The sequence below is a fragment of the Nevskia ramosa DSM 11499 genome, assembly GCF_000420645.1.
In the GTDB taxonomy this organism is placed as follows: Bacteria; Pseudomonadota; Gammaproteobacteria; order Nevskiales; family Nevskiaceae; genus Nevskia; species Nevskia ramosa.
Window position 1 is genome coordinate 632,204 of sequence record NZ_ATVI01000005.1, and the last position, 115,343, is coordinate 747,546.

At 64.3% G+C, this 115,343-nt stretch carries 88 protein-coding genes, 3 tRNA genes, 1 other RNA gene and 1 pseudogene (2 of these 93 running past the window's edge); 43 read left to right on the forward strand and 50 right to left on the reverse strand.

Translation table 11 applies throughout. The features are described 5' to 3' along the window. Positions 1-30, forward strand: the final stretch of a protein-coding gene (locus G513_RS0103640) for a YjbH domain-containing protein (RefSeq protein WP_022975467.1). It extends 2,154 nt beyond the left edge of the window; 30 of the gene's 2,184 nt are visible here — the last part of the coding sequence; its start codon lies beyond the left edge, outside the window; the stop codon is at positions 28-30. A 200-nt stretch (positions 31-230) separates the two neighbouring features. Here G513_RS0103640 and G513_RS0103645 read toward each other — a convergent pair. From G513_RS0103645 to G513_RS0103695, 11 genes are all read right to left on the reverse strand, one after another. After that, a tRNA-Pro gene (locus G513_RS0103645) sits at positions 231-307 on the reverse strand. Between the two features lie 61 nt (positions 308-368). Continuing rightward, the gene (locus G513_RS0103650) at positions 369-791 is read right to left on the reverse strand and encodes a MerR family transcriptional regulator (RefSeq protein ID WP_022975468.1); all 423 of its coding nucleotides are present in this window, start codon (positions 789-791) and stop codon (positions 369-371) included. Beyond that, the gene (locus tag G513_RS0103655; protein WP_022975469.1) at positions 775-1,071 is read right to left on the reverse strand and encodes an integration host factor subunit alpha; all 297 of its coding nucleotides are present in this window, start codon (positions 1,069-1,071) and stop codon (positions 775-777) included. The genes G513_RS0103650 and G513_RS0103655 overlap by 17 nt, the downstream gene beginning before the upstream one ends. Positions 1,072-1,076: 5 nt before the next feature. Then, complete coding sequence (gene pheT / locus G513_RS0103660) at positions 1,077-3,437, reverse strand: phenylalanine--tRNA ligase subunit beta (protein ID WP_022975470.1); 2,361 nt, start codon at positions 3,435-3,437, stop codon at positions 1,077-1,079. Next, positions 3,434-4,447, reverse strand: a complete 1,014-nt coding sequence (pheS, locus tag G513_RS0103665) for a phenylalanine--tRNA ligase subunit alpha (RefSeq protein ID WP_033417274.1) — start codon at positions 4,445-4,447, stop codon at positions 3,434-3,436. The genes pheT and pheS overlap by 4 nt, the downstream gene beginning before the upstream one ends. A 95-nt stretch (positions 4,448-4,542) precedes the next feature. After that, positions 4,543-4,902, reverse strand: coding sequence for a 50S ribosomal protein L20 (gene rplT, locus G513_RS0103670; protein WP_022975472.1), 360 nt, complete (start codon positions 4,900-4,902; stop codon positions 4,543-4,545). Positions 4,903-4,994: 92 nt separating this feature from the next. Further along, a complete protein-coding gene (gene rpmI / locus G513_RS0103675) occupies positions 4,995-5,192 on the reverse strand; it encodes a 50S ribosomal protein L35 (protein ID WP_022975473.1) in 198 nt (65 codons plus the stop codon). Between the two features lie 52 nt (positions 5,193-5,244). After that, on the reverse strand, positions 5,245-5,778 hold the full coding sequence (gene infC / locus G513_RS0103680) for a translation initiation factor IF-3 (RefSeq protein ID WP_084711322.1): 534 nt from the start codon (positions 5,776-5,778) through the stop codon (positions 5,245-5,247). A 188-nt stretch (positions 5,779-5,966) separates the two neighbouring features. Then, a tRNA-Val gene (locus tag G513_RS0103685) sits at positions 5,967-6,043 on the reverse strand. Between the two features lie 75 nt (positions 6,044-6,118). Then, positions 6,119-8,200 (reverse strand): excinuclease ABC subunit UvrB, encoded by a 2,082-nt coding sequence (gene uvrB, locus G513_RS0103690; protein ID WP_022975475.1) that lies wholly within the window; start codon positions 8,198-8,200, stop codon positions 6,119-6,121. Positions 8,201-8,260: 60 nt separating this feature from the next. After that, entirely contained in the window at positions 8,261-9,142 is an 882-nt protein-coding gene (locus tag G513_RS0103695; protein WP_022975476.1) for a DMT family transporter, read from the reverse strand. Between the two features lie 255 nt (positions 9,143-9,397). Here G513_RS0103695 and G513_RS0103700 point away from each other — a divergent pair, with 255 nt between their 5' ends. Both G513_RS0103700 and G513_RS21225 read left to right on the forward strand, forming a co-directional pair. Then, positions 9,398-9,892 carry a response regulator gene (locus G513_RS0103700; RefSeq protein WP_275949639.1) on the forward strand — a complete coding sequence of 165 codons (495 nt, stop codon included), beginning with the start codon at positions 9,398-9,400 and terminating at the stop codon, positions 9,890-9,892. Further along, positions 9,889-11,079 carry a sensor histidine kinase gene (locus G513_RS21225; protein WP_022975478.1) on the forward strand — a complete coding sequence of 397 codons (1,191 nt, stop codon included), beginning with the start codon at positions 9,889-9,891 and terminating at the stop codon, positions 11,077-11,079. The genes G513_RS0103700 and G513_RS21225 overlap by 4 nt, the downstream gene beginning before the upstream one ends. Positions 11,080-11,083: 4 nt before the next feature. On the opposite strand, the gene G513_RS0103710 is transcribed toward G513_RS21225, so the two are convergent. The 3 genes from G513_RS0103710 to G513_RS0103720 form a co-directional block, all read right to left on the reverse strand. Next, positions 11,084-11,692 (reverse strand): ribonuclease T2 family protein, encoded by a 609-nt coding sequence (locus tag G513_RS0103710; protein WP_169560494.1) that lies wholly within the window; start codon positions 11,690-11,692, stop codon positions 11,084-11,086. Positions 11,693-11,775: 83 nt separating this feature from the next. Beyond that, entirely contained in the window at positions 11,776-14,148 is a 2,373-nt protein-coding gene (ppsA, locus tag G513_RS0103715; protein ID WP_022975480.1) for a phosphoenolpyruvate synthase, read from the reverse strand. Positions 14,149-14,194: 46 nt separating this feature from the next. Further along, the gene (locus G513_RS0103720) at positions 14,195-14,515 is read right to left on the reverse strand and encodes a DMT family transporter (RefSeq protein ID WP_022975481.1); all 321 of its coding nucleotides are present in this window, start codon (positions 14,513-14,515) and stop codon (positions 14,195-14,197) included. A 39-nt stretch (positions 14,516-14,554) separates the two neighbouring features. Between G513_RS0103720 and ppsR the strand changes: the two genes are divergently transcribed. The 4 genes from ppsR to G513_RS0103740 all read left to right on the forward strand — a co-directional run bounded on the left by ppsR (position 14,555) and on the right by G513_RS0103740 (position 21,170). After that, a complete protein-coding gene (gene ppsR, locus G513_RS0103725) occupies positions 14,555-15,376 on the forward strand; it encodes a posphoenolpyruvate synthetase regulatory kinase/phosphorylase PpsR (RefSeq protein ID WP_022975482.1) in 822 nt (273 codons plus the stop codon). An 82-nt stretch (positions 15,377-15,458) separates the two neighbouring features. After that, entirely contained in the window at positions 15,459-17,150 is a 1,692-nt protein-coding gene (locus G513_RS0103730) for an alkaline phosphatase D family protein (RefSeq protein ID WP_022975483.1), read from the forward strand. A 211-nt stretch (positions 17,151-17,361) separates the two neighbouring features. Continuing rightward, positions 17,362-20,169, forward strand: coding sequence for a TonB-dependent receptor (locus G513_RS0103735; protein ID WP_028475101.1), 2,808 nt, complete (start codon positions 17,362-17,364; stop codon positions 20,167-20,169). Between the two features lie 23 nt (positions 20,170-20,192). Then, a complete protein-coding gene (locus G513_RS0103740; RefSeq protein WP_022975486.1) occupies positions 20,193-21,170 on the forward strand; it encodes a purple acid phosphatase family protein in 978 nt (325 codons plus the stop codon). Between the two features lie 17 nt (positions 21,171-21,187). Here the strand turns inward: G513_RS0103740 and G513_RS0103745 are convergent, their stop codons facing one another. Then, positions 21,188-21,658, reverse strand: a complete 471-nt coding sequence (locus tag G513_RS0103745; RefSeq protein WP_022975487.1) for an RDD family protein — start codon at positions 21,656-21,658, stop codon at positions 21,188-21,190. Between the two features lie 125 nt (positions 21,659-21,783). Between G513_RS0103745 and G513_RS0103750 the strand changes: the two genes are divergently transcribed. Next, the gene (locus tag G513_RS0103750) at positions 21,784-23,022 is read left to right on the forward strand and encodes an MFS transporter (protein ID WP_028475102.1); all 1,239 of its coding nucleotides are present in this window, start codon (positions 21,784-21,786) and stop codon (positions 23,020-23,022) included. 73 nt (positions 23,023-23,095) lie between these two features. On the opposite strand, the gene G513_RS0103755 is transcribed toward G513_RS0103750, so the two are convergent. The 3 genes from G513_RS0103755 to G513_RS0103765 all read right to left on the reverse strand — a co-directional run bounded on the left by G513_RS0103755 (position 23,096) and on the right by G513_RS0103765 (position 28,102). Next, positions 23,096-24,244 carry a DUF5938 domain-containing protein gene (locus G513_RS0103755; protein WP_022975489.1) on the reverse strand — a complete coding sequence of 383 codons (1,149 nt, stop codon included), beginning with the start codon at positions 24,242-24,244 and terminating at the stop codon, positions 23,096-23,098. Positions 24,245-24,319: 75 nt separating this feature from the next. Then, positions 24,320-26,335, reverse strand: a complete 2,016-nt coding sequence (locus G513_RS0103760) for an acetoacetate--CoA ligase (protein WP_022975490.1) — start codon at positions 26,333-26,335, stop codon at positions 24,320-24,322. Between the two features lie 123 nt (positions 26,336-26,458). Further along, complete coding sequence (locus G513_RS0103765; RefSeq protein WP_022975491.1) at positions 26,459-28,102, reverse strand: alpha-D-glucose phosphate-specific phosphoglucomutase; 1,644 nt, start codon at positions 28,100-28,102, stop codon at positions 26,459-26,461. A gap of 79 nt (positions 28,103-28,181) precedes the next feature. Here G513_RS0103765 and G513_RS21230 point away from each other — a divergent pair, with 79 nt between their 5' ends. From G513_RS21230 to G513_RS0103790, 5 genes are all read left to right on the forward strand, one after another. Beyond that, positions 28,182-28,676, forward strand: coding sequence for a DUF1249 domain-containing protein (locus tag G513_RS21230; RefSeq protein ID WP_022975492.1), 495 nt, complete (start codon positions 28,182-28,184; stop codon positions 28,674-28,676). A 17-nt stretch (positions 28,677-28,693) separates the two neighbouring features. Beyond that, positions 28,694-29,233 (forward strand): cytochrome b, encoded by a 540-nt coding sequence (locus tag G513_RS0103775; RefSeq protein ID WP_022975493.1) that lies wholly within the window; start codon positions 28,694-28,696, stop codon positions 29,231-29,233. Between the two features lie 140 nt (positions 29,234-29,373). Continuing rightward, positions 29,374-29,853, forward strand: coding sequence for a rhodanese-like domain-containing protein (locus G513_RS0103780; RefSeq protein WP_022975494.1), 480 nt, complete (start codon positions 29,374-29,376; stop codon positions 29,851-29,853). 152 nt (positions 29,854-30,005) lie between these two features. Next, positions 30,006-30,932, forward strand: a complete 927-nt coding sequence (locus G513_RS0103785; protein ID WP_022975495.1) for a family 2A encapsulin nanocompartment shell protein — start codon at positions 30,006-30,008, stop codon at positions 30,930-30,932. Between the two features lie 15 nt (positions 30,933-30,947). Then, the gene (locus G513_RS0103790; protein ID WP_022975496.1) at positions 30,948-32,906 is read left to right on the forward strand and encodes a family 2A encapsulin nanocompartment cargo protein cysteine desulfurase; all 1,959 of its coding nucleotides are present in this window, start codon (positions 30,948-30,950) and stop codon (positions 32,904-32,906) included. Between the two features lie 52 nt (positions 32,907-32,958). Here the strand turns inward: G513_RS0103790 and G513_RS0103795 are convergent, their stop codons facing one another. Both G513_RS0103795 and G513_RS0103800 read right to left on the reverse strand, forming a co-directional pair. After that, positions 32,959-34,686, reverse strand: a complete 1,728-nt coding sequence (locus tag G513_RS0103795; RefSeq protein ID WP_156891384.1) for a sulfatase-like hydrolase/transferase — start codon at positions 34,684-34,686, stop codon at positions 32,959-32,961. Between the two features lie 95 nt (positions 34,687-34,781). Further along, positions 34,782-36,137, reverse strand: a complete 1,356-nt coding sequence (locus G513_RS0103800; RefSeq protein WP_028475105.1) for a phosphohexomutase domain-containing protein — start codon at positions 36,135-36,137, stop codon at positions 34,782-34,784. Between the two features lie 169 nt (positions 36,138-36,306). Between G513_RS0103800 and ffs the strand changes: the two genes are divergently transcribed. Further along, an RNA gene (ffs, locus tag G513_RS25315) (signal recognition particle sRNA small type) lies at positions 36,307-36,403 on the forward strand. Between the two features lie 59 nt (positions 36,404-36,462). Here the strand turns inward: ffs and G513_RS0103805 are convergent. The 4 genes from G513_RS0103805 to G513_RS0103820 are packed head-to-tail and all read right to left on the reverse strand — an operon-like array spanning position 36,463 to position 41,078. Further along, positions 36,463-38,034, reverse strand: coding sequence for an ArnT family glycosyltransferase (locus G513_RS0103805; protein WP_022975499.1), 1,572 nt, complete (start codon positions 38,032-38,034; stop codon positions 36,463-36,465). Beyond that, positions 38,027-39,094 (reverse strand): glycosyltransferase family 2 protein, encoded by a 1,068-nt coding sequence (locus G513_RS21235; RefSeq protein ID WP_022975500.1) that lies wholly within the window; start codon positions 39,092-39,094, stop codon positions 38,027-38,029. The genes G513_RS0103805 and G513_RS21235 overlap by 8 nt, the downstream gene beginning before the upstream one ends. Before the next feature lie 36 nt (positions 39,095-39,130). Next, entirely contained in the window at positions 39,131-40,078 is a 948-nt protein-coding gene (locus G513_RS21240) for a lysylphosphatidylglycerol synthase domain-containing protein (protein ID WP_022975501.1), read from the reverse strand. A 7-nt stretch (positions 40,079-40,085) separates the two neighbouring features. Further along, positions 40,086-41,078, reverse strand: a complete 993-nt coding sequence (locus G513_RS0103820) for an NAD-dependent epimerase/dehydratase family protein (RefSeq protein ID WP_022975502.1) — start codon at positions 41,076-41,078, stop codon at positions 40,086-40,088. Between the two features lie 163 nt (positions 41,079-41,241). On the opposite strand from G513_RS0103820, the gene dnaX reads away from it, so the two are divergent. From dnaX to recR, 3 genes are all read left to right on the forward strand, one after another. Continuing rightward, a complete protein-coding gene (dnaX, locus tag G513_RS0103825; protein WP_022975503.1) occupies positions 41,242-42,948 on the forward strand; it encodes a DNA polymerase III subunit gamma/tau in 1,707 nt (568 codons plus the stop codon). A gap of 96 nt (positions 42,949-43,044) precedes the next feature. Beyond that, positions 43,045-43,362 (forward strand): YbaB/EbfC family nucleoid-associated protein, encoded by a 318-nt coding sequence (locus G513_RS0103830; protein ID WP_022975504.1) that lies wholly within the window; start codon positions 43,045-43,047, stop codon positions 43,360-43,362. Between the two features lie 28 nt (positions 43,363-43,390). Continuing rightward, complete coding sequence (recR, locus tag G513_RS0103835; protein WP_022975505.1) at positions 43,391-43,990, forward strand: recombination mediator RecR; 600 nt, start codon at positions 43,391-43,393, stop codon at positions 43,988-43,990. A gap of 59 nt (positions 43,991-44,049) precedes the next feature. Here recR and G513_RS0103840 read toward each other — a convergent pair whose 3' ends face one another. The 3 genes from G513_RS0103840 to G513_RS0103850 form a co-directional block, all read right to left on the reverse strand. Beyond that, the gene (locus tag G513_RS0103840) at positions 44,050-44,550 is read right to left on the reverse strand and encodes a hypothetical protein (protein WP_022975506.1); all 501 of its coding nucleotides are present in this window, start codon (positions 44,548-44,550) and stop codon (positions 44,050-44,052) included. A 94-nt stretch (positions 44,551-44,644) separates the two neighbouring features. Beyond that, positions 44,645-48,151, reverse strand: coding sequence for a transcription-repair coupling factor (gene mfd, locus G513_RS0103845; protein ID WP_022975507.1), 3,507 nt, complete (start codon positions 48,149-48,151; stop codon positions 44,645-44,647). A gap of 92 nt (positions 48,152-48,243) precedes the next feature. Continuing rightward, positions 48,244-49,149, reverse strand: a complete 906-nt coding sequence (locus G513_RS0103850; protein WP_169560497.1) for a metal-dependent hydrolase — start codon at positions 49,147-49,149, stop codon at positions 48,244-48,246. Positions 49,150-49,245: 96 nt separating this feature from the next. Here G513_RS0103850 and G513_RS25320 point away from each other — a divergent pair, with 96 nt between their 5' ends. Together G513_RS25320 and radA are read left to right on the forward strand one after the other, a co-directional pair. Further along, positions 49,246-49,728 carry a styrene oxide isomerase gene (locus G513_RS25320; protein ID WP_022975509.1) on the forward strand — a complete coding sequence of 161 codons (483 nt, stop codon included), beginning with the start codon at positions 49,246-49,248 and terminating at the stop codon, positions 49,726-49,728. Between the two features lie 19 nt (positions 49,729-49,747). Then, complete coding sequence (gene radA / locus G513_RS0103860) at positions 49,748-51,118, forward strand: DNA repair protein RadA (protein ID WP_022975510.1); 1,371 nt, start codon at positions 49,748-49,750, stop codon at positions 51,116-51,118. 27 nt (positions 51,119-51,145) lie between these two features. Here the strand turns inward: radA and chrA are convergent, their stop codons facing one another. From chrA to G513_RS0103875, 3 genes are all read right to left on the reverse strand, one after another. Next, the gene (gene chrA / locus G513_RS0103865) at positions 51,146-52,525 is read right to left on the reverse strand and encodes a chromate efflux transporter (RefSeq protein WP_022975511.1); all 1,380 of its coding nucleotides are present in this window, start codon (positions 52,523-52,525) and stop codon (positions 51,146-51,148) included. 118 nt (positions 52,526-52,643) lie between these two features. Beyond that, the gene (locus G513_RS0103870) at positions 52,644-53,912 is read right to left on the reverse strand and encodes an HlyC/CorC family transporter (protein WP_022975512.1); all 1,269 of its coding nucleotides are present in this window, start codon (positions 53,910-53,912) and stop codon (positions 52,644-52,646) included. An 89-nt stretch (positions 53,913-54,001) separates the two neighbouring features. After that, complete coding sequence (locus G513_RS0103875; RefSeq protein WP_022975513.1) at positions 54,002-54,787, reverse strand: cytochrome C assembly family protein; 786 nt, start codon at positions 54,785-54,787, stop codon at positions 54,002-54,004. A gap of 129 nt (positions 54,788-54,916) precedes the next feature. On the opposite strand from G513_RS0103875, the gene G513_RS21245 reads away from it, so the two are divergent. Both G513_RS21245 and ffh read left to right on the forward strand, forming a co-directional pair. Beyond that, positions 54,917-55,681, forward strand: coding sequence for a 3',5'-cyclic-nucleotide phosphodiesterase (locus G513_RS21245; protein WP_022975514.1), 765 nt, complete (start codon positions 54,917-54,919; stop codon positions 55,679-55,681). Between the two features lie 58 nt (positions 55,682-55,739). Further along, on the forward strand, positions 55,740-57,107 hold the full coding sequence (ffh, locus tag G513_RS0103885) for a signal recognition particle protein (protein ID WP_022975515.1): 1,368 nt from the start codon (positions 55,740-55,742) through the stop codon (positions 57,105-57,107). Positions 57,108-57,140: 33 nt separating this feature from the next. Here the strand turns inward: ffh and G513_RS0103890 are convergent, their stop codons facing one another. The 4 genes from G513_RS0103890 to G513_RS0103905 all read right to left on the reverse strand — a co-directional run bounded on the left by G513_RS0103890 (position 57,141) and on the right by G513_RS0103905 (position 61,678). Further along, positions 57,141-57,743 carry a nucleotidyltransferase family protein gene (locus G513_RS0103890; protein ID WP_022975516.1) on the reverse strand — a complete coding sequence of 201 codons (603 nt, stop codon included), beginning with the start codon at positions 57,741-57,743 and terminating at the stop codon, positions 57,141-57,143. Then, complete coding sequence (locus G513_RS0103895) at positions 57,740-58,858, reverse strand: XdhC family protein (protein WP_022975517.1); 1,119 nt, start codon at positions 58,856-58,858, stop codon at positions 57,740-57,742. The genes G513_RS0103890 and G513_RS0103895 overlap by 4 nt, the downstream gene beginning before the upstream one ends. Before the next feature lie 67 nt (positions 58,859-58,925). After that, complete coding sequence (locus G513_RS0103900) at positions 58,926-61,199, reverse strand: xanthine dehydrogenase family protein molybdopterin-binding subunit (RefSeq protein WP_022975518.1); 2,274 nt, start codon at positions 61,197-61,199, stop codon at positions 58,926-58,928. 20 nt (positions 61,200-61,219) lie between these two features. Next, complete coding sequence (locus tag G513_RS0103905; RefSeq protein ID WP_022975519.1) at positions 61,220-61,678, reverse strand: (2Fe-2S)-binding protein; 459 nt, start codon at positions 61,676-61,678, stop codon at positions 61,220-61,222. Positions 61,679-61,882: 204 nt separating this feature from the next. Here G513_RS0103905 and rpsP point away from each other — a divergent pair, with 204 nt between their 5' ends. The 6 genes from rpsP to G513_RS0103940 all read left to right on the forward strand — a co-directional run bounded on the left by rpsP (position 61,883) and on the right by G513_RS0103940 (position 66,383). Beyond that, positions 61,883-62,137: a 30S ribosomal protein S16 gene (gene rpsP, locus G513_RS0103910; protein ID WP_022975520.1), complete on the forward strand. Its 255-nt coding sequence runs from the start codon at positions 61,883-61,885 to the stop codon at positions 62,135-62,137. A gap of 1 nt (position 62,138) precedes the next feature. After that, positions 62,139-62,663, forward strand: a complete 525-nt coding sequence (gene rimM / locus G513_RS0103915) for a ribosome maturation factor RimM (RefSeq protein WP_028475111.1) — start codon at positions 62,139-62,141, stop codon at positions 62,661-62,663. Position 62,664: 1 nt separating this feature from the next. After that, positions 62,665-63,411, forward strand: a complete 747-nt coding sequence (gene trmD, locus G513_RS0103920) for a tRNA (guanosine(37)-N1)-methyltransferase TrmD (protein WP_022975522.1) — start codon at positions 62,665-62,667, stop codon at positions 63,409-63,411. 39 nt (positions 63,412-63,450) lie between these two features. Beyond that, positions 63,451-63,801 carry a 50S ribosomal protein L19 gene (rplS, locus tag G513_RS0103925; protein WP_022975523.1) on the forward strand — a complete coding sequence of 117 codons (351 nt, stop codon included), beginning with the start codon at positions 63,451-63,453 and terminating at the stop codon, positions 63,799-63,801. A 170-nt stretch (positions 63,802-63,971) separates the two neighbouring features. Beyond that, positions 63,972-65,858: a molecular chaperone HtpG gene (gene htpG, locus G513_RS21250; RefSeq protein ID WP_022975525.1), complete on the forward strand. Its 1,887-nt coding sequence runs from the start codon at positions 63,972-63,974 to the stop codon at positions 65,856-65,858. 231 nt (positions 65,859-66,089) lie between these two features. Then, a complete protein-coding gene (locus G513_RS0103940) occupies positions 66,090-66,383 on the forward strand; it encodes a hypothetical protein (RefSeq protein ID WP_022975526.1) in 294 nt (97 codons plus the stop codon). Positions 66,384-66,404: 21 nt separating this feature from the next. Here G513_RS0103940 and G513_RS0103945 read toward each other — a convergent pair whose 3' ends face one another. Together G513_RS0103945 and trxB are read right to left on the reverse strand one after the other, a co-directional pair. After that, positions 66,405-66,869 carry a C40 family peptidase gene (locus tag G513_RS0103945; RefSeq protein ID WP_022975527.1) on the reverse strand — a complete coding sequence of 155 codons (465 nt, stop codon included), beginning with the start codon at positions 66,867-66,869 and terminating at the stop codon, positions 66,405-66,407. Between the two features lie 90 nt (positions 66,870-66,959). Then, positions 66,960-67,913, reverse strand: a complete 954-nt coding sequence (gene trxB / locus G513_RS0103950) for a thioredoxin-disulfide reductase (protein WP_022975528.1) — start codon at positions 67,911-67,913, stop codon at positions 66,960-66,962. A 219-nt stretch (positions 67,914-68,132) separates the two neighbouring features. Here trxB and sppA point away from each other — a divergent pair, with 219 nt between their 5' ends. Continuing rightward, the gene (gene sppA / locus G513_RS0103955) at positions 68,133-70,001 is read left to right on the forward strand and encodes a signal peptide peptidase SppA (protein WP_022975529.1); all 1,869 of its coding nucleotides are present in this window, start codon (positions 68,133-68,135) and stop codon (positions 69,999-70,001) included. Between the two features lie 31 nt (positions 70,002-70,032). Here sppA and G513_RS0103960 read toward each other — a convergent pair whose 3' ends face one another. The 4 genes from G513_RS0103960 to G513_RS0103975 form a co-directional block, all read right to left on the reverse strand. After that, positions 70,033-70,896, reverse strand: coding sequence for a DUF1003 domain-containing protein (locus tag G513_RS0103960; RefSeq protein WP_028475112.1), 864 nt, complete (start codon positions 70,894-70,896; stop codon positions 70,033-70,035). A gap of 63 nt (positions 70,897-70,959) precedes the next feature. Further along, positions 70,960-71,814, reverse strand: coding sequence for a carboxylating nicotinate-nucleotide diphosphorylase (gene nadC, locus G513_RS0103965; protein WP_028475113.1), 855 nt, complete (start codon positions 71,812-71,814; stop codon positions 70,960-70,962). Positions 71,815-71,822: 8 nt separating this feature from the next. After that, entirely contained in the window at positions 71,823-72,719 is an 897-nt protein-coding gene (argF, locus tag G513_RS0103970; RefSeq protein ID WP_022975531.1) for an ornithine carbamoyltransferase, read from the reverse strand. 174 nt (positions 72,720-72,893) lie between these two features. Next, complete coding sequence (locus tag G513_RS0103975) at positions 72,894-73,469, reverse strand: superoxide dismutase (RefSeq protein WP_022975532.1); 576 nt, start codon at positions 73,467-73,469, stop codon at positions 72,894-72,896. 202 nt (positions 73,470-73,671) lie between these two features. On the opposite strand from G513_RS0103975, the gene grxD reads away from it, so the two are divergent. From grxD to G513_RS0104000, 5 genes and pseudogenes are all read left to right on the forward strand, one after another. Then, entirely contained in the window at positions 73,672-73,992 is a 321-nt protein-coding gene (gene grxD, locus G513_RS0103980; RefSeq protein WP_022975533.1) for a Grx4 family monothiol glutaredoxin, read from the forward strand. Positions 73,993-74,192: 200 nt separating this feature from the next. Then, complete coding sequence (locus G513_RS0103985; protein ID WP_022975534.1) at positions 74,193-74,954, forward strand: competence/damage-inducible protein A; 762 nt, start codon at positions 74,193-74,195, stop codon at positions 74,952-74,954. Continuing rightward, positions 74,951-76,171, forward strand: a complete 1,221-nt coding sequence (locus G513_RS0103990; RefSeq protein WP_022975535.1) for a Coenzyme F420 hydrogenase/dehydrogenase, beta subunit C-terminal domain — start codon at positions 74,951-74,953, stop codon at positions 76,169-76,171. Before G513_RS0103985 ends, G513_RS0103990 begins: the two co-directional genes overlap by 4 nt. A 127-nt stretch (positions 76,172-76,298) precedes the next feature. After that, positions 76,299-78,589 (forward strand): annotated as a pseudogene (locus G513_RS26430) (NADP-dependent malic enzyme). A gap of 145 nt (positions 78,590-78,734) precedes the next feature. After that, complete coding sequence (locus tag G513_RS0104000) at positions 78,735-79,922, forward strand: pyridoxal phosphate-dependent aminotransferase (RefSeq protein ID WP_028475114.1); 1,188 nt, start codon at positions 78,735-78,737, stop codon at positions 79,920-79,922. Positions 79,923-80,043: 121 nt separating this feature from the next. Here G513_RS0104000 and G513_RS0104005 read toward each other — a convergent pair. Further along, a tRNA-Asn gene (locus G513_RS0104005) sits at positions 80,044-80,119 on the reverse strand. A gap of 390 nt (positions 80,120-80,509) precedes the next feature. Between G513_RS0104005 and G513_RS0104010 the strand changes: the two genes are divergently transcribed. The 8 genes from G513_RS0104010 to G513_RS0104045 all read left to right on the forward strand — a co-directional run bounded on the left by G513_RS0104010 (position 80,510) and on the right by G513_RS0104045 (position 92,724). Beyond that, complete coding sequence (locus tag G513_RS0104010; protein ID WP_022975537.1) at positions 80,510-82,747, forward strand: NADP-dependent isocitrate dehydrogenase; 2,238 nt, start codon at positions 80,510-80,512, stop codon at positions 82,745-82,747. 137 nt (positions 82,748-82,884) lie between these two features. Further along, positions 82,885-84,642, forward strand: coding sequence for a vWA domain-containing protein (locus G513_RS0104015; protein ID WP_022975538.1), 1,758 nt, complete (start codon positions 82,885-82,887; stop codon positions 84,640-84,642). Then, positions 84,643-85,218 (forward strand): RNA polymerase sigma factor, encoded by a 576-nt coding sequence (locus tag G513_RS0104020; RefSeq protein WP_022975539.1) that lies wholly within the window; start codon positions 84,643-84,645, stop codon positions 85,216-85,218. Then, positions 85,211-86,302 (forward strand): hypothetical protein, encoded by a 1,092-nt coding sequence (locus G513_RS0104025; RefSeq protein WP_022975540.1) that lies wholly within the window; start codon positions 85,211-85,213, stop codon positions 86,300-86,302. The genes G513_RS0104020 and G513_RS0104025 overlap by 8 nt, the downstream gene beginning before the upstream one ends. A 197-nt stretch (positions 86,303-86,499) precedes the next feature. Then, a complete protein-coding gene (locus G513_RS0104030; protein ID WP_022975541.1) occupies positions 86,500-87,876 on the forward strand; it encodes a TolC family outer membrane protein in 1,377 nt (458 codons plus the stop codon). Positions 87,877-87,924: 48 nt separating this feature from the next. Further along, the gene (locus G513_RS0104035; RefSeq protein ID WP_022975542.1) at positions 87,925-90,276 is read left to right on the forward strand and encodes an HlyD family secretion protein; all 2,352 of its coding nucleotides are present in this window, start codon (positions 87,925-87,927) and stop codon (positions 90,274-90,276) included. 56 nt (positions 90,277-90,332) lie between these two features. Next, positions 90,333-91,820 (forward strand): hypothetical protein, encoded by a 1,488-nt coding sequence (locus G513_RS21260; RefSeq protein WP_033417282.1) that lies wholly within the window; start codon positions 90,333-90,335, stop codon positions 91,818-91,820. A gap of 1 nt (position 91,821) precedes the next feature. Then, entirely contained in the window at positions 91,822-92,724 is a 903-nt protein-coding gene (locus tag G513_RS0104045; RefSeq protein WP_022975544.1) for a sulfotransferase, read from the forward strand. Positions 92,725-92,770: 46 nt separating this feature from the next. Here G513_RS0104045 and G513_RS0104050 read toward each other — a convergent pair whose 3' ends face one another. Together G513_RS0104050 and G513_RS24635 are read right to left on the reverse strand one after the other, a co-directional pair. Continuing rightward, positions 92,771-93,109: a high-potential iron-sulfur protein gene (locus tag G513_RS0104050; RefSeq protein ID WP_022975545.1), complete on the reverse strand. Its 339-nt coding sequence runs from the start codon at positions 93,107-93,109 to the stop codon at positions 92,771-92,773. Positions 93,110-93,247: 138 nt separating this feature from the next. Beyond that, the gene (locus tag G513_RS24635) at positions 93,248-94,123 is read right to left on the reverse strand and encodes an alpha/beta fold hydrolase (RefSeq protein ID WP_245563059.1); all 876 of its coding nucleotides are present in this window, start codon (positions 94,121-94,123) and stop codon (positions 93,248-93,250) included. A 333-nt stretch (positions 94,124-94,456) separates the two neighbouring features. Here G513_RS24635 and G513_RS0104060 point away from each other — a divergent pair, with 333 nt between their 5' ends. Both G513_RS0104060 and G513_RS21270 read left to right on the forward strand, forming a co-directional pair. Further along, positions 94,457-94,837, forward strand: coding sequence for a post-PEP-CTERM-1 domain-containing protein (locus tag G513_RS0104060; protein ID WP_156891388.1), 381 nt, complete (start codon positions 94,457-94,459; stop codon positions 94,835-94,837). Positions 94,838-94,842: 5 nt separating this feature from the next. After that, positions 94,843-96,444, forward strand: a complete 1,602-nt coding sequence (locus G513_RS21270; protein ID WP_022975548.1) for a PA domain-containing protein — start codon at positions 94,843-94,845, stop codon at positions 96,442-96,444. A 120-nt stretch (positions 96,445-96,564) separates the two neighbouring features. On the opposite strand, the gene G513_RS0104070 is transcribed toward G513_RS21270, so the two are convergent. The 7 genes from G513_RS0104070 to G513_RS0104100 form a co-directional block, all read right to left on the reverse strand. After that, a complete protein-coding gene (locus tag G513_RS0104070) occupies positions 96,565-96,846 on the reverse strand; it encodes a phosphopantetheine-binding protein (protein WP_022975549.1) in 282 nt (93 codons plus the stop codon). 31 nt (positions 96,847-96,877) lie between these two features. Then, positions 96,878-97,654: a CatB-related O-acetyltransferase gene (locus G513_RS0104075; protein ID WP_022975550.1), complete on the reverse strand. Its 777-nt coding sequence runs from the start codon at positions 97,652-97,654 to the stop codon at positions 96,878-96,880. Between the two features lie 13 nt (positions 97,655-97,667). Next, positions 97,668-98,447, reverse strand: coding sequence for a CatB-related O-acetyltransferase (locus G513_RS26360; protein ID WP_156891390.1), 780 nt, complete (start codon positions 98,445-98,447; stop codon positions 97,668-97,670). A gap of 31 nt (positions 98,448-98,478) precedes the next feature. Next, positions 98,479-100,077 carry an alkaline phosphatase family protein gene (locus tag G513_RS0104085; protein WP_022975551.1) on the reverse strand — a complete coding sequence of 533 codons (1,599 nt, stop codon included), beginning with the start codon at positions 100,075-100,077 and terminating at the stop codon, positions 98,479-98,481. Positions 100,078-100,142: 65 nt separating this feature from the next. Beyond that, a complete protein-coding gene (locus tag G513_RS0104090) occupies positions 100,143-105,035 on the reverse strand; it encodes a type I polyketide synthase (RefSeq protein ID WP_022975552.1) in 4,893 nt (1,630 codons plus the stop codon). A gap of 23 nt (positions 105,036-105,058) precedes the next feature. Continuing rightward, positions 105,059-114,457 (reverse strand): type I polyketide synthase, encoded by a 9,399-nt coding sequence (locus G513_RS0104095; RefSeq protein WP_022975553.1) that lies wholly within the window; start codon positions 114,455-114,457, stop codon positions 105,059-105,061. A gap of 265 nt (positions 114,458-114,722) precedes the next feature. Continuing rightward, a protein-coding gene (locus G513_RS0104100; RefSeq protein ID WP_022975554.1) for a sulfatase-like hydrolase/transferase crosses the window boundary here: on the reverse strand, positions 114,723-115,343 show its 3' portion. The gene runs 198 nt beyond the window's last position; only the last 621 of its 819 coding nucleotides appear in the window; the start codon falls outside the window, past its right edge; its stop codon occupies positions 114,723-114,725.

Consider the following 115,343-nt stretch of genomic DNA (forward strand, 5'->3'; position numbering starts at 1 on the left):
GTTGGCGACTGGGCGGACGTGGTGCGCTGAGGCTGTAAATCGCCCCGATTGGAAGACAGGTTCAGAACCTGTACCGATTTCCACTTTCTGGATGAAGGGATTTTGTTGGCCGCGGACTTGCCGACGATTGTGTTGAGCCTCACACGTTTTCTCGCGGGAAATTCATGCGACAAAGCAAAAGCCACCGGTGAAGGTGGCTTTGGAAAGATGTATGAATTGCTGATTTTATTTGGTCGGGGCGACAGGATTTGAACCTGCGACCACTTGCCCCCCAGGCAAGTGCGCTACCAGACTGCGCTACGCCCCGATGCTTGAATTGTAACCCGCAAAGCTCGCAGCGGGCTTCGAATATTTGAGCTTGTTTACGCTCAGACCGGCCAGCGATCGAGCAGGGACTGCAGCTCGTTGCGGATGTCCTTGAGGTGCTGCTGGCGCAGGCTGCGACCGGCTTCAGCGGTCGGCGGATTCATGGCCGAGTCTGGCGTCGCCGGACGAATGATCTGAGTGCCGATCTCGGCTCTCGGCTGTTCCTTCATTCGCAGGCGTGCAGCGCCGATGGTGTAGCCCTGTTCGTAGAGCAGGCTGCGGATGCGGCGGATCATCTCGACATCGTCGTGCTGGTAGTAGCGGCGATTGCCGCGCCGTTTGGCCGGCTTGAGCTGCGGGAATTCCTGTTCCCAGTAACGCAGCACGTGCGCCTTCACGCCGCACAACTCGCTGACTTCGCCGATAGCGAAATAGCGTTTGCTCGGAATCTCCGGCAGTGGTTCGAGCTTATGCGTCTGCTTCATCAACACTCACTCGGAGCCGCAGCTTCTGGCCGGGGCGGAAGGTCACGACGCGACGCGCGGAGATCGGAATCTCCTCGCCGGTTTTGGGGTTGCGTCCGGGGCGCTGGCTCTTGTCGCGCAGTTCGAAATTGCCGAAGCCGGACAGCTTCACTTCTTCGCCGTGCTCCAGGCGCTCGCGCACCTCTTCGAAGAAATGATCGACGAACTCCTTGGCTTCACGCTTGTTGAGCCCGAGTTCCTCGAAAAGAGCCTCGGCGAGCTCGGCTTTGGTCAGCGCCACAGTTGCTATTCTCGTACCGATCCACCCAATCGGGCCTGAACGCTGGCGGCCACTCGCGCGGCTACGGCGTCAACTTCTTCAACATTCAGGGTGCGTGAATAATCCTGAAAAATCAAGCCGAAGGCGATGCTTTTGCGGCCTGCCGGCAAGCCGGTTCCACGGTAGACGTCGAAGGTTTGCAGGGTCTTGAGCAACGGTGCCGCGGCTTCGCGAATGACCTCGGCCAGCGCTTGCGCAGCAACTGCTTCATCAACCACGAAAGCGAGATCGCGGCGCGACGACGGGAACTCGGAAACGCCGCCCGGAGCGGGCAGGGCGAGGCCTCGCACGGCGGTCCAGTCGAGCTCGAACAGGTACAGCGCTTCGCTGATGTCGAAGGCCTCGGCAAGCCTCGGATGCAGCGCGCCGAGCCAGCCGACCGCCACGCCATCACGAACGATGCGCGCGGTGCGTCCCGGGTGCAGCGCCGGGTGCTGCGCGGACTCATAGCCGAGAGCCGTGCCGAACAAGGCTTCGAGATCGACCCTGGCGTCGAAGAAATCGACTGGACGACTGGCCACGCCCCATTGCTCGGGAAGCTGCGGGCCGGCAATCAGGCCGGCGAGCTTCGCCTGCTCGCGATTACCGTTGCCTTCGAGCGCATAGACCGCGCCGGCTTCGAACAGGCGTGCGCGCTTCTGCTGGCGCTGGCGGTTGTACTGCCAGGTCGGGATCAGGCCGCTCCAGATCGTGGTGCGCATCACCGCCATCGTTTCGGCGATCGGATTGTCGAGCAGTACGCCCGGCGTTTCCGGATCGAGCTGCGCCTGCAGCTTCGGATCGACAAAGCTGTAGGTGACCACTTCCTGATAGCCGCGGGCGACCAGCGCATCCTTGATCCGATCGAGCGGGCGCTGGGTTTCCTTCGGCGAGAACGGCGCCAGTTCGGCGGCATAGGCGCGCGGCGCGATGTTGTCGTAACCATGGAGACGGCCGATTTCTTCGACCAGATCGGCTTCGATGCGCAGGTCGTAGCGATGCGGCGGCACTTTCGCTTTCCAGCTGTTGGCGCCGGTCGGGTTCACCGCCAGCCCCAGGCTGTGCAGCAGCGGCACGACGCGATTGACCGGAATCTCGCAGCCGAGCAGACGGGTGATCTGCGAGTGGCGCAGCGTGATTTCAGCGACGTGCGCAGGTGCGATGCCGACTTCGACGATCGGGCCGGCACGGCCGCCGCAGATCTGCTGCACGAGTGCCGTGGCGCGTTCCAGCGCCTGCCGCTGCAGGGCAGGATCGACGCCGCGCTCGAAGCGGTAGCGTGAATCGGACAGCAGCTTGTGGCGTCGGCCCGAGGTGGCGATCGACACGGGTTCGAAGCAGGCCGCTTCCAGGAACACCGAGGTGGTCAGCGCGGAGCAGCCGGACGCGGTGCCGCCCATGACGCCGGCGAGCACCAGCGGGCCGGTGTCGTCGGTGATCAGCAGGTCGCGCGGGTCGAGCGTGATCGCCTGTTCGTTGAGCAGCTTCAGCTGTTCGCCGGCCTTGGCGCGGCGGACGCGGATCGCGCCCTTGAGTTGTTCGGCGTCGAAGCCGTGCATTGGCTGCCCGAGTTCGAGCATCACGTAATTGGTGATGTCGACCACCGGATGAATCGTGCGGATGCCACAGCGGCGCAGGCGTTCGCTCATCCAGTCCGGCGTGCGCGCTTTCGAGTTCAGGCCGATGACCACGCGGCCGACGTAATGCGGGCAGCCGCCATGATCGTCGACGATCACGTTGACGCGGGTTTCCGGCTCGACCACCGCCGGACGGATGCGTGGCGGCGTCATCTGCAGGCCGTACAGCGCCGCAGTTTCGCGAGCGAGCCCTGCGATGCTCAGGCAATCGCCGCGATTCGGCGTCAGTTCCAGGACCAGCAATTGGTCGGCGAGGCCGAGATGCTTCTCGATCGGCGTGCCGGGCACGGCTTTCGGATCGAGTTCCAGCAAGCCTTCCGATTTCTCGGCCAGGCCCAGTTCAGACGCCGAGCACAGCATGCCGCTGGACTCGACACCGCGCAGCGCCGCCTTGCCGATCTCGGTGCCGTTCGGCAGCACAGCGCCGGGCAGCGCTGCCGGCACCAGGATGCCGGGACGTGCATTGGCCGCGCCGCAGACGATCTGCAGCACTTCGCCGGTGCCGGCGTCGACTTCGCAGATTCTCAGACGATCAGCCTGCGGATGCGGCGTGGTGCTGAGAATCTTGCCGACGACGATGCCTTTCGGCAGAACGTCGAGCATCGGCTCGGCCTCGCATTCGAGGCCGGCCATGTTCAGCTTGTAGGCGAGTTCGGTCGCGGTGGCGGGTGGGTTGACCCACTCGCGCAGCCAGTTTTCTGAGAGCTTCACTTGAACTGCTCCAGGAAACGAAGATCGTTGTTGAAGAACAGACGGAGGTCGTCGACGCCGTAACGCAGCATGGCCAACCGCTCCACGCCCATGCCGAAGGCATAGCCGGTGTAGCGCTCGGGATCGATGCCGACCGCGGCCAGCACGTTCGGATGAACCACGCCGCAGCCCAGCACTTCAAGCCAGCGCGTGCCTTTTTCGGGATCGCCCCAGCGGATGTGGACATCGGCGCCCGGTTCGACGAACGGGAAGTAGGAAGGTCGGAACAGGGCTTCGACTTCGCGTTCGAAGAACAGCGACAGGAATTTCTGCAGATCGTGCTTCAGATCGGCAAGGCCGACGTTCTCGGCGACATACAAGCCTTCCACCTGATGAAACATCGGGCTGTGAGTGCGATCGAAATCGACTCGGTAGACGCGGCCCGGGCAGATGATGCGGATCGGCGGCTTGCGATCGAGCATGGTCCGCACCTGCACCGGGCTGGTGTGGGTGCGCAGCAGGCGGGCGCCGTTCAAGGCGTAGAAAGTGTCCTGCATCGCGCGTGCGGGGTGCGATTCCGGAATGTTCAGCGCCTGGAAGTTGTGCCAGTCGTCCTCGATCTCCGGGCCCTGTACCGATTCGAAACCCATCGCGTTGAAGATCTGCTCGATGCGGCGAATGGTTCGCGACATCGGATGCAGCGCGCCTGCGGGTTCGCCACGACCGGGCAGGGTGACGTCGATGGTTTCCGAGGCCAGGCGGCGTTCCAGTTCGGCGTCCGCGATCGCGCGGGCGCGCGTCTCGAGCTGAGCCGACAGCTGTTCCTTGACCTTGTTGACCTGCTCGCCGAAAGCCTTGCGCTGCTCGTGCGGCATGCCGCCGAGGCTTTTCAGAAGATCGGTGACCCGGCCCTTCTTGCCGAGCAGATCGACTCTCAGCGCTTCGATTGCGCGAGGCTCTGCAGCGGCAGCGATATCGCTCTGCGCTTGCAGCAGCAGTTCGTCGAGATTGGGTGTGGAAATCGCGTTCATGGCACCGATCACTCTATGGATGCTTGAGTTCGGGAGGGGGCACAAAAAAGGGGAGAGGCGAAAGACGCCGCTCCCCCGTTTTGCAGCCGGACAGCTTAGGCGGCGAGCTTCAACTTTGCCTGCTCGACAAGCTTGGCGAACGCCGGCTTGTCGTGAATCGCGATGTCCGAAAGCATCTTGCGGTCGACCTGAATTTCAGCCAGGGACAAGCCATGGATGAACTTCGAGTACGACAGGCCCAGCTCGTTCGATGCCGCGTTGATGCGCTGAATCCAGAGCGCACGGAACTCGCGCTTCTTGACCCGGCGATCGCGGTAGGCGTACTGGCCCGACTTGATGACCTGCTGCTTGGCAGCGCGGAATACACGACCGCGGGCGCCGTAATAGCCCTTGGCCTTCTTCAGCAGCTTCTTGTGACGCGCGCGGGCAGTTACGCCGCGTTTGACTCTTGCCATCTCAAATTACCTTTCGATTGTCTTGTTCGCTGGGCGAATCTTCTATGTAAGCGACACTTCTACAGCTTGGGTGACGCCTTGAGTCGTGAGACTCAGGCGTACGGGAGCAGCTGACGGACTTCTTTATTGTCCGAGGCATGCACCATCGTCGGCCCACGCAGGTCGCGGATGCGCTTGGGCGATTTCTTGGTCAGGATGTGCCGCTTGAACGCGCTGGAGCGCTTGAAGCCACCCTTGGCAGTACGGGAGAAGCGCTTGGCAGCGCCCTTGTTGGTCTTCAGCTTCGGCATTTCTTACGGCTCCAATGTGTTAGTGATTCCATCAACCCTTGGCAGGTTGACTTCAGTGTTTGCGCGGGCCCATCACCATGATGGCCTGCTTGCCTTCGAGTTTCGGGTGCTGCTCGACCAGCGCCAGTTCATCCAGTTCAGCTTTCAGGCGATCGATCAGTTTGAAACCCAGATCCTGATGCGCCAGTTCACGACCCTTGTAGCGGATCACGATCTTTACCTTGTCGCCTTCCTCGAGGAATTCCTTGCAGTGCTTCAGCTTGGTCTGGAAGTCGCCTTCCTCGGTCGTCGGACGGAACTTCACTTCCTTGACCTGGATCTGCTTCTGCTTCTTCTTGGCGGCCTGCTGCTGCTTGTCCTTCTGATAGATGTACTTGCCGTAATCCATGATCTTGCAGACCGGTGGATCTGCATTCGGCGATACCTCTACCAAGTCAAGCCCGGCCTCTTCGGCCTTGGCAATGGCGTCACGCGTGAGCATGATTCCAACCTGTGCGCCATCCTCGGCGATGACACGTACACGAGGTACGTTGATTTCATCGTTCCGGCGATCCTGACGTTCCGCGCTGATACGCGTATCTCCCAAAAAATCAACAAACAATGCGGCACGACCGAGGGTCGCCCGCGGAAAAGAGCGGCATTATAGGGAACGAGGGTGTCGCTAAACAAGTGCGCTTTCATATTGAGGCGGCAGGGACTCTCGAAAGCCCGCGCACCCGTTCCGATGCCCAACAAAAAAGCCCCGGTTTCCCGAGGCTTTTTCGAAACATCTTTTGGTAGGCGCGAATGGACTCGAACCATCGACCCCCACCATGTCAAGGTGGTGCTCTAACCAGCTGAGCTACGCGCCTGCGTAGTCCGCAATTATAGGAGCACGTAGGCAGACGTTGCAAGCAGATTCGCGACCAAGTTGAGACGGGCCGGGTTCAGCCCGAACGGGCGCCGAGCGCGGTCTCGCGAAGCCGCCGGAGTTCGTCGCGTTTCTTGGCGGCCAGTTCAAATTCCAGGTTCTGCGCCGCTTCGCGCATTTCCTTTTCCAGCTTGGCGATGACCTTCGCGAGTTTCTCCGGCGCCATCCGGGCGTAATCGGTTCCTTTCTCTGCAACGCGGCGCGACGGCGTCGTGTCGTTCGCCTCGTAGCCCATCTTCATCACGTCGTTGATGCGCTTGGCGATGCTGGTCGGCGTGATGCCGTTGGCCAGATTGTGGGCGATCTGCTTGTCGCGACGGCGGTCGGTTTCGTCGAGTGCCACCCGCATCGAGTTGGTGATCACGTCGGCGTACAGGATCGCCTTGCCGTTCAGGTTGCGGGCTGCGCGGCCGATGGTCTGGATCAGCGAACGCGAGGAGCGCAGGAAGCCTTCCTTGTCGGCATCGAGAATCGCGACCAGGGACACCTCGGGAAGATCGAGGCCTTCGCGCAACAGATTGATGCCGACCAGCACATCGAATACGCCGATGCGCAGGTCGCGGAGGATTTCGGCTCGCTCGACGGTTTCGATATCCGAATGCAGATAGCGCACCTTCACGCCGTGCTCGTTGAGGTAGTCGGTCAGGTCTTCCGACATCCGCTTGGTCAGGGTGGTGATCAGCACGCGATCGCCTTGGGCCACGCGGATACGGATCTCGCCGAGCACGTCATCGACCTGCGACGCGGCGGGGCGAACCTCGACCTCCGGATCGATCAGGCCGGTCGGGCGCACCACCTGGTCGATGATCGCGTCGCCCGAGAACTTCATCTCGTAAGGTCCGGGTGTCGCTGACACATAAATGGTCTGCGGCACCAGACGCTCGAATTCCTCGAACTTAAGCGGCCGGTTGTCGAGCGCACTCGGCAGTCTGAAACCGTAGGCGACCAGGGTTTCCTTGCGGGCGCGGTCACCCTTGTACATGCCGCCGATCTGCGGAACGGTGACATGGCTTTCGTCGATGACGACCAGGGCGTCCGGCGGCAGATAGTCGAGCAGGCAGGGCGGTGGCTCGCCGGGTTCACGGCCGGTCAGATAGCGCGAGTAGTTCTCGATGCCGTTGCAGTAGCCGATCTCCTGGATCATCTCCAGATCGAAGCTGGTGCGCTGTTCGATGCGCTGCGCTTCGAGCAGCTTGCCGTTGTCGGCGAAGTACTTGATCCGTTCCTGCAACTCGTCCTTGATCGCACCGCTCATCGCCATCGTCCGTTCTTTCGGCGTCACGTAATGGCTCTTCGCGTAGATCGTGGCTCGCGGCACGCGTCGGCGGATTTCGCCGGTCAGCGGATCGAAATAGCTGATGCCGTCGACTTCGTCGTCGAACAATTCGACTCGCACCGCTTCCTCGTCCGATTCCGCCGGATGGATGTCGATGATCTCGCCGCGCACGCGATAGGTGCCGCGCGCCAGCGCCACGTCATTGCGCGTGTACTGCATTTCCGTGAGGCGGCGGATGATCTCCCGCTGGCCGAGCTTGTCGCCCTTGACCAGGTGCAGAACCATGTTGAAGTAGGCCTCGGGATTGCCGAGGCCGTAGATCGCCGACACCGACGCGACGATGATCGCGTCCTTGCGCTCCATCAGCGCCTTGGTCGCCGACAGCCGCATCTGCTCGATGTGCTCGTTGATCGCCGAATCCTTTTCGATGAAGGTGTCGGACGACGGCACATAGGCCTCCGGCTGGTAGTAGTCGTAATAGCTGACGAAATACTCGACCGCGTTGTCGGGAAAGAACTCCTTGAACTCGCCGTACAACTGGCCGGCCAGGGTCTTGTTCGGCGCCAGGATCATCGTTGGCCGCTGGGTGCGCTGGATGACGTTGGCGATTGTGAAGGTCTTGCCCGAGCCGGTGACGCCGAGCAGCGTCTGATGGGCCAGACCGTCCTCCAGGTTCTCGACCAGTTTCTCGATCGCCTGCGGCTGATCGCCGCTCGGCGCCCAATCGGCCTTCAGCTTGAAGCCGCCATCGATGCGACGCTTGAGCCGGACCAGCTTGTCGGAGACGTGCTCGACGATCAGTTCGGACTTGTTGTTGGACATGGTGCGGACACCGTGAAAGGGGACCGCCCAGAGTACTCGTCCGCGACTGTCGGGGCTATCTCAGACTTCCGTCGGCGCGTCGACGCGGCGCCGGCTGCGGCCAGGCAGCAAGGTCAGCAGACAGGAGCCGATCACCAGCGCGATGCCGGCCAGCGACCACAGATCCGGCGTTTCACCCCACAGTGCCCAGCCGAGTGCGCCGGCGAAGATCACCGCGGTGTAGGTGAACGGCCCGATGAACGCCGCCGGTGCCGAGCCATAGGCACGGGTCAGCAACAGCTGGCCGCCGGTTGCGAAGGCACCGACGCCGAGCAGCCATAACCAGGCTGGCGCGGTCGGCGTCTGCCAGGTCCAGTGCAGCGGCGTGGCGGTGATGACGGTCGACATCAACAGGAAATAGAAGACGATCCGCGACGCCGGCTCGGTATTGCTGATCCGGCGGATGCCGATCATCGCCGCGGCAGCACTGACGCCGGACAGCGCACCGATCAGCGCCGCCGAGCTGGTCAATTCCGTCGTGCCCGGTTTGACGATCAGCGCAATGCCGGCGAGGCCGATCAGGGCAGCAGGCAGGGCGGAGTTCGGCGGACGCTCGCCGAGCCAGAGCCAGCCGATGAAGGGTGCGAAAAGCGGCATCGTGTAGGTCAGCAGTACCGCTTCCGCGAGCGGCAGATGGCTGAGCGCGTGGAAGTAGCCGTACATCGAGACGATGCCGAATGCCGAGCGCCAGATATGGCCGTCGATGCATTGGGTACGCCAGGCCTGGCGGCCGCCGCGAATCAGCCAGGGCAGCATCAGCATCAGCCCGAACAGGGCCCGGAAGAACACGATCATCGTGCTCGGCACGGTGGCCGAGGCGCCTTTCACACAGGTCGCACCCACCGCCATCGCCGCCGCCGCGGCGACCGCGAACACAGCACCTCGGCGCAGATCATCAGCCATGGAAAGGGAAGAGAAAACGAAGCGCGGCAGTCTAGCGACTCCGCCTCTGGTTCGTGAATGCGAGGCCTGCCGTCTGTCCGCAGGCTGGCGCCATCGGTATGAAAATTTTCCGCGATGTGGTTGCGGCCCGTAGATTGGTGGCTCGTTCCAACCCGGGCTCCCGCCCGCTGACCCGACCATGTCGAATTACGCTTCCAGTCTTGCCGCATTCCGCGTGATCCAGGTCAGCCGCTGCCCGTCTCGGGGATGCGCGTGCTGATCCAGAACGCCGGCAGCACCGGCTCGCCGAATGCCGGCAGCGTGCGGGCACCTGTGATCCTGCTGGTCGAGGACAGCGTCGCCGACGTGCGCTTGATGCAGGAAGTGCTGCGCGAAACCGGCCTGCCGCATGAGCTGGTGATCGCCGGCGATGGCGAACGGGCGCTCCGGGCGATCCGCGGCGAAGGCGAATATGCCGGTAGCAAGCCGCCGGATTTGGTGCTGCTCGATCTCAATCTGCCGGGCATGGATGGCCGCGAAGTGCTGCGCACGATCAAGGGCGATCCAGCCCTGCGCCGCACGCCGGTGCTGGTGCTGTCGACCTCGACGGCCGAAAGCGATATCGCCGCCAGCTACGACGCTCACGCCAACTGCTATCTGTCGAAGCCGGTCGATCTCGGTGATTTCTTTCGTCTGGCCGAAGCGCTGCGCGACTTCTGGCTGCGGCTGGTGGTGCTGCCGCCGCGCCGCTTGCCGGGCGACGACAAGTGAGCCTTGCCGGCCTGTCGAGCGGCCTGTTGCCGCACGGCGTCTGCTTCCAGCTACGGCCGGATCTGATCTGGCTGCACGTGGCGTCGGATACGGTCACCGCGATTGCCTATCTGATGATTCCGGCGGCGCTGTTGTGGTTCATCACGCGCCGTCCGGCACCGCTGTCGTTTGGCTGGGCGATTGCCCTGTTCGCCGCATTCATCGTGCTGTGCGGCATCAGCCACATCCTCGACATCGTCACCATCTGGCAGCCGATCTATTACCTGCAGGGTATCGAGAAGGGGTTGACCGCCGCGGTATCGCTGGCCACCGCCATCGCGATCATTCCGCTGGTGCCCAGGCTGCTGGCAATGCGTTCGCCGGAAGAACTGGCCGAAGCGAATCAGCGGCTGCTCGAGGAAATTGCCTCGCGCGAACTGGCCGAGGAGGAACTGCGCCGTTCGCTTACCGACCTGAATCGCGCGGTCAAGGAACTCGAGCAGTTCGCCTACATCACCTCGCACGATCTGCAGGCACCGCTGCGGACCATATCCGGCTTCTCGCAGTTGCTCAGCCTGCGTCATCGCGACCAGCTGCAGGGCGATGCGGTCGAGTTTCTCGACTACATCGACAAGGGCGCGCGGCAGATGCAGCTGTTGATCAAGGATCTGCTGTCGCTGTCCCGTGTCGGCCGTGCCGATGCCGCCTCAATCACCCGCCGGCCGCTGGCCGACACCATCACCGAAGCCCTTAAAAGCCTGAAGGCCGAGATCGACCGCAGCAGCGCCGATATCGCCTTCGGCACCTTGCCCGAGATCGAGGCCAATCACGGCCTGCTGGTGCAGTTGCTGCAGAACCTGATCGGCAACGCGATCAAGTTCCAGAAACCTGACACGCGACCAAGCATCCGCATCTCGATCGAGCGCGACGGCGATCACTGGCTGCTGACCGTCGCCGACAACGGTATCGGCATTCCGGCCGATCAGCTCGACAACGTATTCGCGATCTTCCGTCGCCTGCACGGTGCGGAGACCTACGAAGGCACCGGCATCGGCCTCGCGATCTGCCGCAAGATCGCGGCGTATCACGGCGGCGATATCACCGCGACCTCGGACGACAGCGGCACGCAATTCCATCTGCGCCTGCCGGTGACCATTGCCGAACAGCGGCCGCTACCTGCCGAACTGGATGAGGTAGTGCCGGCCTGAGAGATTAGTGGGCGCTGGCCCGTATCGGCCTCAGCAGCACGCTCGAGCCACAACGATTGCGTTGTTCCGAACTGCAGGCGCGCGGCTTCAGTTCTCGATCGAGACAGATGCGTACTTCCTGCAGATAGCTGCCCGAGCACTGCAGGATCAGCGCTTTCTTCGGCATGGCCGGGTTCGCCGTCAGAAAATCGCGGCGCAGTTCAGCGGTGGCAACGTTCAAGGCGGTGGTCATCCGCTGATAGCGGGTCGGGATGTTGATCGTGTGATAAACCTGCTCGACCAGCGAAAAATAGGCATCTGCCCTGAAGCCGCTGCAGGTGCCGTGTCGGCGCCATTCGTGAATGATCAGGCCGCGATTCGGCATCAGCGGCAGCATGCGTTCGATCGTTGCATCGGGTACCCGTTCTCTGGAGGGGCAATCCGAGGGCCAGCCATGCTCGTCTTGCGGCCACAGGCCATGAACGACGAAGGCATAGGGACGGGCACACTGCATTTCGTCGTCGCGGTGAACTTTCGCGCAGTACTCCGGCGACCACGACAGACTCAGCAGGTAGTAATCGAAGCGACCTGGGGTGCTGTCGGCCCGCGTGACCGTGACGGTTGCCAACAGCATCACAGCCGCCAGCAACAGGCCACGCAAACACCCTCCGCGCGTCATCGCTAACTACTGCCGCGCGGCGATTGGACAGTCCGCGCCTAAGCTTTCTGACCTGCCAGGAACAGCCAAGTCTCGACCACCGTATCGGGGTTCAGGCTCATCGATTCGATGCCCTGCTCAAGCAGCCACATGGCGAGATCCGGATGATCACTCGGGCCTTGACCGCAGATGCCGACGTACTTGTTGGCGCGCTTGCAGGCGCTGATCGCCATGCTCAGCATCTTCTTGACTGCCGGATCGCGTTCATCGAAGCCAGCCGCCACCAGACCGGAATCGCGATCCAGACCCAGGGTGAGCTGGGTCATGTCGTTGGAGCCGATCGAGAAGCCGTCGAAGTATTCGAGGAATTCGTCGGCCATCACGGCGTTCGACGGCAGCTCGCACATCATGATCAGTTTCAGGCCGTTGTCGCCACGGGCCATGCCGTTGGCGGCAAGGATGTCGGACACGCCCTTGGCTTCGGCCAGCGTGCGCACGAACGGCACCATGACCTGGACATTGGTCAGGCCCATCTCGTCGCGCACGTACTTCAGCGCCTTGCATTCGAGATCGAAGCAGGGGCGGAAGTCCTTCGAGATGTAGCGCGAAGCGCCGCGGAAGCCGAGCATCGGATTCTCTTCGTGCGGCTCGTAACGGCTGCCGGCAACGAGGTTGGCGTACTCGTTCGACTTGAAGTCGGACAGGCGCACGATCACCGGCTCCGGTGCGAACGCCGCGGCGATCATCGCGATGCCTTCGGCCATGCGCATCCAGAAATAATCGACCGCCGACGGGTACGCGGAAATCATCTGATCGATGATCCGGCGCACGTCGGCCGGCTGCTTGTCGAGCTCCAGCAGCGCCTGCGGATGGATGCCGATCTGGCGATTGACGATGAATTCCAGACGGGCAAGGCCGACGCCCTTGTGCGGCAGCGACGCGAAGTCGAACGCCTGCTCCGGCGTGCCGACATTCATCATGATCTTGACCGGAATCTCCGGCATCTTGTCGAGCTCGATCTCGTCGATCGCGTAGTCGACATGGCCGGCGTAGACGAAACCGGTATCACCTTCGGCGCAGCTGACCGTCACTTCGGTGCCGTCCTTCAGCACCGAGGTGGCGTTGCCGGTGCCGACGACGGCCGGAATGCCGAGTTCGCGGGCGATGATCGCCGCGTGACAGGTGCGGCCGCCGCGGTTGGTGACGATGGCGCTGGCGCGCTTCATCACCGGCTCCCAATCGGGATCGGTCATGTCGGTGACCAGCACATCGCCGGGCTGCACGCGCTCCATCTGGTCGATCGAGTTCAGGAAGCGGACCCGGCCGGCACCGATCTTCTGGCCGATCGCGCGGCCCTCGATCAGCACCTTGCCTTTCGACTTCAGCTTGTAGCGGCGCAGACGACTGCCGCCAGCGCGCGACTGCACGGTTTCCGGGCGCGCCTGCAGGATGTACAGCTTGCCGTCGGTACCATCGAGGCCCCATTCGATGTCCATCGGCCGCTGGTAGTGCTTCTCGATGATCATCGCCTGGGCGGCGAGATCGGTGATCTGCGCGTCGGTCAGCGAGAACTTGCGGCGATCGGCATCAGCGACGCTGGTGAACTCGACCGCCTTGCCGCCCGCCGGGTCGGCATAGACCATCTTCTTGGCCTTTTCGCCAAGGCCGCGCTTCAGGATCGCCGGGCGCTTGGCAGCCAGCGAAGGCTTGTAGACATAGAACTCGTCCGGGTTCACCGCGCCCTGGACCACGGCTTCGCCGAGGCCATAGCTGGAGGTGATGAACACGGCATCGCGGAAGCCGGATTCGGTGTCCATCGTGAACATCACGCCGGACGAGCCGACATCCGAGCGGACCATGCGCTGCACGCCGGCGGACAAGGCGACCTTCGAATGATCGAAGTTCTTGTGCACACGGTAGGCGATGGCGCGGTCGTTGAACAGCGAGGCGAACACTTCCTTCATCTTCGCCAGCACGTCATCAATACCGCGTACGTTCAGGAAGGTTTCCTGCTGGCCGGCGAACGAGGCGTCGGGCAGATCTTCGGCGGTGGCCGACGACCGCACGGCGACCGAAATCTCGACGCCGGCTTCGGCCAGCAGCCGGTCATAGGCGGTGCGGATCTCGGCTTCCAGCGCCGCCGGGAACGGTGCCTTCATTACCGCCTCACGGATCGCCTTGCCGACCTTGGCGAGCTTGACCACGTCGTCGACGTCCAGCGTATCGAGCTGGGCATTGATGCGATCGGCCAGGCCTTCATAGGCAAGGAATTCCCGATAGGCCTCGGCCGTCGTCGCGAAGCCATCCGGCACCGACACACCAAGTTTGGTGAGGTGCTGGATCATCTCGCCCAGCGAGGAATTCTTGCCGCCGACTAGCTCGACATCGTGCATGCCCAGCTGCTTGAACCAGAGTACCGTCGGGGTCGCCATTTACCGGAATTCCTGCTGAATGAGGGAAGGATGACTGCTGTTGGGCTCAGGATACCAACTTGAGCCCAATGATCGAGGCGATCAGCAGGCATAGAAAGAATATCTGCAGGCCGGTCAGGGTGTCGTGAAAGAACCAGACGCCCACCACGGCCGTACCGGCCGCGCCGATGCCGGTCCACACTGCATAAGCCGTGCCGAGCGAGATGGTGCGCATCGCCAGATTCAGCAGGAAAAAGCTGGCCAGCGCGAAAGCGGTGAAAACGAGGATATATTTCGGCCGCTCGAGCGAGAAACCGTTCGACATTTTCAGGGCGGTCGTGAAACCGATTTCCAGCAGGCCGGCAAAAACGAGATAAAACCAGGACATGGCAAGGAATGGGGATTCGGGTAGAGGGGGCGTTTACGCGTGACCGATAGTGCGCAACGCATCGTGTTCTTCGTGTCGGACGGCACCGGCATTACTGCCGAAACGCTCGGCGGGACGCTGCTGACGCAGTTCGAAGGCGTCGAGTTCAAGAAAATCACGCTGCCGTTCATCAATTCGACCGAGAAGGCTCGCGTGACCGTGGACTATATCAATCACGTGTCGACCACGGAAACCCGTCGGCCGATCGTGTTCAGTACCACGGTCAATGACGAGGTGCGCGCGATCATCCGCACCGCCAGCGCGCTGTTCCTCGATCTGTTCGATACCTATATCGCGCCGGTCGAGGCGGAACTGGGCATCAAGTCCAGTCACGCCCAGGGCCGCGCTCACGGCATGAGCGATCATGGCCGCTACAACGCGCGCATCGAGGCGATGAATTTCTCGATGGAGCACGACGACGGCCAGAGCGTCCGTGATCTGGCTCGCGCCGACGTGATCCTGATCGCGCCCTCGCGCTGCGGCAAGACGCCGACCACCCTGTACCTGGCGCTGCAGCACGCCGTGTTCGCGACCAACTTCCCGCTGACCGAGGACGATCTCGAAAGCCAGAAACTGCCGAAGGCGCTGCGTGGCTTTCAGGCCAAGCTGTTCGGCCTGAGCTCCGACCCCGAACGCCTGCAGCAGGTGCGCAGCGAGCGCCGGCCCGGTTCGAAGTACGCCTCGCTGGCCCAGTGCGCCTACGAACTGCGGCAAGCCGAGCAACTCTATCGCCGCAACAACATCCCGCATCTGAACTCGGCAAACATGTCGATCGAGGAGATCGCGGCGATGGTGATGCAGGAAAAGGGGCTGCGCCGCTAGACAGACCAGGCTGCGTCATCCCGTTGTCACTGCCGGGCCGAACAATCAGGGGCTACAGCCACCAGATTGAGAGCAGGCAGCCATGGGTCAGCAACGTCGTCGCAAGCCGAAGCGCGCAGGACTGGATCGTCGCAACTTCCTGAAATCTGCCGCCGCCGGGCTGGCGGCCAGCACGCTGCCGCTGCTGTCGGAGCGCGGCAACGTCGCCGTCGCGGCAACCACCCTGTCGTTCGTGCATGGCGTCGCCAGCGGCGATCCGCTGAAGGACCGGGTGATCCTGTGGACGCGGGTGACCACGCCAAATGCAGGCCCGGTCACGGTAAGCTACCTCGTCGCCACCGATCCGGGCTTGAGCGTCATCGTGCAGACCGGTGCCGTGATCACCGATGCCAGCCGCGACTACACGGTGAAGATCGACGCCGCCGGCCTGGAAGCCGGGCGCACTTACTACTACCGCTTCAACGTCGGCGCGGTGCTGTCGCCGATCGGCCGGACCCGGACCTTGCCAGTTGGCAATGTCGACCGCCTGCGGATCGCCGTCGCGTCCTGCTCCAGCCTGGCGCACGGCTACTTCAACGCCTACGCGCGGATTGCCGAGCGCGCCGATCTCGATTTCGTCATCCATCTCGGCGACTACATCTACGAGTACGGCAATGGCGATTACGGCAACGCGCGCAGCTACGAACCGGCGCACGAGATCCTGAGCCTGGCCGATTACCGTAGCCGCCACGGCCAGTACAAGCGCGAGCCGGAGTTGCAGGCCCTGCATCGCCAGCATCCGATCATCGCGATCTGGGACGACCACGAGTTTGCCAACAATGCCTGGGCCGGCGGCGCCGAGAACCATCAGCCCGATACCGAGGGCGACTGGGCCACGCGCGTCGCCAGCGCGTTGCAGGCCTACTACGAGTGGATGCCGACCCGGGTGCCGGACGCCAACGATCTGCGCCACAACAATCGCTCATTCTCGATCGGCAATCTGGCCGATCTGCACATGCTCGAAGAGCGGGTCAGCGCTCGCGCCGAGCAGCTGACGCCACAGGTTGGACTATTGCCGGAAGCGGGCCTCGGCGTGTTCCTGCAGACCGGCCCGTTCACCGATCCCAATCGCCAACTTCTCGGCCTGGCGCAGGAAGACTGGCTGATCACCAGCCTGCGCCGCGCGCCGCAGAACAAGTGGAAGCTGATCGGCCAGGGCGTGATGTTCGCGCAGCTGAAGGTGCTGGGCCTGCCGAACGCCAGCAAGCTCAGTCAGTACCTGAACGTGGATCAGTGGGACGGCTACAGCCCGCGTCGCGACCGCATCTTCGAAACCCTGGCGGGTGATCGCAATAACGATCCGGTCGACAACGTCGTGGTGCTGACAGGCGACATCCATTGCTCCTGGGCGGCTGATCTGACGCCGGATCCGAACAAGCTGCTCGGCGGCCGTTTCGGCGGCTACAACGCGCTGACTGGCCTCGGCTCGCTGGCCGTGGAGTTCGTCTGCACCTCGATCACCTCGCCAGGGCTCGACAGCCTGCAGGCGCTGGTGCCGGTGTTGCGCACCAACAACCCGCACTTCAAGTACATCAACCTGAACCAGCGCGGCTACATGCTGCTCGACATCACGCCGCAAAGAGTCAGCAACGAATGGTGGTACGTCGACACCATCGACAAGCGTTCGCGCGGCCAGAGCTTCGCGACAGCCCTGCAGACCAACCGCGGCGAGAACCATCTGCGGCGCGGCACGCAGAGCGCGCCGAAGGCCAATCCACCCGCGTTTGCTCCCTAGAGGCGTAGCGCCCGTCGCCGAGTTTGCGCGCGAGGGGCCGGATAACGTCGAATAAACGTCAATTTATCGGATGGCCTCAGTCAAAAATCGGCGTCATTCAGCCGTTTAACGAATCCGTCATCCCTGCTCCCTAGGGTGCGCTCGACAACGGGCATCGACCGGCAATCAGCCGGCGATGACCCGAGCGCAGCTTTCATTCAAGGGGATGTTCATGACGGGCAAGGGCTACGCGCCATCGGTGGCGCGACGGGGATTGGTTGCGGCATTTCTGCTCAGCGGCGCCGCGGAAGCCGAAGGCACCATCAGCGGCCGGGTCAGCGTGGCGGGCGGCGCTGGAACCTCGCTGCAAGGCACCATCATCCGCATCCAGGAGCTGGGCCGCGAAGCTGCGGCCGATCGCGATGGCCGCTATCAGTTCAGCGGCGTGCCGGCCGGCCGCTACAAGCTCAGCGCGCAGTATCTCGGCGCCAACGAAGTGGTCGAATCGATCAGCGTTGTCGACAACGCCGAAACCGCAAAAGACTTCGTGCTTGGCGATGCCTCGGTCAAGCTCAAGCAGGTGCTGGTGGTTGGCCAGCTGGCTGGCCAGGCCGGCGCGCTGAATCGCCAGCGCGCGGCGGACAACATCAAGACCGTCGTCGATTTCGACGCCATCAATCAGTACCCGGACCAGAACGTCGCCGAGTCCCTGCAGCGCCTGCCGGGTTTGTCGGTGGCGCGCGATCAGGGTGAAGGCCGCTTCGTGGTCATCCGCGGGCTCGATCCAGCGCTGAATGCGGCGACCGTCAACGGTGTCAGAGTCGGCGCGCCGCAGAACGACACGCGCGCGGTGAATCTCGATGTCATCGCCACCGATCTGCTAGAAGGGCTGGAAGTCACCAAGACTCTGACGCCGGACCTCGATGGCGACGGCATCGGCGGCAACATCGAGATCAAGACCGCCACCGCCTTTGATCGCGGCAACAGCTTCAGCCTTCGCAGCGAAGGCAGCTACAACGATCAGCGCGAGATCGTCAGCCCGCGCCTCGCGGCGACCGCGACGCGGCTGCTGTCGCTGGCCGGGAAGAACGATTTCGGCGTCTCTGGCGGCGTCAGTTACTTCCGCCGCCGTTTCGGTTCCGACAATGTCGAGACCGCCGGCTTCCCGTTCCTCGAAGCGCCGGACGGCAGCGAAGTGCCGGGCCTCGAAGAAGGCGAGCAACGCGATTACACGATCACCCGTGAACGCCTGTCGACGACCCTGAACTTCGACTGGCGGCCGAGCACCGACCATCAGTTCTACCTGCGCACCCTGTACTCGAGTTTCGAGGACGACGAAGTCCAGCAGACCACGCTGTACGCCTTCGATCAGGGCGAGGTCTCGGCGCTCGACGACAACGGCGGCGAGTTCCTCGGCGCCGAAGTGCAGAAGGAGGCGAGTGCGCGCATCGAAACGCAGCGCATCTTCACGGCCGCGCTCGGTGCCAAGCACCACTTCGGTCCCTGGCATCTCGACTACGTCGCTGCCCAGAGCGTGTCGAACGAAAAGAACCCGAACAGCATCACCAACCTGTTCGTCGGCGAAGGTCTCGATCTTGGCTATTCGCTGAACAGCCGTCGCAAGCCGCTGCTGTTCGGACTCGACGACAGCGTGCTGAATGCCGACAACTACGCGCTCGACGAAATCGAATTCGAGTCGACCAAGACCGAAGAGCGCGAAACCAGCTTCGCGTTGAACCTGAAGCGCGATCTGAGCTTCGGCAGCTATCCGGGCCATGTGCAGGTCGGCGGCAAGGCGCGCATCCGCAAGAAGACCAACGAGGGCGAGCTGAGCCTGTACGACGGCTTCGGTGACGACGACGTGCCGCTGTCCGCGTATGCGAACACCGGCATCCGTTATCCGCTCGGCAACTTCGGGCCTGGTGTTGATACCGGGCGCCTGCGCTCGTTCTTCAACGCCGGTCGTGATGGTTTCGAAGTCGACGGTGCCGAGTCGGCGATCGGTTCGCGCGGCGGCGATTACCGCATTGACGAAGACATCTATGCCGGCTATGCACTGGCGGCGGTCGATATCAACGCCTTGCGCGTGCTCGGTGGCGTTCGTGTCGAGCACACCGACTACCAGGCAATCGGCACCCAGGTGACGATCGACGAAGTCGACGGTGATGGCGACCCGAGCTTTGCGCCGTTCACCGGCGAGCGCCAGTACACTAACCTGCTGCCGAGCCTGCATTTCCGCTATCGCTTCTCGAAGCGCCTGCTCGGCCGTCTGGCCTACACGCAGGCGCTGGCACGGCCGGGCTACGAGGATGCGGCGCCGCGGCTGTCGGTCGAAATCACCGATAACGATGGCGAAATCGAAAGAGTGGCCGAAGCCGGCAATCCGGATCTGAAGCCGCTCCGCGCCCAGAACGTCGATCTGGCTTTCGAGTACTACCCGGGCGGTGTCGGCGTGGTGTCGGCCGGCGCGTTCTACAAGCGGATCAAGAATTTCATCGTCATCGCCGATGTCGCCGGCAGTCCCGGCTTCGAGGCTTTCGACGAAGTGTTCCAGGCGGTAAACGGCAACACCGCCGAGGTCTATGGCCTCGAACTCGGCTACACGCAGTCGCTGCGTTTCCTGCCGTCACCGTTCGATGGCCTGCTGGTGTCGGCCAACGCGACCTTCGTCGACAGCCAGGCGCGGCTGCCGTTCCGCGACGAGAAGGTATCGCTGCCACGGCAGTCGGATCAGGTCGGCAACCTCGCGCTCGGCTACGAGAAATACGGCTTCAGCGCCCGCATCTCGGCGACCTATCGCAGTGCCTATCTGGATTCCTTCGAGGAACTCGACGATCCACGCTTCGATCGCAGTGCCGCCAGCAATCTGCAGTTCGATTTCACCGGCAGCTATCAGCTCACCGACTACGCGCGCGTCTACGTCAATCTGATCAATCTCAATGACGAACCGTTTTATGCTTACCTCGGCTCGAAGCGTTACAACTCGCAGTACGAGGAGTACGGCTTCACCGGCGAGCTGGGCATCAAGCTGAACTTCTGAAACATCCACCTTCCGCATTGACCATGAACCGTTTTCGCTCTGCCGCGCTTGCGCTGGCCATCGTCCTGTCCGCGTCCGTCTTTGCCGGGCCGATCACGCCACCCACGTCACCGGTGACGCCGGTCAAGGACGCGCTGCATTTCCTGGTCATCGGCGACTGGGGCCGCCATGGCGAAGACGGCCAGAGCGATACCGCCGGCCGGCTGGCGGCAGCGGCGCGCAAGGTTGATCCGGCGTTCGTGATTTCGGTCGGCGACAACTTCTATCCGAACGGCGTTGCCAGCGTCGACGATCCGGCCTGGAAGGCATCGTTCGAAGACATCTACACCGACCACGCGCTGCACACCGACTGGTACGTGGTACTCGGCAATCACGACTATCGCGGCAATCCGCAGGCGCAGATCGATTACAGCAAGCGCAGCCGGCGCTGGCACATGCCGTCGCGCTACTTCACCAAGACCTTCGAGGCCGGCGAGGGCTCAGGCGTCAATGCTCAATTCTTCTTCATCGATACCTCGCCGTTCATCGAGGACTACCAGAGACAGCCGGACAAGTACGCGGTCGACGATCAGGACGTGGCGCGGCAACTGCGCTGGCTCGAAAGCGAGCTGAAGAAATCGACGGCGCGCTGGAAGATCGTCGTCGGTCACCACCCGGTGTACACGGTCGGCAAGCGCAAGAAGGAAGCCGGCGGCGGCATCCAGAAGGAATTGGAAGCCACGCTGGTGCCATTGCTCGAGAAGTATCACGTGCAGGCCTACATGGCCGGGCACGAGCACGATCTGCAGGTGATCCGTCGCCCTGGCGGTACTGTGACCCATATCGTGTCCGGCGCCGGTTCGGAAGTGCGCCCGCTCGGTGCGCCGGACAAGGACGATGGTCGCCTGTTTGCCGCGGCCACCGCCGGCTTCATGGCCTTTGCGCTGACCGCCGATGCGCTGAAGGTGGAAGTGGTCGACGACCGCAATCGCGTGCCTTACTCGGTCACGCTGAAGCCCTGAACTCGCTCCGGGTTCCGTCAGCGGGGCTGATCGAAGCGCACCGGCTGCGGTCCGCGCCGACGGCGAATCACCACGGTGCCGGCCAGCTTGTCGTGCCAGCCCTGCTTGCGCGCATCGAAAGCGACCCAGATCAGGCCGAGGCCGAGCGGGATCGTCGACACGAAGTAGCCGACATAGCGCATCAGCGCCTGCTGCGGCGTGATCGCGCCACCGGTGCCGGCGTCGACGATGGTCGCGGCGATCGCCATCTTGCCCGGCGTGGCTCGGCGCAGCAGCCAGAACAGCACGACCGATACCGCTGGCAGCAGCCAGGAAATGACGAAGTCGGCCGGGCCGCGGATGAATGCGGCTTCGGGGTCGAAGTAGTAGTCCCAGCCGTAGACGCTGATCACCAGCGGCATGATGACGAGCAACAGCAGCACGCTGTCGATGACGCTGGCCCAGACCCGGATCCAGAATCCTGCGTACTCGAAATCGGCTTCGTTCATCGTGAGATTTCCTGCGGCGTTCGTGGGCTGACCTTAGCGAAGAATTCATTGCAGTGCGGCGATCACGCAGGCTGTTGCAAAGCGGGCGGCCTGCGTAGGCTGTGAGTATGTCGCCCGAGACTCCGATGCTTTCCGAGACACCTGCCGCCGCGCGTACAGCGCCCTTGCTGCTGTTGACCAGCCTGTACCTCGCCCAGGGCCTGCCGTACGGCTTCTTCACCCAGGCGCTGCCGGTGCTGATGCGCGAAAACGGCGCTTCGCTGAAGGCGATCAGTGCCACCGCCCTGCTGTTCATCCCCTGGGCGCTGAAGTTTCTGTGGGCGCCCTTGGTCGATCACGTCGGCACGCGGCGCAGCTGGATCCTGCCGATCCAGTTCATCGCCGCGATCGGGGCGGCGCTGCTGGCCTTGATCGATCCCGCCCGCGGCTTCCTCGCGGTGTTCGCGGCAGTGTTCGCGTTCAACGTGCTCGCCGCCGTGCAGGACGTGGCGACCGATGGCATGGCGGTGCGTCTGCTCGATGCGCAGGCGAGGGGACTCGGCAACGGCATCCAGGTTGGCGCCTACCGCATCGGCATGGTGCTCGGCGGTGGCCTGCTGCTGTGGGTCTACGCGAAGTTCGGCTGGGTGGCCATGTGTCTCGGCATGTCGGCCTTGCTGGCGCTGACCTGTATGCCGGTGCTGCTCTATCGAGAGGCCTCGGATGGCGCGGCACGCAAGGCCAGGCCGTCGCTGCCGGCGCTTGCGGCGGGTTGGCTGCCGCGCTTGCGGGTGCCCGGCATGCTGGCGCTGCTGGCCCTGGTCTGTGCCTACAAGTTCGGCGATGCGATGACCTCGTCGCTGGTCGGGCCGATGCTCAAGGATGCGCACTGGTCGACCGAGGAGATTGCCATCGTCAAGGGCACGCTCGGTTCGATCATGAGTCTGATCGGAGCTGCGGCCGGCGGCTGGCTGGCGTTCCGTGTCGGCCGGCGGCGGGCTTTGCTTGGCTGCGGCATCGCCCAGGCGCTGAGTCTGCTGCTATACGTGTTCGCCGCCGGTGCGCCGGATGATCGCGCGCTGGTCTGGACCGCCTGCATCACCGAGCATCTGTTCGGCGGCATGGCGACGGTGGCCCTGTTCACCTTGATGATGGACGCCTCGGACCCCGAGCACGCGGGCACCGATTACACATTGCTGGCCTGCGCAGTGCTGGTCGCGCAGGGGCTGGCGGCGTTCACGGCAGCGGCGATCGGCGATGCCTACGGCTATGTGCCGACGTTCGCGGCGGCTCTCGTGTTCTCTGCGCTCGGCTGCCTGCTGCTGGTCGTGGCGCTCGATCGTCGGCTGGGCCCGGCGCGGCTGGATGAGGTCTGGCGGCGCTGAACATCAGCCAACAAAAAGCCGCCTCGCTGCGTTCGGCAGCGGAGCGGCTCGATGACACGATCAGCTCAACGCATCAGGCGGCGACAGTCACTCCGTTGCGGGTCAGCTGCGGTGCGCTGACCAGACCGAAGGCCTGCAACTGGCCAAGCAGTTCACGATGGCCGAAAGCCTGGCAGCCCGATGCGAAGCCGACGCGCTTCGGCGGCGCCTGCAGCAGGTAATAGGCGAGATAGGCCTGGAGCAGGCCGGTCTGCTTGTAGTTGCAGGTGCCGTGGATCACGCAATGGGCGCGGCCGAGCGGACCGCTGGCGTGGACCGAGTCGACCGAAGTGTTCTCGCGCGGATTCTCGCGCGGAGGCATGCCGGCCTGCAGGCTCGCCGCCATGTCCGACAGCGCCTTTTCCTGCTCCGCCTTCGGCATCTTCTTGATCTGGTCTTCAACGACGCCGGTGATCTGCACCACACCTTCCATCACCGGGCGGGCAAACACGCCGCCCTGCGCCTTGCAGTTGGCAACGCGCGGATCGTTCTTGAACCAGACCGGATGCGCGGTGCCGCCCCAGGGCAGCGCCATCGCCGTCTCATGCTGGCCGGGCACGATCACTTCGGCCTTCGCCGTTGGCGACCACTGCACGTACTTGTTCTGTTCCAGGTAGTAGAAGTTGGCAGTGAGGATGCTGAAGATCGTCTGCGTCGAGGCGTAGGTCGGGAAGCCCTTCCACAGCACCAGGATGTCGAGCGTGTCGAGGCCCGGCTGTTCCAGGCAGATGTTCGCGGCGATTTCGCCAGTGGTGTACATCTGGGCAACACCGGGCGACAGCAGCAGATTCTTGGCGGCGAACTTGGCGCCCCAGGTTTCCTCGGCGTGCATCATCCAGTTCTGCTCGCCGTTTGTATCGGTGTAATGGCAGCCGGCAGCCAGCGAGGCTTCGACCGCTTCAGGGCCGAACTTCATGAACGGGCCGACCATGTTGCAGACCACCTTGGCGCCGCTGAACAGCTTGGTCAGCGCTTCGACGGTGTGCTCGACTTCGGCGATCTCGTAGTCGGCGGTCTCGATGCCCGGCACCTTGTCGAGCACTTCCTTGATGCGCTTGGCGTCACGGCCGGCGGCGATGAACGGCACGCGATATTCGCGCAGGTATTCGGCAACCAGGCGGCCGGTGTAGCCGGTGACGCCGTAGATCACGACGGGCTTCTTGGCGGGGGCGGAACTGCTCATGCGGGATTCTCCTCGGGGTTGTTGGGACACTGCGGCCGCACGGCCGCAAGCCTCAGGGGTTGCTTGCCTGGCGCTTCAGCTGCGCCACTGGTAGTCAGATGTGGTGTTGGCGAAATCGACGAACCAGTCGATCGCCGCCGGATTCATCATCGCGTCGCGGCTGGCGGCTTTCTCCAGCGGCCAGCCCATCAGCAGCTTGCGCACCGGCACTTCCATCTTCTTGCCGGTGAGCGTGTAGGGCAGGGTGTCGAGCGCGTAGACCTTGTCCGGCACATGGCGCGGCGAACAGTCCTCGCGCAGCTTTCTGGCGATGCGCTGCACCAGACTGTCGTCGAGCGCAAAGTCGGGCTTCAGCTTGATGAACAGCGGCATGAAGAACTGGCCGCCGGGTAGCTCGCAACAGACGATCAGGCTGTCGGCGATCTCCGGCAGCTGCTCGACGGCGCGATAGATCTCAGCGGTGCCGATGCGCACGCCGTAGCGGTTCAAGGTCGAGTCCGAGCGGCCGTAGATGTAGCAGCCGCCGCGCGCGTTGACCTTGATGAAATCGCCGTGGCGCCAGACGCCGGGGAAGACTTCGAAGTAGGACTCGCGGTAGCGCTTGCCGCCTTCATCGTTCCAGAACTTGATCGGCATCGACGGGAACGGACTGGTCACCACCAGTTCGCCGACTTCATCGGGGCCGGCTAGCGTGCCGTCATCGCGCCAGGCATGCACGTCCATGCCGAGCATGCGTGCCTGGATTTCGCCGGCGTGGACCGGCAGCAGCGGCACGGCGCCAACGAAGCCGGAGCAGATCTCGGTGCCGCCGGACTGCGAGGTCACCCACAAGTCCCGCTTCACGCAGCGGTAGAACCAGGCGAAGGTTTCCGGCGTCGACGGCGCGCCGGCGACGATCACCGATTCCAGCCGCGACAGATCGTAGAGCTTGCCTGGCTCGAGTCCGGCCTTTTCCATGATCTGCACGTAGGTCGGGCTGGCGCCGAACGACGTGGTGCCGGTATCGGCGGCGAGCTTCCACAGGAAGTCGATCGAAGGATGGGCCGGGTTACCGTCATAGAGCACTGCGGCAGCGCCGGTCAGCAGCGCGGCGACCAGCAGGTTCCACATCATCCAGCCGGTGGTCGAATAGAAGAACATCACCGAGGTCGGCTTCAGGCCGAGATGGAAATGCATCACCTTCAGATGTTCGAGCAGCACGCCGACATGGCTGTGGACGATCGCCTTCGGCAGCCCGGTGGTGCCCGACGAGAACACCACCCACAGCGGATGATCGTAGGAGACCTGTTCGTAGCGGAATGTCTCGCGCGGCACATCGGGATGATCGAGCAGCGAACGCCAGGCCAGCATGCCGGGCAGCTCGGGCAGCGCAGCGGCCGCGTCCAGATACGGCAGCCAGACGATGTGTTCGAGCGTCGGCAGCGCGGCGGCGATGCTGCGCACTTCGCTTTCGCGCTTGAAATCGCGTCCGCCGAAGCGGTAGCCGTCAGCAGCGAATAACAGCTTCGGTTCGATCTGCGCGAAGCGTTCGGTGACCGTGCGGGTGCCGAATTCCGGCGCCGCCGACGACCAGACGGCGCCGATCGCGACCGTCGCCATCATCGCCACTGCCGTTTCCGGCACGTTCGGCATGTAGGACACCACGCGATCACCAGGCACCACGCCGAGCGCACGCAAGCGGGTCGCGACGATGCGGACCTGGCGGCCGAGTTCCTGCCAGCTCAGGGTCGCCAGCGGGCGATTTTCCGAGCAGTGATGGAAGGCGGTCTGGCCGGGCGCGGCCTTGGTCTCATGACGCAGCAGATGTTCGGCGTAGTTCAGCCGGCTGCCTTCGAACCAGCGCACGCCGAGCATCTCGCGGCTGTTGACCACCTGCCGATAGGGCGTTTCGGCGCGGACTTCGAAGAAATCCCAGACCGCTGCCCAGAACGCTTCGATCTCGGTGACCGACCACTGCCGCAACGCTTCGTAGTCGGCAAACTTCAGCTTGCGGGTGTCATCGAGCCAGCGCATGAACGCAGCGATGTTCGACGCATCGGCGAACTCGCCGCGAGGGCTCCACAGCAGTTGGCCTTCCTGCGTCGTCGACATCACCACACTCCTGCACGCACACCGGGGTTGTTTTTCGTCGCCTGCTTTCGAGTCTCTGAGCCCGAATAGCGAACGCGGAAAGTGTAGCCGCTATGCCTGCCGCAACTGCCTGAGGGCAAGCCCTCAGGTGATGACACTCGGGCCCTTGCGGCCAGTCAGTTCATTGAGGCGAACGATGCGATCGGCGATCTGCGCCAGCGGTGCCAACGCATCGCTGGTTGGCCAGGCGAGCTTGTCGGCCGCGGTCTCGTAGCGTTCCAGATAAAGGCGCAAGGTCGCGCCTTCGGTGCCGGTGCCGGACAGGCGCAGGATGATCCGCGCCGCGTCGCCGAAGACGATGCGCAGGCCTTGGCCGGTGGCAATGCTGCCGTCGACCGGATCGGTGTACGAGAACTCGTCGGCCTGGCTGATCGTCCAGTCGCCATGGGTGCTGCCGATCAGCGATGGCAGGGCTTTGCGCAAGCTGTCGACGACGGTGTTCGCGGCGGCGACCGGCAGTTCGTCATAGTCATGGCGCACGTAGTAGTGGCGGCCATGACCCGCCCAGTGCGCATCGGCGAGCTGCTGCACGCTGTTGCCGGTGGTGGCCAGCACGTTCAGCCAGGCGAGCACCGCCCAGAGGCCGTCCTTCTCGCGCGTGTGGCTGGAAGAAGTGCCGAAGCTTTCCTCGCCGCACAGGGTCAGGCGGCCAGCATCGAGCAGATTGCAGAAGAACTTCCAGCCGGTCGGCGTTTCGAAGCACTCGACCTTCAGCGCCTTAGCGACGACGTCGACCGCGCGGCAGGTCGGCATCGAGCGGGCCAGGCCCCGGATTCCACCTTTGGGGCCGTTCTTGTAGCCCGGCAGCTTGTCGAGATGCGCTGCGAGCATCGCCAGCGAATCGCCGGGCGAGATGAACAGACCGCGGCCGAGGATCATGTTGCGATCGCCATCACCGTCGCTCGCGGCGATCAGGTCCGGTGCGTCCGCACTCATCGCCAGATCGAGCAGATGCTTGGCGTAGATCAGGTTCGGGTCCGGATGGCCGCCGCCAAAGTCTTCCAGCGGTGTCGCATTGATGACGCTGCCGGCTGGCGCACCGAGCTGCTCGATCAGGATGCGTTGCGCGTACGGCCCGGTGACCGCATGCATGGCATCGAAGCAGATGCGACCGCCGCGCTTGAACCAGGCGCGGATCAGATCGAAGTCGAACAGGCTCTGCTGCAGATGGGCGTAGTCGTCAACGCTGTCGACGATCTCGATCAGCGTGTCGCCGAGCTGCTGTTTGCCGCAGCGATCGAGATCGACGGAGCCGCCATCGAACAGTCGATAGCGGCTGATCGTTCGGCTTGCCTCGTAGATCTTGCCGGTCAACGCTTCCGGTGCCTGACCGCCGCCAGCGATGTTGAACTTGATGCCAAAGTCGCCATCCGGTCCGGCCGGGTTATGGCTGGCGGTGAACAGCAGGCCACCGGCCGCGTCGAGGACGCGGATCAGGTTGGAAGCAGCCGGTGTCGACAGGATGCCGCCCTGGCCGACCACGACTTTGCTGATGCCATTGCCGGCCGCCATTGCGATCGCGGTCTGGATCGCCACACGGTTGTGATAGCGGCCGTCACCGCCGATCACCAGGGTGCTGCCCTTCAGGCTGGTCTCGACATCGAAGATCGCCTGCAGGAAATTTTCGAGGTAATGCGGCTGCAGAAAAACAGCCACTTTCTTGCGCAGGCCAGCGGTACCTGGCTTCTGGTCGGTATAGGGCTGGGTCAACTGTTCGCAGACAGGCATCAGGATTTGTTCTCGATCAGAAAAAACATTGATAGCGCAAGCCTGTGCCGGCCTGCGTTCCTATCTTATAGTCGGGCTCATGCAAGCCGACATCACCACCTCCGACCGCTGCCCCTGCTGCGGCCAGCCGCGCCGCATCGCGCATCTGGTCGATCTGTACGAGCGCAGCTATCGCTTGCTCGAACGCCTGGTGCCGGAACTGAACCTGCCGTTCGATCGCGCGGTTTCGAAGTCGGCCACCGATCTGCCGCTGGTGCTGACCGTCGTCGAGCGCGCACCGTACACCGCCGAACTGCGGCTGACCTACGAGTTCAAGGACGAGAACGGCGAGCGTCGTCTCGAGCCGGATCTATGGATCAAGGTCTATCGCGATGCGCGGGTCGCCGAAGCGCTGGACTGCGGTCAGCGGCCGACCTGGCTGGCGCAGATGTTCGGTGACATCCAGGCCCACGATTACCTGCACGATCAGTGGGGCCGCAACCACATGCTCGCCAAGTGGCTCGAATACCTGCTCGATCACGGCCATGGCTTCGCGATTGCAGCGCGGCCACGGAATTCCAAGCCGGCGGCCTGAGCCTTCGCTTTCCGCGCATGTCCCGAATCGATCGCTACAGCGGTATCAGCATCGCCCTGCACTGGCTGATGGTGCTGCTGATCGTCGCCGCCTACAGCCTTATCCTGAGCCGCAGCGAATTCCCGAAGGGCAGCGAGGCGAGGGCGCTGGTCAAGATGCTGCATTTCTCGATCGGCCTGAGCATCTTCGCCCTGGTCTGGGTGCGCATCGCGGCGCGTCTGGCGAACGGCCCTGCCCCGGCGATCACCCCGACGCCACCGGCCTTGCAGCAGAAAGCGGCCAAGCTGGCGCACTTCGCGCTGTACGGACTGATGATCGGCATGCCGATCGGTGGCGCGCTGATCCTGAGCTTTGAAGGTCAGGCGCTGCCGTGGTTCGGGCTATTCGAAGTCCAATTGCCGATTCCCGAGAACAAGGACTACGCCGATCTGTTCGAAGACCTGCACGAAACCGGCGGCACGATCGGCTATTTCCTGATTGGTCTGCATGCGCTGGCGGGTCTTTACCACCATTACTTCCTGCGCGATGACACGCTGAAGCGGATGCTGCCAAAGTAATTCGCGCGATCGTTTTAAATTCTATTTAAGTCTTTTAAAAGCTTTTCTGATTACTTTATTCGTATAACGATCGCGCCTAGATTGCTCGGCATCCGCAGCGGTCCTGAGAGGGCCGGGCACCGCACCCTCAAGGAGCTTTCATGCCGTACGACACCATCGCGCCGATCAGTGCCGCCGCTGCCGGTCCCTTCGTTGCCGACGGGGCTGCAGCCGGTCATTCCTCGCCGTTGCCGAATGGCGGCAGCCTGTCGCCGGCAGAAGCCTGGGACCTGATTCAAGGTGGCGGCGCCACCCTGGTCGATGTGCGGACCACCGAAGAACTGAAGTTTGTCGGCCAGGTGCCGAACAGTCTGCATGTGCCCTGGGCCACTGGTACGGCAATGACTCGCAACCCGCGCTTCGTGCGCGAGCTGGAAGCGAAGGTCGGCAAGGATCGCCCGGTGCTGCTGCTGTGCCGCAGCGGCAAGCGGTCGGCGCTCGCCGTCGAAGCGGCGATCAAGGCCGGCTTCACCCAGATCGCCAATGTCGCCGAAGGCTTCGAGGGCGATATCGATGCCCTTGGTCATCGTGGCTTGTCGAACGGCTGGCGCTTTCACGGTCTGCCATGGGTGCAGGACTGAACTGCCAGACGCCGCACCTCAGAACTGATCTGCATGAGCAGCGCCAGCGGGCAGCCTAAAAAGTTGCTCGTCGGGGCTTGAAGCCCATAGCCGCTGTCATGCCAACCGATCAGACTTAAGTTTATTCACAACCGATCTGAAGAGAACCTCTCATGTCTGATTCCGCACCACTGCCGACCTTGGGTGATGTCGCTGCCCACAAACTGGCAAATACCACCAAGACGGTTGCGCAGTATTCGAACATCACGCCGCGCTGGCTGACTCATCTGCTGCAATGGCAGCCTGTCGAAGCCGGTGTGTTCCGCGTCAACAAGGTCAAGAATCCGGCCGACATCCGCACCGCTTGCTCGGTGACCGAAAGCGGCCAGCTGCCGAATTCCTTCGTCGATTACGACGAGAATCCGCGCGAATACTGGCTCAAGCAGGTTGCCACCAAGCTGAATATCGCCACTCGGGTATCGGATCTGCATTCCAGCCCGTACGACCAGATCAAGGAACAGCTGCGCCTGATCATCGAAACGATCAAGGAACGCCAGGAAAGCGAGCTGATCAACAACCCGGACTACGGCCTGCTGGCCAACGTCGCCGAATCGCAGCGTGTCTATCCGCTGACCGGCGCGCCGACGCCGGACGACATGGACGAGCTGCTGACCAAGGTCTGGAAGGAGCCGGCATTCTTCCTCGCCCATCCGCTGGCGATCGCTGCGTTCGGCCGCGAATGCACGCGCCGTGGCGTGCCGCCGCCGACGGTCAGCCTGTTCGGCTCGCAGTTCATCACCTGGCGCGGCGTGCCGCTGATCCCGAGCGACAAGCTGCCGATCGCCGATGGCAAGTCGAAGATCATCCTGATGCGCGTTGGCGAGAAGCGTCAGGGCGTTGTCGGCCTGTTCCAGCCGGGCTTGCCGGGTGAGCAGAGCCCGGGCCTGTCGGTCCGCCTGATGGGCATCGACGACCATGCGATCGCCTCTTATCTGATCTCGCTGTACTGCTCGCTGGCGGTGCTTACCGACGACGCGCTGGCGGTGCTGGAAGACGTGGAAATCAACAAGTTCCACGACTATCCCGATACCTACAAGTAAGGTCGCGAGGCTCCCATGAGTGTCTCGGGCAGCGGTCTCGACGCGTCCGCGCTGCAGGCGATGGCCAATGCGATGTTCAGCGCGCCGCCCGGCGCTGAACCGGCATTCGGTCAGGCGCCAGCCGCGCCGAGCGGCCCCATCAATCTCGGTTCGCCGCTGCCGCCGGGCGGCATTCCGGTGGCCGGGCAGAACAATCCCTTGCCGGTGGCGACCAGCCTGCCGATGACGCCGCCCGTGAGGGCCACGCAGCCCGGTGCTGCCGAACTGGCCGCGCCGCCGTCGTTCATCACACCGAGAGTGGTGCCGACGCAGGCGCAGACGCCGGACCTTCATGGCCTGCAGAGCACGGTGCTGCCAGCCCTGCCGAAAGGCGGCAATGGCTTCGCCGGCGTGCCGGAAGGTTTTGCAGCGCTGTTGCCGGGTGCTGCACCAACGCCGAATTTGTCCGACGCAGCGGTGCCGTCATCGGCGCAGCCGCCGAGCAGCCCGTATTACTTTCTCGGCGATGCTTCATCGGCGAGTGGTGTGCCTGAATCGCCGCAGCTGAATCTGGCCAGCCTGTCTGATCCGTTCGGGCTGTCGGCGCCGACGCGGATCGGTGGCGAACCGCCACGTTCATCGGGCTCGACGTCGGGTGCGCCCTCCAGCCCCCAGTCCAACGTGTCGGCACCCAGTTTCTACTTTGCGGATCTTGGTGCCAGTCCGGGTGCGGCCAAGCCGTTGCCGAAAGTGTCGCCGGGTCGCGGCGCCTTCGATGTGCAGGCCGTACGTCGCGATTTCCCGATCCTGTCGACGCGAGTCAGCGGTGGCAAGCCGCTGGTCTGGCTCGACAATGCAGCGACGACGCAGAAGCCGCAGTCGGTCATCGACCGCATCTCGTACTTCTACGCCAACGAAAACTCCAACATCCATCGCGCCGCGCATGAACTGGCCGCGCGGGCGACCGATGCCTACGAGGCCGCGCGCAAGAAGGTGACGAACTTCATCGGCGCTTCGAGCCCCGAGGAAATCATCTTCGTACGCGGCACCACCGAAGGCATCAATTTGGTTGCCCAAAGCTGGGGCAAGCAGAACATTGGTGAAGGCGACGAGATCGTCGTCTCGCATCTCGAGCATCACGCCAACATCGTGCCCTGGCAGATGCTGGCGGCCGAGAAGGGCGCGGTGCTGCGGGTGATCCCGGTCGACAACACCGGGCAGGTGCGGCTCGACGAGTACCAGAAGCTGCTGAGCAGTCGTACCAAGATTGTCGCGGTTACCCAGGTCTCGAATGCGCTCGGCACCGTAGTGCCGGTCAAGGAGATCATCGACCTCGGCCATCGCTACGGCGCCAAGGTGCTGATCGACGGCGCGCAGTCGGTGTCGCACATGCGGGTTGATGTGCAGGCGCTGGATGCCGATTTCTTCGTGTTCTCCGGCCACAAGCTGTTCGGGCCGACTGGCATCGGCGTTGTCTACGGCAAGCGCGACCTGCTCGAGCACATGCCGCCGCATCAGGGTGGCGGCAACATGATCGAGGACGTGACCTTCGACAAGACCGTCTACCAGGGTCCGCCAGCGCGTTTCGAAGCCGGCACCGGCAACATCGCCGATGCCGTGGGCCTGGGTGCTGCAATCGATTACGTCGAGCGCATCGGCATCGAGAACATCGCCCGCCAGGAACATGATCTGCTCGAGTACGGCACCGAAGCGCTCTGTCGCATTCCGGGGCTGTGCATGATCGGCACCGCCAAGCACAAGACCAGCGTGATGAGCTTCGTGCTTGAAGGTTTCACCACGGCGGAAGTGGGGCAGGCGCTCAGCGAGGAAGGTATTGCCGTGCGCACGGGTCATCACTGCGCGCAGCCGATCCTGCGTCGCTTCGGGCTGGAATTCACGGTGCGGCCGAGTCTGGCCTTCTACAACACCTTCGAAGAGATCGACTTGCTCGCCGCGACCGTGCGGCGGCTGTCCCAGACGCGGCGACGGGGCTGATCGGTACAAAAAAAGCCCGGGTTTCCCGGGCTTTTTTTATCGCTGCAGCTTGCTACTCGACAACCGGAAACAGCCCGACCTCGCGGCCGAAGATGCGCGTCTTGTAGCTGTCGACGAGGGTCTTGTCCGGGCAGTCATCGAGCATGCCCTTGCACAGCCGGCGCATCGCCGACAGCGACTCGAAGTAGTTGTCGCGTTCGACGCCGCTGGTATCGACCAGCAGCCCCGGCAGAAACGCGATATCCATGATCGGCACCGGCGTTTCCCGGGGCACCGGATAGTTGCTGCGCACCTGGAACTGGGTGACGTTCTTCGGCTCGGGCAGCTTGTAACGATACGGCGGCGAGTCTTCCTCGTAATAGGCCTGATGGTCGCCGAAGTAGGCGAACACGGCCGGCCGCGCATCCTTGGCGAACAGATAATCGTTGACCGTCTGCACTGCGCCATCGAGCGTCACCAGGCGGTTGACGTAGTCGGTCAGCTTGGCCGCCAGGCTTTTCGGAATCGCGACCTTGTCGAGCTTGTAGTTGATCGGTGTGTGCTTGTCGTAAGGCGCGTGCTCCTTCACCGACAGGAAATACAGGAACAGTGGCTGGGCACCGTTCGGGCCGGCGCGGTGCTCGCGGATCAGCTTGATCGCCGCTTCGGCCATGCGCGGCGTCTCGGCGATGTCCCATTCATCGCCGGGGTATTTGTCGTACTCGGGAAAGTCGCGCAGGGTCAGGATCTGATCAGCGCCCATCAGGTCGTAGGTGCGGCCGGCGCCGTAGAAGCGCTTGAAGGTCGGCATCAGCACGATGGTGTGATAGCCCTGCGCCTTCAGCACCCGGAACAGATTGGTCTGGGTGCGGGTGCCGATGGTGGTGAACACGCGAGCGCGATGAGCGCCGAAATCGTCCGGCACCAGACCGCTCAGTGCCGAGAACTCGGACAGCCAGGTCTTGCCGCCGAAAGTGTGAGTGCGCAGCAAGCCCATCGCCCGGGTTTCGGGGCTGCGCTCGAACATCGGTAGTGGCGGCAGTGCCGCACCCGGCAGCTGGAACTGGCGTGGGTTGAAGGTCGATTCGTGCAGCCACAGCACCACGTCCGGATTTGTCGGCAAGGCCGGCTTGGCCTGTTCGCCGAGGGCGACTTCGGCGGTCAGGAACGGCGTCGGATTGCCTTCGTGCAGCGGCACCTCGAACTCGTAGATCTGCAGCGAGAACAGCAGCCGGCTGACCACGCCGCATTTGTTCGAGGCGTTGCAGTTGGCATCGTCGAGCCAGACTTCCCAGGTGTGGTGATGACGCAGCGCCGTCAGTGCACCGACCAGCGAGAGCGCCAGCACAGCGGCGCCGATACGCAAGCTGCGTGGCAGGCGAGCGCTACGCGGCGTCGCCAGCGTAGCGTCGACGATCAGCAGCAGCAGCACGGTGCTGAAACCGGCCAGCGTCGTGTAGATGCGCGGGTACTGGCGAACGATGGTCCAGTTCGCCGGCTCGGTCACGAACGACCAGTCGGCGACGATCAGCCGGGTGTAGAAATAGACGAACTTCAGCTCGCCCATGCCGTAGACGAACAGCGCGAACGCCGCCGCGATCGACAGGCTCCAGACCCAGCGGCCGGTCAGGCTCAGCAACAGCGCCAGCGGTAGCAGGAACAGGCTGGCGTTGATCAGCAGGCACCAGGCGTCTGCAGAGTCCTGCACCGACACGAATAGTGCCGCGACGATCACCAGGCAGCGCAGCAACAGCAGCAGAACTCGTGCGACCGCAGTCGCACGAGCCTTCACAGTACTCACAGGGGGCTCAACGAAGACCGCCGTTGCTCGCGTCGCGAGGACGGCTAGGGGATGGGGCGCGGGCGGTCTTGGTCAAGGATGGAGAGCAGTGTCGGTCAGGTCGCGTCGATCAGGGCCAGAAGCTCGGCAGTCTTCGCTTCCATCAGCCCCGGGTTGGCGCGCGATTCTACATTCAGACGCAGCACGGGCTCGGTATTCGAGCCGCGCAGGTTGAAGCGCCACTCGGCGAACTCCACCGACAGGCCATCGACCTTCTCGACCTTGGCATCGCCGGTTGCGTACTTCGCCTCGACCTTGGCGATCGTGCCCTTCACGTCCGACACCTTGCGGTTGATCTCGCCGCTCGCAGGGAACTTCGCCTGGCGGTCTTCCACCAGCTGCGACAAGGTCATGCCCGAAGCCGAGATCAGGCCCGCCACCAGCAGCCACGGAATATTGCCGTTGTCGCAGTAGGCGAAATCGCGGAAGTAGTGATGGGCACTCATCTCGCCGCCGTAGATCGCGTTCTCAAGGCGCATGCGCTCCTTGATGAAGGCATGGCCGGTCTTCGACTGGACGGCTAAGCCGCCGGCGGTCTTGACCATGTCGACCGTGTTCCAGGTCAGGCGCGGGTCATGGATGATCTTGGCGCCGGCTTCGAGCTTGAGCATCGCTTCTGCCAGGAGACCCACGATGTAATAGCCCTCGATGAAGCCGCCCTTTTCGTCGAACAGGAAGCAGCGATCGAAATCGCCGTCCCAGGCCACGCCGAAGTCGGCCTTGTGCTCGATCACGGCGGCTGACGTCGCCGAACGCATCTCCGGCAGCAGCGGGTTGGGGATGCCGTTCGGGAACGTGCCATCCGGTTCGTGATGGATCTTGACGAACTCGAACGGCAGATGCGGTTCCAGTGCATCGATGACCAGGCCGGCCGAGCCGTTGCCGGCGTCGACGACGATCTTCAGCGGCTTCAGCAGCTTCGGATCGACATAGCCGAGCAGATGCTTGACGTAGTCCGGCCGGTAGTCGTGCAGCGTGCGCTTGGCTTCGCCGGTCGGTGCCGTCGCGGTCGACGCGGCGGTGGCTTCCTCGAGCGCGCGCAGGCCGGTGTCGCCGGAGATCGGGATCGCGCCGCCCTTGACCAGCTTCATGCCGTTGTAGTCCATCGGATTGTGGCTGGCGGTGACCATGATGCCGCCGTCGATGCCCGGCTGGAACGACGCGAAATAGACCTCTTCGGTGCCACCGAGGCCGATGTCGACCACTTCGACGCCGCCTTCGACCAGACCGTGCGCCAGCGCATTCAGCAGTTCGGCGCTGGACAGGCGCACGTCGCGGCCCAGCGCGACGCGCTTCGGGCTGAACGCTGCGGCGTAGGCAAGGCCGAGGCGGTAGGCAACGTCGACATTCAGTTCATCGGGAACGCGGCCACGGATGTCGTAAGCCTTGAAGCAGGGCAGGCGCAGGGTCATGAGTTCGGGTCTTTGGGTTGGGGTTTCGGTGTCGCGGCGGAGAGCATGCAACAGGTCGGGGTCCGGGCGATGTAAACAAAGCAGGCTCCATGCCCACTTGTGGCGAAATCACATGCAGAAATTATGCTTGAGCTTCGCGGCCACAGAGGGGACAATCCGCGCCGGTCCGCGCTGGTGCCCCCGCGACGGCAAGCCGTGAACCCCGCCAGGCCCGGAAGGGAGCAACGGTAGCGGTGCAGCCGGGCGCCGGGGTGTCGCTAGCGCGGGCCACTATTTTCAGGTTTCATCGATACGGCTCGCTTGGTGCGAGCCGTTTTCGTTTCCGTCAGCGGCGGGCTTCGCCCTGCCTCAGCAGCAGCGCCACGCCACCCTTCTTGAACTCCGGAATCAAGGTCACGCTGGCGCCCAGTTCGCGCTGCAGGTCCGGAATCCGGTCCAGCTTCACGAATACCAGCTCGCCCGGTTCGGGCAGGCGGTTCGGGGTGATCGCGCCGCGGTAGACGCTGAACGTCGGCAGGTAGGTGCGATAGCTGACCGTCGACGTGCCCAGTTCCTTGGCCCGCAGCGCCGCTTCCCGCACCGGCAACTGCTGGGCGGCGGCGAGCACCGGAATGAAGCCGAACCAGACCAGCATCGACAGCGCCATTGCGGCTCCGAGCAGGGCCTGCCAGGCGGCGGTCCTGCGGCGGAACAGCAGCACCAGGATGATGATCAGCACTGCGCCGCTGAGGATCATGTAATCGAGCCCGAATGAACGCGCCGCCAGGGAGACGATGCCGGCTTCGTAGGGACGATCGCTGTCGATCGGAACCATCGGCAGCACCCAGGGCAGGCTGGCCAGCAGCAAGGCGAACAGCAGCGCCGGCAGCAAGGTCCAGAATTTGGCCGGCAGGCGGTTCCAGGCGCGGCCGAACAGCACGAACAGCGGCGTGCAGCCGTACAGCAGGTAATGCGGCAGCTGGGTGCCCGAGAACGAGAAGAACAGGAACACGAAGGCGAACCACAGCAGCAGGAACACATCGAGCGGATCAGGCTTGCGCAGGCGCGCGAACGTGCCGGGCAGCAGAGCAGTAAACGGCAGCACGATCAGCGGCAGCGCGGCGACGTAGTACCAGAGCTTGCCGCCGTGACCCTGCATCGTCGAGCCGTAGCGGGTCAGGTTGTGCTCGAACAGGAAGTGGAAGAAGAAATCGGTCTGGCCGGTCATCGCCAGCGGCGCCATCCACAGCGCGACTACCGCCAGGAACACCAGCCAGCCGTAGGGATCGAACACCGCAGCGAGCCAGCGCAATGGCTGACGCTGGCTGAGGTAGAAGACCAGCGAGACGATCACCGGCAGCGCGACCGCGATCGGCCCCTTGGTCAGAAAGCCCAGGCCCATCCACAGATAGATGCGCAGGAGCTTGCCGCGCGTCGGCGTCAACCAGTGCTGGTAGATGCCAAGCATCGCCAGCGCGATCCACAGGTTCAGCATCGCATCGGCAATCGCTGCGTGGCCGATGACGCTGGACATCAGGCTTAGAGCGACTGCACCAGCGGCCAGCAGCGCGGCATTGCGGCTTGCGGTCAGCATGAAAGTGGCGCGGAACACCACGAACATCCAAGCCGAGGCACAGAGCGCGGACGGAAACCGGAAGCCCAGCTCATTGGCGCCGAACAGGCTCACCGAAGCCGCTTGTGCCCAATAGATCAGGATCGGTTTGTCGTAACGCGGCTCACCATTCAAGGTGGTGATCAGCCACTGGCCGGTGGCAAGCATCTCGCGCGTCGCCTGGCTGAAGGCGCCTTCGTCGAGATCGAACAGCGGCACCGCCCACAGGTTCGACCAGAAGCCGAGCAGCACCGCTGCGAACAGGAACCCCAGATGCGCTGCAGACAGCCGTTCCGTCTCAAGCACGATTGCGATCTGCCTCGTCGATGCCAAGCCGCGCCGCACCCGGTTCGGCCAGTTGCGCCCAGCCGTTGCCGGTGTCCAGCACCGCGCCGCTGGCGACGGTCAGCGGGCCTTCGGTGCGCTGATAGAACACCCGGGACAGCATTTCTGCGATCAGCCCGGTGGTCAGGAACTGGATCGAGAACACCAGCAGCAGCACGGCGACCAGGAACAGCGGACGGCCGCCGATCGATTCGCCGAGCACGAACTTGACCACGCCGAGCCAGGTCATCGCTGCGCTGCCGACGAATCCAAGCGCCAGGCCGATCGAGCCGAAGAAGTGGCCGGGGCGGGCACGGAAGCGCAGGAAGAAGAACACCGTCAGCAGATCGAGCACGACGCGGAAGGTCCGCGAAATGCCGTACTTGCTCTCGCCGAACTGGCGGGCGGCGTGGCCGACCGGCGTTTCGCCGATCCGGGTCGGGCTGGTGACCATCGCCGCCCAGACCGGGATGAAGCGATGCATCTCGCCGTACAGGCGCACCTGCTTGATCACCGTCGCGCGATAGACCTTCAGCGAGCAGCCGTAGTCGCGGATCTTCACGCCGGTGACCCGGGCGATCAGCTTGTTGGCCAGCTTCGACGGCAGCTTGCGGCTCATCCAGGCGTCCTGGCGATTGGCGCGGTAGCCGGTCAGCAGGTCGAGATCTCGCGCATACATCTCGGCGACCATGCGCGGGATATCGGCCGGATCGTTCTGCAGATCGCCGTCGAGGGTGGCGATGACCTCGCCACGCGCGGCATCGATGCCGGCCTGCATCGCCGTGGTCTGGCCGTTGTTGCGGGCAAAGCGGATGACGCGGACATGCGGGCCGTACTTCGCGCCTTCGCTGATCAGGCGCTTGCCGGTCTCGTCGAGACTGCCGTCGTCGACGCAGATCAGCTCCCAGGGGCCGGCATAGGCAGCGAGGCCTTCGTGGACGCGGGCGAGCATCGGCGCGACGTTGTCCTGCTCCCGGTACATCGGGATCACGATCGACAGGCTGGGGCTGGGCGGCAGGCTTTCCGTCACGTCGGAACTCATGGAAGACAAGGCCCAAAGTCTAGCATCGGGCTTCCGTCATTCCGGTTGAGAGGCTGGCATCGACGGCGGAGCACCCACCAGCCAGGCCAGCGCGCCAGCGATCAGCGCCGTGGTCAGCACCAGCAGGTGCAGGTTGACGGCCGCCGCCAGCAAAGCACCCAGTTCGGTGGCGCCGGAGGCGGGCGCCAGCAGCGCCATCACGCCGGCCTCGTAAGTACCGAAGCCGCCGGGCGCGTGCAGTGGCAGCACGGTCGACAGATCGCCACCGATCGCGCCCAAGGTGCCGAGCACCGGCGACAGCTGCGCCAGCAGACCGAGCACGATGCCGAGCGCCAGCAGCTTCACGCTCCACGCGGCCCAGGTCAGCACCAGATCGAGCGCCAGCCCCGAAGTCTGCTTCGGCAAGCCGGACAGTGCTTTCGCCGCAAAGCCGGCGAGCTTGCCGCTACGCCGCGCGAGCCTGGCTTGCAAGGGTTCACGCAGCGCGTAGACCGCGAGTGGTGCGACCGCCGCGAGGGCCGCGCCGAGCCAGGCCAGGGTCGACAAACCCTGCACTTTCAGCAGCCAGCCGCTGGCCGCACAAGCGGCGGCGACGGTCGCCAGCACATGCAGATCGAGCAGCCGCAGCCAGACCAAGGTGCCGGCGGCTTGCGTCGCATCGATGCCGAACCAGCGCCGCATCAGCACCGGAAAACTGACCTCGCCGGCGCGCGCCGGCAGAATCAGATTCAGCGCGTTGTTGATCAGGATCAGCCGCAGGCAGGCGAACCAGGCGCCACGCGGAATCTGCTGTTCGGCGAGATAGATGCGGGTGCCGCGCAACGCATAGCTGGCGAGCATGCCGGCGATTGCCAGCACCAGGGTCAGCGGCGCGATCTGCGACCACGGTGCCAGCAGCCGGGACCAGCCCCAGAAATGCTCGACCGCCGCCGCGAACAAGCCGAGGACGGCGACATTCAGCCCCAGCGCGAGGCCGCGATTCATGTCCGGCTCAAGGCTGGACGGCGAGCCAGCTCGCGAAGCGGGCGAGGCCGGTATCGAAATCGGTGGCCGGCTCGTAGCCGAGCAGCGCCTGCGACTTGCGGATATCGGCCCAGGTGCGGCGCATCTCGCCCGGCTGCCAGTCCTGCCAGTCGATGTTCGCTTTGACATTCAACACCGCTTCAAGCTTGTGGATCATCTCCAGCAGCCCGATCGTGCGGTTGTTGCCGAGATTGAACACTTCGTAGTTGGCGCAGGCCGGATCGGCGGCGAAGGCCATCGCCGCACGAACGCCGGCGACGATGTCGCCCCAGTAGGTGAAGTCACGCTCGGACGAACCATCGCCATAGACCGGGATGGTCTTGCCGTCGAGCATCAACCGCGCGAACTTGTGGATCGCCAGGTCCGGCCGCTGGCGTTCGCCGAACACGGTGAAGAAGCGGAGGGCGACGAAACGCAGGCCGAAGGTCTGGGCGTAGACGTAGCCCAACTGCTCGTCGGCGAGCTTGCTCGACGCGTAAGGGTTGATCGGCAGCAGGCCGAGATCGGACTCCGCCCACGGCAGGCGCGGGCAGTCGCCGTAGACGCTCGACGAGGAGCCGAACACGAAGGCCTTGATGCCGCGCTGATGGGCCAGGCTCAGCAGGTTCTGGGTGCCGATGACGTTGGTCATCTGGTAGCCGAGCGGGTCGGTCAGGGAATTCCGGACGCCGGCCTTGGCGGCGAGATGAACGATCGATGTGTACGTCCCATTGAGCAGCGAGTTCAGCTTGGCGCCATCACGGATATCGGCCTCGACCAGCCGGTAGGCCGGGTGATCGAGATGCGCGGCGATGTGCCGGCGCTTGATGCTCGCCGGGTAGTAGGGATCGAAGTTGTCGATCACCGTCACCTGCCAGCCGTCGCCGAGCAGGCCGTCGACCAGATGGCTGCCGATGAAGCCAGCGCCGCCGGTGACCAGGGCATGACCCGGCGCGAGCGGGGCGGGAAGCGGGTGGCTCAAGGGATCACTCCTGCGGGGGAACGCCTGGGAAGTACGGAGTTTACGCGGTCGCGATGGCGGTTCCGTGTGCGTTTCGCAAGCGGCCGCGGTCCGCCTGCGGGTGGCGTACCCCCGCTTCATCCGCGACAATGCCTTTACTCCGTCTGGCCATCCTGTCTCTCCCATGAGCTATCTCGCGCTTGCGCGCAAATGGCGTCCGCGCCGCTTCGAAGACGTGCGTGGCCAGGGCCATGTGGTCAAGGCGCTGACCCATGCACTCGATGGCGATCGCCTGCATCCGGCGATCCTGCTGACCGGCACCCGCGGCGTCGGCAAGACCACGCTTGCCCGCATCATCGCCAAGGGCCTGAACTGCCAGACCGGCGTCAGCGCCAATCCCTGTGGCGTCTGTTCGGCCTGCAAGGAAGTCAACGACGGCCGCTTCGTCGATCTGCTGGAAATCGACGCCGCGTCGAACACCGGCGTCGACAACATCCGCGAGCTGATCGACAACGCCCAGTACTCGCCGGCGCGTGGCCGCTACAAGGTCTACCTGATCGACGAAGTCCACATGCTGTCGAAGGGCGCGTTCAACGCGCTGCTGAAGACCCTGGAAGAACCGCCGCCGCACGTGAAGTTCATCCTGGCGACGACCGATCCGCAGAAGCTGCCGATCACCGTGCTCAGCCGTTGCCTGCAGTTCAACCTGAAGCGTCTGAGCGTCGCGCTGATCCGCGACAATCTTGCCGACATCCTCAAGGATGAAGCAGTCGATTTCGAGATCGGTGCCGTTGCCGAACTGGCGCGCGCCGCCGATGGCTCGATGCGCGATGGCCTGTCGCTGCTCGATCAGGCGCTGGCCTTCGCCGGCGGTGCCAAGCTCGAAGCGCTGGCGGTCGAAGACATGCTCGGCACCGGTGGTCGCCGCAATCTGTTCGCGGTGATCGAAGCGCTGGCGGCGCACGAGGGTGAAGCCCTGCTCGCCGCCCTTCGCCGGCTCGACGAATCGGCGCCGGATTTCCACGCGCTGCTCAACGATCTGGCGATGCTGCTGCAGCGTCTTGCGATGTTGCAGTTGCTGCCGAACGCTGGCGATGAAGACGACGATCCGCGCCTTGCGCCGCTGGCGCAGACGGTGGCCGTCGAGGACGTGCAGCTCTGGTATCAGATCGCCGTGCTCGGTCGCCGCGATCTGCCTTACGCGCCGGATCCGCGCCTCGGCTTCGAGATGAGCGTGCTGCGCATGTTCGCGCTGAAGCTCGATGATGGCGGCGGTTCGGCGGCGCCGGCTGGCGGTGGTGGCGGGCGCGCTGCTGCGCCAACCCCGGCCGCATCCGCCAAGTCCGCGGCACCGGTCGCGGCGACGCCTGCCGCTGCGCCTGTCGCCAACATTCCGCAGGCAACGCCCAGCCCACCGCGCAGCGCCCACATCCTGATGCCGAGCGCGACCCGTTCGGCGCCGACGGAAGCCTTTGTCGCGCCTGTCGCAACTCCGGCGGCTACCGCCACGCCGGGCACGGTCTGGCATCGCCTGGTCGATGAGCTGGGCCTCGACGGCATGGTTCGCCAGCTCGCCCGGCATTGCGCCTGGCTGAGTCGCGAAGGCGAAACCCTGCGCTTCGCGCTTGATCCGCGTGCCCGCCATCTGCTTACCGAGGAGCGCCGCCTCGCCGTGCAGGCCGCACTGATCGGCAAGCTGGGCCCGCTGAATCTGGATATCGGCGTCGCCGCCAGTCCCGACGTGCTGCATCCGGCCGCCGCCGACGAGCAGCGACTGATCGATCGCCAGCGCGATGCCGAGAAAGCTATCGAGCAGGACCCGGTGGTCGCCAGCTTTCGCACGCTGTTCGGTGCCACGGTGCGTGCCGGCTCGATCCAGCCCATTGATTGATTGGCCATCGGCTAGCGTTCGATTGCCGATTGAAGTCCCGCTGTGTGGCCCCACCGTCGCTGGTCGAGCCCGCAAGAACCCCGCAGGAGAGATGAGATGAAAGGTCCGCTCGCGCAGCTGATGCAACAAGCGCAGAAGGCGCAGGAAACGATGAAGAAGGTTCAGGCCGAGATCGCCGCCGCCGAGATCACCGGTGAGTCCGGTGCCGGCCTGGTCAAGATCACGCTGAACGGCAAGCACGAAGCCAAGCGCGTCGTCATCGATGCCGAGGCGCTGAAGGAAGACAAGGAATTCCTCGAAGACCTGATCGCCGCCGCGATCAATGACGCTTCGCAGAAGCTCGAGCGTCATTCCTCGGAGAAGATGTCCAAGGTCACCGCTGGCATGAATCTGCCGCCGGGCATGGGTTTCTGAGGCTGTCATCCGCCTGCACTGAACGCCGATGGCCACCTATTCACCGCGCCTGAGCCGCCTGATCGAAGCCTTGCGCCGCTTGCCCGGCGTCGGGCCGAAGTCGGCACAGCGGATGGCGTTTCACCTGCTCGATCGCGATCGTGACGGTGCCGCCTTCCTGACCACGACCCTGGCCGAAGCGCTGACCGGCATCGAGCGTTGCCCGAGCTGCCGGATGTTCCGCGAAGACCAGCAGTGCCGGTATTGCGGCGATACGCGGGTGGCCACCGGCCAGCTCTGCGTCGTCGAGGCACCGGCCGATCTGCTGGCGATCGAGAATGCCGCCGGTTATCGCGGCCGCTACTTCGTGTTGATGGGCAAGCTGTCGCCGCTCGACGGCATTGGCCCGGCCGAACTGGGCCTGGAAACGCTGGCCAGGCTGCTGGCCGATGGTTCGGTGCGCGAGCTGATCATCGCGATCAATCCAAGTGTGGAAGGCGAGGCGACCGCCTGGTATCTGGCCGAACTGGCGCGCAGCCAGAACGTGGCCGTCACCCGCATCGCGCACGGTGTGCCGATGGGTGGCGAACTGGAGTACGTCGACGGCGGCACCCTGGCGCGGGCAATCAGCGGGCGCCTGCCGGTCTAGGCAAACGGCCGGGGATGACGATCTCGCCATCCCCGACTGCGGTTACCTTCGATCCTGAATCAGTACGGCGTGCTGGCCGGGGCCGGCAAGAACGGAATGGCCGGCAAGCGGGCACGAGCAGCAGCAAACTGGCCGTTGATATCCGGAATGGCAAGCGGACCGCTGCTGGTCATTCCGATGAACTTCTGAAACGTCGGATTGTTCGCGTAAGGCGCCACGGCAGCATTGAGCGCATTGCTGATCATGAACGCCGGTCCGTCGAGGCTCGGCAAGCTGGCGAGGCCCGGCAGCTGACCGGTACCGAGGGCCAGCAGCGGCGGATTGAAGCCGATGCTCTTTCCGGTGAAACGCTCGAAGTAGCCGGTGAAGATGCGGCTTCCGGCATTCACGTCGCCTGCGGCGAACTTGGGAGCGAACTTGACGCCAAAGAAATTGCCCAGGTTTCCGACCAGATTGGAAGGCAGGGTGCCGACATAAAGCGGACCCGCCTGGGCCATCACCTGAGTCGGTGTAGCCAGGCACAGCAGCAACGCAGCCGCGGACAGCGCAGTTCTTTTCATCGGGATCTCCTCTCCATGGTTTTGGTAGTGGGTCTTGTGACCGCTCGCCCACGCCCGCCGAGAGTAACGCCGTTCAGAAAATGAGATGACGGCGTCAGGAGGTTTGTTTAGGCGGCTCCGCCACCAGCCGCGCCAGCAGCGCCTGCAGCAACGGCGCCCGCTGCGCCGGGTCTTCGAGTTCCTTCGCGGTGATGTTCAGCCGCTTCTGGCCTTCGAGCTTGTAGACCTTCGGCTGGCTCTGGATCAGCTTGATCAGCTTGATCGGCTCGATCGCCGGTTGCAGGCCGAAATCGAGCATCGCGGTCTTGGCACCGGCGCGAATCTTCACGAAGCCGGCCGCTTCGCCGAGCTGACGCAGGCGCGCGGAGTCGCAGAGGCGCTCGACCTGCGGCGGCAGCAGGCCGAAGCGGTCGATCAGTTCTACCTTCAGCTCTTCCAGCGAATCCTCGTCCCTGGTCTCGGCGATGCGCTTGTACAGCACCAGACGGGTGTGGACATCGGGCACGTAATCGTCCGGAATCAGCGCCGAAGAACCGAGATCGACCTCGCAAGGCGCCTGGCCGAACGGCGCGTCGGCGATCTTGCCGTGGCGCAGCGCACGCACCGCATTGGCGAGCAGCTCCGCGTACATCGTGAAGCCGATCTCCTCGATCTGGCCGCTCTGGTTTTCGCCGAGCAGCTCGCCGGCGCCACGGATTTCCAGATCCTGCGTCGCCAGCGCGAAGCCGGAACCGAGTTCGCCGAGTTCCTCGATCGCTTGCAGACGCTTGTTGGCGTCATCGCTCAAGGACCGCCGCGATGGCACCAGCAGATAGGCGTAGGCGCGGTGATGACTGCGGCCGACACGGCCACGCAGCTGATGCAGCTGGGCGAGGCCGAGATGATCGGCGCGGTCGATCAGGATGGTGTTCGCGGTCGGCACGTCGATGCCGGATTCGATGATCGTCGTGCAGACCAGGATGTTGAAGCGGCCGTGATAGAAATCGAGCATCACCTGCTCGAGTTCGCTGGCCCGCATCTGGCCGTGCGCGACTCTGACCTTGCCTTCCGGCACCAGGGTCTGGATCTCGGCGGCGAAGCGCTCGATGTCCTTGACCTCGTTGTGCAGGAAATACACCTGGCCGCCGCGGCGCAACTCTCTGAGGCAGGCTTCGTAGACGAGTGCCGAATCCCATTCGGCGACGAAGGTACGGATCGCCAGACGCGAAGTCGGCGGCGTGGCGATGATCGACAGATCGCGCAGCCCGGCCATGCTCATGTTCAGGGTGCGCGGGATCGGCGTGGCGGTCAGCGTCAGCAGGTGCACTTCGGCGCGCAGGTTCTTCAAGCGCTCCTTGTGGCGGACACCGAAGCGGTGTTCCTCGTCGACGATCACCAGCCCGAGATCGGCGAAGCGCACATCGTCCTGGATCAGGCGATGAGTGCCGATGACGATATCGACCTGGCCCTTGGCGAGATCGTCGAGCAGCGCTTTCTGTTCCTTCGCGGTGCGCAGGCGGCTCAGGCCGGCGATGCGGATCGACGGGGTGCCAGCCGGTTCGCCGATCGCTTCGCAGTACTGAGCAAAGCGATCGCGGAAGTTCTTTTCATGCTGCTGCACGAGCAAGGTGGTCGGCGCCAGCACGCAGACCTGCTTGCCGTTGATCGCTGCCGCGAACGCGGCGCGCAGCGCGACCTCGGTCTTGCCGAAGCCGACATCGCCGCAGACCACGCGATCCATCGGCTTGATCATCGCCATGTCGGCGAGCACGGCGTCGATCGCCTTCTGCTGGTCCGGGGTGGTGACGAAGCGGAAACCCTCGTTGAACACGGCGAAGGCTGTTTCGTCGATCGGCAGCGCCATCCCTTCGCGTGCCGCGCGCCGGGCCTGTATCTGCAGTAGTTCGGCAGCGACATCGGCCGCCCGTTCCTTGGCCTTGGCGCGGGCTTTCGACCAGCGATCCGAACCGAGATTGTGCAGCGGTGCCGCCTGCTCCTCGGCGCCGGTATAGCGGTGGATCTGGTTGAGGCTGGCGACCGGCACATAGAGCTTGTCGGCGTCGGCGTACTCGAGCACCAGATACTCGGCCTCGATGCCGCCGGCATCGAGCCGCAGCAGGCCGCGATAGCGACCGACACCGTGTTCGACATGCACCACCGGTGCACCGAGCTTCAGATCGTTGAGATCGCGAAGGATGGTTTCCGGATCGCGGACCTTGCCGCGCTTGCGCAAGGACACCGGCGCGCGCGAGCCGAACACCTGCGCCTCGGCGATGATCGCGACGTTCGCTGTCGGCAGATTCAGGCCGTCCTGCAATGGCCCGAGCAGGATGCCGTAGCGGTTGCCATCACCGGCAAACGTGGCCCAGCGATCGTACTGGCGCGGCAGGATGCCGAGCGGCTTCAGCCAGCCCAGCAGCGCTTCGCGTCGGCCGGCGGATTCGGCGATGAACAGCACGCGGCTGGCCGTTGTCTTGAGGAAAGCCTTGAGTTCATCGGCGGTACCGGCGATCGGCGCGCAGGCGAAGTCGGCGAGGCCCTCGGCCTGCGCTGCCGATTCGCCCATGCCGACTTGCGGGTAATAACCTAGCTCTTCTCGCGCCGTTGCAGGCGTGACGAACAGATCCCCCGGCCGCATCAGCGGCCGTTCCAGATTCCCCGAATAGCGCTCGAAACGCTCCTCGATCTGCTTCCATTCGCTGGCGAGTGCCGCGTCCAGATCATCGGTGGCGATGATCAGCGCGTGTACCGGCAGGTAGTCGTAGATGGTCGCGGCGGCCGCCGAATTCGCTGTTTGGGGCGAGAAGAACAGCGGCAGATAGGCTTCGACGCCGCCCGGCATCAGATTCTTGCTGACTTCTGAATAGATGCGCGAACGCGCCGGATCGCCCGGGAAATACTCGCGGTAGCGACGCCGGAAGGTTTCGATGCCGGCCTTGTCGGTCGGAAATTCGCGGGCCGGCAGCAAGCGGATTTCGCCGACTTTCTCGGTCGAGCGCTGGGTGTCCGGATCGAAGACGCGGATCGACTCGACTTCGTCGTCGAACAGGTCGAGGCGATAAGCGTCAGACGCGCCCATCGGGAACACGTCGATCAAGGCGCCGCGCACCGCGAATTCGCCCTGTGTCTGCACCTCGGACACGCTCTGGTAGCCAGCGGCGATCAAGCGTTCGCGGAAGGCGTGCGGCGGCAGCTTGTCGCCGGCCTTGAGTAGCAGCGCGCGGCCATCGAGCCAGCTGCGCGGCGGCAGTCTTTCCAGCAAGGTGCCGGAGGTGATGATCAGCACGCCGCGCGTCTGCGAGGGCAGGCGATACAGCGCCGCCAGGCGATCCGAGAGGATTTCCTGGTGCGGCGAGAACGGGTCGTAGGGCAGCGTCTCGGCGTCCGGGAAGTGCATCACCGGCAAGGCCGCATTGGCGAAGAAGCGCAGTTCCTCTTCGAGCTTGTAGGCGTGCTGCTCGCCGGCGGTGACCGCGATCACCAGGCCATCGTGACGGGCAGCGGCTTCCGCGATCGCCAGTGCTGCCGAGGCGCCGGGCAGGCCCGCCCAGTGCAGACGTGCGCCAGCCTCCGCAGGCAACGGCGGGGACAGCAGGATCGGCAGGGACGGCGGGGTACTCAAGGCGGCGGATTATGGCCGCGTGGGGGCGGTCTGTCAGCCTTGTCGGTGAACGCCGCCGTCCGGCGGGAAGCCGGATGGCGGCCGCGGCGGAATCAGGCTTGTTCGGGAACTCGCATCATCGCCGCCATCTTGGCGTGATCGATCGAGAGCACATCGCCGCCGTCGGCCTCGAAGCGCCGCCAGGCGATCTGGATCGGGTCCTGCCGGGTCGTCGCGATCGGATGACGGCGCGGGTGGTAGCTGGCGCTGAACACCGGCAGGGCTGCGATGAACAGACGGCCGAGCATTTCGCCGCAGAAGGCCATCGTCTTCAGGGCTTTCCACGGTGACCGCAGCCAGCCTTCGTGGCGGGCCATGCGCGGATACAGGCTCAGGGTTTCCTGGGCGATATGCAGCGCGGCTTTCAGCACCATCGCCTTGCGATACCACTCGTGACGGCCGTAGAGGTACTTCCAGACTTCGAAGGCGACGGCGCCATGCTCGATCTCCTCGACCTGATGCCAGACCCAGACCGCTTTCATCGTCGGATCGGCATCGGCGAACCAGCGATCGTGATGATGCAGGATGATCATGCCGGCGAGGAAGGTGAAGGTTTCGTAGCCGGCGGTGAAGCCGACTCTTTTCTTCATCGTGTCTTGATCCGTGTGTTGCTTGAACCAGGCGATCGAGGCATCGTCGATCGCGACGATGTCCGGATAGCGATTGCGCAGCGCATCGTTGAAAGCCAGCAGATTTCGCGAGTGGTTGGCTTCCTGGCCGATGATCCGGGTCACGTGCAGACGCAGACTTTCGTCCGTGATCTGCTCTCGAGCGGCCCGCATGGTGGCGACCAGATAGCGCTCGAAATGCGGCACGTGCATCGCCAGCGCATTCAGGAATACCGAGAACTCCGGCTTGGTCCGGCTCCAGACCACGTCTACATTCTGGTCAGGGCCCAGCGGGAATCGCAGCGGCCTGACCGGAAAATCATCCATCGGATGTTTCGCAAGCTCTGCCATGACGCACCTCTCATTATTTTTATGTCTCCTCGCGTCGGAGCGTAGGGCAAACTGGCGAACAAACCAAACACAATTACTAAATAGGGGAGAAGCACCATGGTCGAACGTACATCCGCTGTCCTGATCAAGAACGGCCTGGCCGGCATGCTGGTCGCGCTGATCGGCGGTTTCATGCTGACCTTCAAGATGATCGGCGGCCTGTCGTTCTCGCCGATTCCGATCTTCATCGAATACGACTTGCCGGGCACCGTCGCCGGCTGGCGCGCCGTGCATCTCGGCATGCTGCTGAACGGCATCATGGCGATCGTGCTCGGCATGGTCGTGCGGCTGTTCGTGCTCCGCGACGGCCAGGCCAGCACCGTGCGCTGGGGCGTGCTGATCGCCCTGTGGGGCAATTTCTGCTTCTACGTGTTCAGCATGTTCGGCTACAACCACGGCCTGACCATGGGCACCAACCGCCTCGGTGAAGGCAACTGGGCTGGTGCTGCCGCGTTCCTGCCGGCGGTGGTCGGCGCGGTGACCTTGATCACCGTGGTCATCGTGCTGCTGCGCGCGCCAATCAAGTCCGCCAGCCACTGACGCCGAATCACGCCTGACGATGGCCAAGTCTCTGAACCCGGGCGCCGCCAAGCTGCGTTACGTCTGCAACGCCTGCGGCGCCGACGCACCGAAGTGGCAGGGCCAGTGCGCGGACTGCGGCGAGTGGAACACCCTGGTCGAGACCACGACCTCGAAGCCGAAAGCCCGGGCCGGCAGTTTCTCGGTTGAACGCAGTGCGGTGCGCCGGCTCGACGAGATCACCGGCGAAGACACCGAGCGGGTGCCGACCGGTCTTTCCGAACTCGATCGCGTGCTCGGCGGCGGCATCGTGCCGGGCGCGGTGATCCTGATCGGTGGCGATCCCGGCATCGGCAAGTCGACCCTGCTGCTGCAGGCGCTGGCGGCGCTCGAAGGCCGGGTCAACACCTTGTATGTGACCGGCGAGGAATCGCTGACCCAGGTTTCATTGCGTGCGAGGCGGCTGGGCTTGCCGAGGCTGGACCTGCCGGTGCTCGCCGAAACCGGTCTGGAAACCATCCTCGATACCTTGACCCGCACCAGGCCCGGCTTCGTGGTGCTTGATTCGATCCAGACGCTGTATACCGATGCGCTGGACGCCGCGCCCGGTTCGGTATCGCAGTTGCGCGAATGCGCGGCCCAGCTGGTGCGTTATGCAAAGGGCAAGGGCTGCACGATCGTGCTGGTCGGCCATGTCACCAAGGAGGGTGCCATTGCCGGCCCGCGAGTGCTCGAACATATGGTCGACACCGTGCTGTATTTCGAGCAGGACGTCGGCAGCCGCTATCGAATCGTTCGTGCGGTCAAGAACCGCTTCGGCGCGGTCAACGAGATGGGCGTGTTCGCGATGACCGATGTCGGCCTGAAGGAAGTGTCGAATCCGTCGGCACTGTTCCTGTCGCGTCACGAACAGCCAGTACCGGGCAGCGTCATCACCGTCACCCGGCAGGGCTCGCGGCCGTTGCTGGTCGAGGTGCAGGCGCTGGTCGATGCGACCCAGGGCAGCAATCCGCGCCGGGTGGCGCTGGGCCTGGAAGGCAATCGTCTGGCGATGCTGCTGGCGGTGCTGCATCGCCACGCCGGCATCGCGCTCGGCGATCAGGACGTGTTCGCCAATGTCGTCGGCGGCATGCGCATCCAGGAAACGGCGGCCGATCTGCCACTGCTGCTCGCGGCCTTGTCGAGCTTTCGCGGCAAGCCGGTGCCGAATGACACCGTGGTCTTCGGCGAAGTCGGCTTGGCCGGCGAAATCCGCCCGGTACAGGCCGGCGAAGAGCGCCTGCAGGAAGCCGCCAAGCACGGCTTCAAGCGGGCGATCGTGCCGGAGGCGAACAAGCCGCGGAAGAACGTCAAGCTCGATCTGGAAGTGATTGCCGTGCAGCGGCTGACGCAGGCGCTGGACGCGATCTGAAACTCCGCTTCCGCTGCTGGCGGAGTTTCAGCGCAACCCGAACTCGATCGCCAATCCTGCCAGCGCGCAGAGGCCGATCAGCTTCGGCACGCTGAGGCCGTAGCGCAGCAAAGCAATCAGGGCAGCAACGCCGATCAGCGCGGCCGGCCACTCGAACGGCTGAGGGTAGCCTTGCGGCCAGAGCACGTGGAAGGCGAAGAACAGCGCCAGATTGAGGATCACGCCGACGACGGCGGCGGTGATGCCGGTCAGCGGTGCGGTCAGGCGCAGATCGTTGCGCGTCGCTTCGACCAGCGGGCCGCCGGCCAGGATGAACACGAACGACGGCAGGAAGGTGAACCAGGTCGCCACGCAGGCGGCCAGGGTCGCCGAAGCGAGCAGATGGCCGGCGCCGAGTGCCGAGGCCAGCGCATCGGTCTGCCAGCCACCGACAAAGCCGACGAAGGCGACGATCATGATCAGCGGGCCCGGCGTGGTTTCGCCGAGCGCCAGGCCATCGATCATCTGGCCGGCCGACAGCCAGCGGAACTGGTTGACGGCGGATTCGAAGACATAGGGCAGCACCGCGTAGGCGCCGCCGAAGGTCAGCAGTGCCGCGCCCGAAAAGAACGTGGCCATCCGGGTGATCGGGTTGTCGCTGCCGAGTGTGGCGACCAGCGCCAGCCGGACCGAGGCCCAAAGCGCGATGCCGATGATCAGCACCGTGATCAAGCCTGCCGTCCGGTACTCGGCGTGCGGGATCACGGCGTCGTCGTCGATCAGGTAAGGCGCGCCACTGCCCTTGAGGCCGCTATGGCCGCCGCCGGCCTTGAAGCGCTCCGGGGCGATGCGCCCGCCGATGAAACCGAGTGCCGCTGCGCCGAGCACGATCAGCGGAAACGGCAGATGCAGTGCGAAGATCGCGACGAAGGCTGCGGCGGCGATCGCCCACAGCGCTGCGTTGTGCAGCGCCCGCTTGCCGATCCGCCAGGCTGCCTGGACGACGATCGCAGTCACCGCCGGCTTGATGCCGTAAAGGATGCCGGCGATCACCGGCACCTGGCCGAACGCCAGATAGGCCCAGGTCAGGCCGATCAGCATCGCCAGCGACGGCAGGACGAACAGCGCCCCGGCCGCGATGCCGCCGCGAGTGCCATGCAGTAGCCAGCCGATGTAGGTGGCGAGCTGTTGCGCCTCCGGGCCGGGCAGCACCATGCAGTAGTTCAGCGCGTGCAGGAAACGGCGTTCGGAGATCCAGCGTCGGCGATCGACCAGTTCCTGGTGCATCACCGCGATCTGTCCGGCCGGGCCGCCGAACGACACGAAGCCGAGCCATAGCCAGAAGCGCAGCGCTACCCCGAATGGCACTGGGGCAGGGCGCGGCAGCGTTTCGGCGATCAGGGCCGGATTTTCAGGAAGGGTAGTCACAAGGCTCCGTCGGGCTCGAGCCCAGGCTGGAGCAGAGCTTGGACGAGAATCGTCGGTACCGAGGGCGTCTGCGTGAGCCCCGGCGGAAGTCTACCGGAGGGCTTGGCGCCCGACAGCTTCAGGACGCAGTCACCGCTATCGGCCGTATCCGCGCGCTCTTCACCGCGTTGGCGCGGATATCGGTGATCTCGACCTGATAGCCGCCGATCACCAGCCGCGCGCCCGGGCGCGGCAGTTCCTGCATCTGCTCCATGACCAGGCCGTTGAGCGTCTTCGGCCCTCCGGTCGGCAGCTTCCAGTTCAGCGAGCGGTTGAGACTGCGGATGGTCACCGAGCCGTGCACCAGTACGCTGCCATCAGCATCGAGATAGACGTTCTTGACCCGCGTTGCCGGGTCCGACGTGAACTCGCCGACCACTTCTTCGAGGATGTCTTCCAAGGTCACCAGGCCCTGGATGTCGCCGTACTCGTCGACCACGAAACCGATGCGCCGCTTCTGGTCCTGGAAGTTCAGCAGCTGCTGGTTCAGCGGCGTGCCTTCGGGGATGTAGTAGGGGTCGCGGACCAGGGTCAGCAGGGTTTCGAGCGTGAGGTTGTCCTGCACGGTCAGGCGCAGCACCTTGCGCAGATGAACGATGCCCTTGAGATCGTCGATCGAGCCATCGAACACCGGCAGCCGCGTGTGGCTGGAAGCGATGATCACTTCGCGGATCTTTTCCCAGGGCTCGGAGATGTCGATGCCGACGATCTCGTTGCGCGGAATCATGATGTCCTCGACGGTCGCCTTTTCCAGATCGAGGATCGACAGCAGCATGCGTTGATGGCGCTCGGGAATCATGGCGCCGGCCTCCGCCACCACCGAGCGCAGTTCCTCGCTCGACAGACTGTGTGCGGCAGCATCCTCCGGGCTGACGCCGAACATCCGCAGCACGCCGTTCGACAGCACGTTCACCACGTAGACCACCGGGTACACGATCCACTGCAGCGTCGTGTAGATGTACGCGGACGGGATCGCGACCTTTTCCGGATGCAGTGCGCTGAGCGTCTTCGGGGCGATCTCGCCGAAGATCAGGATGAACACCGTCAGCACGCCGGTGGTCGCGGCGATCCAGGCGCTGCCGTACAGCTCCAGGGTGATGATGGTGGCGATCGCGGTGGACGCCGAATGCACGGCGATATTGCCGAGCAGGATCATGCCGATCAGGCGATCGGGCCGCTCCAGCAGCTTTTCAGCGAGTTTGGCGCCGCGGTGACCGGATTTCGCCAGGTGGCGCAGGCGATAGCGGTTGAGTGCCATCAACGCCGTTTCCGATCCGGCGAAGAACGCCGACAGCAGAAGCAGGAAGACCAGCAGGATCAGCAGCGCTACTAATGTCTTGTCGTCCAACTGGAAACCCTTGACCCCCCGGACCTCATTAAACCGGACAGGCGGGGTGGCGTGTCAAGCCTGCGTCCGATTGCTGCGGGCCGCGTGGCTCAATACCAGCTGCGTCCGAGCACTTGTTCGAGGATCACTTTCGAGCCGAAATAGGCCAGCACCAGCGCGGCGTAACCAGACAGCGCCCAGCGCACCGCGGTGCGGCCACGCCAGCCATGACGCATCCGGCCCCAGAGCAGCATGCCGAAGGTCAGCCAGGCGCAGAAGCTCAGCACGGTCTTGTGGACCAGGTGCTGGGCGAACAGGTTGTTGACGAACAGCATGCCGCTGAGCAGGGTCAGCGACAGCAGGAAGAAGCCGAAGAAGATCAGCTGGAACAGCAGCCGCTCCATGGTCTGCAGCGGCGGCAGCCGGCGCAGCAGCGTGATGTTCGCCGGCTTGCGCAGCATGCGATCGAGGCTCAGCGTGGCGATCGCCTGGATAGAGGCCAGGGTCAGCAGGCCGGCGCTGAGCAGCGAAAAGATGATGTGCAGGCCGATCTTCCAGTCCGCCAGCGGAATCGGATGGCCGTGATCGGTGAAAAACGCCGGCACCAGCGCCCAGATTGCGGTAACCGGGTAGTGCACCACGCCGAGCGCGTGCAACGGCTCGCGGAAGCAGAACACCCAGAGCATCAGCGAGGAGAGGAAGCCGAGCATCGACAGCGATTCGGCAATGCCGATCACCAGATTCGATCCGGCGATCACCTGCTGGCTCAGCGCCGCTGCGTGGGCGAGCAGCGCCACGGTCAGCACCAGATGTTCGCCCTCGATCTTGATACGCAGCGCACGCCAGCCGGCGATGGCGTACAGGATGGCGGCGATCAGGCTGAAGGTGAGGGACATGGGCGCTCGTTGTCGGCTGACCGGATAGTAACGTGCCGCAGGCAGCCTCGGAACAACGACCGGCATCTGCGCGGCCGGCAACGAAAACGCGCGTGCTAGATTTGCCGTCCGAACTCACTGCTGGGCGCAATGCAGATCAGGATTCTCGGATGTAGCGGCGGTATCGGGCCGGGTCTGCGGACGACGACCCTGCTGATCGACGGCGCGCTGCTGATCGACGCCGGCACCGGCGTCGGCGATCTCCAGCCGGCCGAACTCGCAGCGATCAGGACCGTGCTGCTGACCCACGCCCATCTCGATCACATCTGCGGCCTGGCGTTCATGGCCGACAACCTGTTCGGCGAGATCGATCACCCGCTCAAGGTGCACGCGATTCCGGAAGCGCTGGCAGTGCTGCGCGAACACATCTTCAACTGGAAGGTCTGGCCGGATTTCACCGCGCTGCCGGACGCCGAACATCCGCTGATCGTGCTGGAACCGCTGACGCCGGCCACTTCGCTGACGCTCGGCGCCTTGTCGATCACGCCGTTCCGGGTGTCGCATACGGTGCCGGCGGTGGGTTATATCGTCGATGACGGAAACGGCGTGTTCGCGTTCAGCGGCGATACCTACGCCCATGACCGGATCTGGGACTTCCTCAATGCTCTTCCGCGTCTCGATCATCTGATGATCGAAGTGGCGTTCCCGAATCACGAGGACGCGCTGGCCCAGCGGGCACGGCATTTCACGCCGGGCCGTCTCGGCAGCGAGCTGGGCAAGCTCAGGCATCGGCCGATGCTGCATCTGACCCACGCCAAGCCGGGCTCCGAAACGCTGATCGCCGAGCAATGCACCGTGGCGCTGGCTGGCTGGCAGTACCGGCACCTTCGGATCGGCGACGAGATCGTTGTCTAGAGCATCTGGCCGTCCGGCATAATCGCCGCGTTCCAAAACGCCAAGATCCTGTCTGCCCATGTTCGAGAATCTGAGTTCCCGCCTGACCCGCACGCTCGACGCGCTGCGCGGCCAGGGTCGCCTGACCGAAGACCAGGTCAACACCGCTGCCCGCGAATTGCGCATGGCGCTGCTCGAGGCGGACGTGGCGCTGCCTGTGGTCCGCGAGTTCATCGAGAAGGTCAAGGCACGCGCGGTCGGCACCGAAGTCGCCGAAAGCCTGACGCCGGGCCAGTCGATGCTGCGAGTCGTGCAGCAGGAACTGACGGCAACGCTCGGCGGCACTGCCGAACCGCTGAACCTCCGCACCCAGCCACCCGCCGTGATCCTGATGGCCGGCCTGCAGGGCTCGGGCAAGACCACCACCACCGGCAAGCTTGCGCTGCGGCTGCGCGAGGTCGACAAGAAGAAAGTCATCGTCGTCTCCTGCGACGTCTATCGCCCGGCGGCCATCGAGCAGTTGCGCGTCGTTGCCGGCCAGGTCGAGGTCGAATGGTTCCCGTCGAAGGTCGGCGAATCGCCGGTCGAGATCGCCAAGGCGGCGCTGGCCCACGCCAAGCTGCAGTTCGCCGATGTGCTGATCGTCGACACCGCCGGCCGCCTCGGCATCGACGAGGAAATGATGCTGGAAGTCGCGGCCCTGCACGCCGCGCTGAACCCGGTCGAAACCCTGTTCGTCGTCGACTCGATGACCGGCCAGGACGCTGCCAATACCGCCAAGGCCTTCGCCGATCGCCTGCCGCTGACCGGCGTGATCCTGACCAAGACCGACGGCGATTCGCGTGGCGGTGCCGCATTGTCGGTGCGCCACGTCACCGGCAAGCCGGTCAAGTTCATCGGCGTTGGCGAGAAGTCCGGCGCGCTCGAAGTGTTCCATCCGGATCGCATTGCCGCCCGCATCCTTGGCCAGGGCGACATGCTTGGCCTGATCGAGGAAGCGACCCGCAAGGTCGACACTGAAGCCGCTGGCAAGCTGGCGGCGAAGTTGAAGAGCAAGAAGAGCTTCGACCTCGAAGACTTCCGTCAGCAGATGGCGCAGATGGAACAGATGGGCGATATGGCCTCGATGCTCGAGAAGCTGCCCGGCGGCGCCAAGCTGCAGGCGCAGATGAAGAACGTGAAGCCGGAGAAGGAGATCAAGCGCGCAGTCGCGATCATCAATTCGATGACCAAGCAGGAGCGCCGCTTCCCGGATCTGATCAAGGCCTCGCGCAAGAAGCGCATCGCCCAGGGCGCCGGCCTTGAAGTGCAGGAAGTGAACAAGCTGATGCGCCAGTTCGACCAGACCAAGGAGATGATGAAGAAGCTCCAGGGCGGCGGCATGGCCAAGATGATGCGGGCACTGGCTGGCCGCATGCCGCCGGGCTTCGGGCCGCCGGGGCGCTGATTGCAGCGCCGGCAAGGGCGGCCGATGGTCGTCTTATGTGGGCGGCATCTTCAGCAGGTCTGACGGTCGGTCGATATCGAAGCCGGCCGCTGCCAGCGGCACCGCAACGACTCGCTCCGCATTCGCCTTGACGACACCGCGGGCGCCGTCGTCGCTGTCCAGCTTCTGCAGCGCCGGCAGGCAATCAGCCGGGAACAGGCAGGGCGGGCCGCGGTTATCGCCGAAGCCGGAGACCAGCAGACGGTCCGGTGATTGGCGATGCATCTCGGCCAGGCGCAGCAGGTCTTTCGACGTGACTTGCGGCAGATCGGCGAGCGTCAGCAGCACGCTGGTCGGCTTGCCGACGCGGGCGACCAAGGCATCAACGCCCTGGGCGATCGAGCGGCCGACGCCGCGCCACCATTCCGTGGCATCGACGATGGCCAGCTCCAGCCCGATCAGTTCCGCACGTACCAGTTCGCCGTGCGCGCCGATCACGATCTGCACCGGCAGGCCGGTTTCGATGGCGGTCACGGCGGCATGGCGAACCAGAGTGCAGCCATTCGGCAGTCGAGCCAGTTGCTTCGCGCTGCCATAGCGGGTCGAAGCACCCGCAGCCATGACCATGACGACAGGCGAAGCATTCGAAGCGTTCATGCGTGGATCGGTCCAGTCGTTTGACTGAGCGACTCTGCCGCGCGACCACTGGTCACCGCAAGGATTTCCGCACTGATCGCCAGCGCGATTTCTTCCGGCGTCTCCGAACCGAGATCGAGCCCGGCAGGCGCGCGCAGTTGTTCGGCGGAAAGCCCCGAGCCTGCGTACAAGCGCGCCGCCCGCTGGCGGGAGCCTAGCGAGCCGAGATAAGCGAGCGGCGCATCGCCGAGCGCGCGCAGGTAGTCGATGTCGCGGCCGAGGTTGTGGGTCATCACCACGGCGAAACTGCGAGCGTCGAACTCCAGCTGCCCGGCGATCTGCTGCGGCGTTGCCGTGACCCGGCGGACGTTGTCCGGCAGCAGGCCGCCCGACCAGGTACGTTCGCCGCGATCGTCGCGGTCGTCGACCAAAGTCACCTGCCAGCCGAGCACGGCGGCGATCCGCGCCAGCGCCACGGCGCCGGCGTTGATGCCGACGATGAACAGCGCATACGGCGGAATCAGCGCTTCGAGCAGTACTTCGTAGGCATTGCCGCCGTGCGTGAAGCGCTCGACGCTTGGCGCGATCGGCAGGCGGTCCAGCGCCAGATCGGCGAGCACGCCGCTGATCAGCCCGGCGCCGAATTCGTTGACGACGATGCGGCCTTCGTCGATGACCATGCGCCGCGGCTTCGGATTCATCACCGCGCCGTCGCGACGGTAGACGGTGGCCAGCACGCCGCTGCGGCGGGCGGCGAGACAGTCGGCAGCGGCGTCAATGAAATCGAGGTCGCGGGCCTTGGTCAGCGGCTCGATCAGCACTTCCAGCTCGCCGCCGCAGCCCAGTTCCAGCAGCGCATCGAGGCCGGACTCGCGGTCGTAGCGGACGATGCGGGCTGTACCGTCGGCAATCACTTCACGGGCGCGGCTGATGATGTCGGCCTCCGGACAGCCACCGGACAGGCCGCGCACCACAGTGCCATCGCCGCAGACCAGCATCCGCGCACCGGCACGGCGGAAAGTCGAGCCGCTGGTCTGGGTCAGGGTCGCCAGCGCGCCGCCGCCATGCGCGAAGCCGCTGTCGCTGAGCCTGCGCAGACCGGCGAGCAAGCTGCCGAATTCCTGGGGGGTGTTCATGGCCTCGTCCGAAATGAAAAGGGCCGCGACCCCGGCTGGCGGGGAGCGGCCCGGTTGAAGCTTGCGATCAAGCGCTCAGCTGGTCGCCGAACGGCAGCTTGCGGATGCGCTTGGCGGTCGCCGCGAACACCGCATTGGCAACCGCCGGACCGATCGGCGGCACGCCCGGTTCACCGACGCCAGTCGGCTTTTCGGCCGAGGCGACGAGATGCACTTCGATCACCGGCATCTCGTTGATGCGCAGCATCGGGTATTCGCCGAAATTGCCCTGGACGACCTTGCCCTGATCGAAGGTGATCTCGGAATGCAGGATCGCCGCGAGGCCGAAGCCGATGCCGCCTTCCATCTGCGCCTTGATCACGTCCGGGTTGATCGCCAGACCGCAGTCGACGGCGCAGACGACGCGATCGACTTTCAGCATGCCGTCGGCATCGATGCTCACTTCCGCCACTTCGGCGACGAAGGTGTTGAACGACTCGTGCACGGCGATGCCGCGGCCGCGCTTCATGCCTGCGATCGGCGCCAGCGGCTTGCCCCAGTCGGATTTCGCCGCCGCCAGTTCCAGCACGGCGAGGTGACGCGGCTGCTTTTCGAGCAGCGCGCGACGGAATTCGACCGGATCCTTGCCGGCCGCATGCGCCAGCTCGTCCATCATCGTTTCGACGGCGTACGCGGTATGCGTATGACCGACCGAACGCCACCACAGCACCGGCAGTTTGTAGTCGACCGAATGCAGTTCGACCTGCAGGTTGGTGATGTCGTAGCGGGTGTCCGAAGTGCCTTCGACCGAGGTGTGATCGACGCCTTCATGGACCATGTACGGCTCCAGCGCCGTGCCCTTGGCGATCGACTGACCGACGATGCGCTGCTGCCAGCCGATCAGCTTGCCGTCCTTGTCGAGACCGGCCTTGATCGCGTGCACGAACGCCGGGCGGTAGTAGCCGCCGCGCATGTCGTCCTCGCGGGTCCAGACCATCTTCAGCGGCGCCTTCACGCCTTTCGCGTACGCAGCCTTGGCCAGGGTGGCGGCTTCGACGATGAAGTCCGACTTCGAGCTGGCACGGCGGCCGAAACTGCCGCCGGCATAGAGCTGGGTGATGCCGACCTGCTCCGGCTTCAGCCCGAGCGTGGCAGCAGCAGCAGCTTGATCGAAGGTCTGGAACTGCTCGCCGTTCCAGATCTGGCAGGCGTCGCCGGTGTAATGGATGACGCAGTTCAGCGGTTCCATCGCCGCGTGGGCGAGGTAGGGAAATTCATAGCTCGCTTCGATCAGCTTGGCCGGCTTCTTCAGCGCGCCAGCCGCATCGCCGCGAGTGCCGGCGACCAGGCCTGACTTGGCTGAGAGCTCATGAAACTGCTTGAACATGTCGGCCGAGCTGAGCTTGAAGGCTTCGGCTTCTTCCCATTCGACGACCAGCGCATCGCGGCCTTGCTTGGCGACCCAGGTGTTTCTGGCGAGCACGGCGACGGCGGCGCGATTGACGCCCGGCACGGCATCGACGCGGATCACGTCGACGACACCGGCCACGGCGCGGGCCTTGCTGTCGTCGAAGCTCTTGATGGTGCTGCCGAAGTGCGGCGCATGCGCGAGCACGGCGACCAGCATGCCGTCGAGTTTCACGTCCTGCGTGAACTTGGCCGTGCCATTGGTCTTGGCGGCGGAGTCCTTGCGCGTGGCCGTCTGGCTGCCGATCAGCGTGAAGTCCTTCGGATCCTTCAGCACCACTTCGGCCGGCACCGGCTGTTTGGCGGCCTTGTCGGCCATCTGGCCGAAGCTGGCTTCCTTCTTCGAAGCGACGTGACGGATCGTGCCCTTGCTGACGGTGATCTCGGCAACCGGCACCTGCCATTCGGCAGCGGCAGCGCTGACCAGCATGGCCCGCGCGGTGGCGCCGGCCTTGCGCATCGGCTCGTGAGAATCGGCCATCGCGGTCGAACCGCCGGTGCCCTGGCCGCCGAGCAGGTTGTTCTTGTACTTGGTGACATCGGCCGGCGCGGCTTCGACCGAGACCTGCGACCAGTCGGCGTCGAGTTCTTCGGCGGCAAGCGTGGCAAGGCCGGTGAAGGTGCCCTGGCCCATCTCCAGATGCTTGGCGATCACCGTCACCGAGTTGTCGGCGCCGATGCGGATGAAAGCGTTCGGCTCGAAAGCTGGGATGTTGCTGGCGACTGTTGCGGCCGTGCCGGCGTCCTTCGACGAACAGGCGATCGGCCCCAGACAGACGCCGATGGCCAGTCCGCCGGTACCCTGCAGGAAGCTGCGACGGCTGACATTGATCAGCGGCGTGCTGGCGCTGTTGGCTTTGGCGTCGTTACCGGTGATGCGTTTCATGATGCCCATGCTGATGATCTCCGGTGGGTTCAGGCCAGCGCCGTGGCGGCGTCGTGGATCGCCGCTCGAATGCGGACATAGGTCGCGCAGCGGCAGACGTTGCCGCCCATCGCGCTGTCGATGTCGCTATCGCTTGGTGCCTTGTTCTTGGCCAGTAGTGCCACGGCCGACATGATCTGGCCGGACTGGCAGTAGCCGCACTGGACAACATCCAATTTGCGCCACGAAGCCTGTACCGCCGCGCCGACCTTGTCGGAAGCCACGCCTTCGATCGTGGTGATGTTCTTGCCGGCAGCGACCGAAACCGGCGTGACGCAGGAGCGGATCGGCTGACCATCGAGGTGCACCGTGCAGGCGCCGCATTGGGCAACACCGCAGCCGAACTTGGTGCCGGTCATGCCGACTTCGTCGCGGATGAACCACAGCAGCGGCATCGCCGCGTCGCCATTGTGGGTGTGCTTGACGCCGTTGATGGTCAGATCGGTCATGGGAGGCTCGGGAACGATAGTTGCCGCCATGATAAAGGAGGGAGGACCGACAGTGTTAACGATCGGTAACACTCAGTTGATCGTCGAAGCAAGCGCGCTCCGCGAGCAATTTACGGGCCGATCTTTCAATTTAAGGGGGCGGGCATTATCATTCCGCGCTTTCGCGTACCTTGCGTCAGCATTTCCTTAAGAGTTCAAAAGATCATGATGAAGATTCGTCTGGCCCGCGCCGGAGCCAAGAAGCGCCCGTTCTACCACGTCGTTGCGACCGATAGCCGTTCGTCGCGCGATGGCAAGTTCGTCGAGCGCCTGGGCTTCTACAACCCGAACGCCCGCGGCGCCGAGCAGAAGCTGGTTGTCGATACCGCCCGCATTGCCTATTGGCAGCAGAACGGCGCCCAGGTGTCGGAGCGCGTTGCCTACCTCGTCAAGAGCGTGCCGGTCGCCGCTGCCGCCTGAAGTGTCGGATAGCGCACGCCGGGTGACGCTGGGTCGCGTCGCTGGCGTCTTCGGTGTCAAGGGCTGGGTCAAGATCGTTTCCAACACCCGCCCGGCTGAAAACCTCCTGAAGTATCCCTTGTGGTGGCTGGGTGCTGACGATGGCTACGCGTCGGTTCTGGTCGATGCGAAAGCTCAGGTCAACGGCATCATCGCCCAGCTGTCCGGACGCGATGGCCAGCCGATCACCGATCGCGATATCGCGGCTCGGCTGGTCGGCAAGGACATTTCGGTTGATCGCACGGAACTGCCGCCGGCTCCCGCCGGCAGCTACTACTGGGCGGACCTGATCGGCATGAGCGTCGTCTCCAACAAGGACGAGCCGCTCGGCATGGTCACCGGAATGATGGAAAACGGAGTTCAGGATGTGCTGGTGCTGAGCGATGGGGAGGTCGAAAGACTGATTCCGTTCGTGCAGGGGCCGATCATCCTGTCGGTGGATACCGAAGCTCGGCGCATCGTCGCCGACTGGGCGCCGGACTACTGAGGTGAAGCTGGATGTGGTGAGCCTGTTTCCTGCGTTCGTGGAACAGGTGGTCAAGGTCGGTATCCCGCGGAAAGCGGTCGAAAGTGGTGCATTGCAGTTCCATGCCCGCGATCTCCGCAATTACAGCGATGGGGCCGACCGCCGTGTCGACGATCGTTCCTACGGGGGCGGTCCCGGCATGGTGATGGAGCCAGGGCCATTGGCGGATGCGATCGCTGCCGCGAAAACGGCGATTGGTGTCGAAGCCAAGGTCATTGCGTTGAGCCCGCAAGGCTTGCCGATGACCCAGGCGCTGGTGGAGCAACTGGCGGCAGAACCGGCACTCGTGCTGATCTGCGGACGCTACGAAGGGCTTGATGAGCGGGTCACGCCGCTGATCGATTTCGAAGTGTCGCTGGGCGATTTCGTGCTGTCGGGCGGGGAACTCGCCGCGATGGTGCTGGTGGACGCGATGGCGCGCTTGCTGCCGGGCGTGCTGGGGCATGAAGGATCGGCCGAAGCCGATTCATTCAGTACTGGCCTGCTCGATCATCCGCACTACACGCGGCCGCCGTTGTGGCGCGATGCACCGGTACCGGACGTGCTGTTGTCCGGCGATCATGCGAAAATCGCGCGTTGGCGTAGAAAACAGGCGTTAGGGGCCACTTTCCTGAAGCGACCTGATTTGCTGGAAAAGCTGCAAATCAGCCGTACCGATGCCGAGTTGCTGCGGGAGTTTCTATCCGAGCACTCCGGCGAGAAAAACTAGACGTCGAACGACGTCACCATTGAAACGAGGTGTTTTGACATGAGCAAGATCATTCAGGCGTTGGATGCAGAGACGATGGCCGGCAAGGTCATCCCGGATTTTCGCCCGGGAGACACGGTTGAAGTGAAGGTGAAGGTCAAGGAAGGCGACCGCGAGCGTCTCCAGGCCTATGAAGGCGTGGTCATCGCCAAGCGTTCGCGTGGCGTCAACTCCGCGTTCACCGTGCGCAAGATGTCGCATGGCGAAGGTGTGGAGCGCGTCTTCCAGAGCTACAGCCCGCAGGTCGCTGAAATCACCATCAAGCGCCGCGGCAGCGTCGCCCGCGCGAAGCTGTACTACCTGCGCGGCCGTCAGGGCAAGGCGGCTCGCATCAAGGAAAAGCTGGGCTAAGACTCGTCGCGCGCCATCACGGCGCGCCGCGGTCCTAAAAAAGCCGGCATCGGAAACGATGCCGGCTTTTTTGTGTCCGTCGTACTGCCGGAGTTCGTGCTCAACCCCTTGAAAGCCTTGCTGGATGAACCCAACAAGGCGGGGTTGGCCAACATCACCGAGAGCATTCCATGACCACCGATTCCGCCGCCCCGCAGCAATTCGAATTCCAGACCGAGACCCGCCAGCTGCTGAAGCTGATGATCCACTCGCTGTACTCGAACAAGGAAATCTTCCTGCGCGAGCTGATCTCGAATGCTTCGGACGCCGCCGACAAGCTGCGCTTCCTGGCGATCCAGGATCCGGCGCTGTTCGGCGAAGACACCGTGCTGGCCGTCGATCTGATCGTCGACAGCGCCGCTGGCACGCTGACCGTGCGCGACAACGGCGTCGGCATGAGCCGCGAGGATCTGGTCGACAACCTCGGCACCATCGCCCGTTCCGGCACCAAGGCGTTCATGGAGCAGCTGTCTGCGGACGGCAAGAAGGACGCGCAGCTGATCGGCCAGTTCGGCGTCGGCTTCTACTCGGCGTTCATCGTTGCCGACAAGGTCACGGTCACGTCACGCCGGGCCGGCGAGACCGCAGCACATGTCTGGGAATCGACCGGCGAGGGCAGCTATTCGCTGGAGCCGGTCATCAAGAACGAACGTGGCACCGATATCACGCTGCATCTGCGCGACGACGAGAAGGAGTTCCTTGAAGCCGGCCGCATCGGCCATCTGGTGCGCAAGTACTCCGACCACATCGGCCTGCCGGTGCGGCTGAAGGTCGATGACGGCGAGGTCGAGACGCTGAACAAGGCCGCAGCACTCTGGACGCGTCCGAAGTCGGAGCTGAGCGACGAGGACTATCACAGCTTCTACACCGCGCTGTCCTTCGATCCAGGCAAGCCGCTGAGCTGGGCGCATCAGCGGGTCGAAGGCAATCTCAGCTACATCTCGCTGCTCTACATTCCTGGCGCCGCACCGTTCGATCTCTGGGATCGCGACAAGACCCGCGGCCTGCAGCTGTACGTGAAGCGCGTGTTCATCATGGATCACGGTGCCGAGTTGCTGCCGGCCTATCTGCGCTTCGTCCGCGGTCTGGTCGATTCCGATGATCTGCCGCTGAACGTGTCGCGCGAACTGCTGCAGGGCAATCGCAATGTCGAGAAGCTGAAGTCCGCACTGACCAAGCGAGTGCTCGACATGCTCGACGATCTGGCCAAGAACAAGCCAGACGACTACGCGAAGTTCTGGGACATCTTCGGCGCCGTGCTGAAGGAAGGTCTGGTCGAGGACGCGGTGAATCGCGAGCGCATCGCCAAGCTGTGCCGCTTCGATTCCACCACCGGGACCGATGGCGCCAAGGTGTCGCTGGCCGATTACGTGGCCCGGATGCCGGAGGGCCAGACCAAGATCTATTATGTGACCGGCGACTCGCCTGCCGCTGCGCGCGCCGTGCCGCATGTCGAAGGCTTCCGCAAGAAGGGCTGGGAAGTGCTGCTGCTGTCCGATCGCATCGACGAATGGGTGGTCATGCACCTCAACGAGTTCGACGGCAAGCAGCTGGAATCCTGCGCCGTCGGCGGCGCCGATCTGGCTGCGGACGCCAGCACGCCTGAGGAGAAGGAAAAGACCGAGACCGAATTCGCGCCGCTGCTTGAGCGGCTCGGCAAATCGCTGGGCGCGAAGATCGAAAGCGCCAGATTGTCGTCGCGTCTGGTCGAATCGCCGGCCTGTCTGGTGGCGCCGGACTTCGGCTACAGCCGTCGCCTGGAGAAGATTCTCAAGCAGGCAGGGCAAGCCGCGCCGGCCATGCCGCCGGTGTTGGAAATCAATGCCGAGCACCCGCTGGTCGAGCGTCTGAAAGCCGCCGGCGATGGCGAATTCGATGATCTGGCGGCGATCCTGTATGACCAGAGCGTGCTCGCCGAAGGTGGCCAGCTCGAAGATCCGGCCGCCTTCGTGCGCCGGCTCAACACGCTGATCCTGTCGAATGCCAAGCCCGAAGCAGGCCGGATCGTCATCGACTGAGGTTCAGGTTGCCTCGGTACTGACGGATCGAACGGCACGACTGTTTTTCGTCGTGCCGTTTTTTTGACGCGATTCGTCCAGAAGCCGCGGGAACAGAACTTGTAAAGACCTGGCCGGGAACGGCGAGGGATTGACGTGCAGGGATCGCAGCCACGAGAGAGTGGTCCGCCATCTGTGGATGGGCGCAGCTCGCGACCCCGCCTGTCTGGTCGCCGGCGATTTGCCGCAGCGATGGCCGGTGCCTCGGTACTGACGCCGCTGGTGGTGGTGCTGACCGCCTCGATGATGGCGCTGCTGCTGCAGGGCGGCCTGATCAGTCCTCACAACCGCATCGCGCAGACGCTGGATTCACTGATGCGTTCGATTCCTGAAACTGCGGCGCCTGAAAGCGAGCGCCGTTACGGAGCCTGCGGCGACATCTGCACCGTCAGCGGCGCCTGCCGCCATGTGGTGCTGCACGGCGGCCTGCACGGCGGGCAGAAGGTGCCGATGGAAGTGCTGACCAAGGCGGAATCCTGTCGCTGATTACAAAGCACGCCTGCCGATTCACGGCAGCAGCCGGATCGTTTCCAGGTAGCGCTTCTTCCAGATCGGCGAAGCAACTTCGACCAGGCTGACCTGCCGCCCCGAGGCCGGCGCATGAATCATCCGGCCATCGCCCAGATACAGGCCGACATGCAGGCCACCGCCGTTCTCGAAACGGTAGAACAGCAGATCGCCGGGCTGTGCCTCGCTCAATGACAAGGTCTTGCCCGCATCGCGCTGCGAACGGGTATCGCGCGGCACGATCACGCCGGCTTCGCTGTACGCGAACTGCACCAGACCGCTGCAATCGAAGCCATCCGGATCGTGGCCGCCGTAGTGGTAGGGCCGGCCCAGCTGGCCGAGGGCGGTCTCGACGATATGCTGGCGCAGTGCGAGATGATCCGGCGTCGGGCGGCTCGCACAGCCGCCAAGCAGAAGGCCGATCAGCGTCAAAGCAATTAGAACAACGGAGCGGGGCAGCGACATGGCCGGCACTGTGCCAGTCGCGCGGCCAATAAAAAACCCTCGCGTCGACATTGCTCGTGCGAGGGTTCTGCTGTTACTGCTGACGGCGCTTCAGCCGCCGTGCAGCTTGTCCAGATAGCGTTCGGCATCGAGCGCGGCCTGGCAGCCGGTGCCGGCCGAAGTGATCGCCTGGCGATAGACGTGATCCATCACGTCACCGGCCGCGAACACGCCTTCGACGCTGGTCGCGGTGGCATTGCCTTCGCTGCCGCTTTTCACCTTCAGGTAGCCGCCCGCCATGTCCAGCTGACCTTCGAAGATGCCGGTATTCGGCGAATGGCCGATGGCGATGAACACGCCGGCCAGCTTGGCCTCGCGGGTGCTGCCGTCCTGCACGTTCTTGACCCGCATGCCGGTGACGCCGGTCGCATCGCCGAGCACTTCATCGAGCGACGAGTTCCAGATGATCTCGACCTTGCCTTCCGCCTGCCGCTTGAACAGCTTGTCGTGCAGGATCTTCTCGCCCTTGAACTTGTCGCGGCGGTGGACGATGGTGACCTTGCTGGCGATATTGGCGAGGTACAGCGCTTCTTCGACCGCCGTATTGCCGCCGCCGATCACGGCGACTTCCTGGCCCTTGTAGAAGAAGCCGTCGCAGGTCGCGCAGGCCGACACGCCCTTGCCCTTGAACGATTCTTCGGACGGAATGCCCAGGTACTTGGCGCTGGCGCCGGTGGCGATGATCAGCGCGTCGCAGGTGTAGCTGCCGCTGCCGCCGTGCAAGGTGAACGGCCGGTTCTTCAGATCGACCTTGTCGATGTGGTCATAGATGAACTGGGTATCGAAGCGCTCGGCGTGGCGGCGCATGCGGTCCATCAGATCCGGACCCTGCAGGTGCTCGACATCGCCCGGCCAGTTGTCGACCTCGGTGGTGGTCATCAGCTGGCCGCCCTGTTCGACGCCGGTGATCAGCACCGGTTTCAGATTGGCGCGAGCTGCATAGACCGCAGCCGTGTAGCCGGCGGGGCCGGAGCCGAGAATGATCAGCGGATGATGGTTGCTCATGATTTTTCAGTAACGAATTCGAGAAAGACCGGACGGCAGGCGCGAAGCATAAAGCCCCGCGGTGTGCAGCGGTGCGGCAGTGCACCATCGGTGGCAATGAGCGGATGATGGGGATGCATTCGCCGCTTCAAAGCCCCGGTCGCGGAACCTCTCTCGAGCCGCGTACTGGCAAGCCCCGTGCGATACTTTTCCGTCCCCATTGCCCCGGATTTCCCCCTCATGAGTGAGCCGCGCCCCCTGATCGTGCGTCTGTTCAGCTGGATCTGGACGCTGATCGTGTTCTGCTTCCGCGCCCTGGTCATTCTTTCGCTGGTCGTCCTCGGCGTCGGCATTTGGGCCGGCAGTCGTGACCAGACGCCGGTGATCGAGGACAACGTCGCGCTGACCGTGATCCCGTTCGGCGATCTCAGCGACCAGATCCCGAACGACCGCAGCCGCGCGTTCCTGCAGCGGTTCAGCGACAACAAGCCGACCCAGACCTCGTTGCGCGAAGTGGTCGATGCCATCGACGCCGCTGCCACCGATACGCGCATTCCGTCGATCGTCGTCAAGCTCGATGACATGGCCGGCGCCGGTCTGCCGCAGCTGGAAGAAATCGCCGTCGCCCTGCGCAAGTTCCGCGCGGCCGGCAAGCCGGTGTACGCCTACGGCGATTCCTACGATCAGAAGCAGTACTACATCGCCGCGCAGTCCGATGAAATCTCGATCGATCCGCTCGGTTCGGTGCTGCTCGAAGGTTTTTCGGTCTACACCAACTACTTCAAGGACGCGCTGGACAAGCTGGGCGTGCAGATCAACGTGTTTCGCGTCGGCGAGTTCAAATCCGCCGTCGAGCCTTACGAGCGTAACGACATGTCGCCCGAGGCCCGCACCGCGAACCAGGCCTGGCTCGGCGATCTCTGGAGCCTGTACGGCACCACCATCGGCGACGCGCGCAAGCTGACGCCGGACGCCGCCAATCGCTATATCGCCGGCTTGTCGGCGGGGCTGGAGAAGCACAAGGGCGATCTCGCTGCCTATGCGCTCGAAGCCGGCCTGGTGACCCAGATCGAAACCCAGGCGGATTTCCGCAAACGGATGATCGAACGGGTAGGCGAAGACGACGATCACGGCTCGTTCCGTCAGATCGACGCTGGCAGCTATCTGGCCGCCGTCCACGCCGAAAAATCCGCACGTGGCGCCGACAAGATGGCCGTGGTGATCGTTCAGGGCGAAATCGTCGACGGTGATGGCGAGGACAACAACGCTGGCGGCGACACCATCGCCGATCTGCTCGACCGCGCCCGCCGCGACGACAAGGTAAAGGCGGTGTTGTTGCGGGTGAATTCGCCGGGCGGCAGCGTGTTCGCCTCGGAGAAGATTCGTCGTGGCGTGCTGGCGCTGCAGGCAGCCGGCAAGCCGGTCGTCGCGTCGATGTCGACCCTGGCGGCGAGCGGCGGCTACTGGATTTCGATGGACGCTGACCAGATCTGGGCAGAACCGACGACGATCACCGGCTCGATCGGCATCTTCGGCATGATCCCGACCATCAACGAGCCGCTGAACAAGATCGGCATCCACACCGATGGCGTCGGCACCACGCCGCTGGCCGGCGCGTTCCGCATCGACCGGCCGCTGGCCGACAGCGTCAAGACGCTGTTCCAGCTGCAGATCGAGAAGGGTTATCGCAACTTCATCGAAGGCGTGGCCAAGGGTCGCGAGATTCCGGTCGAGCAGGTCGATTCGATCGCTCGCGGAAGGGTCTGGAGCGGCAAGGCGGCGAAGGAACTCGGGCTGGTCGATTCGCTCGGCAGCTTCCAGGATGCCGAAACGGCATTGGCGCAGCTGGCCAAGCTCACCCCCGGCCGCTATCAGCTCAACGAGATGCAGCCGGATCGCGATCTGTTCAAGCAACTGCTCGGCGAGCTGTTCGGCAAGGGACAGGGCATGAGCGGCCAGGGCAATCTCTATGGCGCGCTGCTGGGCCAGCTTCCGGGTGGCGCCTTGGCGGCACCGGCCCGGGCGATCGGGGATGCCGTGCGTCGTCTCGACGACCCGCAGCGCGTCTACGCCTACTGCTTCTGCACGCCGGTGCTCGGCGGGCGCTGAGCGAGATCAGAGACTTCTGGAGTCGGCGGCGCTACTTGGCGCCGCCGACCTTGGTAACAGTTGCCTGGCGAACCTCTGCCAGCTCGCGGCGCAGTTCGGCCAGTTCGAGCAGTACCTGGCCGATGCCGGTCTCGTTCTTCAGGTTGACCCGGTAATCGGCTTCCGCGTGCAGGCGTTCCTTCAGCACCTGCCGGTTCTGACTCATCATCAGCAGCGGCCCTTGCACGGCGACCAGAAACGCCAGGAAGAAGTTGAAGAACTGGTACGGATAGGGATCGAACTGCAAACCGGGCACGGCGTTGACACCGGTCCAGAGCGCCGTCGAAACAATCAGCAGGATCAGGAAGGACCAGCTGCCGTTCCACTGCGCCACCCGATCGGCCAGCTTCTGCGACCAGGTCTGTTGTTCATCGGATTCCCGATTGATGTCGCGGGATGCCGGCGTGCCAAGCAGCTCGGCAGCGGTGCGCAGTCGCCGTGACATCACCGCCAGCATCGAGATGCCGATGCGCGGCGAACGATCGAGCTGGGCGATGAAGCTGTCGCGGGTCAGTTCGACCAGCTCCGCACCGTGCGGCACGTCGACACTGGCGCTGCGCGGCTCGTTGTCGATCAGCGCCATCTCGCCGAAGAATTCACCTTCGCCCAGTTCCTGCAGCATCACCGGCGCGGCACCTTGTTGCGTGGCCGGCAGCAGCACGCGCACCTTGCCGCTGACGACGATGAACATCGAGCCGCCGTGCTCGCCCTTCGAGAACAGCAAGGTGCCAGGCACAACCTTGCGCGGCAGCAGCAGCTGTTCCAGTTCGCCGAGATCGCTGTCGGAAAAATCCTGGAACAGCGGCACGCGCTTCAGCAGTTGCAGATAAGCAGTCACCGGAACATTCCCCGACATGGCCTTGGCTACGACTCGGATGGTCGCTCTGCAAGCATTGTGCGCTTCGGCCGCCGGGCGCTGTCAGGTGAAACGCATCGACAGATCGACGGCGCGGACATGCTTGGTGATGGCGCCGATCGAGATGCGGTCGACGCCGGTTTCGGCAATCGCGCGGATGTTCGCGAGCGTAGCGCCGCCGGAGTATTCGATCAGCGTGCGGCCGCCAGCAGCGCGATGGGCCTGGGTCAGACGCACGGCGGCAATCAGTTCGGAGTCGGCGAAATCATCGACCAGCAATAGATCGACATCCTGATCCAGGGCGATGCGGGCTTCGTCCAGCGTTTCCGCTTCGGTCATCAGCGGCACACCGGAATCCAGCGCGCGCGCGGCGGCAATCGCTTCGGCGATACCTCCGGCTGCAGCGATGTGGTTTTCCTTGATCAGGATGCCGTCGTACAGGCCGATGCGATGGTTGACGCCGCCGCCGCAGAGCACGGCGTACTTCTGGGCATTGCGCAGGCCGGGCAAGGTCTTGCGGGTATCGACGATCGCCGCACCGGTGCCCGCCACAGCGTCGACGTACTCGCGCACCGCAGTCGCGGTGCCGGACAGTGACTGCAGGAAGTTCAGCGCCGTGCGCTCACCGGTCAGCAGGCTGCGCGCCGAGCCTTGCAGGCGATAGAGCACTTGATCAGCGGCCACTAACTGGCCATCGTCGACCAGCCATTCGAGCTGAACGGAGTCATCGAGCTGCGCGAACACCGCATCGACCCAGGCCCGGCCGCAGATCACCGCAGTTTCCCGGGAGATCACTCGCGCGCTGGCCTGCTGGTCGGCTGGCACCAGACGCGCCGTGTGATCGCCGCTGCCCAGATCTTCGGCAATGGCTTGGGCGACGACGGCGTCCAGATCATTGACGTAAGCCGGCAGCGTCATCTGCAGGCTCACTTCGAGAGCAGATGTTCGAGCAGCGCCATCTGCGCCCACATGCGGTTTTCGGCTTCGTCCCAGACCACGCTCTGCGGTCCGTCGATGACTTCGGCCGACACTTCCTGGCCGCGATGCGCCGGCAGGCAGTGCATGAAGATCGCGTCGCGCTTGGCGCGGGTCATCAGCGCTGCGTCGATCTGGTAGTCGGCGAATGCGGTGACCCGGCGCTGCTGCTCGGCTTCCTGGCCCATGCTGGTCCAGGTATCGGTGACCAGAACGTCCGCGCCATTGGCGGCAAAGCTGGCGCCGCGCAGCAGTTCGACATGGCTGCCTGCAGCCGCGACGATGTCCGCCGCCGGCTCGAAACCCTTGGGGCAGGCGATGCGGAAGCTGAAATCGAATAGCGCTGCCGCTTCGATCCAGGAATGGCAGACGTTGTTGCCGTCGCCGATCCAGGCCGCGACCTTGCCCTTCGGATCACCGCGATGCTCGAACCAGGTCTGCATGTCGGCCAGTAACTGGCAGGGGTGATGCAGGTCCGACAGGCCGTTGATCACCGGCACGCGGGAGGCCGAAGCCAGCGCTTCCTGATCGGCCTGGGAATCGTTGCGGATCATGATCGCGTCGCACATCCGCGACAGCACTTTCGCCGTGTCCTCGATCGGTTCGTCGCGGCCGAGCTGGGTGGCGTTCGAATGCAGGAACAGCGCGTGGCCGCCGAACTTGGCCATGCCGGCTTCAAAGCTGACACGGGTGCGCGTCGAGTTCTTGGTGAAGATCATCGCCAGCGTCTTGCCCGTCAGCACGCCGTTTCGCGTCGGGCCGGACTTCTTCATCTCGATGGCGCGCAGCACGATGGCGCGCAGTTCGTCGGAAGTGAAGTCGCTGAGCTTGAGCAGGTGACGAGTCATCTCGAAATCCGGTGGAGCGCGGCCCGGGTCACGGCGGGCAGCGGGTCATGCAAGGGTCTGAAGGAGGGGGTGAAAGGCCAAAAACAAAAAGGGTCGCAACCGGCGACCCTTTCAACCATAAATGAACCGGGCGTCGTCCGTCCACGCGGGACGGACGTGCCCGATCTGCTGCGATCAGCTCAGGTTCTTCTCGACGAATTCCCAGTTCACCAGCGACCAGTAGTGTTCCAGGTAGGTCGGACGGGCATTACGGTAGTCGATGTAGTAAGCGTGTTCCCAGACGTCGCAGGTCAGCAGCGGCGTGTCGCCATTGGTCATCGGGTTGCCGGCGCCGGTGGTCGAAACGATCGCCAGCGTGCCGTCTGACTTCTTGACCAGCCAGGCCCAGCCCGAGCCGAAGGTGCCGATGGCGGCTTCGGTGAACTGCTTCTTGAAGTCTTCGATGCCGCCGAAGGTCTTGACCAGCGCGTCGGTCAGCTTCTTGCCGGGGGCAGCCTGGCTTGGCGTAAGGCAATGCCAGAAGAAGGTGTGATTCCAGATCTGGGCGACGTTGTTGAACAGCTTGCCGGACGACTTCTTGATCACGTCTTCGATCGACGCGTTCTCGAATTCGGTACCGACGATCAGCTTGTTGGCCATGTCGACATAGGCCTTGTGATGCTTGCCGTAGTGGTACTCGAAGGTCTCGCGCGACATGTGCGGCTCGAGTGCTTCGCGGGGGTACGGCAGTTCCGGCAGGGCAAAGGTCATGGAAATTACTCGTGAAGGCGGGTTGACGGTTCCGAGGGGTTCAAACGTCCGATGAGATGTCGCCGGACTGGCGTCGACTGCGATCCCATCGATGGCGCGATTTTAGCATTGCCGATGTGCCCGAAGGGCGGCTTCAATGTAGCTGATCCTTCCGGGTGTTAAAATCCGGTCATTCCCCGCCTCAGCCATCACGGACAGGACCATGGACGCACTCGAAAGAATCAAGCAGCAGGTTACCCAGAACCCGATCATTGTCTACATGAAGGGCACGCCGGATTTTCCGCAATGCGGATTTTCGTCGCGCGTCATCAAGGCCCTCAATAGCTGCGGGGCGGAGTACGCCTACGTCAACATCTACGAAGACGAAGAGGTTTATCGCGCGCTGCCGAAGTTCGCCAACTGGCCGACCTTCCCGCAGCTGTACGTGAAGGGCGAACTGGTCGGCGGCTGTGACATCACGCTCGACCTGTTCCAGTCCGGCGAACTGCAGAAGATGCTGAAGGAAGCGACTGTCGCTGCCTGATCGCTGCTCGGCTGTACCGAAAACGCCCGCCTTGCGCGGGCGTTTTTTGTTGAGCCGCCTACGACGGCCTTCCCCTGCGGGCATCCTGCCCTGGCTTTGCAAACCGCGAACCGGTATCACCGCCATGGGAAATCTGGCGCATAAATCCGCGCCGTAATAACTTGGCGGCCCGCAGGCTGCGGACACTAGGAGGGATCGAGATGGCGGTAGGTCTTCTGATCGTCGGTGACGAACTGCTGTCCGGCAAGCGGCCGGACAAGCATTTGCCGAAAGTGATCGAGCTGCTCGGCGCGCGCGGCATCAGCCTGGAATGGGCGCATTTCGCCGGTGATGACGAGCTGCAGATCGCCGAGCTGATCCGCGCTGCACGGACCCGCGGCGACGTGCTGCTGTCCTGTGGCGGCATCGGCGGCACTCCGGATGACCGCACGCGGCAAGCCGCGGCACGCGCCTTCGACGTGCCGATTGCCCGTCATCCCGAAGCGCTGGCGATCATCGAGCGCCAGTACGGTGACAAGGCCTGGCCGAATCGCGTGCTGATGGCCGATTTCCCGCTCGGTGCGGGGCTGATCCCGAATCCAGTCAACAACATCGCCGGCTTCCACATCGGCAACTGCTACTTCGTGCCCGGCTTCCCGGAAATGGCCTGGCCGATGCTCGAATGGGTGCTCGACGAGCGTCTGCAGGCTCTGCACAACGCCGAGCCGCCAGTCGAATTCACCTTCCGCGCCTATGGCTCGGGCGGCGAGGGCGATCTGATCGACCTGATGGAAGCCACCTTGAGCGCCTATCCGCCGATCAAGCTCGCCAGCCTGCCGTTTCGCGGTACGCCCGAGCGCGAGCGGCACATCGAATTCGGCATCAAAGGCCCGAAGGCCGACGCCGAAGCGGCCACCCGCTGGTTCCGCGAGCGGCTGCTGGCGCGCGGTGACATTCGCATCGAAGACCTGCGTCAACCATGAGCGCAACGCCGGCCGCTGACTCCGTATTGCGGCCGGCGGCAGCTCGCGAGCTGTGTACCGATTGCGGTATCTCGCGCTCGAGCGACCCCGGCCGCTGCGGCCGCGCCTGCCAGTTCATCAAACCGGATTACCCGGCGCTGGAAACCCGCGTCCATGGCCGGACGCGGAATGCCTTGCGGCCGGACGAAACCTTCTTCGGCCCGCATCAGCAGATGCACCGCGCGGCACTCGCAAAGCCGAAGCCCGGCGCGCAATGGACCGGCATCACCACCAGAATCGCCGAACGTCTGCTCGAAACCAGCGCCGTCGACGCGGTGCTGACGATGACCGCCGATCCCACCGATCGCTGGCGCCCGGTGCCGGTGCTGGTCACCCGGGCAGAAGACCTTGCCGCCTGTCGGGGCATGCGCATGGGCTACGCACCGCTGCTGGCGCTGCTGGAGCCGGCGCGCGCTGCCGGCCACAAGCGCCTCGCGGTGATCGGCATTCCCTGTCAGATCTATGCCCTGCGAGCACTTGAAGCGGAACTGGGTTTCGACCGTCTCTACGTGATCGGCACGCCCTGCTCGGACAACACCACGACCGAGAACTTCCATACCTTTCTCGACCTGCTGTCGGATCAGCCCGACACGATCAGCTATCTGGAATTCCGCGCTGATTACCACGTCGAACTGCGCTTCGACGATGGCCGCCACAAGACCATCCCGTTCCTGCAGTTGCCGATCTCGAAACTGCCGCGCGACTTCTTTCCGCTGACCTGCCGCACCTGTGTCGACTACACCAACACGCTCGCCGACATCACCGTCGGCTACATGGGCGGCGAGGGCGAGCAATGGCTGATCGTGCGCAATGCGCGCGGTGCGGAACTGCTGGCGCTGCTCGGCGATGAAGTGCGTCTGTCGGCGCCGGGCAGTGCCGGCAAGCGTGCCGGGCCGGTCAAGGGATTTCTCGCCAACACCGAGCGCGCCGCTGGTGGCTTGCCGCTGCGGCGGATGCCGGACTGGCTGAAGCCGATCGTAGGCTGGCTGATGCCCAGAGTCGGCCCGCGCGGCCTGGAATTCGCGCGTGCGCGGGTCGAGATGAAAGCGGTGGAAACGGTCATCCATCTGCGTCGCGAAATGCCTCGCCGGTTGAAATCGATGGTGCCAGCGCACGTCTGGAAGCTGGTCGAGGCCTATGGCTTGAAGCCGTCTGAGGACGAGATCCCACCGCGCTGAGCGTCGGCCACTCGTGGCATGCACACATTGGCCGATCGAAATGCATCGGTAATGAGGGTCAACCCTCGAAGATTCCCTAGAATGCGCGTCCCGTAGAACAGCTCCAGAACCGCCGAGACCTTCGCGCATGAATCCGATCGACGCCCAGCGCAAGGCCGCGCTCGAATATCACGAGTTTCCGACCCCCGGAAAACTCGCGGTCATGCCGACCAAGCAGATGGTCAACCAGAACGATCTGGCGCTGGCCTATTCGCCCGGTGTCGCGGCAGCCTGCGAGGAGATCGTCAAAGACCCGGCCAACGCCTTCCGCTACACCGCGCGCGGCAATCTGGTGGCAGTGATCACCAATGGCACGGCCGTGCTCGGTCTTGGTGCAATCGGCCCGCTGGCAGCCAAGCCGGTGATGGAAGGCAAGGCGGTGCTGTTCAAGAAATTCGCCGGCATCGACGTCTTCGATCTGGAAGTCGAGCAGCGCGATCCGGACAAGCTGATCGAGCTGATTGCCGCGCTCGAACCGACCTTCGGCGGCATCAACCTCGAAGACATCAAGGCGCCGGAATGCTTCTACATCGAGCGCAAGCTGCGCGAGCGGATGAAGATTCCGGTTTTCCACGATGACCAGCACGGCACCGCGATCATCGTCGGCGCGGCGGTCACCAATGGCCTGGCAGTGGTCGGCAAGGACATCGGCGCGGTCAAGCTGGTGGTCAGCGGTGCGGGTGCGGCGGCGCTGGCCTGCGTCGAGTTGCTGGTCGAGCTCGGCATCCGCATCGAGCATGTCTGGCTCACCGATCTCGCCGGTGTCGTCTACCAGGGCCGCACCGAGCTGATGGACGAGGACAAGGCACGCTACGCGCAGGCCACCGACGCCCGCACGCTGGCCGAGGTGATCCCGGAGCCGACATCTTTCTCGGCCTGTCCGCCGGCGGTGTGCTGAAGCCGGAGATGGTCAAGACCATGGCGACCCGGCCGCTGATCCTGGCGCTGGCCAACCCGACGCCGGAAATCCTGCCGAGCGAAGTGCGCAGCGTCCGCGACGACGCGATCATCGCCACCGGCCGCACCGATTACCCGAACCAGGTCAACAACGTCCTGTGCTTCCCGTTCATCTTTCGAGGCGCGCTCGATGCGGGTGCCACGACGATCACTCGGGAGATGGAAATCGCCGCCGTGCGGGCGATTGCCGAACTGGCACGGCTGGAGCAGAGCGATGTCGTGGCCAATGCCTATGGCATCGAGGATCTGTCGTTCGGCCCCGAATACCTGATTCCGAAACCCTTCGATCCGCGCCTGATCGTGCAGATCGCACCGGCTGTGGCGCAGGCGGCGATGGACTCCGGCGTGGCGACCCGGCCGATCGAGGATTTCGACGCTTACCGACAGAAGCTGCAGCAGTTCGTGTACCACAGCGGCACCCTGATGAAGCCGGTGTTCGCGGCCGCGCGCCGGGTGCCGGCGGACAAGAGCCGGATCATCTTTGCCGAAGGCGAGGACGAGCGCGTCCTTCGCGCCGTGCAGATCGTCGTCGACGAAAAGCTGGCGCGGCCGATCCTGGTCGGCCGGCCGAAAGTCATCGCGCTGGCGATCGCCAAGCACGGCTTGCGGATCAAGGCTGGCGAGCATTTCGATGTCGTCAATCCGGAATACGACGAGCGCTATCACGACTACTGGAGCGAGTACCAGACGATCATGGCGCGCCGCGGCGTGACTGCGCAGTACGCGCGCATCGAGATGCGCCGCCGCACCAGCCTCATCGCCTCGATGTTGCTCAGGAAGGGCGAGGGCGACGGCATGATCTGCGGCACTTTCACCACTACCTGGCGCCATCTGCAGTACATCGACCGGGTGATCGGCCTCAAGGAAGGCGCCAACTGCTATGCGTTGATGAACGGCGTGGTGCTGCCAACGCGCCAGCTGTTCATCGTCGACACCCACGTCAATGTCGATCCGACCGCCGCCCAGCTTGCCGAGATCACCGTGATGGCCGCTGAGGCGATCCGTCGCTTCGGTATCGAGCCGAAAGCGGCGCTGCTGTCGCATTCGAACTTCGGTTCCAGCGATTCACCGAGCGCCCTGAAGATGCGCGAAACCTTGGCGCTGCTGCGCGAACAGGCGCCGGAGCTGATCGTCGACGGCGAAATGCATGCCGATTGCGCGCTGGACGAAGCGCTGCGTCGCTCGGTGCTGCCGGAATCGACCTTGACCGGCCAGGCCAATCTGCTGGTCTGCCCGAACCTCGATGCCGCGAACATCGCCTACAACCTGCTGAAGACCGCCGCCGGCAACAATGTCGCGATCGGGCCGGTACTGCTCGGCTGCGCAAAGCCGGTTCACATCCTGACCCCGTCGGCGACCGTGCGTCGCATCGTCAACATGGTGGCGCTGACGGTCATGGAAGCCGCCAAGGGCTTGACCTGAGGGGCTCTGAACTCTACGCGGAGCGCAGCATTTGTTATCGGAAAATGGCTCGCCCGCCTTGGGCGTAGCCGCCAAGTTCCAGTATCCTTCGCGCGCTTTTTTGCTGCCCTTATCGCCGCTTTCGCAACAGGAACTGACAGGACATATCGTGGACCAGACGCTCGCCGCCCGCGTGGGCCGTATCAAGCCCTCTCCGACTCTCGCCGTCACCGCCAAGGCCGGTGAACTGAAAGCGCAGGGTCTCGATGTGCTGAGCCTCGGCGCCGGTGAGCCGGACTTCGACACGCCGGCACACGTCAAGGCCGCCGCCGTGAAGGCGATTGCCGATGGCTTCACCAAGTACACACCGGTGGGCGGCACGCCGAGCCTGAAGCGGGCGATCATCGCCAAGCATCAGCGCGATAACGGTCTGGAATACGCGCCGAACCAGGTGCTGGCTTCCGTCGGCGGCAAGCAGGCTTGCTACAACCTCTGCCAGGCGCTGCTCAACGATGGCGACGAGGTGATCATCCCGGCGCCGTTCTGGGTCAGCTATCCGGACATGGTGCTGCTCGCCGACGGCAAGCCGGTGATCCTGCCGACCGATGCCTCGACGCGCTACAAGATCACCGCGGCGCAGCTGGCGGCGGCGATCACCGCGAAGACGCGGCTGATCTTCCTGAACTCGCCGTCGAACCCGTCGGGCATGGCCTACACCAAGGCCGAGCTGGCGGCGCTCGGCGAAGTGCTGCTCAAGTACCCGCGGATCATCATCGCCAGCGATGACATGTACGAAAAGATCCTCTGGGCGCCGGAGCCGTTCGCGAACATCGTCAACGCCTGCCCGGAGCTGTACGAGCGCACCATCCTGATCCACGCGGTGTCGAAGACCTACGCGATGACCGGCTGGCGTCTGGGCTGGTCCTGTGGCCCGAAGTGGCTGATCACGGCGATGGCCGACATCCAGAGCCAGAGCACCTCGAACCCGACCTCGATCGCCCAGGTGGCCGCCGAAACCGCGCTCAACGGCGACCAGGCCTGCGTCGCCGAGATGACCGTCGCCTTCAAGCGCCGCCACGACCTGCTGGTCGACGGCCTGAACAAGATTCCGGGCATCAAGTGCCTGCCGGGCGACGGCACCTTCTACGCGTTCCCGGACGTCTCCGGCCTGATGAAGGCCAAGGGCTTCGAAGACGATCTGCAGCTGTCGGACGCGCTGCTGAAAGAGAAGCTCGTCGCGCTGGTGCCAGGTTCGGCATTCGGCACGCCGGGCCACATGCGCCTGTCGTTCGCGACCAGCGACAAGGTGCTGGTCGAAAGCCTGAAGCGCATCGACGAATACGCGCGCGGCTGACGCGCTGCGATGGTGACCGAAGGCCCGCAGATGCGGGCCTTTTTTTGGGGGCTTTCCGGTGCCGGCAAAGGCAGGCCAGCGGCCACAAAAAAGCCCGCACGAGGCGGGCTGGTTTTCTGCGTGGCTCCCTGAGTAGGACTCGAACCTACGACCCAGTGATTAACAGTCACTTGCTCTACCGACTGAGCTATCAGGGAATTCGGCAGGCGCGCATTCTAACGGAAGTTGCCGGCAAAGCAACATCATCTGCATCGATTTCATCGTTTCGATGCTGTGCGGGCATCGGCCACATTGGCCTGTCACAGGGTCCGGGCCGTGCTGACTTCGTGGCCCGATTCCGCAGGCCGGCGTGATTGATCGATCTCGGCATTGCTTCGATCCCGAGGCCGGGTACCATACCGATGGACCTTCATCACCGCGCCGTGTCGTCGATAGCGCCGACCGCCGCCGTCGAAAGTCCGCGAGAGTCTTGCGAAGACATACCTAAAGACTCCAGCAGCAGTGAGCGCGCTTCGCTGGCCAGATCCGGCGAAGCCTGATGTTCACTTCGCCAGCTGGGGCCACCGCAATCAAAAAAAGATCAGACCATGAGCACTCCGCAGCCGACGATCATCTACACCCTGACCGATGAAGCTCCCCTGCTCGCCACCTGCGCTTTCCTGCCGATCATTCGTACCTTCACCGAGGCGGCGGGCATCGCGGTCACCACGACCGATATCTCGGTCGCGGCGCGCATCCTCGGCGAGTTTCCGGATTTCCTGACCGACGAGCAGAAAGTACCCAACACCCTGGCCGAACTCGGCAAGAAGACGCTGGAGCCGGACGCCAACATCATCAAGCTGCCGAATATCAGCGCCTCGCAGAACCAGCTGGTGGCCGCGATCCGGGAACTGCAAGGCAAGGGCTACGCGCTGCCGGATTTCCCAGAGAATCCGCAGAGCGACGAGGACAAGGCGATCCGCCTCCGCTACAACAAGTGCCTGGGCAGCGCCGTCAATCCGGTGCTGCGCGAAGGCAACTCCGATCGCCGCGCGCCGAAGGCGGTCAAGGATTACGCCCGCAAGCATCCGCACAGCATGGCGCCCTGGAGCCAGGCCTCGCGCAGCCATGTTTCGCACATGCACCGCGGGGACTTCTACCATGGCGAAAAGTCGATGACCCTGGACAAGGCGCGCGACGTGAAGATGGAACTGATCACCACCTCCGGCAAGGCACTCGTGCTGAAGCCCAAGGTCGCGCTGCAGGCTGGCGAAGTGATCGACAGCATGTTCATGAGCAAGAAAGCGCTGTGCGAGTTCTACGAGAACGAGATCGAAGACGCGCACAAGGCCGGGGTGATGTTCTCGCTGCACGTCAAGGCGACGATGATGAAGGTCTCGCACCCGATCGTCTTCGGCCACTGCGTGAAGATCTTCTACAAGGCCGCCTTCGAGAAGCACGGCAAGCTGTTCGACGAGCTGGGCGTCAACGTCAACAACGGCATGGCCAACCTGTACGACAAGATCAAGACGCTGCCGCAAACCGAGCAGGACGAGATCAAGCGCGATCTGCATGCCTGCCACGAGTACCGCCCAGAACTGGCGATGGTCGATTCGGCCAAGGGCATCACCAACTTCCACTCGCCGAACGACATCATCGTCGACGCGTCGATGCCGGCGATGATCCGCAACGGCGGCAAGATGTACGGCGCCGACGGACGCCTCAAGGACGTCAAGGCCGTGATGCCGGAATCGACCTTCGCGCGCATCTACCAGGAGATGATCAACTTCTGCAAAACGCACGGCGCTTTCGATCCCAAGACCATGGGCACCGTGCCGAACGTCGGCCTGATGGCGCAGCAGGCCGAGGAATACGGCTCGCACGACAAGACCTTCGAGATTCCGGAAGACGGTGTCGCCAACATCACCGACCTCGCCACGGGCGAAGTGCTGCTCTCGCAGACCGTGGAGACCGGTGACATCTGGCGCATGTGCCAGGTGAAGGACGCAGCGATCCGCGATTGGGTCAAGCTGGCCGTCACGCGTGCGCGCAACTCCGGCACCCCGGCGGTCTTCTGGCTCGATCCCTATCGCCCGCACGAGCACGAGCTGATCCAGAAGGTGGTGAAGTACGTGCAGGAGTACGACATCAAGGGACTCAAGCTGGAGATCATGTCCCAGGTGCGGGCCATGCGGTACACGCTGGAAAGAGTGATCCGCGGTCAGGACACGATCTCGGTCACCGGCAACATCCTGCGCGACTACCTGACCGATCTGTTCCCGATCATGGAACTGGGCACCAGCGCCAAGATGCTGTCGATCGTGCCGCTGATGGCCGGCGGCGGCATGTACGAAACCGGCGCCGGCGGCTCCGCGCCGAAGCACGTGCAGCAGCTGGTCGAAGAGAACCATCTGCGCTGGGATTCGCTCGGCGAGTTCCTGGCGCTGGCCGTGAGCCTCGAGGATCTGGGGCTCAAGACCGGCAACCCGCAGGCGAAGATTCTCGCCAAGACGCTCGATGCTGCCACCGGCAAGCTGCTCGACAACAATAAAAACCCGTCGCCGAAAACTGGCCAGCTGGACAACCGCGGCAGCCAGTTCTACCTGGCCTTGTACTGGGCGCAGGAGCTCGCCAAACAGACCGAAGACGCGGAGTTGCAGAAGCACTTCGCAGCCCTCGCCGAGAAACTCGCTGCGAACGAGCAGACCATCATCGAGGAACTCGCCTCCGTTCAGGGCAAGCCGATCGATATCGGCGGCTACTACAAGCCCGATGTGGCCAAGATGGAAGCCGCGATGCGGCCCAGCAAGACGCTCAACGCGACCCTGGCTGAAGCACAGGGCTGATCGGCATTGCAGTGGGCGGAAGTCAGGTCGATCGACCTGGCTTCCGCCCAATGCTCGGCGAGATTTTTTCCGCGCGTTTAACCCCGTTGGGCCATCGACTCCGTTTGAGTCATCAAGTCCCCACGGAGGTTCTCGCCATGCACCGTCATTTGCCTATCTTCGCCGCCGCCAGTCTGTTCGGTGCGGCGATCGCGCTGTCCGCCTGTTCGACGACTCAGCCCGCTGAATCGGCGCATCAGGAAGTCTTGCCCGCGGCAGCGCCGCAGCCATCGACGCAGACTGAAGCCGATCAGGCCGTGGTTAGCGCCAAGGCGGCCCGAGCGGCGACGATGCAGGAACATCGACTGAGCAAATCGATGCCGGCGCCGATGCAGACACTGATCGCGCCCGGTGCGCCGCTGTATCAGCCACAGCCGGCCGAGGATCGCGAGCAGTACGCCGCGCTGACCGCCAATCCGGTGTTCCGCGCAGGTGAAACTCCGGTGTCGACGTTCAGCGTCGATGTCGATACCGGTTCGTACTCGAACGTGCGCCGCCTGCTCAATGAGGGCCGCCTGCCGCCGGCCGATGCCGTGCGCGTCGAGGAGTTGATCAACTACTTCGATTATGCCTATGCCGGCCCGAAGGATCGTTCGACGCCGTTCGCGCTGCATACCGAGCTGGGCCCGACGCCCTGGAACTCGAACACAGAACTGCTGGCGATCGGCATCCAGGGCTGGAAGCCGGCGGCCAGCGAGACGCGGCCGTCGAACCTGGTGTTCCTCGTCGATGTGTCCGGCTCGATGCACGACAAGGACAAGCTGCCGCTGGTCAAGTCCAGCCTGAAGCTGCTGGCCAATGAGCTGACTGCGCGCGATCGCATCAGCCTCGTCGTCTACGCCGGCCGTACCGAAGTGGTGCTGGAACCGACGCCGGGCGACCAGACCGCGAAGATCATCGCCGCGCTCGATCGCCTTGAAGCCGGTGGCTCGACCAATGGCGCCAGCGGCATCCAGCTCGCCTACCAGATGGCGAAACAGGCCTACATGCCAGAAGGCAACAACCGCGTGCTGCTGGCCACCGATGGCGATTTCAATGTCGGCATCAGCGATGTCCGTCAGCTGAAGCAGATGGTCGAGGAACAGCGGAAATCGGGCGTGGCGCTATCGACGCTCGGCTTCGGCACCGGCAACTACAACGACCAGCTGATGGAGCAGATCGCCGACGTCGGCAACGGCCACTACCAGTACATCGACAGCCTGACCGAAGCGCGCCGGGTGTTCGTCGACGAGCGCGCGTCGGCGCTGGAAACGATCGCTCGCGACGTCAAGATCCAGATCGAGTTCAACCCGGCGCTGGTCGCCGAATACCGCTTGATCGGCTACGAAAATCGCCTGCTCAAGCGCGAGGATTTCAACAACGATGCGATCGATGCCGGCGACATCGGCGCTGGTCATCGGGTGACCGCGCTGTACGAGATTGCCCGCGTCGGCAGCGGCGGCGAGAAGATCGATGGACTTCGCTATGGCGCCGAGCAGCGCAAGCCTGCAACCACCAAGACTGGCGAGTTGGCCTTCCTGCGTCTGCGCTACAAGCTGCCGGATGACGGTATCAATGCCAGTTCCCGGCTGATCGAACGGGTGATCCGTCCGGAAGATGCGGTGACGGCGCTGAAGACTTCGGCTTCGTTCAAGCTCGCGGCAGCAGTTGCCGCTTACGGCCAGATCCTGCGCGGCGGCGAGTACGTCGATCGTTACGAGTTGCGCGACGCTGCAGCGTTGGCAAGATCGGCGATGGCGGGACAGGCCGATCAGGCCAGCGGCCGCAGCGCAGAATTCGTCGAGCTGGTGAAGCTCGCGGCGAGCCTGAAATCAACCACCGCCGCGAATCGTCCGAACGGGGAGACGACTGACTGAATGTCCACAGGCCCTAGCGATGAACAGCTGATGCAGCGCTACCGCGACGGCGATGCCAGCGCGTTCGAGCCGCTGTATCGGCGTCATCGCGATGGCGTCTACCGCTATCTGCTGCGCGGCTGTTCGCGGTCCGAACTGGCGGGCGAGCTGTTTCAAGAGGTGTGGATCGGCGTGGTGCGGGCGCGGACTGACTGGCAGCCACGCGCCCGCTTCGCGACCTGGCTGTACCGCATCGCCCACAATCGCCTGATCGACACCTGGCGCAGCACACCGCAGGGCCACGAGTCTTTGCCCGATGAGAGCGACGAGGACGGAGGCACGAGTATTCCGCCAGCGCTGTGGGCGCCGTTGCAGGAGCGGCCCGAAGAACAGCAGCTGGCCAGCGAGCGCGGTGTGCGTCTGCGCAAGGCGCTGGCCACCTTGCCGCGGGAACAGCGCGATGCCTTCCTGCTGCATGAGGAAAGCGGCATGAGCCTGGACGAGATTGCCGAAGCCAGCGGCGTCGGCCGCGAAACGATCAAGAGCCGGCTGCGCTACGCGCTGGCCAAACTGCGAGAGGCGCTCGCCGATGTCTGAACCGAAGCCGCCCGTGATGCCGGACGATGATCGCGAACTGGAAGATTTCCTGGCCGGACGCAGCGAACTGTCGCGGCTGTATCGCCAGGACGCTTCCGAGATCAAGGCGCCGGATGCGCTCGATGCGGCGGTGCTGGCGGCTGCTCAATCGTCGCTGCCGAGTGCGAAAGCGAAGCAGGCCCGGCTGCGTCGCTGGCGTCTGCCGCTGAGCCTCGCGGCATCGATGGTGATCGGCATCGCGGTGCTGCGCGAAGTGCCGCGAGAGCCTGCCTTGCCGGTGGCCAGCGAGGTGATGGCAATGGCAGTGGAAGCACCCTCACCGTCGGCTCCTGCGACGGTCGAGAAGGCGCCGCCGCGGGCGGCTGCTGCGCCAATGCCCGAGCGGGCTGAGGCAAGGAAGAAATCGGCGCCGCTGCTGCAGCCTCCTCGTGTAATTCCCGACGCCGCCATTGCCGCACCGCCGCCCGCACCGCTTGAAGCAGCCAAGCCTGAAGCCTACGAGCCAGCCCTCCGTGCACGCAGCGCGGCAAAGGCGGCGGCTCCGCTGGTGGCTGAGTCAGAGGTGATGAAGGCTGACGATGCCGCCTGGCAGCCCGCTCGCTATCGCGGTCTGCAGCTCGGCGCGGTGACGGTGGCGGAATGGCAGCGCCGGATCGGCCATCCGGCTGTCACGTCCGCTCCATCGGGCGATGCCAGACTGGCTGCTGATGCGATGACTGGCGCGAAGCCGGAGGCGGAGTCGCAGCTCGAGTACGGTTCGGGCGTTGATCCGCGCGGCAGCCTGCGTGCCGAGCTTGACCCGCAGCGGCAACGGGTCGACACCGTGATTCTTCACCTGACGTCAGCCTTGCCGCTGCGGGACGTCGAGCAGGCAGAAGCTTTGTCCGGGGCTGCGCGACAGGAAAGCGAATCCGCTCTTCTGTCCGATCGGACCGCCTGCCGCGAGGCGCGTGCGCCGGGGCCGGATCAGGGCAGGGTGGCAACGCGTGTCTACCCTGAGCGCGGCATCGAGCTGAAGCTGGACGGGGACGGTCGGGTTACCGAAATTCGCTATCGGGCCACGCAGCCGCAGCCGGCCTGCTGAGTCGAGAAACCTGCACGATCGTCTGGTTGATTTTTGAATTTTGCTGCCATCCGGCGCGATTCCTGCTTACAGGCCTCAGCTTTGGATGGAAGGGGTTTGAAAAACATCGCAGCTTCACTACGCATGGGGCAGCATCCGTAGGTGATAATCCAAAGATTAATGAAGCCCCGTTCAACGGGGTCGAGGAATGGGAGCTCATGAAGAATCTGTTGCGTCCGCTGTTGGGCGGATCGCTGTGGCTGTGCGCGGTGATGGCGTCAGCGCAAGCTGATGACCTGATGCTGGTCTATACCAAGGCGCTCGACGGCAATCCGGAATACCAGTCCGCCGTCGCCGGCTATCAGCAGGCGCTTGAAGCAAAGCCGCAGGCCTGGGCCAAGCTGTTGCCGCAGATCGGCATCAACGGCGATGCCTCGGTGGTCAACCAATCGCTCAGCGGCCGCTTCTTCGTCGGCTCCAGCCCGCAGCTTCCGAACGGGACCGACATCAATCGCGAAGACTCATTCAACAGCGTCGGTTATCAGGTCGGCCTGACCCAGGTGCTGTTCGACCGCGGCCTTTACCTGTCGCTGGATACCGCCGAGCTCGAGATGAGCCGCGCCGGCCTGCTGACGTACGACGCGCAGGATCAACTCCGCGTCGGCGTCGTCGATGCCTACTTCGCGGCACTGGCCGCCGACGACGAAGTGCGCTTCGCCACCTCGGAAAAATCAGCGATCGAAGCGGTGCTGGCGCAGACCCGCGACAAGGCCGCCATCGGCCTGGTGGCGGATACCGAACTGAAGACGGCGCAGGCGCAACTGGATCTTGCCGACGCCGGCCTGATCGCCGCGCGCAACGCCGTATCCGTGTCTCGCGCGCAGTTGTCGCTGCTGACCGGCGGCGGCGAAGTCGGCGTGCTCAAGACGCTGGCTGAGACCTACGTGCCGGGCCCGCCGGAGCCGAATCAGATCGGTGTCTGGATCGAGCGCGCCACCACCCAGAATCTGCAGGTCAAGGCCGGGCAGCTCGCAGTGCAACTGGCGAAGAAGAACATCGACAAGGCTTATGGCCTGCGCTGGCCGAAGCTCAATGCGCTGGCGGCCTACACCTACGATTACGCGCAGGGCGGCATTTCCAACGGCATCGGTGCCGAAGGCAACCGGGCGACCGACGAGCGTGTCGGCATCCAGTTGCGCGTGCCGATCTACACCGGCGGCGCGGTCAACTCCGGGATTCGCGCTGCGCAGGCGGGGTTGACTCGCGCCCAGGCCGATGAAGCCGCCAAGCGCAACGATGCTTCGCGCAAGGTGCAGATCGCCTTCCTGAACTGCAGCGCCGGCATCGCCCGCGTGCAGGCGCTGAAGCGGGCCATCGAATCGACCCGGGCTTCGGAAGAAGCAACGCGGGTGGGTTACGAAGTCGGCACCAAGACCAATGGCGAACTGCTGCTGGCGCTGCGCAGCCGCTACAAGGCCGAGCGTGATTTCGCTGCCGCCCGTTACGACGCCATCACCAACACGCTGCGCCTGCGCGCCGCGGCCGGCAGCCTGAGTCATGCCGATCTGCTGAACGTCAACAGCACGCTGCAGTAACGCCATTCCGATCCGTCCGTATTCCGTTCCGCTTGCTCAGAGTTCCTGATGGAAAGCCCTCGTCATCCGTTTCGCAAATTCATCTTCGGCTCGGCCGCCAAGTCCGCCGATGGCCTTTACTACGCGCTGACTGGCGCCCGTCATGGCCGGCCTATCCGGCTCGAGCCGGCGGAGTTCGAACTTGCGCGGCTGATGGATGGCGCGCGCGATGCCGCCACGGTGCGCAAGGCGGCAGCTGAAACGCTGGGCGCCGAGCTCAGTGCTGACGAGCTGGAACGCTTCTGCAACGAGCTGGCGATCGGCGATCTGCTCGCCGCCGGCGGCCAGGAGCCGCTCCCGGTGCCGGCGCTGACCGATGGCGAGGCGGTGATCGCCGGCTGGTCGAGCGGGCCGAAGCCGACCGGTGTGGGCTCGGAAACGGCTGCGCCGTCGACGGTACCCGGTTCCCTGACCGGTCCCGGCCTGCCCGGTTCTCTGACCGGCCTCTGGGGCGCGTTCCGCGGTGTTGTTGCACCACCGCGCGTCCGGCTGCCAGCCGGGCCGCTGCTGCCGATCGGTAGCCTGCTGAATCTGCCGATGCTTGCTGGCGTCTTCGGGCTGCTGGCGCTGCTCGCGCTGGTGGCCGGCGCCATCGCGGTGATGTGGAACAAGCGCTTCGAGATGAGTGTGGATCTCGCGCGTCTGATTGAACCCTGGCCGTTGCTGCTGACCATCATCGGCGGCGTGCTGCTGCTGAACCTGCTGTCGGAAATCGCCCGCGCCGCGGCGATCCGGGGCCAGACCCGTTCGACGCCGGCGTTCGGCATCGTGCTCGGTACCGCGCTGATCCCGCGCTTTCATACCGATACCAGCGGTGCGGCGGAAAGCGCGCCGCGCGAGCAGCGCCTGCGCATCGTCGGCAGTCCGCTGGTCGCACAGCTGATGCTGTTCGTGACGTTCGTCGGCCTGTGGCTGGTGTTCCATCACAACCATTCGATCCTGCCGTCGCTGCTGGTCGCGATGAGCTTGCTGACCAGCGCGTTCTTCCTGCTGCAGCTCAATCCGCTGGTCAAGCGCGATGGCTACAACTGGCTGGTGCAGTGGTTCCAGGCCTCGGATCTGCGCGAGCAGGCGATGTACGCGGTGATGAATTACGAGCGGCCGTGGAACGAGGCCAAGCGGCTGTCGCCGTCGGTGATGCGCTGGTACTACTTCGCCTGCGCAGCGTTCACGTTCTGGATGATGGTCTGGGTGGTGCTGTTCCCGGGCCGCTGGCTGTCCGGCGCGTTCGGCAGCGTCGGCGTGGTCATCGTCGTGCTGCTGATGGCCTGGTCGGTGTTCACCAGCGCGCGTCGGACCAAGACCACCCGTGGTTCGATCGGCGCCGGCAAGCTGAATCTGGCAGCGCCGAAGAAGCTGGATCTGGTGATCATCGCCGCCCTCGTGGTGTTTGCCCTGTTCCCGTACACCTACGAGCCGAGCGGCCAGTTCACCGTGCTGCCCAGCGCTCGCGCCGACATTCGCGCGCTGACCGCCGGCGACATCCGCGAGGTGTTCGTCAAGGAAGGAGACAAGGTCAAGGCCGGTCAGGTCATCGCCCGGATCACCGATGACGAGGAACGCACGGCGGTCGCATCCAGCGAAGCCTCGCTGGCCCGCTTGCGCGCGAATCTGTCGATCGCCAAGAAGGGCGCGAAGACCGAAGAAGTGGATCAGGCGCGCCAGGAAGTGACGACCGCCGAGAAGCGCATCGAGTTCAGCGGTGCCGAAAGCGAGCGACTGAAGAAAGCCTTTGCCAAGCGTGCGGTTTCCGATCAGGACTACCAGCGTGCGCGTTCGATCGCCGAGCTCGACAAGCAGCGTCTGCTCGAAGCCCGCAAGCATCTGGCGGTGGTTTCCAGCCCGACTCGCCCCGAGCAGTCACAGGCGATCGATGCCGAAATCGCCCGCGAGCAGGCCCTGCTCGAACTGCACCAGAAAGCGGTCGAGAACGCGCTGATCAAGGCGCCGATCGCCGGCCGTGTGGTGTCTCATCAGCTGCGCTTCGCGGTCGGTGATTTCCTTCAGCGCGGCGAGCTGCTGGCGACGGTCGAGGATTCGTCCCAGCTGCTGGTCGAGATTCGTCTGCCGGAAACCGAAGTCGGCACCATCAACATCGGCGCCAAGGCTTGGGCCAAGGCCTGGGCGTTTCCGGATGATGGTTATCCGGGCGTGATCCGCGAGATCGCCCCGAGTGCCGAGAAGAACGATTACGGCAAGGTGGTGCGCGTGGTCATGGCCATCGATCACCCGGACGGCAAGCTGCTGCCGGAGATGACCGGCTACGCCAAGGTGGAGACCGAACGGGTGCCGCTGATCGTCGCGTTCACGCGACCGGTGCTGCGCTTCTTCCTGGTCGAATTCTGGTCCTGGCTGCCGTAATGAATCTGCCGGCCGATGACCTGGATCCGGGTTTGAATCCGACCCGACGCCGCCCCATGGCGCCGGAAAACGGCCGGCTCGACGAAGCCGACTTTCGCCTGACCTGCGAAAGCGGCTTCGGCGACGGCTGGAATTCCTACGCCCACAGCATGGCCTGGTTCGAAGGCCGTCTGTATGTCGGCACCACCCGGGCGACGATGCCGGGCATGAAGCTGCTGCATCCGCCGCCGGACATCAGCCCCTGGCCGGTGGAGTCGCCGGACAATGTCTACGACATCGACCGGCGTGTGCAGATCTGGCGCTACACGCCGGAGATCGATCACTGGGAAATGATGTTCCGCGCGCCGGAAGTACCGGGCCGCACGATCAAGCGTCTGGTGCCGCGTTATGTCGGCATGCGCGGCATGACCGTGTTCCAGGGCCCGAGCGATGCCAAGCCCTGTCTGTACGTGTCGACCTGGGCGCCGGTGCAGGCAGAGCCGCCGGACATCCTGCGCAGCGAGGACGGCGTCAACTTCACCATCGTCAAGCGTCCGCCCTGGGATACCTCGGTGCGCTCGTTCCGCACGCTGCAAGTGTTCAAGGGCCGCGTGCACACCACGCCGACCGGTTCCAACGTCGGCGGCAAGGCGCAGGAATGCGTCGGCTCTGAAGCGATCATCTACTGCAGCGACGATCTGCCAACCGGCATCTGGCAGGCCTCGAATCCCGAAAGCTTCGGCAATCCGCAGAACCTCACGGTGTTCGAGATGGGCGTGTTCAACGGCCATCTGTACGCCGGCACCGTCAACCCTTACACCGGTTTCGAGTTGTGGAAGACCAACGGCGACGGCGGGCCACCGTACAAGTGGACGAAAGTGCTGCAGCACGGCGCCTGGCGTGGCCCTTACAACGAGCTCGTGGTCAGCCTGTGCGAGTTCAAGGGCGCGTTGATCGTTGGCACCGGCATCGTCAACGGCGGCTATCACCGGGCGTTCAAGATCGGGCCCGGCGCTGCGGAAATTCTTCGGGTCTGGCCGGATGACAGCTGGGAAATCCTTGTCGGTCAGTCGCGGGTGACGCCGGAAGGCGCCAAGGTTTCGCTGTCCGGTTACACGGCCGGCTTCGACAATCTGTTCAACGGCTACATCTGGCGCATGTGCACGCACGGCGAGTACCTGTACGCCGGCACTTTCTCGTGGGCGAACTCGCTGCCGTTCATGCCATCGCAGAAATGGCCGGTCGACGTCGTCAAGATGATGAACACTTGGGGCATGGAACATCTGACCCGCAACTACGGCGGCTTCGGCCTGTGGCGCACCCACGATGGCGTGCGCTGGGAATGCGTGACGCGCAGCGGATTCGGCAACAAGTTCAACTGGGGCGTGCGCAACTTCGCCTCGACCGAGCACGGCTTGTTCGTCGGCACCGCCAATCCGTTCGGGCCGCGAGTGGCCGTGCAGGAAGGCGGCGAGTGGAAATACGTCGACAACAATCGCGGCGGCTGCGAGGTGTTTCTCGGCGTGCCTGCGGTGAAGCCGACAACCGAATCGTCGGCTCGCTGAAATGATCGAAAGCCCGCTGTTGATCGTTGCGCCGCCCGGCGCGCATGCCTCGCGGCTGGCGGCTATGCTGGGCCAGCACAGCCACGCCCAGGATCTGCCGGAACTGAGCTTGTTCATGGCCAAGACGGTCGGCGGGCTGGGCGAGATCAGCGCGCTGTCCGACGGCACGACCACGCATGGATTGCGACGGGCGATCGCTGCCGTCCACTTCGGTTCGCAGCAGGATGCGGCGATCGCCGACGCCGAACGCTGGCTGGCTCGGCGCAGCGACTGGCAGGGCTCGATGGTGCTCAGCGAGTTCGTGCAGCGTCTGGCGCCGAAGACCCTGGTCAGCGCCGATACCGCGCTGGGCTGGCGTCCGGATTTTCTTGATCGCCTGCTCGACGAACTGCCGGACGTTCGCCTGCTGCACTTGATCGAGCATCCCCGGCGCTGGTGCCGAGAGACAGCGGCTGCGCTCGAGGATCGCTTGTTCGTGGCACCGGACTACAAGGATTACGCGGTTTCGCCGCCAGCCATCGACCCGCAACTGGCCTGGCTGCGTGTACACAGCAACATCGCCGACGCCGGCCAATGGCTGCCGGACGCGCAGTACCGTCTGCTGAATGTGGAGGCGCTGCTGGCTCGCCCGGACGCGACGCTGGCCGAGCTTTGCCAATGGCTGGGCTGGTCTGCTGCCGAAGCTGAAATCAACGCGATGCAGCGGCCGGAATTCGGCGCCTTTGCCGGCCTTGGGCCGAGCAGCGCCTTGTATGGCGCGGACGAAAGCTTTCTTGCTGATCCCGGGTTCGTACGCCGATTGCGATCAACGGACAGCTTGCAGGGCGCGTTGGAGTGGCGGCCCGAGGTCCCGGGTTTTGCGCCGGAAGTAGTGAGTCTCGCGGAGCGCTACCGCTACCGTTGAACCGTCACAAATCCCGAGCCGCGTTGCGCGGCCCGGGATTCGTCGTTCAGGCTGGCTTGGCCGCAAAGGCCTGACACCAACCCTTGGCCGAAACGGCCTTGCCGGCGAAGATGCCGCAAGGTCCGCTGGCCGCGCCCGCAGCCCCACTGAACAGCGCGCATTTCGCACAGGCACTGCCTGGCTTGAATGCCGGTTGGGTTTTTGCATCCAGCTTGGACGAGTCGGCGACATAGCCGAGCGACTTGGCCGTTGGGTCATCCGGCGACAGCGCCGGCAGATCAGCGGCGAAAGATTGCTGGCTGATCAAGAGCCCAGCGGGTGCAGCAGCGGCCGCGACAGCAAGCGACAGAAAGCGACGACGGGAGACCTGCTTCGTATCGAACATGGAATGCCTCCTGACAATGGAAGCAGGAGATTATTCCTCTAAAAATTTCGATGACGAAATGAGATTCATTGTGATTATTCGCTCATTTGCGCGGTGTATCAGCAAAAAATGGACCTGATTCCATGTTTGCTGCCGTGATCAGCCGCCGACGCGGGGCGGGCTTTCGGCCTCGATCTGGAAAAACGGCCGCAGCCAGTCCATGACGCGAGCGGCGTTGCTGATCGGGAAGAAGTGGCCGCCTTCGGGGACGATGCGGAACTCGGCCGCTGGCCGCAGCGCCTGCAACGCACGGCAACTCGGCATGCTGCGCGACCAGTCGCCGTAGATCCACAGGCAGGGCATCGGCAACGCCGCAATCGCCGGACCATCGATGCCGGGGAGTACCACTTCCTGCATCGCCGTGGTCTGGTCGAGCAATTCGACGAATTGCTTGGCGGTGCGTTGCGCGCCGCGGCCTTCGCCGAATGGCGTGAACACGTCCTTGGCTTCCGAACCGCCGCCGCTGGTCTTCCAGCGTGCCAGCACTTCGAGGAACAGCAGGCCGACCTGCGGTTCCTGTTCCCAGTCATGACCGGAGGTGCGTGACACCTCGATCTCGAACGGCGACAGATGCGGCGAATCGCTGAGCCGCTGCGTTGGCTGCAGCGCATTGATCTTGGTATCGAGCACCACCAGCTTGTCGACCCGCTGCGGATAACGGCCGGCAAACTCCAGCGCCACGCCGCCGCCGTAGCTGTGACCGATCAGGGTGCAGGCGGCAATGCCGAGATGATCGAGCAGTCCTGCCAAGTCTTCGGCGACCAGGACGGCTTCGTAACCGCTGGCTGGCATGCTGCTGTAGCCGTGGCCTCTGAGATCGAACAGCGTGATCCTGAAGTGCTTGGACAGCGGCAGTGCATATTGCAGGAACCAGAACGCTCGGCTGGCGGCGAGTCCGTGGACGAACACCAGCTCAGGACCTTCGCCCATCTGCTGGTAGGCGATGGTCACGTCGTTCAGCTTTACGTCAGGCATGTCGATCGAAGTCTGGGCGCCGCGACCCAAGCTGGCTTGCGGCGACGATGAATGGAAGTGGCGGCCGGCAAACGCTGCGAATCGCGTCGAAAACCTTCGCTAGGGCTTCGTGCGCTCTTGTTGCCGTCCGCCTGTGCAGTGTATTACTGGCGGGTAGCAGTATTTGTGCGTTTTTCGTGCCGTGTTCCTCGTTTATGGCTTGGATCATGCGGTGCGAAGGCCAACTGAAAGGATCGCAAGACAACAAGGCAGTGACGCTCGTCGGCAATCGCGAGCGAAGCACCTGAACCAATATCAAATCTAGCTTGTATCAATTGAATCGGAGGGAGTTCGATGAAAACGTCTCTGGTAACGATGGCGTGGGTCTGCGGCCTGGCGGCAGCGCCAGCCGCAATGGCTGGCGAGGCAGCAATCCAGAAAACCGATGTGGGGGGAGCGACCGAGTCGCTGCGAGTGATGCGTGATGCACAGACCGGCGCACTGCGGATGCCGACGGCAGCCGAGATCAAGGCGATGGAAGCCAGCTCGGTGAAGAAGGGTGCCCCGAAGCCGGTGCAGGTTCAGGTGGCTCCCAATGGCACGAAGTCGGTTCGTCTTCCAGCTGAGTATCTGATCAGCATCGAAGCCACGCGGGATGCCAACGGCAACATCACCAGCCACCACCAGCAGCACGACATGGAGCACGGCGCCAGCGCCGCGCTGCCGACGGAGTAAGCCACGTGATCAAGAAACTGATTCTTGCGGCATCCGTGGGTACTGCGCTGTTCGCGCTGCCGGTCAGCGCTGCTCAGCTGGTGCTGTTCAATGTCGATGATCCCGGTGTGGGCTTCAATGATCCGACGCCGGCGACGCCGGTCGGCGGCAATACCGGCACCACGCTCGGCGAGCAGCGCCTGATCGCTTATGACCGGGCACTGACCTTGTGGGGCAGCGTGCTGAAGAGCAACGTTCCTGTCATCGTCCAGGGCTCGTTTGCGCGCCTGACCTGTACGGCCGCTGGTGGCACGCTTGCTCAGGCTGGTGCCATCTCGGTGTTTTCGGACTTCGCGAACGCGCCTCTGGCGGGTCACTGGTACGGCGGTGCGGTTGCCGATGCCATTGCCGGCGAGGATCTCGATCCGGGCTACGCCGACATCGTTGCCAACTTCAATGGTGCCGTCGGACAGGCGGATTGCATTCCCGGGCCGGGCTTCTATTACGGCCTGGATAACCTGCCGCCGCCGGGTGCGGTCGACTTCCTGAACACCTTCATGCACGAAGTTGCGCATGGCCTCGGTTTCCAGAACTTCGTCAGCGAACTGGACGGTACCTTCCTGGCCGACGTGCCCGATGTCTACACGGCGTACACGCGGGATCTCGATATCGGCAAGAAGTGGGACGTGATGAACACGGACGAACTGCTGTTCTCCGGTGTCAACACGGGCCGAGTGGTCTGGGATGGCCCGAAAGTGACGGCGGGATCGGCAGGCGTGCTGGGTCCGTATGAAGGTCTGCGAGTCAGCGGCAAGCTGTCGCGTGAACTGGACTTCGGCACGGCGTCGTTTGGTGCGCCGCCATCGCCGAGCATGAAAGTGGGTTCGATCGTTGCCGCCATCGACAACGACGGCACGCCGAATCCCAGTGATGCTTGCGGACCGCTGATCAACAACGTGCGCGGCAAGGTGGTGCTCGCTGACCGCGGCAGTTGCGGCTTTGCCGTCAAGGCAGCGAATGCTCAGGCTGCAGGTGCTGTTGCCCTGCTGATTGCCAACAACGCACCGGGTGCTGGTGCGATCGGTCTGGGCGGCGCGGATCCCACGCTGACCATCACGACGCTGGGCATCTCGTTCGAGGATGGTGCCGATATCCGGGCTGCACTGCCGGGTGTCAGCGCGCAGTTCTTCTCGGACAAGACGCGCCGCGCCGGTGCATCGGAAGGCTTCGTCCGCCTGTATGCGCCGGGTGTGGTGCAGCCGGGTTCGTCGATCTCGCACTTCGACACGGTGGCAACGCCGAACCTGCTGATGGAACCGGCGATCACGCCGACGCTGATGGCCAGCCGCAATCTCGACCTGACGCCAGCGCTGATGTTCGACATCGGCTGGAAGGCCGAACCTGTGGCCCTTGGCCAGTGCGTGTCGACGGTGCCGGGTGCCTTGGCCAATGGCGCGCTGGTGCTGCCGGCGGTTGAAGACTGCCTGGCGACGGGCACCCCGCGCAGCTACGGCGTGTGCGTGGCCAAACTGGCACGTGACTACGAAGCGGCAGGCTTGATCGATCGCCAGCAGCGCGTGTCGCTCACCGCTTGCGGCGTCGCGGATGCCACCAGCCGGGCGAAGTAAGCAGCCGGTATCGCCTGACGCTCAGGCGTCGGACGGAAGAAGCCCGGACACGCAAGTGCCCGGGCTTCTTTTTTGTGCGTCGAACGCTGGCCGAAGCGAAGGCTTCGACCAGCGTCTGACTCAGACGAAACCGACGAGGAAATCGGCGATCTGGCCGATGCTCAGATCGTCGACATAGCGGCCGTCTTTCATCAGCAGCTTCTCGAACGGCACTTTCTTCTTCGAGATGTCTTCCTCGATCGCGACCACCAGCTGGATGATGTCGATCGACTCGAAGCCGAGATCGCCGAGCAGCCGGGTATTGGCATCCATGCGGCCTTCGAACTCGTGATCCCAGTCCTGGGTGAAATCCTCGAGGAGAACAATGAGCTGCTTGACGTAATTTTCGTGCGCTGCGGACATGATGGGCGAGTTCTGAATGAGTGGGAAAGCGTCAGTACAGCGGTACAGGCAGCGTTTCCAGATCGTAGCCGGTCGCAGTCGGGCGGATCGAATAGGTCGGCGGCTTCAGTAATTCGAGTTTGCCGTCTGCGAGTTGTTCCTCGAAGTAGTCGAGTGTCGCTTCGGTCTTCGAGAAATCGACCCGCTTCTTGTGCGGAGCGAGGTCATATAGCCACCATTGCAATTTGAGGAAGCGCTCGACCAGCGGTTCGGCGAAGCGCATGCGGATGAGCTTCGCCGGCGAGCCGGTGACGATTGCATAGTCAGGCACGTCCTTGGTGACGATACTCTTTGCACCGACCACCGCACCGTGGCCGATACGCACGCCGCGCTTGATGAAGCTGCCGACGCCGACATAGGCCTCGTGCCCGATCGTGGTTTCGATCGGCATCGAATCGGCGTATGAGGGACCATCCTGAGCGTCCGGCGCCAGACGCGCGAAATCTTCGAACTGATACATGTTCGGCATGTACTTCGGCCGCGTGAACGCGAATGGATGCGAGCTGAACCAGTTCATCGGATGCTCGGGTGGCCCGAGGATCGAGGATTCGCCGATCTGCGCGTAGCGGCCGATGTTGCAGCGATAGGCGCTGGTGGTACCGGCAGCGTTGAAGTACGCGAAAGCGCCGATCGAGCAGCCCTTCAAGCGATGCCCGTAGAGATAGGTCGGACGCTCGAAGCGAAGATGCAATGCGATTCTTGAGCGACCTGGATCGAGCATCAGGCCATAGGAAAGCAGATCGTGAGACGAAAGGCCGGATGCGGTCATGCCAAGGAGAGTTTTAGTAAAGCGGAGCAGCCAGTTTTTCGAGGCTGTAGTTCTTGCCAACGCTGCTCACGCGGTAGGTTTCCGGAACGAGCTTGGCAAGCGCATTGTCGGCGACTTTTTGTTCGAGAAATTCCAGCGTGCGCTGGGTATCGGCCCAGTTCACATCATGCGTTACCAATCCGAGATCGTAATCCCACCACGCGAGTTTGAGGAAGCGTTCGATCAGATGATCCGGGTAGCGATAGCGCAGCACGCGCGCCGGAGAGCCTGCAACGATCGCGTACGGCGGCACGTCGCGGGTCACCACGCTGCGGGCGCCGATCACCGCGCCAACACCAACCTTCACTCCGCGCCGCACGAAGCTGCCGGCGCCCACGTAAGCCTCATGGCCGATGTAGGTATCGGTCGAGGTTTCGCTGTCTGCCCAGGACGGGCCCGCGTCTTCGCCCGGCGAGATCCGGGCGAAGTCGGGCATCTGATACATCTTCGGCATATGCGATGGCCGCGAGAACGCGAACGGATGGGTGCTGAACATGGTCATCGGGTGCTCCGGCGGGCCGACGATCGTCGACTCCCCGACCTGCGAGTAACGGCCGAAATGCGTGCGGTACGCGCTCGCCAATCCCGCCGCGTTGTAGAACCCGTAGGCCCCCATAGTGCAACTTTTCAGTCGGTGTCCATGGATCATCGCTGGCCGTTCGAAGCAAAAATCGAAAACCTTGTTGTTGCCGTCGTCGATGCAGACACCTTGTTCGAACAGCTGTGCCGCGGTCAGTCCCTGTTTCCGTTCCATGGTTCTCTGAGACAAGCTGGTTACGTCCGTGTCATTCCATGTAACCGAGCATCTGCAACTGCTCGATGATCTGGCGCTTTTCTTCTTCGTCCATGTCTTCGGCCTTGGCCTTTTCGCCGGCACCGACGGTCGGCTTGCCGATCTTGACCGGGTGCTCGGTCAGCCAGTTGGCGGTGAAGAACGGTTCTGCGGCCTTGCCTTCGAAATCGCTCGGCACTGGCAGGCCCAGGCTGTAGAGCAGGGTTGGGCAGACGTCGCGGATATCGAGACGTTCGACCTGGCCATTGGCAGCAATGCCCTTGCCGTAGGCCATGAAGATGCCATCCGGGTGATGGGTGCCGGCCGGGCTCGGACGCTTGACCACCACCGGCTTCAGATTGCGGATCGACACGAAACCGTTGTCGCGCAGCACCAGGGTGAGATCGCAGGCGCGCTCCATGTGCTGGCCCGGGAACCATTCCTCGCGCTTCAGCACGTCGACGATCACCGGCTCGCCATCATCGTTGCGCAGCGTCTTCAGATCCTCGATCAGCTTGTCGCGGAACGGGATGTAGTCGGCCTGCTGGATGCCCGGCTCGCCCGGCTTGGTCGAGACGCGGATGTGGATGCCGTTCGAGGACGGCGTGCGGCAATAGGCCGTGGTATTGGCCCAGTCGAGATTGGCGAAATCGCTGGCTTCGCGACGGATCGCCTGCTCGCTGCCGTCGTTCACCGCCCACTTCAGATAGCCCAGATCTTCGAGGAAGGCATTGATGCGCAGCGTCTCGACGGTGGCGGTGAAGCCGTGATCGGAGGCGAAGAACACCTGGCATTCCGGGCCCGCCATGGTCACCAGCTTTTCGATGTAGCGATCGACGTTGGCGAAGTACTCGCGGCAGACGGCGCGCATGCGGTCGTAGAACTCGGTGCGTTCGGCCGGCACCAGCGCCGGATCGACGAACTGCCAGGCCTGATGCTGGATCTTGTCGGTGCCATCGAACATCACCGCCATCAGATCCGGTGCATCGTTCTGCAGGATGTACTCGGCAATGTTGAACCACTGCTCTTCACGCGGCAGGTGATAGCGCACCCACTGTTCCATGTCGTTGTCGTTGAGCACTTCGAGCGCCTGCTTCTCGTTGTCGAAGTCCCAGGCCAATTCCTTGGCATCGAAGCCCGGAATCGCGTCCTTCAGGCGCTCGAACAGGCCCGGCGTCGAATTGCGACGCAGATGCTTGGCCGGAATGAAGCCCGGCACGATCGAACCATTGACGTGCTTCGGTGGCGGCGCGGTCAACGGGAAATTCAGCGCGGCGATCGACTTGCCCTGACGGCTGGCGATCGACCAGATCATTTCCGAATCGACATCGCGGGAGTCGTACAGGGTCCAGTAGACCTCGCCGCCCTTGTCCTCGGCGCGGATGAAATCGAACACGCCGTGCTGGCCGGGGCCGCGGCCGGTCATGATCGAGGTCCAGGCCGGGGGTGTCAGCGGGTTCGGTGTCGAACGCAGATTGGCGCGCGAACCCTTGGCCATCAGGTTGGAAAGGAACGGCATGGTGATGCCTTCGCCAGGAAGGTCGCGGGTCATTTCGTTCAGCACGGTGAACGTGCAGCCGTCCATGCCGATGAAGAGAGTCTTGGTGGTCATCAGAGGTCCGCCTTGAATCGTTATAGGTGTGACAGCAGGGGGTGTGTAGCAGTACGCAGCAGAATCTAGGCCACAGCGGCGCGAGGGCCGCTGCTGGCTGACAGCGAAAGCAGAGACAGCGCGAACACTTCGTCCGGTCCGAGATGCAGCGCCACGGCGTGATCGGCGCCCGCATGGCGAACCAGCACCGCACCGACCGGTGCCGCAGCGCGCGGCACGGCACCATCGACGACTTGCCAGTCTGCACTTGCCGAGTCGTCCTCAAGTCCGGCGGCGCGTGCAGCAGCTCGTTTGGCACTGGCGAGTGCGGTGACGGCGCGATCCTGCTCGGCACTCGTCAGTCCAGCGAGGAAGCGCTGACGTTCGGCATCGCCGACGGCAGAAGCTTGTGCACCTTCGACGGGTGGACGATCGAGCCGCTGGTAATCGATGCCGATGCCCAGACCAGGCGCCGCGCAAGCCGCAAGCGCATGACCACCATGCTCGCTGATCGAGATCGACGGCAGCGCAGTCAGCGCGACACCATCGATGCGCAGCAGCCGCAGGCTGCCGTCGGCAGTACTGGCGATGGCGATATCCGAGGGCGCGACGAGCGCACCGTGAGTCTGCTTGAGCCAGACCCGCACCGCGTCCTTGGCGGCGACGCGGCCGAGCAGCCACGCCTCGCGCTGCGGGCCGGTGACCGGCAGCGCGTACCAGTCGCGGCGCTCGTCGTCGTCCAGTACCAGATTGGCGAGCACGCGCTTCCAGATGCTGAAGCCCTGATCGAGAAAACCATCGTCGAATGCCGGCACACGGCGGGCGATGACACCGGCAGCAGCCAGGGTTTCGGCCTGGAAGGGTTCGCTGAGGAAAGCGGTCTGCGGCGCCATGCGGAAGCTGTAGTAAGCCTCTGGCACGGTGAACTTGCGGTCTTCCCAGTTCGCTGCTCGCATCAGCAGACGGCCGTCCGCGTCGAGCACATCGAGATGCGCTTCGATGCGCAGCGGATCGGTCATCTTGACGTCGCAGCGGCAGATCACCCGGGTGCCGGCCGGAGGCATCGGCGCGTACTGGCGGAAAGTCCCGACGTGGTACGGGAAGCAGTTGAAGCCCCAGGCGAAGCGCTCGGTCAGCCAGTAGCCGACCACCTGGCCGGCGGCATCGAGCAGTGCCGGATCGGTGCGGAACTGCGGCTGCGTGGTGAAGCGGAAATAGTCGTGCGTGGCGATCGTCACCATGTCGGCTTCGATCGCTTCATCGGCCCAGCGGCGGATCGACGTCACGCCCTGCAGGCGCGGGCCATGGAACATGCCGCGGCTGTACAACTCGCCATCCGGGTTGCTGCGGGAAGGCTTGCTGTCCGCGGCCGACCACGACCGTGCCGCCGGAGCTGTCGGGAAAGCGGCTCCGAGCAGGGCGATCGCTTCGAACACCAGCACGCCACCGGCGGGGCCGCCGACGCCGTTCTGGAACAGGCGCACCGATACTCTTTCGACGCCCGGCTGCGCCACATCGGCAGAGATTCTTTCGGCCACGATACGCAGATCGAGCGTGCCGCCATCGAGGCCGAGCCAGCGATGGCCGCGTGATGAATCCAGACCGATCAGGCGCAGGGAATCGCCGGTCAGCAGACAGGCCGCTTCGGCGACGATTTCCATGCTGAAGGTGAACGGGATGACGCTCAGTGCCAGCAGATCGGCCTGCTGCGCACTCGGCGCCGAACCGAGCGCGTGATCGCGCAGGAACAGATCCGAGGCGAGGTCGTAGCGGCGCTCGCAGCTCAGCCGTGTTGCGTTCTGTTCGGTGATCCGGCCAAGCAGCGGATAGCGATGCGGATCGGCACGCGAGGGATCGGCCGCTTCGATCGCCGGCGCATTGCCGGCGAAACCATCGAGCACTCGCGCCTGGCTGTCGAGGAAATCCTGCATCAGCGCAAAGTGATTCTTCAGCGCTTCCAGACGCACATCGACCGGCGCCGCGGGCGGCGACGTCTGCGCCGGTTCGATCGGCAGCGCCGTCTTTGCCGACAAGGCGACGACCGGAGAGGGGGGCGTGGTTGCGCTCGGCTGAACCCGCGGCATCGGAGGGACGTCGGCCGGCAGATGCACCAAGGGCATCTGCAGCTTGATGCGCGGCTTTTGGCGCGCAGCACCCAACGGCACAGCGCCCAGCGACAGCGGCGCAATCTCGCGCTGCTCGAAGAGTTTCGCCGGATCAAAGCTGACGCCGAGCGCGAACAGCTGCGCCAGGGTTTGCTGCAGATGGGTCACGCCGGGCTTGCGGCGGCTGTTGGTGCTCAGCGCGATGACATCGTTGCGGCTGCGCAGGGTGTCATCGATGAACGAGGTCAGGTTGCCGCTCGGGCCGATCTCGACGAACACGCGCACCCCATCGGCGTAGAGCTGTTCGATGGTCTCGGTGAAGCGCACCGGCGCTTCCCACTGCAGGCAGGCCAGCTCGCGAATCTCGTCGGCATCATCCGGAAACGGGCCGACGCTGCAGGCGCTGTACAGCACCGCGCGGCCCGGGCCGAACTCCAGCGATTGGTAGTACTCGCGATAGGCCTCGGCCACCGGATGGAACAGCGCGGTGTGATAGGCGCGGCCGAACGGCAGCTCGGCGCAGATCGCGCCTTCGGCAGAAAGCTTTTCCTTCAGCTCGGCGATGTCGAAACGCGAGCCGAACAGCACCAGCTGGTTCGGGCAGTTGTCCATCGCGACGAGAATCTTCGCGGGGGCAGGCTGGCCGCGGCCGTGCTCGGCCAGCAGCTGCGCGCGCGCTGCTGGTTTCAGGGCACCGATGGTCAGCAGGCTGCCTTCGACGATCTGGCCTTCGCGGTCGAGATCGCCGTAGATAAGGTTGAGATCGCGCACCGTGTCGGCGATCTCTTCGCGGTGCTCGTAACGGCGCACGCCGCTGGCGGTGATCGCGGTGTTCTCGCCGGTGGAATGGCCGAGCATCGCGTCCGGCTTGAAGCCCAGATCGTCGAGCAGGGTGAACAGGCCGATGCTTGCAGCGAACACTGATTCGGCGGCGATATCGGTTTCGAACAATTCGCCGTCGAGGCGCTCGCGAACGCCGGCCGGCACGCAGGTCGGCGCCGGGAACACCACCGGGGCGCGCAGCGGGCTGCAGCGGCGCACGGCGGTTTCATCGATGAAATCGAACCACTCGCGGATCTGCGGGAAGTTCAGGCAGAGGTCGGCCAGCATGTTCGGGTATTGCGCGCCTTCGCCCGGAAACACGAAGCAGACCTTGCCGGGTGCAGCGCCATGACCGTAGTGCACGCCGCCGCGCAGCTTGAACGGCGCGACTTCCGTGTGACTCAGCTTGGTCAGCGCCTGGTCGAGCTTGGTGGCGAGATCGGCCGGGTCATTGGCGACCACGGCGAGACGGTGCTCGCCACGGCTGTGGGCGGTGCTCGCTTTCGCCAGCGTCGCGAGACTCGATTTGGCTTCGGCCCTGGCATGCGCCAGCAACTGGCGCACGAGATCTACGAGCCCGGCAAGGCTATCCGCAGCGAGGGTCAACAGCTCGCTATGTCCCGGCACGTGCAGCAGCCCGGCGTTGAGCTTGTGTCCGTCGGCCGGCCGGTACTCTTCGAGAATGATGTGAGCGTTGATGCCACCGAAGCCGAAGGCGTTGACACCGGCGCGGCGCGGATGCGGTCCGCCGTGAATCCACGGCCGCGCCTGAGTGTTGATGTAGAACGGCGTGCGCTCGATGCCGAGATCCGGATCGACCTCGTCGCAAAGCATCGGCGGCAGAATCTTGTGATGCAGTGCCAACGCGGTCTTGATGATCGAGGCGCTGCCGGAGGCCGGCAGGCAGTGCGAGATCATCGACTTCACCGAGCCAAGGGCGATGCTTGGCAGATCGCCGACCCGCGGGCCGAACAGCGTGCCCAGCGACTGGATCTCGGTCTTGTCGCCGACTCTCGTCCCGGTGCCGTGGGCTTCGATCAGGCCGATCGTCGAAGGGTCGATGCCGCTCGATTCATAGGCGCGCTTCAGCGCCAGCACTTCGCCTTCCAGACGCGGCGTCAGCAGGCCCTTGGCCTTGCCATCGGATGCGGAGCCGATGCCCTTGATCACGGCGTAGATGCGATCGCCATCCGCTTCGGCGAGCGACAGCTTCTTGAGCACGATGACGCCGACGCCTTCGCCAAGCAGCGTACCGTCAGCACCCTTCTGAAACGGCCGCAACTGGCCGTGCGAGAGCGCGCCGATCTGGCAGAACTGCATGTACAGCTGCGGCGGACACTGCGCCTGCACGCCGCCGGTGATCATCATGTCGCAGCGGCCGGAGTTGATCTCGCGGGTCGCCAGTTCGATGGCGATCAGGCTCGATGCACAGGCGGCGTCGATGATGAAGTTCGGCCCCATCAGATCGAGCCGGTTGGCGATCAGGCCGGCGATCACGTTCGGCGTCAGCAGGCCGACCATCTCCGCGTTGTACGGCGGCAGCTGCTTCTTGAACTGGGCTTTGAGCTTGGTCAGTTCTTCGGGGGTCAGATCCGGGCGCAGGCCGCGGATCAGCTCCATCGTCTGATCCATGATCAGGCCGTGCTGCACCATGGTCATGATGCCGCGGTTCACGTAGGTGCCGCGGCCGAGCACGATACCGCAGCGCTCGCGATCGAAATGCTTGTTGAGATAGCCGGAATCGACCAGCGCATCGCGAGCGAAGCGCAGCGCCAGCATGTGATCCGGCTCGCCGCCGTCGAGCGTGTTCGGCATCACGCCGAGCTCGCTCAGATCGACTTCGGCGAGATCGCGAAGGAAGCCTCCGCGCGTGGTGTAGATGCGGTCGTTGCTCTTGGCATCGGCATCGACGTACGGCCCGGCCCATTCCGGCCCGGCCTCGGCCACGGCATCGACGCCGTTGAGGATGTTCTGCCAGAACGTGGCCGCGTCCTTGGCGCCGGCATAGGCGCCGGCCATCCCGATGATGGCGATGTCGAGGGCTTTACTCATGATCGGCAGGCGTTCGGCAAGGCTCAGCTATTGCCGGCCAGACGATTCAGCGCCGCGCTCATCGTGCTTTCGGCATCGCTGAACGCCAGGCGCACACGGCCGCCGGCATCGATGAACTGCATGTCGTAGCGCACGCCGGCATCGTGGGCCGCCGGCTTCATGCGGATGGCGATGCGCAGCTTGCCGGTGACCGGATCGTTGCCGTAGCGGGCGACCTTGCCGAAGCTCGACGGCAGCGCCGTCTTGCCATGCATCACCCGGCCCCAGACCAGCGCCAGCTGCGGGCCAGTGTCGACCAGGCCGAAATCGAACAGCCAGCGAGCGCCATCGCCGGGCGCGCCAAGCATCGCCGATGGCGAGGTGGCGATGACCGTGGCATCGATGCCTTCCATCGACATGCAGGCGACTTCGGTGACCAGCTGGAACTGCGGGCCGTGGAACAGGTGATCGGCGTACATCATCGCCGTGTCCATCGGCGCGCCGCTGTTCAGCACGGCCGCCGGTTCGGCGAGCGGCGCTTCCGGCACTTGCGGCAGCAGGATCACGCTGCAGCGGTAGCTCGGGGTCTTGCGCGGCGGATCGAACAGTTCGACGGTGACCGCTTGCGAGCCGGCATCGGAATGGGTGGACGAGCGCGCGCGCAGCAACAGTGTCTTCTCACTGCTGTCGCCGTCCAGCACGATGCCGGAGAACGCGCGCAGGTCACGAATCTCGACGACCTTCCACTCCGGCCAGCCCGCTGCTGCGAACTGCGCCATGTACTCCAGCGCGGTTGCCGCCGGCATCACCGGCTTGGCATCGAGGCGGTGATCGCCGAGATAGGGATCGCTGTGCAGGCTGATCGTCTGCTCGAAGACCACGGCGCCACCGGCACCCATGCGCAGCGGCTGACGGATCAGCGGCAAGGCGCCGGCGTCTGCCGTTGCGGCTTCAAGCACTTCGCCGCCCAGGTCGCGATCCCAGGGACCTTCACCGGCGACCAGTTCGACATCCTTGCGCGGGCCGTAGGCTAGCTCGTCCATGAACCAGCGACGGCCGGCCGGCACCGGGATCGGCACGATGTTGCGAGCGCGGAAGGCATCGCGAACCTGCTGGCTGGCCATGCCGGCGTCCCAGGGACCCCAGTTCACCGAGATCACCCGCACGCCGTTCCAGCGCCGGTGCAGCTGCCAGGCGAGGCGGTTCAGGGTTTCGTTGGCGGCGGCGTAGTCGGACTGGCCGGTATTGCCGAAGCGGCCGGAGACGCTGGTGAACAGTGCCAGCAACTGCAGGCCTTCAGGCCGCAGCTTGGTCGCCAGCGTCCAGGCGCTGTCGACCTTGGTGTCGTAGACGCGATCGAAGGACTCTGGCGTCTTGTCCGGAATGCGCTTGTCCTCGATCACGCCGGCGCCATGCAGCACGGCGTCGATGCGGCCGTACTGGGTGTAGATCGCGTCGATCAGCGTGCCGAACACCGCCGGGTTGCGGACATCGCAAGTGCGGTAGTCGACGACGGCACCCTTCGCCGTCAGCCTGGCGATGTTGCTGCGGATTTCGCGATCGGCAAGCACGGCGCGCAGTTCGCGTTCCAGCTCCACCGGCGTCGGCTTGCGGCCGGCGGCGAGCACCTGAGCCAGCAGCGTCTTCTTGAGTTCCGCTTCCTTGGCGATGCCGGCCGTGGCCGGGCTTTCGATGCCCGGCAGCGCCGTGCGGCCGAGCAGCACCAGATGCATCCCGGGCCGGACCAGTTCCTCGGCGATTTCGGCGGTAATGCCGCGAGCGCCGCCGGTGATCATCACCACCCAGTCGCCCGCCGGCGCCAGATGCGGTGCGAACGGATGATCGGATACCGCTTCCGGCGCATGCGTGTAGCCGTAGCGCTGGCCTTCGGCGTAACCGATTTCGGTGCGCACTTCATCGACCGCCAACTCATCGATCAAGGCATCGACGATGGCATCCGCCGTCGCTTCGGTTTCGAAGTCGACGAGGCGGGCGCGCAGTGTCGGAATCTCCTGCGTCGCGCAGTTGAACAGGCCGACGGCAGCACCCGCCTGCGGCAAGCTGCTGCCTTCGGATTCACGGCCGAGACTGCCGCCGAAACGGCTGGCGGCCAGTGCGACCGATGGCCCCGAAGCGAGATCGCTCATGGTCTGCTGCAGCAGCCAGAACAGCGCCTTCGCCTGCAGCGCGCTCTGCTGCTTCCAGCTTGCGAGATCGTCTGCAGCAACCGCGTTCAGCGTAGCCAGATGCACGAAGCCGGTGACCTTGCCGTGCTGCTTGCGCAGACCGTCCAGCGTCTTCGCAAGCGCGGCCGGCTCGATCGCATCGCTGGCCGCGATCACGGCGGCCTTGCCGCCCGCCTTGTCGATGCGCTTGGCAAGCTTGGCAGCGATGCCTTCGCCGTCTGCCGTCAACAGATACAGGCCGGCAATGGCATGGCGCTGCCTCGACAGCGGCACGCGCCGGGCACGTGGCACATAGCGTGGAATCGTTTCGCTGACCGCGGTGAACTGCACCACAGCGCTGACTGCAGCAACTGCAGGCGCTGCAGCAGCCACGGCCGGCGCCAGCGTGCCGACGGCATCGAGGATCGCGTTCAGCGAACGGGCGCGGGTGAAGCGCTCCATGCCGGCCTGCATGGCATCGGCCTGAGCCGCCGGCAAGGCCTTCTGCATCGCGCCGAGAATTTCCACGCGCTTGATCGAATCGATGCCGAGTTCGGCTTCCAGATCCTGATCGAGGCCGAGCATGTCGGTGGGGTAGCCGGTGCGGTCGGCAACGATGTCGAGCAGCAGCGCAGTGAGGCTGCCGCGGTCGATCGTGGCGACAGGCGCTGCTGCGCTCGCTACAGGTGCTGCAACGGCCTGAGCCGCAACAGCTGGCGCGGCTGGCGACAGGCTGGCCGCCGCATCGAGGATCGTGTTCAGCGTACGGGCGCGGGTGAAGCGCTCCATGCCGCTCTGCATCGCCTCTGCCTGCACCGGCGGCAAAGCCTTCTGCAGCGCACCGAGGATTTCCACGCGCTTGATCGAATCGATGCCGAGTTCGGCTTCCAGGTCCTGATCGAGGCCGAGCATGTCGGTGGGATAACCGGTGCGGTCGGCAACGATGTCCAGCAACTGCGCTTGCATTGCGGCGCGATCAAGACCTGCGACGGCAACCGCTACGGGTGGTGCAACCGCGACGGCTGCGGCCACTGGAGCGGCAGTCGCAGCCGGTGCCAGAGAGGCTGCCGCATCGAGAATGGCGCTCAAGCTACGGGCGCGAGTGAAGCGCTCCATACCGGCCTGCATCGCATCGCCGATCGCTGCCGGCAGTGCTTTCTGCAGCGCACCGAGAATCTCCACGCGCTTGATCGAATCGATGCCGAGTTCGGCTTCCAGATCCTGATCGAGGCCGAGCATGTCGGTGGGATAACCGGTGCGATCGGCAACGATGTCGAGCAGCAGCTTCTGGGCGGCGGCACGGTCGAAGGACGCTGCGACTGGCGCTGTCGGAACGGCTGCTGGCAAGACCGCCGGTGCGCTGACAGCAGCCACCGCAGCCGAAGCCGGGATGATCGCCATCGCGGCGCCCAGAATCGCGTTCAGCGAGCGGGCGCGGGTGAAGCGCTCCATGCCGGCCTGCATCGCGTCGCCGGCAGCGGCCGGCAAGGCTTTCTGCAATGCGCCGAGGATTTCCACGCGCTTGATCGAATCAATGCCAAGTTCGGCTTCCAGATCCTGATCGAGGCCGAGCATGTCAGTCGGATAACCGGTGCGATCGGCAACGATGTCGAGCAGGATCTTTTCGACCTGCGCCTGATCGATCGCCGGCGCGGTGTTGGCTACCAACGGAACTGCAACGCTGGCGGTGGCGGGCGCAACGACATTGGCCGAAACGCCGAGCCTGGCCAGATCGGCCTTGGCGGTATCGAGAATCGCGGTCAGCGTGCGGGCGCGGGTGTAGCGCTCCATGCCGGCCTGCATCGCGTCACCGGCGGCGGCCGGCAGCTTTTTCTGGAAGGCGCCGAGAATCTCGACCCGCTTGATCGAATCGATACCGAGTTCGGCTTCCAGATCCTGATCGAGGCCGAGCATGTCCTGCGGATAACCGGTGCGATCGGCAACGATTTCGAGCAGCGCCGCGGTCGGGTCGAAGCTGACTGCGATGGCTGCCGGTGCCGCCACAACGACGGCTTTCGGCGCTTCTGCCTTGGCAGCTGCAACGACTGGCGCGGGTCTTGGCGCTGGCGCGACAACGGCCGCAACCGGTGCCGCGATCGGCATGACCGGCAGCGTCGGCAAGCTTGAAGGCGCAGCAGCGCTGCCGCCGCTGAGGAACTGCGACACGACGCGCTCCTGCAACTGCAGGAACTGACGCATCGTCTGCTGATAGGCCGCGAGCGCTTCGGCGCCCAGCGCTGGGCTGACGGAAGACGCAGTGGCAGCCGGGATCATCGCGGCAGTCGGTGCGGCGGCAGAGGCGGGCGCCTGGATCGTGACGGTACGCTCGATCTTCAGCTTGGCCTGCATTGCCGCGAGCGAAGCGGCGTCGTAAGCCGGCAGCTTGCCGGTGCGGAACGAGGTGTCGGACTGCTCGCGGGCGCAACCGCCGCTGATCATCCAGGCGTGCTTCGGGATCGCTTCCGGCTTGATCAGATCCGCAAGCTTGGCGATATCCAGCAGTTGCGGATCGCGGTTGTCGAACAAGCGGCTCAGTGCCACCGGCACGCCGGCGACGACCAGTTCGGCCAGGCCCAGCAGCAGACCGCGGATGCCGCCGCCGTTGCCGTCGAGCGAGACACAGACGGCGTCCTTGCCAGCAAGCGTGGCCTTGGCCATGTTCGCGCAAGTGCCTTTCGGACCAAGCTCGGCGAATGCGCGCACGCCCGCTGCGTACATCGCCTCGATTTCGGCGACGAATTCGACGCTGTTCAGCAGATGGCCGTCGAGCGTTTTCTTGATACTCGCGACATCGGACGGATAAGGCTTGGCAGTGGTGTTCGAGTAGACGGTGATACGCGGAACGCTGATCGCACTGGCGGCGATCGCGGCCGACAAGCCGGTCTGCGCCGCGGCCACGAGCTCGGTATGGAAGGCGCCCGACACGGCGAGGCGAGTGACCCGCGCGCCGCCGGCTTCAAGCGCCTTCGCGGCCAGCTCGACACCGGCTGCCGGGCCGGAAATCACCGCCTGTTCCGGCGCGTTGTGGTTGGCGATCTTGACGCCCTTGATGCCGGCAATTGCAGCAGCAACGGTTTCGCGCCTGGCCTGAACGGCCGCCATAGCGCCCTTTTCGCTGGTTTCGGAGGCATCGGCCATGCAGCGACCGCGCACTGCCGACAGCTTCAGGAAATCGGTTGCCGACATCGCACCCGCGGCATGTAGCGCGGCGTACTCGCCATAGCTGTGACCGGCTGCGGCGACGGCCGTCAGGCCCAGGCGCTCGGCCAGACGGGTGTAGCCCAGCGACAGCGTGCCGATCGCAGGTTGCACGACGCGGGTATTGGTCAGCGCCTTGCTCTGAGCCACTTCGGCATCGGCATCGAACGCCGCTGGCGGCATGATCGTCCGCGACAGCAGTGCGGGGAATTCGGCGCGCAGAGTCGCATCGGCGAACTCCAGCGCAGCGCGCAGTTCCTCGACATACAGCGCCGTCTCGCGGCCCATGTTGACGGACTGCGAGCCCTGGCCCGGAAACAGGAAGCCTAGCTGCGGCGCCGTCGTCGGCACGCTCTTGCTGAAGCGCACCGATTGCGGCAGCGGCTTGCCGTTGCCGGCGAGGCTGGCGATGCTGGCTTCGAGATCGGCGAGCAGGCTGGTGAAGTCCTTGGCGACCAGCGCCAGACACAGCGGCGAGCCGGCACGCGCTTCAGCCTGCTTGGCCAGCGAGTAGGCGAGGTCGCGGAACTTGACGTTGCTGCCAACGCGGAGTGCCGCGACAAAGCGGCCGAGATCGCCGGCCAGCTGAGCCTCGTCCCTGGCGCGGAACACGAACAGTTCCTGTGGCCAGCGCGTAGCTCCGGCCGGCGATGCGGAGATGAAATTTCCTGCGTACTCCTCGAGCACTGCATGGAAATTGGTGCCGCCGAAACCAAAGGCCGACACGCCGCCACGGCGCGGATGATCCGGATGGGCGATCCACGGCCGCGCGTCCTTCAGCAGATAAACCGGGGCGTTCGGATCGGCAATGATGTCGATCGGTTTGTCGACGCCGTAATGCGCCGGCAGGGTGCGGTGATACAGCGACATCGCCACCTTGATCAAGCCGGAAACGCCGGCGCTGGCCTTGGTGTGGCCGAGCAGGGTCTTGACCGAGCTGATCGCGACCGTTTTCGGCGCAGCACCTTCGGCCGCCAGCGATTCGGTGATCGTGCGCGCTTCGGCGCGATCGCCAACCGGCGTGCCAGTGCCATGCGCTTCGGCCATGCCGAGCGTCGCCGGCGAAAAACCGGCGCGGGCATAGGCGCGTTTCAGCGCCAGCTTCTGGCCTTCCGGACGCGGTGCGGTGAGGCCGAGGGCACGGCCATCACTGGAACCGGCGACCGACTTGATCACCGCATAGATGCGGTCGCCCGCGGCCTCGGCATCGGCGAGGCGCTTGAGCACGATCACCGCCAGGCCTTCGCTGATCGCGATGCCATCGGCGTTGGTATCGAAGGTTTTCGGCTTGCCGTTCGGCGACAGCGCCTGGGTCTTCGAAAAGCACAGGAAGCCGAACGGGCTCTGCACGGTGTCGATGCCGCCGGCGATGGCGACGCTGGTGCGGCCGGCTTCAAGCTCGTTGACGGCGATCGAGATCGCGGCCAGCGAGGACGCGCAGGCGGCGTCGATGGTGAAGTTCAGGCCACCGAAATCCATGCGGTTGGTGACCCGGCCCGCGGCCACGTTCAGCAGGGTGCCGGCGAACGATTCTTCGGTCCATTCCGGCAGGCGTTCCCAGACCGTCTTGTCGTCGATGTCGACGAAGCGGGGCAGTTCGGCACGCACCGCGTACTGGGTGCCGAGATCGCCGAGACCACCACCGGCACCGAGGATGACGCTGGTGTTCTCGCGATCGAAATCACCATCGCTCATGCCGGCATCGGCGAGGGCACGACGGGTGACTTCGAGCGTCAGCAGCTGCATCGGGTCGATCGACTTCATCGACTTCGGCGGAATGCCGTAGGAAATCGGATCGAAGGCCACTTCGTCGAGGAAGCCGCCCCAGCGCGAATAGACCTTGTCGCGGGCCTTGCGGTCGGCGTCGAAGTACATCTTCCAGTCCCAGCGATCCTTCGGCACTTCGCCGATCACGCAGACCTGGTCGACAATGTTTTCCCAGTATTTCTCGGCGTTGGTCGCCTTCGGCAGCAAGGTGCCGACGCCGACGATGGCGATGTCGGAAGGCTTGGCTTCCTGCTTGCGCGTCGCCTTGCCAGCAACCACGGCCCGCAGCATCGCCATGCCGCCTTCGGTGACTTCGCGGTGCAGTGCATCAAGGGTGACGACGCTGTCGCGAAGCGTGGCGACCTGGCCGATCATGAACATGCCGTCCTTGTACTGGTCGGCTTCGCTCACCTCGACGATCTGGCCGCTGGCATCGCGATTCAGGCCTTTCGAGGCCACGCGCATGCGGCCCATGTTCATGTCTTCGAGGCGGTCGCGCAGTTCATCGGCGCCGACGCCTTCGCGCAGCAGTTCCTTGCGCGCATCGCGGAATTCACGGAAGAACGGCGTATCGACGCAGCGCGTCGAATGGCCGGGGCCGGTCTCGAAATTGACGGTCTTGTCGCAGCTGATCGCTGCGTCGCGGAAGCCCTTGACCACGGCACCGCTGTCGACGATTTCCTGGGTGAACAGGTAAGCGGTGCCCATGATGCAGCCGACATTCATGCCGCGCGCCGCGAGCGGTGCGGCGAGGGCGGCGAGCATCGCGCCCGAGGCCGCGTTGTGGATGCCGCCGGCAAATAGGATGTGATAACCAGACTCGCTGCCCGGTTTCACGTCGGCAAGCAGCACTTCGATCATCTGCTCCCAGAGCGGGAAGCTGGCCAGCGGGCCGATGTGGCCACCACATTCGCGGCCTTCGAACACGAAGCGCTTGGCGCCCTGCTCGATGTACATCCGCAGCAGCGCAGGCGCTGGTGCGTGGATGTAAGTCGGGATGCCTTCTTTCTCGAAGTGCGCGGCCTGGTCAGGACGGCCACCGGCAATCAGCGCGTAGGTCGGCTTGCACTGCCAGACCGCGGCGATCTGCTCTTCACGCAAGCTGTGCGGCACGAAGCCGAGCAGGCCCACGCCCCAGGGCAGCTCGCTGCCATCGGCCTGGGTCATGCGCGCCTTGGTCTGCTGGAGCATCTCCAGAATCTGAGGGCCGCGATAAAGCGCCAAGGCCAAGAACGGCAAGGCGCCGTTCTTCGACACCTGGTAGGCGAATTCGGGCGAATCCGAAACGCGGGTCATCGGCCCCTGGGCGATCGGGAACGCTGTGCCGTGCGACTTGGCCAGGGCGCCGCCCGGTGCCATGAAACCGGTCGTGACAGCGGATTCGACGTGCTTGAGGCTGGCCTTGCGCACGGCCTGAATGAAGCGGCCGACGTTCCGATACTGGCTGCGATAGGTCGCTGCGAGGCCGATGCCCTGGCCGATCGGCATGAACTGCTCGCCTCCGTTCCAGCCCAGGTTCTGGCTCAACTTCACGCGCCAGTCGGCGAGCGACAGGTCGCCCGATTCGACGCGATTGTTGTCGTCTTCTGCCGCCTTCAGCGCTGGAGTGCCTGGTCGGCTGTAGACGCGGCAGGGCAGATCAACCAATTCGCCGAATAGCCGGGTCTCGGCGCCGTTCAGGCGCACAAGCTCGTTCTGCAATGTTTCCGGCAACGGCGATTCGGCGAGCAGCAGCAGCTGATCTTCGAAGATCACGCCGGCTGCGCCCATCGCCCGCAAGGCTGCGGCGCTGTGCACGCCGATGCCGCCCTGAATGTAGATCGGAAGAGTATTGGTTTCGGCAGTCTTGCCGAGCAGCTTCTGGGCAAGGATGTAGCTGGTATCGGCGCCGACCCAGCCGCCCGCTTCGTGACCCTTGGCAATCACGCCGTGATGCGCGAACGGGAACAGGCCGATGTGGGCCACATCGATGACTTCGACGAGCACTCGATGCTGGCCGCCCGGTGCGAGTGCGGCGGCGATCTGGGCCTGCTGCGCCGGCGTGCCGGTCAGGATCAGACTTAGGCCGCGATCGCCGGCTTCTTCGATCAATCGGCCGGCAAGCGGCAGATGCGCGATGTCCGTGCGCAGGCCGATACGGCCATCGGTTGCCGACAGCAGACGGGAAAAGGCACTGGCAGCGCGGAGATCATCCCGGCTGAATTCAAGATCGAGGACACCGGTGCCGCCGGCTCGCGCCGTCGCGGCTGCGATTCCGGGGTGGGCTGAGTCAGCCGGGGCTATGGCGAATACATCGAAACTGTCGTGAAGCACTGCCGCTCTCCCTGTTCATTGACGCGGCCACATGACCTTGAATCCCGCCCGACCCTCAACTTCTCGCGGCGCGTGCCGATACCCCGTCCGAAGACGGCGGTACCGTTCTGACACGCTCTTGCTGACTATCCCGAGTCGGCAGATGCACGCCAGCGGCCGCAGCACCCCGGTCGTTGTCGCAAGGTGCCCGTGTTCAATACTTCCCTGTCAGCGCGACGGTTCAAACCTGCCGTCGCTTGGTCCTCATACTGCGATGAGCGGCTGACTAACGCTTCTTGCCTTCCAGAAACGGAACTTCCAGCACTTTCTCGTGAACGATCGGGCCGTGGCCGAAATAGCCACCTTCGCCAAAGCACTCACCATGATCGGCCGTGATGACGAAATGCGTATTCAGCGGCGCTTTCGCGATCAGATCGTCAAGCACTTCATCGACGTATTCGACGCACTTGATCTGCTGCTTGTGCAGATCGCACATCTGCTCCTCGTCGAAGAACTTGTCTTCAGTCTCCGCGCCGAGGTTGTCATCCATGCGCTTGAACACACCGTGCACGCCGGAGATGTGCGGCATGTTCTTCGGGTCGAGCATGAACGGGTAATGCGTTTCGCCGAGATTCAGGAAGTAGAACTGCGGCTCGGACTTGTCGAACTCGATCTGCTTGACCATGCCGGCGAAGTCGTTGTGATTCGCCATCAACTTGTAGTCGTCGAAATGCTTGTTCAGATGCGAGAACGGATTCAGCACCGGCAGCGAAACCTTGGCCGAAGTGCGGTAACCGTTCTGCTGGAGCACATGCGGCAACGAAAGCTGCGGGATGAAACTCTTGAACGAAAGGTCCTTGACCGCGAGCCGATCAACCCACAGCGAGAAATCCTTCTTGTAGACCTC

Coding starts and splice junctions, on each gene's coding strand:
- G513_RS0103800 (WP_028475105.1), bottom strand. CDS start 36,137: ATGACCCTGCGCCTGCCCTGCTTCAAGGCTTACGACATCCGTGGCCGC.
- G513_RS21260 (WP_033417282.1), top strand. CDS start 90,333: ATGGCGCCGGAAAACGGCCGGCTCGACGAAGCCGACTTTCGCCTGACC.
- G513_RS0104015 (WP_022975538.1), top strand. CDS start 82,885: ATGCACCGTCATTTGCCTATCTTCGCCGCCGCCAGTCTGTTCGGTGCG.
- dnaX (WP_022975503.1), top strand. CDS start 41,242: ATGAGCTATCTCGCGCTTGCGCGCAAATGGCGTCCGCGCCGCTTCGAA.
- G513_RS0103990 (WP_022975535.1), top strand. CDS start 74,951: ATGAGCGCAACGCCGGCCGCTGACTCCGTATTGCGGCCGGCGGCAGCT.
- G513_RS0103740 (WP_022975486.1), top strand. CDS start 20,193: ATGAACCGTTTTCGCTCTGCCGCGCTTGCGCTGGCCATCGTCCTGTCC.
- G513_RS0103750 (WP_028475102.1), top strand. CDS start 21,784: ATGCTTTCCGAGACACCTGCCGCCGCGCGTACAGCGCCCTTGCTGCTG.
- rpsP (WP_022975520.1), top strand. CDS start 61,883: ATGATGAAGATTCGTCTGGCCCGCGCCGGAGCCAAGAAGCGCCCGTTC.
- G513_RS0103760 (WP_022975490.1), bottom strand. CDS start 26,335: ATGTCGACGACGCAGGAAGGCCAACTGCTGTGGAGCCCTCGCGGCGAG.
- htpG (WP_022975525.1), top strand. CDS start 63,972: ATGACCACCGATTCCGCCGCCCCGCAGCAATTCGAATTCCAGACCGAG.
- G513_RS0103850 (WP_169560497.1), bottom strand. CDS start 49,149: ATGGCAGAGCTTGCGAAACATCCGATGGATGATTTTCCGGTCAGGCCG.
- G513_RS0103890 (WP_022975516.1), bottom strand. CDS start 57,743: ATGAACGCTTCGAATGCTTCGCCTGTCGTCATGGTCATGGCTGCGGGT.
- G513_RS0103745 (WP_022975487.1), bottom strand. CDS start 21,658: ATGAACGAAGCCGATTTCGAGTACGCAGGATTCTGGATCCGGGTCTGG.
- rplS (WP_022975523.1), top strand. CDS start 63,451: ATGAGCAAGATCATTCAGGCGTTGGATGCAGAGACGATGGCCGGCAAG.
- G513_RS0103775 (WP_022975493.1), top strand. CDS start 28,694: ATGTCCCGAATCGATCGCTACAGCGGTATCAGCATCGCCCTGCACTGG.
- G513_RS0103840 (WP_022975506.1), bottom strand. CDS start 44,550: ATGAAAAGAACTGCGCTGTCCGCGGCTGCGTTGCTGCTGTGCCTGGCT.
- G513_RS0103735 (WP_028475101.1), top strand. CDS start 17,362: ATGACGGGCAAGGGCTACGCGCCATCGGTGGCGCGACGGGGATTGGTT.
- ffh (WP_022975515.1), top strand. CDS start 55,740: ATGTTCGAGAATCTGAGTTCCCGCCTGACCCGCACGCTCGACGCGCTG.
- G513_RS0103650 (WP_022975468.1), bottom strand. CDS start 791: ATGAAGCAGACGCATAAGCTCGAACCACTGCCGGAGATTCCGAGCAAA.
- G513_RS0103765 (WP_022975491.1), bottom strand. CDS start 28,102: ATGCCTGTCTGCGAACAGTTGACCCAGCCCTATACCGACCAGAAGCCA.
- G513_RS26360 (WP_156891390.1), bottom strand. CDS start 98,447: ATGGAACGGAAACAGGGACTGACCGCGGCACAGCTGTTCGAACAAGGT.
- G513_RS0103790 (WP_022975496.1), top strand. CDS start 30,948: ATGAGTGTCTCGGGCAGCGGTCTCGACGCGTCCGCGCTGCAGGCGATG.
- G513_RS0104010 (WP_022975537.1), top strand. CDS start 80,510: ATGAGCACTCCGCAGCCGACGATCATCTACACCCTGACCGATGAAGCT.
- G513_RS0104075 (WP_022975550.1), bottom strand. CDS start 97,654: ATGACCGCATCCGGCCTTTCGTCTCACGATCTGCTTTCCTATGGCCTG.
- G513_RS0104060 (WP_156891388.1), top strand. CDS start 94,457: ATGAAAACGTCTCTGGTAACGATGGCGTGGGTCTGCGGCCTGGCGGCA.
- G513_RS0104030 (WP_022975541.1), top strand. CDS start 86,500: ATGAAGAATCTGTTGCGTCCGCTGTTGGGCGGATCGCTGTGGCTGTGC.
- G513_RS0103945 (WP_022975527.1), bottom strand. CDS start 66,869: ATGTCGCTGCCCCGCTCCGTTGTTCTAATTGCTTTGACGCTGATCGGC.
- G513_RS0103785 (WP_022975495.1), top strand. CDS start 30,006: ATGTCTGATTCCGCACCACTGCCGACCTTGGGTGATGTCGCTGCCCAC.
- G513_RS21235 (WP_022975500.1), bottom strand. CDS start 39,094: ATGAGTTCCGACGTGACGGAAAGCCTGCCGCCCAGCCCCAGCCTGTCG.
- radA (WP_022975510.1), top strand. CDS start 49,748: ATGGCCAAGTCTCTGAACCCGGGCGCCGCCAAGCTGCGTTACGTCTGC.
- G513_RS0103830 (WP_022975504.1), top strand. CDS start 43,045: ATGAAAGGTCCGCTCGCGCAGCTGATGCAACAAGCGCAGAAGGCGCAG.
- G513_RS0103720 (WP_022975481.1), bottom strand. CDS start 14,515: ATGTCCTGGTTTTATCTCGTTTTTGCCGGCCTGCTGGAAATCGGTTTC.
- grxD (WP_022975533.1), top strand. CDS start 73,672: ATGGACGCACTCGAAAGAATCAAGCAGCAGGTTACCCAGAACCCGATC.
- G513_RS0103905 (WP_022975519.1), bottom strand. CDS start 61,678: ATGACCGATCTGACCATCAACGGCGTCAAGCACACCCACAATGGCGAC.
- G513_RS21245 (WP_022975514.1), top strand. CDS start 54,917: ATGCAGATCAGGATTCTCGGATGTAGCGGCGGTATCGGGCCGGGTCTG.
- G513_RS0104020 (WP_022975539.1), top strand. CDS start 84,643: ATGTCCACAGGCCCTAGCGATGAACAGCTGATGCAGCGCTACCGCGAC.
- sppA (WP_022975529.1), top strand. CDS start 68,133: ATGAGTGAGCCGCGCCCCCTGATCGTGCGTCTGTTCAGCTGGATCTGG.
- G513_RS0104035 (WP_022975542.1), top strand. CDS start 87,925: ATGGAAAGCCCTCGTCATCCGTTTCGCAAATTCATCTTCGGCTCGGCC.
- G513_RS0103960 (WP_028475112.1), bottom strand. CDS start 70,896: ATGTCGGGGAATGTTCCGGTGACTGCTTATCTGCAACTGCTGAAGCGC.
- recR (WP_022975505.1), top strand. CDS start 43,391: ATGGCCACCTATTCACCGCGCCTGAGCCGCCTGATCGAAGCCTTGCGC.
- G513_RS0103710 (WP_169560494.1), bottom strand. CDS start 11,692: ATGCTGTTGGCAACCGTCACGGTCACGCGGGCCGACAGCACCCCAGGT.
- nadC (WP_028475113.1), bottom strand. CDS start 71,814: ATGACGCTGCCGGCTTACGTCAATGATCTGGACGCCGTCGTCGCCCAA.
- G513_RS0104090 (WP_022975552.1), bottom strand. CDS start 105,035: ATGAGTAAAGCCCTCGACATCGCCATCATCGGGATGGCCGGCGCCTAT.
- G513_RS0103895 (WP_022975517.1), bottom strand. CDS start 58,858: ATGAACACCCCCCAGGAATTCGGCAGCTTGCTCGCCGGTCTGCGCAGG.
- argF (WP_022975531.1), bottom strand. CDS start 72,719: ATGACTCGTCACCTGCTCAAGCTCAGCGACTTCACTTCCGACGAACTG.
- G513_RS0104050 (WP_022975545.1), bottom strand. CDS start 93,109: ATGTTCGATACGAAGCAGGTCTCCCGTCGTCGCTTTCTGTCGCTTGCT.
- rpmI (WP_022975473.1), bottom strand. CDS start 5,192: ATGCCGAAGCTGAAGACCAACAAGGGCGCTGCCAAGCGCTTCTCCCGT.
- uvrB (WP_022975475.1), bottom strand. CDS start 8,200: ATGTCCAACAACAAGTCCGAACTGATCGTCGAGCACGTCTCCGACAAG.
- G513_RS0103940 (WP_022975526.1), top strand. CDS start 66,090: ATGGCCGGTGCCTCGGTACTGACGCCGCTGGTGGTGGTGCTGACCGCC.
- G513_RS0103780 (WP_022975494.1), top strand. CDS start 29,374: ATGCCGTACGACACCATCGCGCCGATCAGTGCCGCCGCTGCCGGTCCC.
- G513_RS0104045 (WP_022975544.1), top strand. CDS start 91,822: ATGATCGAAAGCCCGCTGTTGATCGTTGCGCCGCCCGGCGCGCATGCC.
- G513_RS0103695 (WP_022975476.1), bottom strand. CDS start 9,142: ATGGCTGATGATCTGCGCCGAGGTGCTGTGTTCGCGGTCGCCGCGGCG.
- G513_RS0103755 (WP_022975489.1), bottom strand. CDS start 24,244: ATGAGCAGTTCCGCCCCCGCCAAGAAGCCCGTCGTGATCTACGGCGTC.
- G513_RS0103730 (WP_022975483.1), top strand. CDS start 15,459: ATGGGTCAGCAACGTCGTCGCAAGCCGAAGCGCGCAGGACTGGATCGT.
- G513_RS0103985 (WP_022975534.1), top strand. CDS start 74,193: ATGGCGGTAGGTCTTCTGATCGTCGGTGACGAACTGCTGTCCGGCAAG.
- G513_RS24635 (WP_245563059.1), bottom strand. CDS start 94,123: ATGCCTGACGTAAAGCTGAACGACGTGACCATCGCCTACCAGCAGATG.
- G513_RS0103975 (WP_022975532.1), bottom strand. CDS start 73,469: ATGACCTTTGCCCTGCCGGAACTGCCGTACCCCCGCGAAGCACTCGAG.
- G513_RS21230 (WP_022975492.1), top strand. CDS start 28,182: ATGCAAGCCGACATCACCACCTCCGACCGCTGCCCCTGCTGCGGCCAG.
- G513_RS0104085 (WP_022975551.1), bottom strand. CDS start 100,077: ATGACCACCAAGACTCTCTTCATCGGCATGGACGGCTGCACGTTCACC.
- rplT (WP_022975472.1), bottom strand. CDS start 4,902: ATGGCAAGAGTCAAACGCGGCGTAACTGCCCGCGCGCGTCACAAGAAG.
- G513_RS0103875 (WP_022975513.1), bottom strand. CDS start 54,787: ATGTCCCTCACCTTCAGCCTGATCGCCGCCATCCTGTACGCCATCGCC.
- G513_RS0104070 (WP_022975549.1), bottom strand. CDS start 96,846: ATGTCCGCAGCGCACGAAAATTACGTCAAGCAGCTCATTGTTCTCCTC.
- G513_RS21240 (WP_022975501.1), bottom strand. CDS start 40,078: ATGAATCGCGGCCTCGCGCTGGGGCTGAATGTCGCCGTCCTCGGCTTG.
- G513_RS0104025 (WP_022975540.1), top strand. CDS start 85,211: ATGTCTGAACCGAAGCCGCCCGTGATGCCGGACGATGATCGCGAACTG.
- ppsA (WP_022975480.1), bottom strand. CDS start 14,148: ATGGCGACCCCGACGGTACTCTGGTTCAAGCAGCTGGGCATGCACGAT.
- G513_RS25320 (WP_022975509.1), top strand. CDS start 49,246: ATGGTCGAACGTACATCCGCTGTCCTGATCAAGAACGGCCTGGCCGGC.
- trxB (WP_022975528.1), bottom strand. CDS start 67,913: ATGAGCAACCATCATCCGCTGATCATTCTCGGCTCCGGCCCCGCCGGC.
- G513_RS0103900 (WP_022975518.1), bottom strand. CDS start 61,199: ATGGGCATCATGAAACGCATCACCGGTAACGACGCCAAAGCCAACAGC.
- pheS (WP_033417274.1), bottom strand. CDS start 4,447: ATGAACGCGATTTCCACACCCAATCTCGACGAACTGCTGCTGCAAGCG.